We start from the raw sequence: 93,585 nt of genomic DNA on the forward strand, positions 1-93,585 counted from the left end.
TTCGCGGATTGTACCAGTTTGAATCTACCTTTTTTGGCTGGAAACTCGCTCTAGGACTACTTGTGTGTACACCGTAGGCAAGCGGGGAGGGGATTAAGGGGTGGGGTGCAATGACTGTGGAAATCATAACTAATTATGCGAACATGATATTATCACTCACTACAAACCTTTTATGGGTTAGAATTAACAATTTTAGTAGCTCTGAGTAAGTGGTATGTTCCCTAGTCTTTGCAAAAGCGATCGCTCCATAAGTTCACTGACACACTTATTCCCTTGCAAATTCAGGTGAATATGATCGTGATACAAAGCTTGGGGGTTGGTAGTTGAATTGAATATTGGTAAAAAGTCTATATAGTCAATTTGCTGAGTCTTGGTAAAGTCGTTCAAGCGCTGGCGGGCTTTAATTTCGTAATCACGAGGGCCTGGTTCACCAATTTCTCGTAGCAAAGGAGTCATAACTAGTAAAAATTGACTGTTGCTTTGGCGAGTCAAGGCTTGAATTTTACCGATCGCCTCTAAATTAATCCCCACGCGATCGCCTGCTTCATTCTGCACTGCTTTCATTTCGGGAATTGGCTGCTGCTTGGCGATATAACGTTGCCACACTTCTACTAAGGCTAGGGGAGGTTTACTATCGGGATAGTTGCGATCGCGTCCTACAGGTAAAGAAGTAGGAGGGGTAGCAAATAAGTCATCAGTATTAATTAATAACACTACCGCTTGCGCGTTGAAAGTACCAAATTTCTCTAAATAAGCTAACTCGTTTCGTGGCCCCCAAGAGTTAGCTGAAGCATTTAACACTTCTACTTCTTGATAATTACTATGAGTGAGTGATGCCAGAGAACGCATCATCATCGCGGATATTGTATTAGTTTGATCTGTCCACCAGCCACCATTAGCAATAGAATCCCCTAACAGCAAAACTCGCAGTCCAGAAGGTGTAGGTGTCTTATTGATCGGACTACCTCTCATAGAATACTCATTAATTTCAATGCGATTACCAAAACGACGCGTGCGTTGGTTAGGAGCCAATAAATAACCAATCTGCTCATCACCCATGTAAATTAGGGGATTACCAAAGCCAAAAAGCGATCGTAGTCCGATCTCGACTATCACAAGCAATCCCATAACCACCGTCAAAATTACGATTAGCGTCTCTTTCACCTACCCACATCCTTTTATACGGAGTTACTTTTCAACGATAGTAACTGACGTATTGGGAATTGGGAATTGGGAATTAAGAATTGGGACTTGAGTAATAATTAATAGTTCTTCTCCCCCTGCTCCCTACTCCCTACTCCTTAAACATCTAAAATAAGCAGATTTAAGATGTATTGGAATATGTTTATAAGCTTTAAAAACATCAGCTATATTGCTATTAACTGTTTATCTAATGGTTGACTACAATTTTGATATGTTTTAGCTGCTTGTGCTGTTTTTATGTAGAAGTATAGCAGTGTTTTCTAGTGATATAATTGTATATTACAGGTAATACTATCGCTACAGTTTATAAATTGCTCAAAGATTTTTTCGGGGGTAGTTAGGATGATAAAAATAGCCACACGTAAATATTTAGGCACACAAAATGTCTATGACATTGGAGTTGAACGTGACCATAATTTTAGTATCAAAAATGGCTTCATAGCTTCTAATTGTTTCAATAAGTCCCATTCCACTGCCTATGGTTATGTAACTTATCAAACAGCCTATTTAAAAGCTAATTACCCGTTGGAATACATGGCTGCACTGTTAACGGCTAACAGTGGCGATACCGATAAGGTACAAAGATATATTACTAACTGTACAAACATGGGTATTTCCATAGATCCACCAGATATTAATCGTTCTGGTGTTGATTTTACACCAACAGCAGGAAAGATTCTCTTTGGATTTTCGGCAGTGCGGAACGTGGGACAGAATGCGATCGCTTCTATTTTAGAGGCGAGAAATGAGACAGGATTTAAATCACTCGCTGATTTTTGCGATCGCGTGGATTTACGTGCTGTTAACCGCCGGACTCTAGAATCGCTGATTTACTGTGGAGCCTTTGACAAAATTGAATCCAACCGTCAACAGTTAATTAATGACTCAGAATTAGTGTATGATTGGGCACAATCTCGCGCTAAAGACAGAGCTAGCGGTCAAGGAAATCTCTTTGATTTATTAGGCGATGGATTTTCTTCTACTCAGAATAAAAGAGCAACTAATGCCTTTGAAACTGCTCCTAAATCTAAACCTGTGACAGATTTACCTCCACAGAAAAAGTTGCAGATGGAGAAAGAATTATTAGGCTTTTATGTATCAGATCATCCATTGAAATCGCTACGGCAAATAACACCACTTTTGACACCAATTAATCTTTCGCAACTGGGAGAGCAAAGGGAAGAAACCAGGCTTTGTGCAGTTGTGATGTTGAATAACGTCAAAAAAGTGGTTACTAAAAAAGGCGATCAAATGGCAATTTTGCAAGTAGAAGACCTAACTACACAATCGGAAGCTGTAGTTTTTCCCAAAACTTATGAGCGTATTAGTTCCCTACTTCAAGTTGACACCAGATTGATTATTTGGGGAAAAGTAGACCGACGCGACGAGCAGACTCAATTTATTGTTGAAGATGCAGAACCAGTAGAAACAGTACAAATGGTCATGGTGGAGTTAAATCCCCAGCAAGCAGGGAATATGGAAGAACTACATCGTTTAAAAACAATTTTGCAAGAGCATTCAGTAGATAAAGAAAAGGCAAAAATGCCGGTAATTGGAATTATTCAAACTGAAAATTCTCGGAAACTTGTTCGCTTGGGTTGGCAATTTTGCGTACAAGATTCAAGAATAACTGTTCAAGCTTTGCAAAATGCCAGTTTTCCTGCTCATATCAAATCGCTGACTAGTACTTGACACCAAAAGTTAAAAATCTGCCAATACTGAAAAGCAGCTTTGAAATTAGTTTTACTGAACTGTCATCAGTAAAATGGCTTAAGTATTCAAGATTTAAAACGTTTTTTTAGTTACTTACGCGGATGATGATTTCCTAGAGATAATGGTATCTTTTTATGCTAATAGCCTTAAGGCTGCGACCGGGGGAAGGAGTTAGAACTTGATGATCGTCAACGAACTACATAGATTTGTTTCATACTGTAAAAAAATTCAGCCCCAAACTCATGATGACATTCAAAAGTTCTTTGAAGGTGTGATCTTATTTCCTTATGACAAGGAACTTCTATTGCAAGCTTATTTATTTCTGAATATTAAAGATTTGTTTCCATCATGCGCCGAATTGTTGTTATTTGAAAAATCTCCAATTTCAGATTATACAGATTTAGGTAAGTGTGATTTTGTCTATCAGACTTTTAAAGGGAGCCTGTTTTTAATTGAAACTAAGTTTATTGATACAGAAGCGACAGGAGCGACAGAAAGGAAAAGAAGAAATAAACACAGAAACAAGGTATTTGAGCAAGTTATAACTTTAAAAGGTCGATTTAGCGAATATTGGAATATGAGGCTAGATCAATTAGAGTGTGGGGTTTTCACAACAGATGCAGAAGTCGCTTGGCGAGGAAGTAGTGTAAACGTCACCTCTAAATCAATATCTATAGAGCATCTCGAGAAATGGCGAAGAAGTTATCACACCAGTCAAAAAGCTTATGAAGTAAGCAAAATAGTAGTGCAAAAACCGAATTAGTTTTCGGAATGCAACTGAGTTTTTTGCAGTTTATGTTTTTAATTTTTGTTGAAACTTAAATTTTTACTTCTTTGAAAAAACCAAATTATTTATTACAAGCGGAAATTGCTAAACTGATAATTTGGACATTTCCTATCGATTGATTTGTTGCAATTGAATTTCTCTATGTATAGGAATCCGGTTTGATTTGGATAAAATATACGTAGCAATACTGCGTAGGTTTTGGCTAAAAAATAAAAATGTGTAGGTTGATTGAGGAACGAAACCCAACATTTTGAAGGGTTTGGGTTTCGCTCCGCTCAACCCAACCTACGAATATCTTAACCGAGCAGTATTGATATACGTAGGATGTGAGTGCGGAGAGTACGGCATCAAACCCTTGATAATAGTGCGTTATGAACTCCGTTCTAACCCACTGTACAATACGTAATTTTGTTCAAAAATCAAATATTAATCCTATAGTAAAACAATTATCTAATTGTTAACTTCAATAGCGATCGCCAACACTAGTATTCAGGAAAACCATCTGTAAAAATAATTTCGTCTTTTTCCAAGCATAAGTATCTTTGACCCGGAAAGTATGTCAGATTACTGGAATAAGTACCAAACGTCTGACAGGAAAACCATACTAATGAGAATTTGGGCTACTATTGCTGTGCTAGCTTCTTCTTGCCTAATATTTGGGGTTATATCTTCTGAGGCGATCGCCGCTACTTCTGGTGTAGGACAAAATAGCACACCATTTCCTACACCAACAAGTCTGAAAAATATTACTGTTAGCAACACCGAGTTCGGTCTAAAGAGAGTTGACTCCAAAGGTAACGTTACCATTTTCCGCACAAAAAGAGTGCCGCTTCAAGAAGGAAACATCTACGGATGGCGGATTAAACTTAAAGACTATCAAGGTGAAGTGAAATGGCGCGAAGTTTTACATTTACCAAAACCTCCAGAAACTTGGGGTACAGATAACGGTGAAGATTTCTCGATCTCAAAAGACGGTACTACATCCATAACACGGCGCACACAATCGGCTTTAAATGGTGTAATTGAGAATTTTTGGACGATCGCTCCTGGCGATCCGGTTGGCAAGTATAGAATAGAGGTCTATATTGATGACCGTTTAATCGGTAGTTTCGAGTTTGAAGTTATTCCAGTCAAGTAAATCTAATATTTAGAGGTATTTAGAAGCTTGATCTAATTCTCTCCTTTTCACCAAGGTTAGGGAGGATCAAGCTTTAATTTCAGCGTATTGGAATATTAAGAGTTTCTTTGAAAAAGAATCTTTTATATTGCTAATTCTACAGCTTTATGCACCCTCATATAGAATCGATATTAGAGATAGAAATTTGATTATTATTGAGTAGCGATCGTGAATACAGACGAATTAAAAAGGCGTTTTGCGGCAGGGGAAAGATATTTCCCAGCCGTTAACTTGAGTAGAAACAGGCTAATTGGAGTCTATTTGCCTGGAATCAATTTATGGGGTTCTGACTTGAGTGGAGCTAACCTAGCTAAAGCTAAACTCTGGGGAGCAGATTTGAGTAGAACTAACTTAGCTAAAGCAAATTTGACCAGAGCGAATTTGAGCGGTGTCAAACTGAATGAGGCAAATCTTCGGGGAGCCAAACTTAATTATGCCAAGTTGTATGGAGCCAATCTAACTGGCGCTTACTACGATGAAAGCACGAGGTTTTCTAGAGGTTTTGACCCCATCAGTCAAAATATGCGAAAGGTATAAGGGTATTGAAGAAGAATTCAGAAGTCAGAATTCAGAAGTCAGAATTCAGAATTAATGAGTGGGGGATTCAGACCCACCACTTGATTATTACACCACTAAATCGGAGATTTAGTGGGGGACTTAAACTCGTTCATTCAGACGCTCGTTCGCGCAGCGTGCCGTGGGCAAGACTCGCTCTAAGGGAAGCTAGGCCGCAGGCTTTACGCTACACTATCCGCCACTCGCACAGAATTAAATTCTGAATTCTGGCTCCTGACTGCTGAATTCTGTTCGTTAAATACACACCTTAACGGTAGGCTAATAAATATCAAACAAAATGGCATAAAAATGCTTACTGTTGCTAAATCAAAGCAGATTGCGATGCCCTCGGCGGGCGTAGCTATCGCAATCTTTTCTTTCAGTCTGTTACTTTACACTCAAGTAGCATCAGCCGCCATAACTTTACCCCTACGCAGCAAAAAGGGAATGGTGGTTTCAGCCAATCCTTTAGCAAGTGAGGCGGGGATTTTAATGTTACGCAAAGGTGGTAACGCAGTAGATGCAGCCGTAGCCACAACTTTTGCAATCTCTGTAGTTGAACCTTTTTCAGCCGGAATCGGCGGCGGCGGATTTTTGCTGATGCACTCTGAGAAAACTGGCGATATGAAAGCGCTAGATTTCCGCGAACGCGCCCCCCTAAAAGCTACAAAAAATATGTATTTAGACGCACAAGGAAAGGTGCGTCCCAATGCAAGTATTAGTGGTTATTTAGCAGTAGCAACACCAGGAACGGTGGCGGGGCTTTATGAAGTGCATCGTCGCTATGGTAAGCTTTCTTGGCAAGAGGTGATGAAACCTGCGATCGCACTTGCTAAAGATGGCTTTATTCTGGGCGATGTCGCAACTTGGCGTTCTCTGCAAACAAACCAATCCTACAAGCAAGCACTGATCAAAAATCCAGCACTGCGGGCAATTTTCACTCGCAACGGCGAATTTTATAAACCAGGGGAGAAACTGGTGCAAAGCGATTTGGCACGCACCTTAACAACAATTGCCGAAAATCCCGAAAGTTTTTACACCGGAAGTATTGCTCAGGCGATCGCTTCTGATATGGTAAAAAATGGTGGTTTAATTACTCTCGAAGACCTGAAAACCTACAAACCAATCTGGCGGACTCCCGTTTGTGGGAATTTCCGTAAAGCTAAAATTTGCTCAATGCCACCCCCATCATCAGGAGGGGTTCATCTATTGCAGATTTTAAATATTATTGGTGACACTGATTTAAAATCTTTAGGATGGCATCATCCAGACGCTATCCACTTAATGGTAGAGGCAATGAAGATTGCTTACAGCGATCGCTCAGAATATTTAGGCGATCCTGATTTTGTCAAAGTTCCTGTACAAGAACTGCTCAGTCCAGCTTACGCCAAACAACGCCGTCAAGAAATTAATATGCAAATGGCTAGACCTTCGACCGAGGTCAAGCCAGTAGATAGAAAGACACTACAACGTTTTAGTCAAGCTGATAATCAGAGTTTAGAACAAAATACCATTCCGTTATCTCATCAGTCTGTTAAACTGCACACGACGCGCCATGAATCTCCTGAAACAACTCATCTTACTGTTGTGGATGCAGAACGCAACGCCGTAAGTCTGACTTTCACAATTAACCTGAGTTTTGGTGCTGGTGTAGTTACACCAGGCACTGGAATTGTCCTCAACAATGAGATGGATGATTTTGCTGCTGCGCCAGGAGTGCCTAATGCCTTTGGTTTGGTTGGTAACGATGCCAACAGCATTGCACCTCGTAAGACTCCCTTATCCAGCATGACTCCCACAATTGTCACAGAAAATGGTCATTTTCGGATGGCTGCCGGTGCGCCCGGTGGTAGCACCATCATCACCCAGGTTTTGCAAGTCATCCTGAATGTGCTGGAATATAACATGGATGTTGGCGCAGCTGTTTCTGTTCCACGCATACATCATCAATGGCTTCCAGATGAGTTGCGCGTAGAATCCTGGGGTTTGGATGCTTTGACTGTGCAAGACTTATGCCGTCGGGGGCATAAAATTAAAGAAACTACTCCTTGGGGTAATGGTAACGCGATCGCTGTTACATCCGATGGAACTCTAGAAGGCGCGGCAGATCCTCGCGGTGAAGGTTCCCCTAGAGGTTTATAAGCGAGTAAGAGACTGCAATGCCCAATGCCCAATGACAAATGACCAATGACCAATGACAAATGATAAATGACCAATGACCAATGACAAATGACAAATGACAAATGACCAATGACCAATGACCAATGACAAATGACCAATAACTATTGATTTTGAGTTGTTGATTCTGCGTAGCTACTAGTACCAAACTCATTTGCTCGTGCGCTAGGTACTAGTGTCCAACCTGCTTTGAGAAGTTTTTGGTAAGTTGCCCAACCTTTAGAACCACCTGGTATTTGATAATCTGGGACTGTGAAATGTCCAAAAGCCGTGTAGGGCCGCCAAGGCTGATTGGGTTCTGTCTGCAAATACAGAATTTTCTCTCCGTCACCACCAGACTTAGATAACCAGCACATTTGTCGATGCATTGCAAACTCCTTTGCTTTTAGCTAACAACTAACGCATAATATCAGACTTTTGTCAAGTAATTTCTCACCCTTGTGGGCTATTTTTGGACGTAAAGATAAACAGCTTTGCCTCACCTTAATGTATATAGGGTGAGATTTTTCTAATGTTATCCGCGTTTTTGGCGATCGTGTGTAACAATAACTACTGTTTTCAGGGTCAAGTTAAAACGCGATGAATCAAGACGCGATGAATCGCGTCTCTACAAATGGCTATTTGCTGCATTGTTTTTTCAAATTGGTATTATTTGTGATGTGTCATTGCGAGTGGAAAGTTCGCAATGGCAATTATTTAACCGGACACCACATCATACTAATATCTTTATGAAACTCGCTTTATAAACGAAAAGAGCAACAGTGTGTGCATTCAGAAGTCCACACTATGCTGGTTGCAGTAAGTTAGTTTTGGATAGTGTAAGTTTATTACACATGCCTATAAAGCAAAAAATTACTGTTATTAAATCAAATCTAATTCCATTACATTACCTTCAGAGAAACCAAGACTGGAGTAAACTGGTTTACCCAATGGTGAGGCGTTAAGAATCACTCGTGTGCAACCTATCTCTTTTAAATATTCAATTGCTCTATTAGTTAGTTTTTTGGCAATACCTTGTCTGCGGTAAGATTGTTCAACGTAAACGCCCCAAATATATCCAAATTTGCGGTATTCATTTTTGAGAATATTCGGGTATAAACCTGCAAAAAGTTGGCAACTTACAGAACCCACAATTATATTATCAACCTCTGCAATAAAAGCCTTGTAAAACAAATCCTGACGCGCTTCTTCTATAAATTTGAGAGTAATATTCTGCCAATCAAGATGGATATTACTCTCATCAACACCAATATCTAGCCACATTTGGTAAAAGTGTTTTCCAATCAGTAAGTCTTCTTTAATAGCGGCTTCTCTGATGGCTATATGTTTTTCTGTCAGCATAATTTTCTAACAAATTTTCGTAATCACGCATAACTCCTCCCCAATTTTGAGGAGGAGTTTTTTAGCATGAGCTAAAAACAAGGTGCGGTACTTTGATGATGGATTAGGATATCAGACTTTCTGTGCAGATACTTGCTCTGGTTTTTCTTGAGTTTGCAATGCAGAATAAAGTCTATTCAGCGCATTTACATAAGCTTGCGCGGATGCCACGATGATATCTGTATTCGCTGCATGACCAGAAAACACCTTAGATTCATAACGCAAACGAATCGTCACTTCTCCAATGGCATCAATACCGGCTGTTACTGACTGCACAGAAAACTCAATCAACTCATTGGGCACATTCACCACTCGATTGATGGCTTTGTAAACTGCATCTACTGGCCCAGTACCGATCGCAGCGTCGGTTAATTCTTCACCTTCTGGAGTGCGGAGGGTGACTGTAGCGGTGGGTTTGGCATTGCTACCACAGGAAACTTGCACCAACTCTACCCGGAACAAATCGGGTGCTTGTTGGATTTCATCGTTAACGATCGCTTCCAAATCCCAATCAGAAATATCTTTCTTTTTATCTGCTACTTCTTTGAATCTAACGAAGGCTTTATTTAACTCACTATCTGACAGTTCAAAACCCAATTCTTTTAAGCGGGTGCGGAAAGCATTCCTCCCTGAATGTTTGCCCAAAACGATTTGATTGTCTGTCAAGCCAATCAATTGGGCATCCATAATTTCATAAGTGAGTTTGTTCTTTAATACACCATCTTGGTGAATTCCAGACTCATGGGCAAAAGCATTAGCCCCAACGATCGCTTTATTTGGTTGTACTAACATTCCCGTCAAATTAGAAACTAAGCGTGAGGTTTTGTAAATTTGTCGGGTGTCGATATTTGTCAGCGATTCTTGAGATTCTTCTGGTCTGCCGAGATAAGGGTTAAAATATTGCCGCCGCACGTGTAGCGCCATCACTAATTCTTCTAAGGATGCATTACCGGCGCGTTCGCCAATGCCATTGATGGTACATTCTAGTTGCCGCGCACCATTTTTTACGGCTTCTAAGAAGTTAGCAACTGCCAAGCCTAAATCATTGTGGCCGTGAACGGAAATAATCGCTTGGTCGATGTTAGGGACATTTTCGATAATGCCCTTAATTATTGCCCCAAATTCGCTTGGGGTGGTGTAACCAACTGTATCGGGAATATTAACTGTTGTTGCACCAGCTGCGATCGCTCTTTCTAACACTTGATATAGAAATTCTGGATCGGAACGAGCCGCATCCATCGGCGAAAATTCCACATCTGTCATAAAGGACTTGGCATAAGCGACCATTTCTTCGGCGATCGCTAGGACTTCTGCCCGTGACTTCCGTAACTGATACTCTAAATGAATATCAGAAGTCGAAATAAATGTGTGAATTCTGCCATTAACTGCTGGTTTTAATGCTTCTGCGGCTGCTTCAATATCTGCTTTAATTGCTCTTGCCAAACTGCAAATTACCGGGCCATTTTCTGTCCCTACAACTTCGGCAATCTTGCTGACGGCTTCAAAATCTCCGGGACTGGCAAAGGCAAAGCCCGCCTCAATTATATCTACACCCAGACGTGCTAGTTGCTTGGCAATAACTAGCTTTTCATCGATATTTAGTGTCGCTCCCGGACACTGCTCTCCATCTCGCAGTGTAGTATCAAAAATGATGATTCGATCTGTTTTGTTTGTCATTTGCGGTTTCTTGTTTAATTTTTACTTACGGCTCAATATATCTTCAACCTTAGTTTTTCTTTTACTCTTACCTTTGTAAATAATTGTAAGGCTACTACTAACCTTCGGTTTTTTCTATTTGATCTCTGATATCATTTAAATCTATATATCTATCAGTAGCATTCCGTAGCTCTCTAGCAATCATTCCTTCTGTTGATACTACCGTAATATGTGTATTTTTTGAGCGTAATAGTTCGATTGCTCTTTCAAAATCTCCATCGCCACTGAATAATACTACTCGGTCATACTGGTCTACTGTATTAAACATATCTACAACAATTTCAATATCTAAATTCGCTTTTTGCGAGTAACGACCAGACGTATCATCATAATATTCTTTAAGAATTTTAGTTCTAACTGTATATCCTAGACTAATTAGAGCATCTCTAAAACCTCGCTGATCTTGTGGGTCTTTTAAGCCAGTGTACCAGAATGCATTAATTAATGTTGTTTCTGATTGCTCATGTTTAAAGTATTCTAAGACTCGCCGTGGGTCAAAAAACCACCCATTTTTTTGTTGAGCATAGAACATATTGTTTCCGTCTACAAAAATAGACAGACGATTCATTGGAGAACCCATACAAATTTACACCTAATAAATATAAATGAATTTAGATGGAACAATAGATTATAGCAATTTTCAAATAGCAAGTTTGCTAATATCTACAAAGTAGCTCTTTATCTATAGCTTTTATCCTACCTCTTTCAAGGCATAAAAACGGATGTAACATTGGAGTTGAGATGCTAGGCGCTAAACCTTATTCACCTCCAGAACTGTAAGAGCTACCATCGGAATCAAAATCTACCAATAAAATTTAACCACTAACAGGATTTATCGCTGTATAACATTAAAGTTTACTCCTAAAGAGGTATGGCATAAGCTTAGGCTACGATATAAGTTTATGCCTATCTAAAGGTATAGCTTTCAGTATCAGGATATGCTTTGTAAAGAGTACCAATATTACGCCAAAGACAGAAGACTACCTTGGGACAGCTTTTGGTAAAACACCCACTTAAGAGCATACCTGTTGCTTAGGTTAGGGTAAAATATCGTCACAATCAATTGCAGAGGCGAAGTAGATCCGGCTGCGATCTGTGAGACAATCACTAGTTGTAACTCACTTAACAGAAAAAGAATAAGTTAGGCAGTACCTGAGTAAGAATCTCTTGGGGGCTAGCTCTGCCAATAAAAGTTTGTTGATGAATAAAAGATACTTTACAAATGTATAAGATTGTCATTTAAGTCTTATTTCAATGTGCTTGTATTAAAACGTGGTCTGAATAAATAAAAGTGTTGGACTTAAATCAATCAGTAACACGACATGGCAGAAGAACCTACATCTACCTTAACTAAAAACTATGTCTCTGCTGCCAATAGACACTCAAGTAAACCGACAAAAGTAACCTCGACAGCATCGGCTCGCCAGTCTAAGTGGATGATTCGTTTAGGTCATCTCCTCGCTGGGGCTTGGGTAATGGGTGCAGTAATCCTAAGCGCTTCTGGCGAGCAATCGGTTCAGTTGATCGAAAATAAGGCGCTTTCTGGCTTTTTTCAACTGCGTGGCCCGATTGTGCCTCCAGAAGACATCGTAATTTTAGCAATAGATGATCAGTCAATATCAGTTCCCGAACAGTACTATAAAACAAATCCAAAACAGTATGCCTACCTAGAAACACTGAAATCTTATCCTTATAAACGTGCTGCTTATGCCCAGATAATTACAAAATTAGTCAAAGCAGGTGTCCGCTCTGTAGCAGTAGATGTCATTTTTGATACGCCAAGCAGTTATGGAGTTGCCGACGATCGCCAATTTCAGGCAGTATTGCAAAAATATGGCAGTAAAGTTACCTTAGCAGCCGTCTACGAAAATTCCCAGACACACCAAGGGGATTTTACGCAGCTGACAGACCCACAAGAGATGTTTCGTACTGGGTCAGTGTCCATTGGTTCAGTTAATTTCCCCTTAGAAGAAGATGGGAAAATTCATCGATTGGCGAGTGAGTATTCTAAATTATTCACTGAAGATAATTTAATTGAGAAGCTACCCTCCTTTGATGAAGCAGCGCTTAGGATAGCACAAGTAAATTATCCCCGACCAAAGGGCGATCGCATTTATTTTTGGGGGCCTGCGGGTACATTTGAGCAAATACCCTTTTGGCACGTACTCGACCCAGAAAACTGGAACACCTATTTACAGCAGGGAAAGGTCTTCAAAGACAAGATTGTGCTAATTGGTGCAACAGATAAGTTAAATAATGATTATTATCCAGTCGCTGTTAGCAACAGCGCTAAACCCATGTCGGGCGTAGAAATTCACGCCAATGCGATCGCAACTTTGATGACAGGGAAAGCGATCGCCCCAGGAATTAACACAGCACCATTGCGGGGTTTGTTTGTGCTAATTCTAGTTGGCAGTGCAGCCTTGATGATTAGCAGACGCAAACGTAGTATCAATAGATTTTTATATAGCCTTGCCTTGTCTGGTGCTTGGGTAGGAATTAGCTATGGGTTATTTGTCTATGGTCGGTTAGTTTTTCCTACTACCGTACCAATGATTGCGATCGCAACGATCGGATTTTCCTACCTGGGAACCTCATTAGTCAGAGAAAGTATTAGAAAACGCCAATTAGTAGACATTTTTCAAAAGTATAAAACTTCTCCTATCGTTCAAGAGATTATCAGTCAACAAGATGACTTGCAAGACCTAATCCAGCAACGAGATTTAGCCTTATCTGGGAAAATCCTGGCTCAACGCTACAAAATAGTTAAAGTTCTCGGTTCTGGTGGATTCAGTGAAACTTATGTTGCTGAAGATACCCAACGTCCTGGAAATCCTCTATGTGTTCTCAAGCAACTAAAACCAGCCAGCACCAAACCAGAAGCCTTGCAACTTGCCAGACGTTTATTTCACTCAGAGGCGCAAACCCTAGAGAAATTGGGAACACACGCTCAAATTCCTCAACTTTTAGCGTATTTTGAACAAGATGAAGAATTTTATCTAGTGCAAGAACAGATAATTGGTCATCCTTTAAATCAGGAATTGCCACCAGGTAGAGCAATTGATGAAATTGCCGCGATCAAAATTGTCAGAGACTTATTGCAAACATTAACATTTGTTCATCACAACAATGTGATTCACCGGGATATTAAGCCTAGTAATATCATCCGGCGACACTCAGACGGAAAACTAGTATTAATTGACTTTGGAGCCGTCAAAGAAGTTAGTACCAAACAGCTTGAGATTCAAGACGCAACTCCCTTTACTATTGGCATTGGTACTCAGGGTTACGCACCAAGCGAACAATGTTTTGGCCGTCCCCACTATAGTAGTGACATCTATGCAGTGGGTATGGTTGGGATTAAAGCCTTGACTGGTGTAGCGCCCCGTGAGCTAGATAGAGATGGTTATGGAGAGATAAAATGGGGCGATGCCTACGGCGGTAAACTACGCTCTCAAGTAAGCCATTCCCTAGCTAAAATTCTCAGTAAAATGGTGCTGGAGGATTTCAAACAGCGATATCAGTCTGCATCAGAGGTTCTTGAGGATCTGAAAGTTTTTGACGATATTTTAAATTCTCAAAGCAAATACCCCATGTTAGGGGATGACTCCTTAATAAATACTTCAGACCAATTAAACACTCCGACAAAATCTTGCTCAGAAGCATCCTCAGAAACTCCTTGAGAAATTTCAACTCAAAATTCCTCAGAATTTTCTAACACATCTAACAAACTTTTTAACATCAAATAAGCAGAAGTTCCTCCCGGATCTTGATGTCCAACACTCCTCTCGCCCAGATAACTAGCCCGTCCTTTTTTCGCCTGCATCGGTATAGTTTCTTGCAACCCCCTTTGGGCTGCTACTACAGCTTGTTGCATAGCTTCCAGTGTTCCCTTACTTTCCCCTACAGCCTGCCCAAAAGCCGCTACAGCCGGAGATAGCACATCCACCATTGTTTTGTCTTTTAGTTGCGCTTTACCACGTTGCAGCACTCCGTCTAAACCTGCTTGAAGTAGCTTTAACACATCTTGGGCTGTTAATTCTTGCTTATCTACTACTACTGTACTGGCTCGTAAAAACCAAGTGCCATAAAGAGGGCCACTTGCACCGCCAATAGAAGAAATCAACGTCATACTCACAGTTTTGAGAATGTTGCCGATATCCTTGTCTGCAAAAGTTGGTAACTGAACGCTTACCTTTTTGAAGCCACGATCCATATTTATGCCGTGGTCAGCATCTCCGATCGCAGCATCTAATTCTGTCAAATAAGTTTTATTCTGCTCTATCTCGGTTGCATAAGCCTGCAACCATTGTAATATCTGCGCTTGAGTTACCATAATAATTTGTAATTAGTTAAATTCCCCAGCGCCAACTTGCTGTTTTTACTGGTGCATCCCATAACCGGATCGTTTCATCATCTAATTTCAGTAGGGTAATGGAACAACCTTGCATTTCTAGAGATGTAACGTAAGGGCCGATTAAGTTTCGCACAATTTGCAATCCTTGCTGTTCGCAGATTTGGGCGAGTTTGCGATAAACAATATACAGTTCAGAAATCGGGGTTCCACCCATACTATTAACGAAAGCTAATAAGCGATCGCCTTTGGCAAATGGTAAACTTGTTAGTTCCACATCTACCCATTCTCCTTTATCTTCATCCCACTCGCGCAGTGTGCGGCTGTATGCTGGATCGTCAATTAGCGATCGCGTCAAAATTTCGGTAATCTCATCTACTGATTTTATAGTTGTGCGTTCCGTTCCTGGCTCACCGTGAATACCGATACCTAATTCAATTTGGCGATCGCTCAATTCAAATGTCGGCGTTCCATTAGCGGGGACTGTACAAGATGTTAGAGCAATTCCCATACTCCGCCCATTCAGATTTACTCGGCGACATAAATTTGCTATTTGTGGCAAATCATACCCAGCTTCAGCCGCCGCGCCACAAATTTTTTCCGCTAGTATTGTTGTTCCTACACCCCGCCGCCCTTGAGTATAGAGGCTATCCTTCACTGCTACATCGTCATCAATTAAAATATTTAGCGATCGGATTCCCTCACTACGGGCTAACTCCGTTGCCATTTCAAAGTTCATCACATCGCCACTATAATTTTTGACGATATAAAGAATACCAGAGCCTCCATCTACAAGCTTTGCTGCTTCTAGCATTTGGTCAGGAGTAGGGGAAGTGAAGACCTCACCAGGGCAAGCTGCATCAAGCATTCCTTTGCCGACGAAGCCAGCGTGCATAGGTTCATGTCCACTGCCACCACCAGAAATAATTGCTACTTTACCCCGTATAGGTGCATCGGCTCGATAGACAAAAGCAGGATCGTAGTTCAGTTTAATTAAATCGGAATGAGCCGCCGCCATACCTTCTAGATTTTCTCGCACAAAGTCTTCCGGCTTGTTGATCAGCTTTTTCATAATCCGTGTCTGGGTAAAAGGGTGCTAAAACCCAGGTTATAGCGATCGCTGGTTTGTATGCAATAAAGTTTGACCTCTCTCTAAATCTCTCTCCTTAAAAGCTACGGTGTACACACAAGTCTTTTAGAGTGGAGTGGCTCCACAGACTTTTAATCTCTTAAAAAGCAAAGCTGTTTCATTCCCTTAAAAGCTCAAAAAAAACTTGTGTTCTGAACGAAAGTCCTCGTGTTTTGAACGAAAGTCCTCGTGTTCTGAACGAAAGCCCTTGTGTTCTGAACGAAAGCCCTTGTGTTCTGAATGAAAGTCCTCGTGTTCTGAACAAAAGTCCTCGTGTTCTGAACGAAAGCCCTTGTGTTCTGAACAAATGCACTCGTGTTTTGAATGAATGCACTCGTGTTCTGAACGAAAGCACTTGTGTGTACACCGTAGCTTTAAAGGAGAGACTTTAAATGTTCCCCCTTCCGGCATCGGGAAAGGGGTTAGGGAGTTAGATTTTTCTTAAGTCTTGCCATATAACCAAATAAATTTGAATTATTTGGTCAATCCAAAGATTCCATCAATTCAATACACTTGTGCATCTGCTGGTGCATGGTTTCCTTATCAGCATGAAACCTTCGTCCATGACCCGGTAGCACCCACTCAAAAGAGTAATTAGCCAAGTTACGCATCGATTTAGTCTGTTCTGACCAAGAATACCAGCAGGCATTTTGGAATGCAGCTAGTTGGTGGAAGCTTTCTGACCAAGCCAGATGATCGCCAGTGAAGAGGAACTGATTTTTATAAAGTAGAACAGTTTGCCCTTTGGTGTGACCGGGAACTGGGATAATTAATAAATCTGGAGTCAAGGTAAATGGTTCAGAACCAGTTAGCTGGATTTCTACATTGCGAGTATCCGCAGTAATATCATCAGCATGAAGGATGCGATCGCACTGAAAATGCTCGGCAAATTTTTGATGATCTGCCACATCATCCTTATGAGTTAAATACATATAACGAATTGGCCCCAGTTCTTCTAAACGCTTAACTAAAGGCGGCGTAAACCGGGGAGAATCCACTAAAATATTACCTTCTGGAAGTTGAATTAAATAGCTAGCAGCACCGTAAGATTTTTCAGAATGATAGCCGCAGTGGTAAATATTTTCCGTTACTAGTATTGGAAAACTTTCTTGAACAGCTTTGATATCTTTTGGCTTTTCAACCGTGCCAATGGAACTGGTAGGACAAGCTAAAAGCGCTTGCAGTGCGGCTAATCTTTCTGTTTCATTGGTTGGTTGATGATAAACAGCCGATTGGTCATCAACATCATAAAATACTTCAGGAGCCATCCAGCGACAGGTATCACAATCAATACAGGTAGTATCTACATAAAAATCGCCGTTGACATTTTGGGAGCGACGCTGATTTAAATGAGCCATATTAATTAATCCTTTTGCTTCCAGCCGCATACTGGGGAGCGATAAACTCTATATCACTACGCTAGCAAAAGTGAGTTGAGATTGTAGATGCCACTAGAAGTAAATCTAGTTAAAAATAGAGAGTCGTAAAACCAAGTCAGCAGAAAATGGGAAAACTGAACATAGACACTATCTGCTGATATATTTCCAAATATGCTTTACTGTTCTAATTCTAGTTGTTCAAATCCTTTTAACCCTGATGACAACAAGTTTTGCATTAAGTGTGGACAAACACTCACACCATTATTTAGAAATCGTTTCCGAGTAATACGACTTTTGGGCGAGGGTGGATTTAGCAGAACTTATGAAGCCAGGGATGCAGATAAGATAGATGAACCTTGTGTAATTAAGCAATTTGTCCCGCAAGTTCAAGGAACGAATGCACTTGAGAAAGCAACAGAGTTATTTAAGCAAGAGGCGAAGCGACTGTATGACTTGGGGGAACACCCGCAAATTCCGCGTCTGATTGCTTATTTTGAACAGGATAAGCGGCTTTATTTAGTACAAGAGTTGATTGAGGGACAGAATTTATTACAAGAATTGCAACAGCAGGGAGCCTTTAGCGAAGAAAAGATCAAACAGCTTTTAACTGATTTATTACCTATCCTGAAATTTATCCATGAACGCGGTGTAATTCATCGAGACATTAAACCAGAAAATATCATGCGCCGTCTGGATGGGAAGTTAATATTAATTGATTTTGGTGTTTCTAAACAAATTACAAAAACTTTTGTAGGTGTTGGTACAACAGTAGGAACGCCTGGATATACCCCAATACAGTTCAGATAAAACCAAAGCACTTGTAGAGATGGCGATTTATCGCGTCTCAAAAACCAAAAATTTTTTACCAATAGCCCTTAACTGAACCGTATTGGGATATACCCCATTAGAGCAAATGCGTGGTCAAGTTTTTCCTGCAAGCGACCTTTATAGTTTGGGTGTAACTTGTATTCGGCTATTAACCCAATGTTTTCCAAAAGCGGATGCTTATGATGAACTTTATGATGCGCTCAGGGGTTGCTGGATTTGGAGAAAATATTTACCAAAAGGTAGAAGCATTACTCCTGATTTTGGGAAAGTTTTAGATAAGTTAATTCAGGATTATGTGAAGGAACGTTATCAATCTACAGATGAAGTGCTAGCAGCTCTCAACAATAAACAAAATCAAATTGCTGCAAAATCAGCAGTATTATCAAAGCCTCATAAACAAGTTTTATCTAACTCTAAAAAAGTTATAGCCTCTAATCTTAACCCTTGTATAACATCAGGATTGACAAGAGATTACAGCAGACTTAATGATTTATTAGTATCTGGTAGATGGAAAGATGCTAATGAAAAAACTTTTGATATTTTGCTTAAGATATCAGGTAGAGAAAAACAAGGTTCACTCTATTTGGAAGATGTAAAAAAATTTTCTTGTCAAGACCTTCGCACTATTAACAGTCTATGGGAGAAATATAGCAATGGAAATTTTGGTTTAAGTATACAAAAACAAATTTGGCAAAATATGGGAGGAAGCAAGGAGCCAGATTGGGAAGCTTGGTGTCGTTTTAGCTCTGAAGTAGGATGGTTAAGTTCTAAAATGAGAAGGCAAAAATTATTGTTTTTTATAGATTTATTTGAAGAAATACCTACTGTATGGTTTGATGATCTTATCTTCTCTATAAAAGCTCCAAAAGGTCATTTACCATGTTTTAGGATTAGTGGGATGACATTAGTAGTGAGTTTTATTTTACTACGCTGCGAAGAGTATGGACTTTAAAATCTAGTATTTATAGAAGGATAAGCTATGACTGAAATTATATTTATCATAGAAGATGATCCAGATGGTGGTTATACAGCTAGAGCTTTAACCGAGTCAATTTTTACTCAGGCTGACGATATAGAAACACTACGAAAAATGATCCGTGATGCGGTTCATTGCCATTTTCCTAATGAACAAAACCGTCCCAGAAGAATCTTACTTAAATAATAAGGTATTCAAATTTTTAAGTTTTGGATTTTCTGTTTTAGAGATGCGATCGCGCATATAATTTATAACGCTTCCCACTCATCCCTGCTAATATTAGCTTGACGTAATATTCTATTTAGTAAGCTTGGGCTAATGTCTCCCTGATGTGGATTGGGAATTGTCAGCTTTAATTCATCTTTTACCATGTATTGATGCTTACCACCTGGGTAAGGCCCATCAAAACCTGCATCTTTCAGATAACGAATCAGATCCCGCCGATTAATTGATCCAAAGGGTGGCATTAGGCGACCTCTTTGGTAAGATTCAGGTCAACACCATTAAGTATTGGTAGAGTATGACCTAAACGCAATCCTAGTACAATCCATCCTTCAAGAGTATCTTGCAAATCCTCCCGGCAAGCTTCTAGTGTTGTAGCGTTTGCCCACACACCTTGACATTCTAGAATTTCGCCATAGAAAGTTCCATCCTCAAGCAACTCATAAGTTGCTTTGTGCATTGCTGTACGAATGTAATTTGTCAACATTCAACTTTTTAATCAATTTGGTTACAAATGAAATTTTATTTTTAATCGCAAATCCGCCAAACTCTAATTATTATGTATATTTTTTAAATTTCCGAAAATGCGATCGCGTTCCTTTACCAAACGCGATCGCTAAATTTTCCATCCCCTAACCAATAAAATGCAGATGATTAATTACCGCACTAATTAGATTATGGGTAACAGGAAGACTATCCACGACCATCCCCAGACACAACAGCATCATGTAGGAAATGGAATAGAGAAACAACTCTTTAGCCACAGCGCGATCCTCTGGATTTTGCAATAAGCGCCAAGATTTGTGGATAAATAATCCTCCCAGACTTAGGGCGATCGCAGCATAAAGAATTCCACTCGCGCCCAAGGGATAAACCAATAACACGGTTGCAATTACAGTTAGCAGCGTATAATACCAAATCTGCCGCACTGTTGCCGTATCACCTTCAATTACAGGTAGCATTGGTATCCCGACCTTTGCGTAATCATCCCGAATCATTAGAGCTAAAGCCCAGAAATGAGGTGGTGTCCACAAAAAGACGATGCCAAAAATTAACCATGCTGACCAGTTTAAAGTGCCTGTGACAGCAGCCCAACCCACTAATGCCGGAATTGCTCCAGCAGCCCCACCAATGACGATATTTTGGGTAGTGTGGCGTTTTAGCCAATGGGTATAGATCAAAATATAAAAGACGATGCCAGAGAAAGCTAGCGAGGCAGCTAACAAATTGGCAAATACTGCTAGGAGTGTAAAAGAAAGCGTTGCTAGTGCGATCGCAAAAATTAGAGCATCGCGTGGCTGAACCTTACCGGAAGGCATCGGACGGTGGCGTGTCCGCTCCATATCATAATCAATATCCCGGTCATAGATACAGTTAATTGTCTGGGCACTTGCAGCAGCCATTGTGCCACCAGTGAGAGTTACTAGCAACAGCAATGGATCAACTTCTCCCTTAGCAGCAATCCACATACTCCCAGCCGTGGTAATCAAAAGCAACGGAATAATCCGAGGCTTCGTTAGCTGGTAATAACTTTGAACTACCTGGAAAAATGTTTGGTGGTGGCGAGAGACATTAGTCTCAATCATTTTGGCTCTGGTTCCTTATTTTTCAACAAAAACTTATATACAGCTATACAGCCTGGCTCAAACTGGCTCTTTCAGACAAACGAAAACACAGATTTTCTCCACCTGCGTAGATCGCAATACTCGCCGTTGCTTCCTTCATCATTTAGTGGAGAATGGGGAGAACAGGGGGGCAGGGGGCAAGGGGGAATTATTGAATAAGTCTCTCCCTTGTCTACCTTGTCTCTTCTTCATACCCAATTCCCCATTCCCAATTCCCCATTCCCAATTCCCTATTCAGCACTAACAGAATCACGCATTGCAAGAACTGTGAAAACCACCAAAGTACCCAGCAAAGCTGCTCCTATAGCTTGGTGAGAGACAGTAAGAGGCTCGACTTGGAGATGTAATTTGAAAGTGGCGAATCCCAACAAAATTTGTAAGGTCAACAACCCACCAGCTATATTTGCCAGTCGCCGCAAGGCTGGATGTAGCGCTGGTGTACGCCAACAGATAAATACTATTGCCAAGGTTGTCACCGTTGGCGGCACCAAACCAGCAATATGGCTGTACATTACAGTACAAAGTTGAGAACCGCCGAGGCATTGGTGTAGCGCCCAGCGAGAGCCTACCAAAGCACCCAAGAGACTTTGTAGGTAAACCAGAACAGCAGCAGTTAAACCTACCCAAGGCAACTTCCCAACGGTTCCATTGCCCTGATAGGGTGTCAGTGCCGTGCCGATAATCAGCAGGGTGCTAAAGAATAACAGCGCCGTTCCTAAATGAGCGGTAACGATATCAAACCGCAACAGTTCGGTAACGGTGAGTCCTCCCAAGATGCCTTGGAAGACGATTAAAAACAGGGCGAATGTGGATGCCCAAGGCAGCCATCTGGGTAAGACACGACGATGCCACCAGGATAAGCCGAAGAGTGCGATCGCGCTTAAACCTATTAAAGCTGCATCCAATCTGTGAAACCACTCCAAAAACACTTGGAGGTTCATTTGCTTGGCTGGCACAAGTTCGCCATAGCACAAAGGCCAGTCTGGGCAAGCAAGTCCAGCATTCATCACGCGGGTGGCACTGCCTATTGCCATCAAAATTAAGGTGGCTATGCATATTTTCCACACCAAGCGACGAATCATTTCCTTGGGCTTTTGCTGCTGAAGCGCCGCTTCATTTTGTTGTTGTAGGACAAATTCGCTCATGAATGATACCTTCTGCCCGCTCTTGGTGGCTCTCTTAAAATTTTCAATTTTCTTTTAGTGTCCTATCTTCACCCTAGCGTATAGGTTAAGGGTTTATAGATTAGCACTCACTTATACTTTGAATCACTCCAGAAAGGTTTTGCCTGAAGCTTTAGGTATTTTTCAAGATGTGAAAAATTGATTAATCACAATTAATTTAAACATCCTAAATTTTTCCTTAAATTTTTCCACTGGTTTACATCTAGTTTTGGGAATATCTGATAGTCACCTTGTACCCAAAATTAGTAAAATAGTTAAAAAAATTAATAAAAATTTCAGACCTTTAGACTTTATACCTTTCAGCCTAGACTACCTTAGTAAGTGAACAGGTTTAAGATAACGTAGTAAATTCAATTAAGTAAGCCGTGAAGATTCCAAGTTCAATCTGGACATTACTCATTGGCATCGTGCTAACGCTAGTCAGCCTTTGGTACGGTCAAAATCACGGTCTGTTGCCAGCAGCAGCCTCAGATGAAGCCGTATTGGTGGATGGTCTGTTCAACGCGATGATGATCGTTTCTACAGGTATATTCCTGTTAGTTGAAGGTATTTTAATTTACTCTGCATTTAAATACCGTCGGCGTGCAGGTGACAATGAAGACGGCCCGCCAGTTGAGGGCAATATACCTCTAGAAATTCTCTGGACGGCGATCCCTGCAATTATCGTTATCGGCATTTCTGTTTACAGCTTTGATGTTTACAACGAAATCGGTGGCTTTGATCCCCATGCTATACATCAAGCGCCGATGAATCAGGAATCAATGGCAATGCCTGGTAGTGCTATGGCCGCAACTTTAAGCGATACTCCTCCTAGCACCGAACCCAACCTCAATCAAGAAAAATCTGATGAGGCAATGCAAGACCCAGCTACGGCAGAAGTTCGTAATGCCGATCAAATCCCCCAACTGCGGAATGCTCCAGGTGTAGGTAGTGTTGCTCCAACAATTGGGGGAACTCCTGAAAAAGCAGGCAAACCAGCAGAATTACAGGTCAACGTTACTGGTTTACAATATGCCTGGATTTTTACCTATCCTGAAACTGGTATAACTACAGGTGAAATGCACGTCCCCATCGGGCGAGAAGTGCAAATTAATATGACAGCCAACGATGTCATCCATGCCTTTTGGGTTCCAGAGTTCCGCCTGAAACAAGACGCGATCCCAGGTAGACAAAGCGAGATTCGCTTTACTCCCAAAACAGCAGGAGATTACACCCTGATCTGTGCTGAACTTTGTGGCCCCTACCACGGTGCAATGAGAGCGCCAATAGTCGTTGAGCCAGAAGAAGCATTTGACAAATGGGTTCAAGAACAGCTAGTTGCTAGCAAAGAAACACTCAATCAAGCCGTTGCTGTTAATCCTGCGAATCTATCCCCAAATGAATTTCTTGCTCCTTACACCAAGGAAATGGGAATTAAGCCAGAAATCCTCCATCAAGTTCACCATTAGTCATTGGTCATTGGTCATTAGTCATTAGTCATTCGTCTAAATAAATGACAAATGACAAATGACAACTGAACAAAGGATAAATGACAAAAGATAACTAACGACTATGACACAAGCTCAGTTGCAAGAAACTGCCAATATCCCCGCCCTTGTAGAGGAACCAGGGATCAGAAAATGGCAAGATTACTTTGGCTTCAACACCGATCATAAGGTGATTGGAATTCAGTATCTAGTCACTACATTCATTTTTTACTGTATTGGCGGGGTGATGGCTGACTTGGTTCGTACAGAACTGCGAACCCCAGAAGTTGATTTTGTCACCCCTGAAGTCTACAACAGCTTATTTACGCTGCACGCCACAATCATGATTTTCTTGTGGATTGTGCCAGCTGGTGCGGGTTTTGCTAACTTCCTCATCCCCTTAATGATTGGGGCAAAGGATATGGCATTTCCGCGCTTGAATGCTGTTGCCTTTTGGATGATTCCCCCTGCGGGTTTATTGTTGATCGCGAGTTTAGTGGTAGGCGATGCACCGGATGCGGGTTGGACTTCCTACCCTCCCCTGAGCTTGGTAACAGGTCAAGTAGGTGAGGGAATTTGGATTATGAGCGTCCTCCTACTAGGTACGTCATCGATTCTAGGGGCAATAAATTTTCTCGTCACATTGCTCAAGATGCGTATCCCCGGTATGGGGGTTCACCAAATGCCCTTGTTCTGCTGGGCGATGTTTGCTACCTCGGCACTGACTTTAGTATCAACGCCAGTGTTAGCAGCAGGTCTAATTCTGCTTGCCTTTGACTTAATTGCGGGGACAACATTTTTTAACCCAACTGGTGGCGGCGACCCAGTGGTATACCAGCACATGTTCTGGTTTTACTCCCACCCAGCCGTTTACATCATGATTTTGCCCTTCTTTGGAGCAATTTCAGAAATTATCCCCGTACATTCGCGCAAGCCGATTTTTGGCTATAAAGCGATCGCTTATTCATCTCTAGCAATCAGCTTTTTGGGGCTAATCGTCTGGGCGCACCACATGTTTACCAGTGGTATTCCCGGCTGGTTGCGGATGTTCTTTATGATCACCACCATGATCATTGCCGTACCAACTGGAATTAAAATTTTCAGTTGGTTAGGAACAATGTGGGGCGGCAAAATCCAGCTTAATAGCGCCATGCTGTTTGCAATGGGCTTTGTTGGCACCTTTGTGATTGGCGGCATCAGTGGCGTAATGTTGGCAGCAGTGCCCTTCGATATTCACGTTCACGACACCTATTTTGTAGTAGCACATTTACACTACGTCCTATTTGGCGGTAGTGTTCTCGGCATTTATGCAGCGATTTATCACTGGTTCCCAAAAATGACGGGACGGATGGTAAACGAATTTTGGGGTAAGGTTCACTTTGCCTTGACTATTGTCGGTTTAAACATGACCTTCTTACCTATGCACAAGCTGGGTTTAATGGGCATGAACCGCCGGATCGCTCAATACGATCCCAAATTTACCTTTCTCAACGAAATCTGCACTTATGGCGCTTACATACTAGCAATTTCGACATTCCCCTTCATCATCAATGCGATTTGGAGTTGGTTGTACGGCGAGAAAGCTGGTAATAATCCCTGGAGGGCACTTACCTTAGAGTGGATGACAACCTCACCACCTGCGATCGAGAATTTTGATCGAACCCCTGTACTGGCTACAGGCCCCTACGACTACGGCTTGGAAAAGGCTGACGAAGGTGTACCCTTATCCGATCCCAATCCAATCTTGTCTGGCGGCCCAAACTCAGTATTAAGAGCAGAACCCGACCCAGCCGTTGCTGCAAATCCCGAAGATCGGAAATAAAGTGATGAGTTAGGAGTGAAGAGTTATGAGTTATGAATGATGAGTTATGAGTTTAATAAAGTTGTTAGTTCAAAATTTCTAACTTCTAACTCCCAACTCCTAACTCCGATTCCCCATTCCCCATTCCCCATTCCCCACTTATAAAAATTCATGCAAAGTCAAACTATTGACCCAGCTAAAACTGAACTTAATCATCACCACGCGGCGGAAGCGTCCGTCGATCATCATGAAGAACATCCAGACCATCGTATGTTTGGGCTAATTGTCTTCCTGATTGCTGAAGGGATGATTTTTATGGGACTGTTCGGAGCTTACTTAGCTTTTCGTGCTACCTTACCTGCATGGCCGCCAGCAGGTACACCAGAGTTAGAACTATTGTTACCCGGAGTGAACACAATCAATCTGATTTCTAGTAGTTTTGTCATGCACAATGCTGACACTGCTATTAAAAAGAACGATACGCGGGGGGCACAATTCTGGTTAGCAATTACGGCGGCGATGGGTGCTATTTTCTTGGTGGGTCAAGTATATGAATATACCCATTTAGAATTCGGTTTAACTACCAATTTATTTGCCAGTGCATTTTACGTTTTGACTGGTTTCCACGGATTGCACGTTACTATCGGCGTTTTAGCAATTGTTGCCGTGTTGTGGCGATCGCGCCTTCCGGGTCACTATAGTAACGAAAAGCACTTCGGTATAGAAGCAGCCGAAATCTACTGGCACTTCGTTGACGTGATTTGGATTATTTTGTTCGGATTACTGTATCTCCTGTAAGTATTAATTATTAGTTGTTTATTCCACGCGAACAACTTAATCAGCCCCCAACTGGGGGCTTTTTTAATTAATAGTTTTATTGTTTTAAGTAAGTGGGTCAAATTATAGCAAGGGACTGGGGACTAGGGACTGGGGACTGGGTGAAAAGTCTTTTTGCGTCTCAGTTTCATCATCTGTTGATGTTCTAACACCAAGCCTTGTGCTATAAATACCTCACCCTTACTAAGGAGAGGGATTGAGGGTGAGGTTTGATCTTATATTTGATTACGTCTACCTACTTACCTAACAATATTTCCAGAAAATATATTAAAACAAGTTTAGGCTATTCCCTTTGTTACTTTTGCTAAAGGCAATAGGTCTTATCTGCCAATACATAAGACCTAATATAGATAATTGTAAAAATTACATCTATCATAGGGAAAACTCATAAACTTCCCCTACGATAGATGGTAGATTTGCCATCCAAAAATAATTTATAAAGACCTGAAACGGTTCGTTAGACTGCTATACAATATAATTCTTTTTTACAGCGCGTAATTTTTCATGCCCATGAGTTATTGCCAGTAATATTAATGCAAATAAAGGTGGGAAAAGTCGGAAAAGTCGGATGTTTTGCGAAAACTATTGAATAAGCAGTTAATATACTGTAATTTGATAGATCAAGGATGAACAAGACTAAAATCCTGACTACAAACTTTAATTGATTGACACTTAACTACTTAGTCGTCCCTAAAGTTTGGTAATAAAACTGTAGCGTATCCTGAAGAGTATTTGTGCTTTTAAGTTCTACTCTTCAAGGTTTTATCGGTAACCAGGCTCAAAGTTGACTCTTAACTCCAGAACATTAGCTTCTGACTACAGTTCTAAATACTCTCAACTAGTGTTACATTTACTTAAGTGAGAAAATTATTTAACTATCACAGAGATTAATTTTATATTAAAATATTAATAAAGGTATTAAATTAACCAAATTAAGGGGCTAGCTATAAAAATGCTCTAAAGCATAGGTTGCCACAGAAGCTGACTGCCTCAACAAATACAAACAGTCTAGCGACAAGTATTTATAACCTCAGCCAAGCTCTGAATGGTTAGTAAATTAATAATTAGTATACGCCACATGAGCCAGAACCCTCTAGTAAGAAAAACACTTCGCAGTCGCTTTGAGACTGTCAAACTGCTAGGAAGCGGAGGATCTACTAGTACTTACTTGTTGTCAGGTGCTAAACGTAACAAAAATCAAACTTCTATTACGAGAAAAACACTTCGGAATCGCTTTGAGATTGTCAAACACTTAGGAAGTGGAGGCTCAGGTGACACTTACTTAGCCATAGACCTAGATTTGCCAGGACAACCCCATTGTGTTGTCAAACATTTCCACCCAAAAGATTCCAATCCTGCTGTTCTACCCATTGCGAAGAAGCTATTTGACCGAGAAGCGGAAGTCTTATACCAATTAGGGAACGACCACGATCAAATTCCTAGACTCTTTGCCCATTTTAATGAGGATGGAGATTTCTATTTAGTCCAAGAGTTTATTGATGGTCATGCCTTAACTCAAGAAATTATACCAGGTCAGCGTCTTAGCGAGAATGCAGTTTTAAATTTATTAACAGACATTCTGGAAGTGCTAGCATTTGTCCACCAAAATAACATTATTCACAGAGATATCAAGCCCCAGAATTTAATGCGGCGGTACTCAGATCAGAAAATTGTGCTTATTGACTTTGGGAGTATTAAGAAAATTGGTGCTTTGGGAGCAGGCTTAACAATTTCTGTTGGAACTCCTGGCTATATGCCAAGCGAACAGGCTAAAGGAAAGCCAAAACTTTGCAGCGATATCTATGCAGTAGGGATGATTGGTATTCAAGCTTTGACAGGTTTAATACCTGAGCAATTACAAGAAGATCCCAATACTGGAGAAGTTCTCTGGCGCGATCGGGTAGAGGTAAGCGATACTCTTGCAAATATTTTAGATACAATGGTTAGCGATCGCTACAACCAGCGTTATCAGTCTGCTACAGAAGCTTTACAAGCACTTAATTCCGATCTAACGTTATCGCAATCTTCAGAATCTATTGGCATCAAGTTAAACAGTGATGATACTTATTTGCTGAGTTATAAAAACTTTATTTTGTTTTTAGGAATAGGACTTGGCGCTACCACTAGTTTGATAGTGATAGTGTTAATTTATATGTTTATTAATACAGGTACGTCGTCTCCAAACAAACCTACGCAATTAAATAATTTTATAGAAAAATTTGTTGAGCCACGCTTCACGAATGTTGATGTGAATAGCTTAATACGCAAATCGAAGTTAACAGAGTAGTCTGTAAAAACAATTGCACCATTGTAAATACTACTAAAAAACAAGCAAATTGAATCTCACGACAGCAGTCTACTTTGATTTATGAAGTTATTTTGTAGATAGGCAATATGAGTACTAAATTTTTGAAAAAATTAAATATTCAGTTCTACATATAAGAAAGCTTAATAATATAACATTACTCATAAAAATGGTTATTAAATACCCTCAATCCCTCTCCTTAATAAGGAGAGGGAAGCTGGAGGCAGGGTGAGGTTTTATATTTAATTTTATCCACTTACTTAGCTTTAATATTCTAAAAATTATTCTAGGATAAATACTTATAAATTCCTGTAAGATAAATACAATAAACACCATTTAAAAATATGGACAATACCAATCAAAAAAAAGCTTTAATTAACAGTGAAATAGCCCTCTTTCTTAGAGGTTTGATTATTGGGAAAGTACTGACACTTATGGTTATTGGCGGATTACTTTGGTGGTTACTGAAGCCGAATTTATTGTCCCGCAACAGCATTGACTCTTCTTCTAATCAAAGTTTCAAGCCCGTCTCTAATAGTGAATCCAGTTTTCAGACAGTTGCAGATGTCCCCCCTGCCTCATTCAATTATGGAGGTAGTACAGCGTGGGCATCTATCCGGCAATTGGTAGATTCTCAGATCCAGAGCGATCGCCCGGAACTACAATTACGTTACGTAGACCCTACTAATTCTAGCCCTGGTTCTAGCTCAGGTATTCGGATGTTACTTGATGGTAAACTAGATTTTGCTCAGTCTTCTCGTCCCCTTACAGATGAAGAACAAGCTATTGCAAAAGAGCGAGGCTTCACACTTGAGCAACGTCAGGTAGGTATGGATGCGATCGCAGTGGTAGTTAACCCATCCCTGAAAGTATCAGGTTTAACTGTTGACCAATTGCACCAGATTTATTTAGGGCGAATTACTAACTGGAATCAAGTAGGTGGGCCAAATCTAGCCATCACGCCTTTGTCTCAGAGGCCAGAAGATGCAGATACAGTTATATTTGCTAGCAACAGCGATTTGAAGGGTCAATTACTTGGCTCTAATGTGAAATACGTCTACTCTACTACAGAAGCAGTACGTCAACTCAGTAAAATACCTGGTAGTGTGTACTACGCATCTGCTCGTTCAGTAGTACCTCAATGTAGTGTGAAGGCTTTGCCATTACGTGGAACTTCTAGTAAGCTAATTCCTCCCTACCGTGAACCGATGGTATCGCCTGAGCAATGTCCGCGTCAGCGCAACCAGCTAAACACTCAGGCTATCAAAGATAAAAGCTATCCAATTATTGCTAACTTGTTTGTGATTATTAAGCAGAATAAAGGTCGGGAACAGCAGATTGGGGATGCATACACTCAACTGTTATTAACTGACCAGGGACAAAGGGCAATTGAGCAAGCTGGGTTCGTCAGCGTTCGCTAGTAAATTTAGATGAGAATTAAGCCCCCCTTCTGGGGGTTTTTACCACTAATTCTGTAATCGGCTCCTCAAGGGAAAATACTCTAGGCAAATACCGTCATTCGCATCACTATTACTTGTTGCTATAACTTTTTTATCAGGACTAAAATCAACATTTCGACAGATTCACTGTAACACCTGTCAAACTACTCAGGGCATCGCTTTTAGCTTGAGAATCGCTAAATTCTTATTCATTTTCTTTCTGAGTTAAACGCTTCAAAGTTATTATTAATTCTTTTTGATTTATCGGTTTTGTCAGATAAGCATCTGCACCCAACATACTCCCCCAAAGCCGATCTAGCTCGGTGTCTTTCGTTGAACATAAAATTACAGGAATTTGATTGTACCTGAAACTCGTTTTGATTTCTCGACAAAGTTCAAATCCACTTTTCCCTGGTAAAATTACATCAGTAAATATTAAATTAGGCGGGGTTACATCTATTTTTTCTTGAGCTTCTTCGCCACTTTTGGCACTAATTACAACATAGCCTGCTTGTTCCAAGTACAAACTGATAATTTTCATATCCGTCAAGCTATCTTCAACAACTAAAATAGTCGCAGTCATAATTACCTCTTAAACTTCAATTCCAATACAAAATGAATAGGGGATTCAGACTACGGCAAACAACACACTATCAAATTTTTATTTAGGTGTAATATCTCACCGTTTCTACTTCTAGAAATAAACAATTTATACCACGCTTAAAGCTTAGGTAATAGATGCTTTGTACCTCGCATTTCCCTTGAAATAATTATTTTTTAAGTGCGGCTCTATACCCATAGCTATTGGAAATTATTTTCTCAAACTTTAATTCAATTAGATATTTATGGCAATTGATTCCATTATCAAAAAAATTAAAAATTTATAACTTAGCATTAATTCTTTAACAGTGGCGAGTGAGTAGTAAAACCCCACATTAAATCTATGATTTAGTAGTTTTAAATTAGTAGTGGATTCATATCTGACACTTTATTTTTCTGATTATTCAAGGCTTTATTTTTGACTAATCACTAAAATAGTTATCTTTGTTAAGTATTTTCAATATTAACAATTATCCAATTGGCTAGCTACAGTATAAATACTTGTTTAGAGATGAAAAATTATCTGATTAAGCAAAGTTTAAAGACTCTATCCTCATATTGAAATCCTATATATAAAGCCAAAATGTGCAATACAAAAAATATAAAGTTCATTAGTGTTTTAAATCACATTTAATTTTAATAACTGGGTGTTGAACTTTTTTACAAATGAAATTTATGCCGTTTATTTTTAATTTCATTGACGAGTTATAATATCTGCTATATAACGGACTAAGGGTTATTTAATAGCAATGAAATCCAAGCTTTAATAATACTCATTAAAACTAAATTATATTTGTTAAATTTTTTTGAAGTTATCAAATACTAAAAGTTCTATAGTTTTTATTTAGGGAAGTAGAAAATATAATGTTTCAGCACCAAGGTAACGATGCTAGTAACCTCTTATCAAATATTGACACAGTAGAAATAAAAGATAATCAAATTCAGTCTGATTTCCTAGAGGCAGAACTAAGGCACCTGCACCACAAATTGAATTTTTTACTTCAAAATAATCCTTTAGCGGTAATTGAATGGAATACATCTTTTGAGGTTACAGAATGGAATTCTGCTGCTGAAAAGATTTTTGGCTATACCAAACATCAGGTATTGAGTAACCAAACCTTGGAATTAATTACACCCCAAGGCATTAGAGGAACTCTCAAAGAGATTTTTCAAGAGCTACTTGAAAAAGTAGATAGTATTGATAGTATTCATCAAAATTGTACTCAAGATGGTAAAAGCGTTAGCTGTCGATGGTACAACAGGACTTTGACATCCCCAGATGGAACAATTGTTGGAATTGTTTCAATGGTTGATGATATTACTACTCGTAAACAAACAGAAGCCCTTCTTCAAGAGCAAGCTAATCTTTCACAATTAATCCTTAACTCTATGAACGATGGGGTTATTGTTGCCGATGAACAAGGAAAATTCTTAGTATTTAATCCCGCAGCAAAACAAATATTTGGTAACGGGGCAATTGATAGCAGCCAAGAGCAATGGTCACAACACTACGGGTTGTTTTTACCTGACCAAACAACACCTTTCCCAACAGATAATCTTCCTTTGGCCAAAGCAATTCAAGGTGAAAATTCTGAAAATGTAGAAATGTTTGTACGTCATCCTCAAGCAACAGATGGAATATGGGTAATGGTCAACGGTACGCCTCTCAAAGATGCACAGGGAAAGTTGAGAGGCGGAATTATTGTCTGTTGTGATATTACACAACGCAAACAAGCAGAAGCCGCACTCAAGTTAAGTGAATTACGCTATCGTTCTCTAATTACTGCTACCTCACAAATTATCTGGACTACAAATGCCGAAGGTAGAGTTATTGAAGATTTGCCAGGATGGAGACTTTACACTGGTCTGAGCAAAAAAGAAATTCAAGACTTCGGTTGGCTAGACTCTATACACCCAGAAGAACGCGAAGATACTGCACAGATTTGGTTACGGGCGGTGGAAACAAAACAACTTTATCAAACTGAATATCGTATTCAATCTGCTGATGGCAACTATCGTTACTTTTTAGTTCGCGGTGTTCCAGTTCTAAATGAAGATGGCAGTATTCTGGAATGGATCGGCACTTGTACTGATATCGATCGCCAAAAACAAGCACAGATTACTCTTCAGGAATCCGAAACCCAATTACGGCAACAGACTCATCAGCTAGAGCAAGCATTAAAACAACTCCAATTTACTCAGTCCCAACTTATTCAAAGCGAAAAAATGTCTTCCCTTGGACAACTCGTTGCTGGGGTTGCTCACGAAATTAATAACCCTGTTAACTTTATCTACGCTAATCTCATACATGCTCAAAACTATATACAAGACCTGCTTAACTTGCTCAACCTTTATCAGCAAAACTATCTCCATCCAGTGCCAGAGATCCAAGAGCAAACAGAGGCTATTGAGCTTGAATTTCTGACTGAAGATTTACCGAAGCTATTCTCTTCAATGAAAACCGGAGCCGAACGTATCAAACAAATTATCAATTCTTTGCGAACTTTTTCACGCATGGGTGAAGCTGAATTCAAAGCCGTTGATATCCATCAAGCAATTGAGAGTACCTTGATGATTTTACAACATCGCCTTCAAACCAAACCAGAGCGTCCCCAAATAAGAATCATCAAACAATATGGTCAGCTTCCACTGATAGCATGTTATGCTCGACAACTAAATCAGGTATTTCTGAATATCGTGAGCAATGCAATAGATGCAATAAATGCAAAAGATGCTCAACGAACAACTAAAGAAATGAAACTATATCCCAGTACAATCTCTATTCATACTGAAGTTGATAACACGGGATTATTAGTTATACGAATTGCTGATAACGGAATTGGAATGTCTCTAGATATTCAAAAACACATCTTTGACCCCTTCTTTACCACTAAACCTGTGGGTAAAGGCACAGGCTTAGGTTTATCTACTAGCCACCAAATTGTCTGTGAAAAACATGACGGTTCGTTGCAATGCATTTCCTTGTTTGGTCAAGGTACAGAGTTCATCATTTCTATACCCATTAAACAGACTTTTTCATCCTCAAGAAATTAACTTATGATTAGCTACTTTTGCAGAAATTGAAGCAGCTAAAGGGCTTAGTTAAGTGTAATGCGATCGCACTTAACTAGAACACGATTATTTTGGGTAAATATTCATGTATTCAGCACTCGATTTGAAGATATTTGTTTGCATTCACTCGATAGCATAAGAAGTAAATTGGCGTTTAAAAGGAGAGTGAAACCCAATGACAATATCATAAGGGGGTACACCTAACTCAACCAATCGTTCAGCAACAGATTCTTCTGTCCCGTTATACTGAATCCATATTTTCCCATTTTGAATATCAAAATGCATGACTGGGCCAAACACTCGCTTATCTCCTTGCCAGCCAACATAAGCTAGTTGATAATGATCGTTTTCATTGTCTAAAATTAATTGTGAATTAACTGTATCGGTATTAGATACTATTTGTTGATGTTCGCTCAATACTTGTTTGATAAGTTGTCGATAGCGCTCTATTTTATCCATAGTCTAATTTCCTCACATTTTGGCTCGTAAATTATCAACTTAACTTGGTAACGTTGAATAGCACGTTGGACAAAAGAAAGTTGAAAAAAGTCTTGATATGTTTCAAGAGGAACTGCTAGATAAAGCACCCTGTCTACTTCTTGTTCTTCAATAGCTTGGCAGTAATTTAGATATTGTCCTAGTGCAGTATGAAATTCACTGATATCTGAATCTGCAATAAAACTCTTAATTTCAACAGCTATTTTCTCTGTGTTACGTTCTGCGGCAATGGTATTTTCAGCCGCTAAGTCTATTTGTAGTTTAATCGCTTCACTAATACGAATTGTAAAAGGATCGTGAGTAATTATCCACCCATCTTTAATTAATGCTTTTTTTACCTGTTGATGGAAAACATCTTTAGCCATGTTGCTATCTTTAGATTAGGTCAAATTAACCCAAAATAATATTGTTACTTTATGTAATGTGTTCCCCCAAGGGGTTGTCATTCGCGCAGCGTGTCGTAGACAAGACATCGCACTCTCCATTATTCTCCATCGCTGCGGCAAGTTTTTCGAGATTTTGACGAACAGTGACACTACGCAGATGATTGACACCCCAGACTCGCTCACAAATATCTAAAGCTTGCAAATATAGCGGTTCGGCTTCATCGTAACGTCCAGTCTCACGATAAATTTCTGCCAGATTATTGAGACTTTCAGCAACATTAGGATGATTTTCTCCCAATAAATGTTTATCAAGTTCTAAGGCTTTTATACATAAAGTTTCCGCCTCATTGTAGCGTCCCTGCTCCCTGTACATATAACCAAGAGCATAAATAGTATCTGCTAAAAGTGGATGCGTCTTTTGCAATAGACGCTGCTTAAGTTCCAGTGATTCTAAAAATAACGATTCTGCTTGCTCGTAGTGTCCTTGAGCGCGGTATATCAATCCCAAATTGTGCAAATCTGTTGCAACATCAAGATTCTCTTCTCCCAGAAATCGCTTATCTAATTCTATTGCTTGCAGCGACAAAGGTTCAGCTTCGCTGTAACGTCCTTGATGATAATAAAGTAACGCTAAATTATTCAATATAAGAGCGAAAGAAAGATGATTTTCACCAACCAAACGTTTTTCAAGTTCTAATGATTGCAGATACAGAGGTTCTGCTTCATCATAACGTCCTTGTTCATCATATAGTAATGCCAAATTGTTCAGACTAAAAGCGACATCTGCATGGTTTTCTCCCCACAGACGCTTCCTCAATTCCAAAGCTTCTTGATATAAAATTTCCGCTTTACTATATTGTCCAGTAGATTTGTAGAGTCCCGCCAAGTTATTCAGACTAGTAGCAAAAGAAGGATGATTGTCTCCCAAAAGGCGTTTCCTCAATTCTAAAGCTTGTTTATATAATGGTTCGGCTTCGTTGTAATGTCCTGTTTCACGATAGATTCCAGCTAAATTGTTGAGGCTATTAGCTAAATCTATTTGCAAACCTAATTCATTTTGTAGCTCACTCGCCTGTCGCCAATATTTAATTGCTAATTCCTGTTCTTCTTGATAATTTTGAGATTCACCCCGACCTAATCTGCTGTGGTAAATATCGCCCAATCTTGAGTATAAGGTAGCCAAGGTGGGGTCTTTAGTTCCCCGTTCTTGTTCTATTTTCTCAATTAACCTTTGTAAATCTTGAATGGGTAAGAAAAAGCGATTAGTTTCATTAGTATCTGTGCTAGCTAATTCTGTATCTCGAAAAACAAAGCGGATATTTTCTAATTCTTTACCAGGGATAGCATTTGTCTTTTGAGATTCAAAGCGAAATACACCATTACGCCAACTCCAAAAATCAGGTGCTTTTTTAATCAAGTTGACTAAAATTTGGTTAGTTACCCAAAGTACAATGGCAAAGGGAAACTCGCGCAATCCTTCCCTTGTCCACTGTAAGTAACCAAAAAATTTCTCCTGTTCTGATTGCTCTTTTCCCAACCTGAGAAAATAAAGTTGTTCAGCGCCCGTCACAGTAATCACCGCAGGCTTTTGCTGACGAAGATATTCTTCTTGTTGTAGCAGTTGGTTAAGAGCAGCTTTAAGGCTCGGCTCTTGACGTGCTAAAGTTACTCGATATGGATGAAAAGTGGGTTGTAGTTCAGCTTCATATTGGGCAATAATCTCATCACGAAAGCTAGCATCATCAGAAACTGCAATTAGTAAATTTAATCCCCGTTTTTGAGCTTCAATAGAAACAATTAAATCGTCATAAGCATCTTGATTTTCTCCTTCATCAAATAATTCATCATTTAACATTAATAGCTCCCTGTCTTTTCAGGCTTTCAATAATAATTGGATGAACATCATACCAAGTTTCATCAGTGCGATATTCTAGAACATATAGCCCATGTAGCAAATCTAAAAACTCTGCTTGTTTGGGGTCATTGGGCATATATTGTTCATAAACGCTCTGCAAAATATCTATATCAATCTTTCCTAAACGGATGGAAAAATCATTGCGGATTTTATTGATTGCTTGCAGGAGAATTTTATCGTCAATGATCACTTCGGTTGAGGGATTTCGCCGAATCATCCGCAGACAAATACGGCAACATTCTTTAGAGATCCGAATTAACTCTCGTAATACACCACCACTGTAAATTACAATTTTTTCAGCAGTTTTGTCTGCAATTAATTCACGAGGAATCCGCTTTTGTAAAACTTCACCGAGAATATTTGTTGCTTCGGGGCGAGGCTGGGCATTAGGAAAGCGATTTTTACCTTTATCAAATATTTTTAATACGGGCATTGCGACAACCTGATCGTTAGTTTCAGTGGCAATTATTGTACTAATAAATGTTTCCCGTAGTACGGCAATGGGGATAGTGTAAATGATTTGGAAATTGGGCTGACAAAGAGCTTTAATGTTATCTCGATAAATTTCATTAACTCTTCCTAAATCGAGTTTATCTAAGTCATCAATAATTACTAAAACATTTTGTTTAGTTGCAGCTTGAATTAGGGCTGCAATTTCATTAATTCTGGCAACTAAATCTGATAATTTGCGTTCAAATTCTTGTTTAATTTCATCCCGGACGCTAGCATCGGCTTTTAATTTAGAGCTAATCAATTTTAAGAGGTCAAAACCTATACTAACTTCTGCTTGCAAATTTGATTCTTCAGTGCGGGTACGGGTAGCAAACCACTTATAAAGGGCTTCTTTAGTCGATTGCGGAATATCAACTTTGCGGGCTTCTGCCTCTGTCATCAAATTAACTGCGATCGCAAACAATATATTAATATGATTAACAGCCGACATTTCAATTTTGTCAGCAATAGAAAACAGAACTACAAAATATTTATCTTGAATTTGTCGGCTAAATTCTGCTAATAAAGTAGACTTACCACATCCCCGATGTCCTGTAAAGACAATTTTGCCATCTCCATTAGGACTATCTTCCACTAATTGGTTCAGGTCTGCAATTAAATCATCACCATATTCGACTCTAAATCTTTCCATTTCGTTCCGTTCCATCAAGGGAAACAGTTCGAGATTACTGTAGGCTTCTTGAAAGGAGTTTAATAAATCTTGAGACATTGGATAGTGCTGTAAACGTGCTAACTATTCATATAATGGCTCATGATTTTTGAAGTAGAAGTTTAGGTAATGTCTAGAATAGAGTATGCGTACATAACTTCTCAAATTACGTTAATAAATAACTACTAGGTGAGTAATATGTGATGTCTTAAAAAGAGATACTCTAGTTCCCAAACTTTAACCTATTAATAAGTAACAGAGGTCAATAATCAATAAGGCTGAATGATAGATTATACATTTGGTAATTTAGACTGAATGATAGATTATACAGATAAAATAGTGAAAGCTACTTAACACATAAATAAAATAAAATTTTCAGTTAGAAAAATAAATTTTTAGTGTGCTTCGTCTTATCCTCCTTTAGCCAATGCGATGGTAGCTGTTGTTACTATTGGTTAGTAATCTGTCAAGGAATAATTGACGAGTACATTCTTTGTAGAGACGGCGATTTATCGCGTCTCTCTAACGTGTCAATTTTTTAGACGCGATAAATCGCGTCTCTACATGAGATAAAGATGCGGGACACTAAAGAGTAAGTATCACCTAAATTGGAAGTTGGGTTAAAGGAAGTGAAACCCAACATCAGCGTTGGCTATTGTGATGGGTAATGTTGGGTTTCGTTCCTCAACCCAACCTACGAATTAGTTTTGCTAATTCTTAATCCCTGTGGTGGCAATACCCTGAATAAACTGGCGCTGACCAATCAGAAATAATATCATCACTGGAACTGTCGCTATTGTCACCGCCGCCATCATTAAAGGCCAATTATTTGTAAACTGTTCTTGAAATTCAGCCAAAGCCAGTTGCACTGTTCTTAATTCCGGACGGGTTGTGAACACCAAAGGCTTAAACAAATCATTCCATTCGCCGATGAAGGTGAATAAAAACAGCGTTACCAAGGCTGGACGGGCTAAAGGTAACATCACCCGCCACAATATTTGCAGTCTGTTCGCCCCATCTATAGCTGCGGCTTCTTCTAACTCCACGGGAATTGTCTGGAAATACTGACGTAGCAAGAAAATTCCAAACCCGTTGACAGCAGTGGGTAAAATAAGCGCCCAGTATGTATTTATCAGGTGTCCCCACTTCAAAACCAAAAAGATGGGAATCACCAATAACTGAAAGGGAATCACCAAAGTTGCTAAAACAACCAATAGCAGGGCTTGGCGGCCCCGAAACTTCAATCGCGCTAAGGCGTAACCAGCCAAAGCAGAAGTAACAATCTGAAACGCCGTCACAGCGATCGCTACCAAGGTAGAATTAGCAAACGCCAGTAAAAATTTTCCCTGTTGCCATGCAATGCGGTAATTAACTAAAGACCAGTTATTTTTGGAAACATTTTCCGGGGTTGCTCCCGTCGGTGTAAAGGAGGTGAGAAAAACAATAAACAGAGGTAGTAAAACGATAAATGCCCCTACCAGTAAGATTACTAGACTCAAAAAATCGCTAGATTTCAGATTCCACTTTGGTTCGGACATAAATTTATTATCTACAAAGTATTTATTTTGCTAGTACTACATCGCCCCCAGCAAAAGTTAATCTATAAACATAGTTACTTGTTAAGTTAAATTAAACCACAGAGATTGTTACCCTCAGTTCATAGGGTAAATTCAATTCTTGGTGTCAAATAATTCAAGTTTACAGGAGTAAACATACCATGCAGCAACTTACAGACCAATTTAAAGAATTAGATTTCAAGAGCGAAACATACAAAGATGCTTATAGCCGGATTAATGCGATCGTGATTGAAGGGGAACAAGAAGCCCATGAAAATTACATCACCCTAGCCGGACTGTTGCCAGACTCTCATGATGAATTGATTCGTCTATCCAAGATGGAAAGCCGTCATAAGAAAGGGTTTGAGGCTTGTGGGCGCAATTTGCAAGTAACCCCAGATTTGCAATTTGCTAAGGAATTCTTCTCCGGTTTACACCAAAATTTCCAAACAGCCGCAGCAGAAGGAAATGTGGTTACATGTCTGTTGATTCAGTCTTTAATTATTGAATGTTTTGCGATCGCAGCATACAACATTTACATCCCTGTCGCCGACGATTTTGCCCGCAAAATTACTGAAGGGGTAGTTAAAGATGAATATAGCCATCTCAACTTTGGAGAAGTTTGGTTGAAAGAACACTTTACAGAATCCAAAGCTGAACTTGAACAAGCAAATCGCCAGAACCTACCCATCGTCTGGAAAATGCTCAACCAAGTAGAAGGTGATGCCCACACATTGGCAATGGAAAAAGATGCTTTGGTAGAAGACTTTATGATTCAATACGGTGAAGCATTGAGTAACATCGGTTTCACAACCCGCGATATCATGCGCTTATCAGCCTACGGACTCATAGGTGCTTAAAAAAGTGCCCAGTGACGAGTGCTGAGTGCTGAGTAGTTCAAATTCAGAACTCAGAACTCAGAACTCCTAACTCTCCTAAATTCCCCCCCCTCAAGACAGCATAAGCCTAATAATCACTACATGTTTGGTCTAATTGGACATCTGACTAGTTTAGAACACGCTCAATCGGTAGCTCAAGAATTGGGATACCCAGAATATGCCGATCAAGGGCTAGACTTTTGGTGCAGCGCCCCGCCGCAAATTGTCGATAGCATTATTGTCACCAGTGTAACTGGGCAACAAATTGAAGGACGGTATGTAGAATCTTGCTTTTTACCGGAAATGTTAGCTAGTCGCCGCATCAAAGCCGCAACGCGAAAAATCCTCAACGCCATGGCCCATGCACAAAAGCACGGCATTAACATCACAGCTTTAGGTGGATTTTCTTCAATTATTTTTGAAAACTTTAAGTTAGAGCAGTTTAACCAAGTCCGCAATATCAAACTAGAGTTTGAACGCTTCACTACAGGAAACACTCATACTGCCTACATTATTTGTAAGCAGGTGGAAGAAGCGTCGAAACAACTGGGAATTGATCTATCAAAAGCGACTGTTGCCATTTGTGGAGCAACTGGGGATATTGGTAGCGCAGTTACACGCTGGCTAGATGCGAGAACAGATGTCAAAGAACTTCTGCTAATCGCCCGCGATCAAGAACGTCTCAAAGAGTTGCAAGGCGAACTAGGGCGGGGGAAAATCATGGGTTTAACAGAAGCACTGCCATTAGCTGATGTTGTAGTTTGGGTTGCTAGTATGCCCAGAGGCGTGGAAATTGACCCCACCACCCTGAAACAACCCTGTTTGTTGATTGATGGTGGCTATCCTAAAAACTTAGCGACGAAAGTTCAGTATCCTGGTGTACACGTGTTGAATGGTGGAATTGTAGAGCATTCCCTAGATATTGACTGGAAAATTATGAAAATAGTCAATATGGACGTGCCAGCCCGCCAATTGTTTGCTTGTTTTGCCGAATCAATGCTGTTGGAGTTTGAGAAGTTATACACGAACTTTTCGTGGGGACGGAATCAGATTACCGTAGATAAAATGGAGCAGATTGGCCGGGTATCAGTAAAACATGGATTTAGACCACTGCTGGTTTAGTCATTGGTCATTAGTCATTGGTCATTAGTCATTCGTTATTTGCCAATGACAAAGGACAACTGACAAATGACAAAGGACAAAGGACAAAAGACAAAAAAATAGATAACTCGTAACTTATAACCCCTACGATGGCAACTACTGAGCGTAAACCGCTACTGTTAGATTTTGAAAAACCCTTAGCAGAACTCGCAACTCGAATCGATCAAATTCGGCAACTTGCAGAAGAAAATGGTGTCGATGTTTCTGGTCAAATTCGTCAACTAGAAGCACGTGCCATGCAACTGCGTGAGGAAATTTTCACTAGTCTATCACCGTCACAGCGATTGCAAGTCGCTCGTCATCCGCGTCGCCCTAGTACTCTCGATTACATTCAGGCTATTAGTGATGAATGGATGGAATTGCATGGCGATCGCTGTGGCGGTGACGATCCGGCTTTAGTTGGTGGTGTTGGCCGCTTGAGTGGGCAACCTGTGGTGATGTTAGGTCATCAAAAAGGTCGTGACACCAAAGACAATATTGCCCGTAACTTTGGAATGCCTTACCCTGGTGGCTACCGCAAGGCGATGCGGTTGATGGAACACGCCAACAAGTTTAGTATGCCCATACTAACTTTTATCGACACACCAGGAGCTTGGTCTGGAGTAGAAGCAGAACACCAAGGTCAAGGAGAAGCGATCGCTTACAACTTGCGGGAAATGTTCTGCTTAGATGTGCCAATTATCTGCACAGTCATCGGTGAAGGTGGCTCTGGTGGCGCACTCGGTATTGGTGTAGGCGATCGCCTACTCATGTTTGAACACTCCGTCTATACCGTCGCCACTCCCGAAGCCTGTGCCGCCATTTTGTGGAAAGATGCTGGTAAGGCTCCCCAAGCCGCCGTCGCTCTGAAAATTATTTCCCACGACCTGAAAAAGTTGGGAATTATCGACCAAATACTCCCTGAACCCACTGGTGGCGCTCATTCCGACCCTTTACAGGCCGCTACCACTCTCAAACAAGTGCTGCTAGAAAATTTAGACGAACTCAATCGTTTAACCGCTCCAGAACGCCGCCAATTGCGTTATGAGAAATTCCGCAAAATTGGCGTTTTTACAGAAGTTGCCCACTAAAACTACTGCATAATGATAGATTAGCCAAGCAGCAATGCTATAATTGCCTATGTGCTTAAAGATTTTTAACAATCTAGCCATAGGCATTTGCATGTTTGGTAAATCTACTCAAATTTATTGAGTGGGTTTTGTGTTTTTCATGGCAAGCTATTGCCGTAAGCACAAAATCAAACTATGTTGTATTGATAAAAATCAAACTGCCTGTGAAAACATGAGTAAGACCATAATCGGGTTTAGTCCCAAACTACCCTTGTGGCATACCTAAGTGGCACTAGCAGTTAAAACGGGAAACTCTAAAGACGAATAAGACCGTCCCTGAATTCCATGATTTTGGAAGCTCCAAGATTAATGAAGCAGGTTGGAGTACTTCACGTAATTTAATTTGAGTACGCGGTGTGGTTTTGCAAGCGATGATTTGTAGCCTTCACTGGTAAAATCCACAATATGCCATTGTTGCACCGCATCATAGCATTTACCTAATGAAAATTATCAGATTTTTAGATTCCTTTAATATATCCAAACCAAGAACTGTGAATAATTGAATGGTAATAGGTTTTGGGAACTGCCAAAAAATTCGGAGACGGCATGAGTGTTGAGCAAAAACGACGCGCCTTAATTACTGGGGCAAGTAGTGGAATAGGGAAAGCAACAGCTTTAGCCTTTGCCAAAGCCGGAATAGATGTCGCCTTAGTCAGCCGTTCTTTGAATAAGTTGGAGGCGGTGGCACAAGCTGTACAGCATACTGGGGTGGAAGCTAAAGTTTACGCTGTAGATTTAGCGCGGATCTCTGAAGTAAAAGAAAAGATCCAAGCGATCGCCCTTGATGGTGATATAGATATTTTGGTAAACAGTGCGGGTCTTGCCTACACAGCCACTTTGACCGAAACTCCCTTAGAGGGCTGGCAACAGGTAATTGACTTGAATCTTACCAGCGTGTTTCAGTGCATTGTCGGGATTTTACCTTCAATGCGCGATCGCGGCACAGGCACAATTATCAACGTCGCCTCAATAGCCGCCAAGCAACCCTTTCCTGGTTGGGGAGCATACAGTGTCAGCAAAGCTGGTTTGATAGCCCTCTCTCAAACCCTGGCACAAGAAGAACGCGCCCACGGCATTCGTGTTACAGCTATTTGTCCTGGCGCAGTCAATACCGAACTTTGGGATACAGAGACAGTCAATGTCAACTTAGACCGTTCCAAAATGTTAACCCCGGAAATTGTTGCTCAGTCAATTCTCCACACAGTTCTGTTACCACAACAGGCAGTTATTGACGAATTGATCCTTATGCCCAGCGCCGGCGCACTTTAAATTGCGAAGTTAGGAGTTAGCAGTTAGCAGTTAGGAATTAGAATTTTTAACTCATAACTCATAACTCATAACTCATAACTCATAACTAAATTCAAATCATAACCAAGACTGAATCATGACTATTGCTAGTTCCAACGCTTCCAATTCCTCTCAATCGCCTTTGATTCCCGATTTGGCAGAAGCTATAACTCCCAGACCCGATCGGAATACTCATAATGGGCGACCAGCAGATGTGTTCCCGCCAAGAGAGGAGCAGATGGAGGAAATGAAAGACGCGGTACGGGCAATAATATTGGGCGTTGGCGAAGATCCTGAACGTGAAGGACTCCTCAAAACACCTAAACGGGTAGCCGAGGCAATGCGGTTTCTTACCAGTGGCTATAATCAATCCCTTGAAGACCTTGTTAACGATGCCATCTTTGATGAAGGACATAGCGAGATGGTACTAGTTAGAGATATTAATTTCTTTAGTCTGTGCGAACATCACATGCTGCCATTCATGGGTAGAGCGCACGTTGCTTACATCCCCAACCAAAAAGTTGTCGGACTAAGTAAACTAGCCCGCATTGTTGAGATGTATTCTCGTCGCTTGCAAGTGCAAGAAAGGTTAACCCGTCAAATTGCCGAAGCAATCCAGACCATCCTTGAACCTCAAGGCGTAGCCGTTGTAATGGAAGCTAGCCACATGTGTATGGTAATGCGGGGTGTGCAAAAACCTGGTTCTTGGACTGTTACTAGTGCAATGGTTGGTGTATTTCAAGAGGATCAGAAAACCCGCGAAGAATTTTTTAACTTGATTCGTCACCAAGGAGGGTTCTTTTAAAAAATTGGGAATTGGGAATTGGGAATTGGGAGTTGGGAATTGGGAATTGGGAATTGGTTATTTCCCCCTTGCCCCCTGCCTCCTGCTCCCTGCCCCCTGCCCCCTGCCCCCTGCCCCCTGCTCCCCTGCTTCTTACCCATTCCTCATTCCCTATTCCCTAATTTCTCAAACAACTTGGTTACTTTATCTAAATCCTTATCTCCAGGTGCGCGTTCCACACCACTAGATAAATCAATGCCACTAGGATTAACCTGACTTAAAGCTTCAACAATATTATCTGCTGTTAATCCTCCAGCTAAAAACCAAGGGCAATCGGGGTTAAATTTCTCTAATATTTTCCAATCTAAGGTTTTGCCTGTACCACCAAGTTGTTCGGGATGGTAGGCATCAAGTAGTAAAGTATCTACGTATTTTGTGTAATTACCTGTCGTGTCCAGATGCTCAAGACTAGGAATCCTAAACGCTTTAATAATTTCGACATTAGGTAACTCTTGACGCAATTGGTAGCAAAAATCTGGCGATTCGTCCCCATGTAACTGGACACCAGTTAACCCAGAATCAACAACTATCTGACTGATTTCAGAAATACTAGCGTTAGCAAAAACCCCAATTGTGTCAATATTGTCCGACAGTTCTGCCACGGCTGCCCGAATTTGGGATGTAGTCACGTAGCGAGGTGAGTTTGGTACACAAATAAATCCTAGTGCTGTTGCGCCCAGAGAGGCGATCGCTATAGACTGCTGTGGTTGAGTAATGCCGCAAATTTTAACGCGCATAAAAATTTAACAAATCTAATAATAATTATCAAAAAAGTCTAAACTATCCGAAAAACTTTTGTGCCTTGGTAATTTTATAATTTTGTAGGTCTACATTTTAGGAGACAAAAGATTGATTTCATCTATTTTACTAGCAGCCCAGGCAACTGTTCCCCCAACACCTGTGTGGAATCCTACAGTAGGCATTATCATCAGCATCAGTAGCTTAGTAATTGTTTTGCTAAGTACTAGGATTGAAAAACCCTTAGTTGGCCCCAAATTCCCCATCCTGCCGATTAGTATTCCAACATTCGTCGCAGCGATGGCTTTTGGTCATATTATCGGCGTTGGCATCGTTTTAGGACTGACTAACATCGGTCGTCTGTAGTTTTGCAATGATAGCGGCGTTATTAGTAACGCCGCGTTCAATACAAAACTCCTAAAAACGATTTTAGTTCTTTCTCCAGCAAGGTAACTCATAAGCATTAGCTAGTAGACCTCTGTGTAGTACGTCTAACTCAAGGGGGAGGGATTAACCTTCCCCTTGAACGACGATCCAAATACTTCGTTAGAGGAGCATTTATATGGCTTTAGAGACGGGAATAATCTCCTCTTTAAGGTTTATTGAGTTAATATCATGCAGGAGAAAGAACTATGATGTCATCAATCTTATTAGCAGCCCAGGCCACTTTACCCAAAACTGGCACTGAATGGAACTTGACTGAAGCTGGAATTATTGCTGGCGCTTGTCTATTATTTCTTTTGATTATTCCTCGGACAATTCGCTATCCTCACATTGGCCCTAAGATGCCTTTGCCTTTTCCGTCGCTGTTCAATAATCCCAGCGCTGCTACATTCCTCGCCGCAATGAGCGCTGGCCACCTGATCGGCACTGGTACTGTATTAGGCTTGAGTAATCTCGGCATTATCTAAATTATTTTTTCCATCTAACGAGGGAATGGGGGGGGGGGGGGGGGGGGGGGGGGCAGGGAGCAAGGGGGAAATAACCAATTCCCAATTCCCAATTCCCAATTCCCAATTTTAGACTTTTGTTCACAGGCATTAATTGTCTATTCTAGAAATAAGAGCATTTCGTAACTCGGCACTACCGAATTGATGCTCAAAAATATACGTGTAAGTATATACGCAAATATTGCAGTATAAGAATTACTGGCAATATCTAGTTTTAGGACAATGTAATGCAAACAAATTGGAAAATTGGGTCTTTATTTGGAATTCCCCTATTTTTAGACCCTTTATGGTTTGTAATTTTAGGGTTGGCAACCCTCAATTTTGGGGTAGCTTACCAAGAGTGGGGAACTGTTATAGCTTGGAGTGCTGGGATAATTATGGCACTGTTGCTATTTAGTTCGGTGTTGCTGCATGAATTAGGTCACAGCTTGGTAGCCCGATCGCAAGGCATTAAAGTTAATTCAATTACTCTGTTTCTATTTGGCGGGATTGCTGCTATTGAAGAAGAATCTAAAACTCCTTTCAAAGCCTTTCAAGTAGCGATCGCAGGGCCATTGGTGAGTATCATACTATTTTTCCTACTCCGCTTAGGAGTTACCGTAATCCCTGACACCAGTCCCCTCAGTGTGATGGTCGGAGATTTGGCGAGAATTAACTTGGTGGTAGCTCTATTTAACATGATTCCCGGTTTGCCTCTAGATGGAGGACAAGTGTTAAAAGCAGCACTATGGCAAGTCACAGGTAATCGTTTCCAAGCAATACACTGGGCTGCAAGGGCTGGGCAAATTTTGGGTTATAGTGCGATCGCTCTAGGATTTGTTGTAGATTTCTTAACAAGAGAATTAGTACTTGGTTTGTGGATTGCGATGTTGGGTTGGTTTGCTGTCCGCAACGCCAGCAGTTATGACAACGTGACCACATTGCAAGAAAGCCTACTCAAAGTAGTGGCCGCTGATGCCATGACTCGTGACTTTCGGGTTGTCGATGCTGACCAGACATTACGCTCCTTTGCCGATTTATACTTATTGGAAACCGCTCCCTCACAGGTTTATTTTGCTGCTTCTGATGGACGTTATCGGGGTCTAGTTTCCATTGACGATTTTCGTCTAACCCAAAGAAGTGAATGGGAAACTCAAACCTTACACAGCATAGTGCATCCCCTGACAGAAATACCCACTGTTACCGAAGCAACAACCATAGCTGAGGTAATTAACAAGCTGGAAAATGAGCAGTTACCTCGAATTACCGTCCTTTCTCCTGCTGGCGCTGTAGCTGGTGTAATTGATCGAGGAGATATTGTGCGATCGTTGGCACAAAAGTTAAATTTGCGGCTCACAGACACTGAAATCAAGCGGGTAAAAGAAGAAGGTAGCTATCCACCTGGGTTGCAGCTGGGAGCAATAGCGAAATCAATTGCAAATTAACCGTCATACCGTTGTCATAGTTTTGCAATAGATTCGTCAAAAACTTGTGTGATATTGAATTTGGTATTTGGTTACAAAATGCTTTTTTTGGGTAAAAGGTAGGGTTTCCTACCTTTTTTATTTTTTAAAGCTGAGTTTGATGTCAGAAAATGTCCCAAAACATTAGACATTAAGCTTTTCACTCAAATCTATCGAGCGTTCTGACAAGCTTGAACTAACTTTAAGACCATCCCGCCCTTACGAAGGCATGATTATTACTGAAGTGATGGGGTTGACTGAAGCAGAGGTAGCAACTTTAAAAGCTTTGGGGGCATTAGAAGTAAATTGATGCAGGACTACAATACATGTCTTAATCTCCAAAATCAAAACCCATGATTTTTTGGATATTCCTCTATTCAAGTTGTTTTCTAAGCGATGGTGTTAAAATCATTAGTCCTCTAACAACTTCTTCAGGAGTAGCCGTACCATTGATTACCTTTGGTGCGATCGCCATAACTTCCAAAGCCAGGTTTGTGGGAATTCCCTTTGCTTCTAACCGCTTCAATTCTAAAATATCAATACCTATCGCTAATCCATCCAAATACTCTTCTACAGTCACTCCTAAGTTTTCAATCTCCTGCATAAATATAATTTCCTGTTTTTTTGTTCGACTCTTAGCTATCAAAGCCTACCAGGTTGGAAAATTATTAAAACTTCAAGTTGAAAGTGAGTAAAATGTAATTACGTGATATACTACACCTCTCACTTACCCTGGTTTTATGGCACTGCCAATTGTTGCAATTATCGGACGTCCAAATGTGGGCAAATCCACCCTGGTTAATCGACTCGCCGGGGAACAAACGGCGATTGTCCATGATGAACCGGGAGTGACACGCGATCGCACTTACATGCCAGCTTTCTGGAATGGCCGCGAATTTTTAGTCGTAGACACTGGTGGTTTAGTCTTTAATGATGATACCGAATTTTTACCATTAATTCGCCAGCAGGCAATGACAGCCCTTGCAGAAGCTTGTGCTGCTATTTTTGTCGTAGATGGTCAAACAGGCCCCACATCGGCAGATTTAGAAATCGCCGAATGGATGCGCCAACAACCCTTACCTGTGCTACTAGCTGTAAATAAATGTGAATCTCCAGATCAAGGCTTAATGCAAGCTGCCGAGTTTTGGGAATTGGGATTGGGCGAACCTTACCCCATCTCCGCAATTCATGGCAGTGGTACAGGAGACTTACTTGACGAATTAGTTAATCACATCCCTGCTGTTGAAGACATCCCCGAAACTAATGAAATCAAAGTGGCAATTGTCGGCCGCCCGAATGTAGGAAAATCGAGCTTACTGAATGCTTTTGTCGGTGAAGAGAGAGCAATTGTTAGCCCAATTTCTGGCACAACCCGCGATGCAATTGATACCGTTATTGAACGAGACGGACAAACTTACCGCTTAATTGACACTGCCGGTATTCGCAAAAAGAAACATATAGAATACGGCACAGAATTCTTTAGTATTAACCGTGCTTTCAAAGCGATTCGTCGCGCTGATGTGGTTTTATTAGTACTAGATGCTGTAGATGGAGTCACTGAGCAAGACCAAAAATTAGCTGGGCGGATTATTGAAGAAGGTCGAGCTTGCATTATTGTCGTTAACAAATGGGATGCTGTCGAGAAAGACTCTTACACAATCTACGATTACGAAAAAACCCTGCAATCACGGTTACATTTTACCGAATGGGCAGAAACAATTTTTGTGAGTGCCTTGTCAGGACAACGGGTAGAAAAGATTCTCGAATTGGTGAAAACGGCGGCTGAATCACATAAACGTCGTGTCAGCACATCAGTTATTAACGAAGTATTAACAGACGCTGTTAGTTGGCATTCACCCCCAGCATCTCGTGGTGGCCGTCAGGGCAAAATTTATTATGGTACACAAGTAAGTAGCCAACCACCAACGATCGCACTATTTGTCAATGATTCTAAACGCTTCAACGACAACTACCGCCGCTACATTGAACGCCAATTCCGCCAACAGCTAGGATTTAAAGGCACGCCCATTATTTTACTTTGGCGCAGCAAAAAAGTCCGTGATGCGGAAATTGGTAATGTTAATAGAGCAACTCGCGTCAAAATAAGTTAGGAGACGCGATGAATCGCGTCTGTACAAGAGGCGCGATTAATTGCATCTGTATAGGAGTTATAAGTTAAATTCAAAATTGCTAACTATAAAACCCTATCGCCTTGAGCTTGATAGCAGTACAAGGTAAAAGTTATAAATTAAACTCCTAACTCCTAACTCTATCTAAAATGGATTTACTGCGATCGCTGCCACTTGGACTTTATTTAGAACAACCCCAAACTTGGCTGCATAAAATCGATCCGCGAGTCAAGTTCGCCTGGTTGATGAGCTTTTTAACAAGCTATGTTTTAGCCAACAACTTTTGGCGGGTGCTGCTGGTAGTAGTATTGATTATTGCCACCTTGATTGCCAGGATTCCCCGCCGAGTATGGCAGCAACAAATGGGTTGGCTCTTAATGCTATCGTTTTTTGTCTTAGCGATCGGAGCCATCAGCCCTGATGGAATGGGTGTAGATTATCAGCCACGCCTACCAGCTAATGAACAAATATTAACCCAGCCAGTAAATTCTAAAAATATTGTTCCAGAGCAGGTAAGCGATCGCAAAAAATACAGCTATGTGCTATTTCACAAAGGCCCAGTCAAAGTAACTCGTCGCTCCTTGGATTTGGCAGTAAGGCTGAGTACATTAATATTTACCGTAATTTACAGCACCAACCTGTATCTGCTGACAACCGCACCAGAAGAAATCACATCTGGTATAGAAAGCCTCATGCAACCCCTGAGACGCTTCAAGTTACCTGTTACAGAAATTGCTTTAACTTTAACCTTATCCTTGCGCTTTATTCCTCTAGTTTTAGAAGAAGTGCAAAACTTATTTCGCTCTGTGATGACGAGAGCAATTAACTGGAAAAAGCTGGGATTAAAAGGAGGGTTCAAAGTTTGGATGACAGTCGCAGAAAGACTTTTAGAAAATCTGCTTTTACGAGCCGATCAAATGGCAAATGCAATGACGGTTCGGGGTTTTACCAGTCCCAACGAACATAGAGTGCAGTGGCACGATTTACGATTTAAAGCGCGTGACTGGCTTGCTATTGCGATTTTAATTGTATTCTGGGGAATACGCATAGCTATAGGAACTCAAGTTTAATTTTGCATTGAGAAAATGGTATAGAGGTAATTGCCAGTAGTTGTAGTTATTTGTACTCACTGCTGAAAACTGTTAACTAACTATTAACAACGCTTAGAAACAAGTATGATCAAGGCTTGGTATTGGCGATCGCTACCCTTAGAAAAGCGCACAGGTTCTGAAATTTTTGCTACTCTTTTTCGCCCCACCGCCGCGCCCGCAATTGCAACCCTACTAGAAAGTCCCTACCCAACGCCAATCGATCATCCCCAACTCAGCCGATATTCTATCTGTGCAGGCGCTCCTCGTCTAGTTGATGGCATCCCTCAGATGTGGACACCAGAAGTAGGAAAGGTTTTTCCCTTCCTCGAAAAGTTGTTACAGCAACAAGTAGAGAGAAATGAGGGGGACAAGGAGACAAGGGGACAAGGAGACAAGGAAAATAACCAATGTCCCGCCCTGCCCTTCACGGGCGGCTGGTTAGGTTGGTTAGGCTACGATGTGGCATGGGAAATTGAACAGTTACCCCATCATAAAATTGATCCCCTACCATTTCCTATAGCTTTTTGGTATGAACCAGATTGTTTTGCCGTTTTGGATCACGCGCAACAAATTCTTTGGCTAGCTGCTAGTGATGCAAGTGGACTCGATCGGTTAGAGAAAAAATTGGAAAAAAGACGAAGCGATGAAGGAGATGGGGAGATAGAAAAAATAACCAATGTCCAATGCCCTATGCCCTATGCCCCATCTCCTCCTCTATTTTTGACATCGCAAGCAGATTACGAAACAGCCGTAAATCAGGCAAAAAAATATATTCAAGCCGGAGATATCTTTCAGGCAAATCTTTCATTGCGATTTCAAGCGTCTACATCGGCTGCTGGTTGGGAAATTTATCAAGCCTTGCAAAAAATCAATCCTTCACCTTTTGCCAGCTATTGGCAGACACCCTGGGGAGAAGTAATAAGTTGTTCGCCGGAACGGTTGGTAATGTTGCAAAATCGGCAAGCCGAAACTAGACCGATCGCAGGGACGCGATCGCGTGGTGTCACACTAGAACAAGATATACAACTGGCACAAGATTTACTCAGCAACACCAAAGAACGTGCAGAACATATCATGCTAGTGGACTTGGAACGCAATGATTTAGGGCGAGTTTGTGAATGGGGAACCGTTACTGTTGACGAATTGCTAACAATTGAGCGATACAGCCATGTGATGCATCTTGTCAGCAACATCAAAGGTACTTTAAAAAGCGAATGCCTACGGCACGGCGAAGCCGAACGCACAGCTATTGATTTGATTCGTGCCACATTCCCAGGTGGTACAATTACAGGCTGTCCGAAAGTCCGTTGTATGGAAATTATTGAAGAACTAGAACCCGTGCGACGCAGCTTGTTTTACGGTTCCTGTGGCTATTTAGATTGGCGTGGCCATCTAGATTTAAATATCTTAATCCGCACCCTGCTATTAGCTCCCGCGTCTCAACAAGCAGGAGAAGAAACCCTTATTGGGTACTCAGCACTCAACACCGTCTGGGGACAAGTTGGCGCAGGAATTGTCGCAGACAGCGATCCTGAGAAAGAATGGTATGAATCTCTGCACAAAGCCCAAGCACAATTGGCAGCCTTGAAAATGCTGAATAATCAATAGGGAATGGGGAATGGGGAATGGGGACAAGGAGACAAGGGGACAAGGGGACAAGCAGAATAACTATACTCAATTCCCAATTCCCAATTCCCAATTCCCAATGCCCAATTCCCAATGCCCAATTCCCAATTCCCAATTCCATTTTGTGCCATTTAGCCGCAGTTGTGGCAGTATGGAAAGAAGTTGAAAAGTTGGCTGTTGCCATTGAAAACTTCAAAGGGTGTTTTCTCTTGCTAGGTCGAACTTTTAACAAAAGGATCGGGGCTGTTTTGTACCTTGCTCCCTACAAATTGGTCAATTGAAGTCACCAAAGCAGATGGTGATATCTATCAACCAGCCTCTACTCTCGGAATCTACGCTTTGCGGCATCTGTTGTACCATTTCGCTTCACTACCACTAGCTTCATCTGCCAATTAGAAACTAGATCGAGGTCTTCGTAACCGCAATTTTGCATTTTAAGCAAATATTCTGACGAATGTTGGTATTATCGTCTGAATGTTTGGAATTCACTGCGAAAAGATATATAACTCCCACCTTGACTACACCTTGACTATTAAATGAATCCAGAAAACGCAGAAACTTACATAAACCATCCAACTTGGGGTTTACTTTACAAAATCTGTATGGTTGATGAGAACCAGGATTTGTTCACTACACTTTATGCCCAGCGCCTGTTTTTTTTGGTGGCAAATGACGTTAAAGGTGTTAAATTCCAGTCTCTAGGACGTACTGAGGCGAGAATGATGTTGGAAAATCGCTTACGTACCCTGCGGCGCAGTGGACATTCTCAGGAGTACGATCAGCTTCAGAGTGTTTTCCAGCGCACCTTCCAATGAGTAGTTCGATTTCTGAACGTATTGTTTCCATTCGTTCCTCCCTACCAACTTCAGTCAAATTGATTGCTGTGAGCAAACAAGTTCCTGCCGAGGCCATTCGGTTTGCATACACCGCAGGAATTCGTGATTTTGCGGAGAGTCGTATCCAAGAAGCTGCCAGCAAACAAGCCGAGTTGCAAGACTTACCGGATATTACCTGGCACTTTATTGGACATTTGCAAAGCAATAAAGCTAAAAAAGCCCTTGAACAATTCTCTTGGATTCACTCCGTGGATAATTTGAAGCTGGCACAGCGCTTAGACCAATTGGCGCAGCAGCTAGGAGTGAGTCCCAAAGTTTGCTTGCAAGTGAAAATTCTCCCCGATGCCAATAAGTCTGGTTGGAGTGTGTCAGAACTTTTGGCTGATTTACCCACGCTCGACCAATACAAAAATTTACAAATTCAAGGTTTGATGACAATTCCGCCTTCAGGATTAAATAATTCGGAAATTTTGAATGTGTTTAATCTCAATCGTGAGCTAGCAAAGAAAATCCAGGAACAAAACTGGTCACACATTAAAATGCAGCAACTATCTATGGGTATGTCAGGCGACTACGAACTAGCAGTGCAAGCAGGTGCAACAATGGTACGATTAGGAACAATATTGTTTGGCGATCGCTCTTAGCGTTTGCTCGTTAGCCTTGCAAGTCAGTATTAATAGAGATCGGGATTTGATGACAAGAATTTTCTAACAGACTGGTGCAATTAGAAACAAAGGATATAGTATTGACAAGAGCAATCGCCACGAGAAAATGGGGTAAAAAGAACTTTCCTTCGGACAAACCTTAGGATATAATCTTGACTCATTATTATGTTTAGGCGATGCACAGACCTTTCCAATAAGTGTCAGTTCATCGCCAAAACCCTTAGTATGGACTACAAATAGCAATATACTTGCTGAAGTATCCACCGATGTAGCGAGCGCTCCTATCTAAATAAATCCTAAGCCAAGTCAAACAGGCTATTCGCACCAGGAGAGTACACAGACAATGAACAACATCTTTTCCAAACTCAGAGACTTTGTGGGTCTAAATGAGCAAGTGGAATACGAATATTACGAAGAAGAACCAGAAACAGATAATAATTACCAAAATCTGTATCAGCAAGAAAATCCCCAACCCCCAGCCCCACAAGAGAGCGCAACCGCTCAAAATCGACGCTGGCGGGAACCAGTGCCTACAATGGGAGATGATATCGCAGCAGGTTCAAAGCCAATGGGGAATGTGATTGGTATGCCAGGAGCAATTAACGGAATTTCGGAAGTTTTAGTCCTCGAACCGCGCACCTTTGAAGAAATGCCCCAGGCAATTCAAGCGTTACGAGAACGGAAGTCAGTGGTATTAAATCTGACAATCATGGACCCAGATCAAGCTCAACGAGCAGTAGATTTTGTTGCAGGTGGTACTTACGCACTAGATGGACATCAAGAGCGCATTGGTGAGAGCATCTTCTTGTTTACACCAAGCTGTGTCCAAGTTAGTACCCAAGGTGGCGTTCTTCATGAAGTACCACAACCCCCAGCACGCCCCGCTCGTCCTACAGGTTCTCCTAATCAAACCTGGGGCAACGAAACTAATCGGATGGCACAATAAAGTTCAATTAGTTGTTAGTCATTTGTCCTTTGTCATTTGTTCTTTGTGCTTTGTCTAAAACTAATGATCAATAGCTAATGACTAATGACTAATGACCAATGACAAATAATTAATGACTATAAAATTTGGGTTAATTGGTGGTGGGATAATGGGAGAAGCGCTCTTATCCTGCCTTATCGCGCGTGGAATTTATCAATCATCAGAAGTTATAGTTAGCGAACCGCTACCTTCTCGCCTAGATTTTTTGAAGCAGCAATATGATGTTATTGTGACAACAGATAATAGTGAGGTTTTCACGCAAGCCAAAGAAGTTGTCTTTTTGGCAGTGAAACCACAGGTATTCAGTGCGATCGCTCAAGAATTAGCAGATATTGATATTCTTAATAGAGAAAACTCACCCCTGATTATTTCCATACTGGCGGGTGTGCCTTTAAGTCAGCTAGAAGCTGCATTTGTGCAATTGCCAGTTATCAGAGCAATGCCCAACACCCCTGCAACTGTGGGAGCAGGGATTACCGCCATTTGTTTGGGTGCATATACAAATGCCAAGCATCACCAAATAGCACAGCAAGTTTTTTCGGCTGTGGGTGAAGTTGTGGAAGTCTCAGAAGGACTGATGGATGCAGTCACAGGGCTATCTGGTAGCGGGCCAGCTTACGTGGCGCTGCTAGTAGAATCACTTGCTGATGGCGGAGTATCCGCAGGTTTACCTAGAGCAATTGCCAATCAACTAGCATTGCAAACCGTACTAGGAACAGCGAAACTGTTGCATGAAACCAAAATGCACCCAGCAGAACTAAAAGATCGCGTTACTAGCCCCGGTGGTACAACCATTGCAGGAATCGCCAAACTAGAACAGGCAGGATTCCGTTCAGCTTTAATTGAAGCAGTCAAAGCTGCCACAGAGCGATCGCAAGAACTGGGAAAATAAATAAGAGTCATTAGTCATTTGTCATTTGTCCTTTGCAAATGACCAATGACCAATGACCAATGACAAATGACTATTAACGAAGTTGACAAAAGACTCGTTAATATAGTAAACAATCTGGTTGCAAATGTGATTGAGTGAATTATCCTGCACCGTCTCCAGAACTTGACTTAGGGGCTATATTTCCCTTTGATCTGGATCAGTTTCAAAAAGATGCGATCGCGTCCCTAAACGCCGGACGCTCCGTAGTCGTGTGTGCGCCCACAGGTTCGGGCAAAACATTAGTTGGAGAATACGCCATTTATCGCGCCCTATCGCGGGGGAAACGTGTATTTTATACCACTCCCCTAAAGGCACTGTCGAATCAAAAATTACGTGACTTTCGAGAAAAATTTGGGTTTGATCAAGTCGGACTGTTAACTGGAGATGCCTCCATTCACAGGGATGCACCGATTTTGGTGATGACTACAGAAATTTTCCGAAATATGCTTTACGGCACACCGATCGGGCAAGTCGGCATCTCATTAGTAGACGTAGAAGCGGTAATACTTGATGAGTGCCACTACATGAATGATCGCCAGCGCGGTACAGTTTGGGAAGAATCCATCATCTATTGTCCCCGTGAAGTGCAACTGGCAGCCCTTTCCGCAACGGTTGCCAATAGCGATCAACTCACCGATTGGTTAAATCGCGTTCACGGCCCAACAGACCTGATTTACTCCGATTTTCGCCCAGTCCCCTTAGAATTTCACTTTTGCAATCCCAAAGGGTTATTTCCCCTGCTGAATGATAGCAAAACCAAAATTAACCCCCGTCTTCTTCAGAAGAAGAAGGGGAGAGGGGGAGAAAGGGACAGAGGGAGAAACGGTAGACCTGAAGCTCCTGGTATAATTTATACCTTGAGCCAGTTAGAGCAACGCGATATGCTACCAGCGATTTACTTTATCTTCAGCCGCCGGGGATGTGATAAAGCGGTGGCGGAAGTGGGTGATTTATGGCTGGTAAATAATGAAGAATCCCAGATTTTGCGGCAACAAATTGATGACTTTTTAGCCCGTAATCCTGAAGCTGGGCGTTCTGGACAAATTGCCCCTCTATACCGGGGAATTGCTGCCCACCACGCCGGGATTCTACCTGCATGGAAAGCATTGGTAGAAGAACTATTTCAGCAAGGGCTGATTAAAGTAGTATTTGCCACTGAGACACTGGCCGCGGGAATTAATATGCCCGCCCGAACAACGGTAATTTCTACCCTTTCCAAGCGGACTGACACCGGACACCGCCTATTAAATGCTTCCGAATTCTTGCAAATGGCGGGACGGGCAGGCCGTCGGGGGATGGATAAACAAGGTCATGTGGTGACAGTCCAAACTCCCTTTGAAGGAGCTAAAGAAGCGGCATATTTGGGAACGTCCAAGCCAGACCCCCTGGTAAGCCAGTTTACGCCCAGTTATGGCATGGTACTTAACTTGCTGCAAACGCACACCCTAGAGCAAACCAGGGAACTAATAGAACGCAGTTTTGGGCAGTACATGGCCACCTTGCATTTAAGGCCAGAATACGATGAGATTGCCGAACTCGAAAAACAATTAGCTCAACTACATGAGCAAATCGCCGCAGTTGATGAAAATGAACTGGCTATTTATGAAAAATTACGGCAACGCCTGAAAGTTGAACGCCAGATATTAAAAACCCTGCAAGAGCAAGCACAGGAAGATAGAAAAGAAGAATTAGGGATGATGTTAGACTTTGCAGTGTCAGGAACTCTGTTGAGTCTCAAAGGCAAAAATATCACAGTGTCTTCACCAGTAACCGCAGTGTTAGTGGGAAAATCGCCTGGTTCTGGTCAAGCTCCCTACTTGGTATGCTTAGGGCATGATAATCGCTGGTATGTGGCAACCACAGGGGATGTAGTCGATTTATATGCCGAATTGCCACGCATTGAAGTGTCACCAGATTTACTACCACCGCCAGAGATGCCTTTGAAACCCGGACAGTCGCGCCGTGGTAACGAAGAAAGCTTTGCGATCGCAGTGCGTATTCCTAATCCGATAGAATCTTCCCATCTGGCACCAGAAGTAGCAGAACAACTCAGTCGCACTGCTGCCGTCCAAGAACAACTAGAAGCTCATCCTCTACATCAATCAGGCAATGCTGCCACCCTTTTCAAGCGTCGCGCCAAATATGTCGAACTAGAAGCCGAACTCGAACAGCTACAAGGGCAAGTAGAGCAACAGTCACAACGCCATTGGGAAGAATTTCTCAATTTAATCTCAATTCTGCAACACTTTGGCGCTTTAGATAACTTAGTGCCCACACAATTAGGGCAAATTTCTGCCGCCATTCGGGGTGAAAATGAGTTGTGGCTAGGTTTAGTATTTGCTAGTGGTGAATTGGATAATTTAGATCCCCACCATTTAGCCGCCGCCGCCGCCGGTTTGGTGATGGAAACACCCCGTCCAGATAGCAAGGTTAACTTTGAGCTTAGTAATGAAGTGGCAGAAGCCTTAGCAAAATTGCGGGGAATTCGTCGGCAAATGTTCCAACTACAACGGCGGTATAACGTAGCGCTGCCTATATGGTTGGAATTTGAGTTAATTGCCATAGTCGAACAATGGGCGCTAGGAATGGAGTGGACAGAACTCTGTGAAAATACCACCTTGGATGAAGGCGATGTGGTGAGAATTCTCCGCCGGACGTTGGATTTATTATCACAAATACCCCACGTCCCACATTTACCAGACTCTTTCTTACGTAATGCTTATCGAGCAATGCAGTTGATTGATAGATTCCCTGTAAATGAGGTGGTTGAATAAACAGGGTACTGTAACGCACACAAGGCATTGGGCATTGGTTATTAATTCTGCTCCCCCTGCTCCCTACTCCTTTCCTTCTTCCCCATGCCCCATTCTCTATTCCCTATGCCCAAAAACTCCACCCAAAAGGGGGTGGAGTTTTTCATGAATTGCCCCTAAAAACTGTCCCAAGAATGAATTTAAATTTAATAGTACTGGTACTTAGTTAAAAATGCTTTTTCGGTTTCGTATATTTTCTATACGTAATTAATCACATGTATTTAACAGAAGTTGTAATCGCTACAAGCGCTATTCAACCTTAGTACACCAAGTTTCCAGTACCGCGCAACTGACGCAAAGAATTTATGCACAATGGACAGTCGCAGCCAAATGTCTTAATTGCAGCATCACTTTCTTCGTCAGTAAAATTCAACATTGCAACATTTTGATCTGATACAGATGTGACAATAGTTGCAGAACGGGTAGATGAGGTATACGGTTTCGTTCTCTCTGAATCTCGAATACACACAAAATCGGTTCCACCATGTGGGTTAGTGATACAGGTACGACCATCTTGTGTGTGCAGTAATCGCTGTGTAATACTACCACTAGCATGGGCAGGATGAAATGTCACCAGCGTAGACATCATCGATACAAAGATTGAGGAAGTAGAAAGCAAATTCAGAAGAATTTTTTTGTTCATAAATTTCCTTGAGAAAATCGTCTACTAGCTTAGGGTATTCTATTAACTTTCAAACTTCAAGTGAGTTTTCCCTAAGAATAGCTAGCTTGACACTTGCTATCCAAAAAGGTTCCATATCTACCCAGTTTTTTCACAAAGTTCTTTTCACAGGATCGTTAAGTAGTCAAATAGGCTTTAAGTTTGGGCTTAAAAACCTTTGAAGAAGAATTCAGAAGTCAGAATTCAGGAGTCAGAATCAAGACGCTCTCTACGAGACGCTAGCGCGAACGCGGATTCGCTTTCCGCAACGCTTACAGTCGGGGATTCAGACCGTGCAGGAATTGAAGACCATCAAATTTTCAAGTTGGTGGGGGTGCAAAAACGCCGATTATTCAGACGCTCGTTCGCGCAGCGTGCCGTAGGCAAGACTCGCTACCACTACGCTATCAGTCATACAGAATACCCAAGCTGAATTCTGACTCCTGAATTCTGTTCGATAAAATCTCATGCCAACAGATAAATCGCTCACTACGAACAAAAGTTATCTGTTGGATTATTCGATAAAATTGATAATCACTATCGCTATATTTCCTAGATTATAAATTTTAATTCTGACCAAAAAATAGCATCAATATTTAACAATAAATTTGATATAGATTCTCATTCTTAAATGTTTAACTTGTAAAAAACTCTTTTTTTTATTACATTTAGAAAAAGGTTAATCCACCAAGTAATTTGTTAGCCTAAATCAAAAAAATGAAGCAAAAACTACATTCAGAATCTTCAGGCTGTTGCAGCTGTGAACATGACCATCATGAGAATCATAATCACAATCATGATGAAAATCATAACCATGACCATGACCATAATCACGAACACGGTGGAGAATTCAATCTAAAAAATGAGATATTGCCTTTGGTAGCAATTTTAAGTTTATATGTGCCTGGTGTAATTTTTGAAAATCAATTACATAATACATTCTACTCAATAGGTGAATATCTCCTTTTTATCCCTGCCTATTTATTAAGTGGATGGAGTGTTTTAAAAACTGCGGGACGCAATATACTTAGAGGGAAAGTATTTGATGAAACTTTTTTAATGACAGTAGCGACACTAGGAGCGATCGCAATTCATAAATTGCCCGAAGCTGTTGGAGTCATGCTATTTTATAAAATTGGCGAATTGTTCCAGGATATTGCCGTTAGTCGTTCTCGTAATTCTATTAAAGCTTTATTAGAAGTCCGCCCAGATTATGCAAATATCCAAATAGAGGGAGAATTAAAAAAAGTATCCCCAAATACAGTAAATATTGGAGATATTATCGTCGTCAAACCCGGAGAAAAGATTCCCCTAGATGGTGAAATTATAGATGGAAATTCGCAAGTTGATACATCTGCGTTAACTGGAGAATCTGTACCCCGAACGATGAGGTTGGGTGATACAGTTTTGGCTGGAATGATTAATAAAATGGGTGTTCTCAGCATTAGAGTCACAAAACTATTTGATGACTCTTCTATTGCCAAAATTTTAGACTTGGTGCAAAATGCCAAAACTAAAAAAGCAGAAACAGAAAAATTTATTACTAAATTTGCCCGATATTATACGCCAATAGTAGTTTTTACATCTCTAGCAATTGCAATATTACCGCCTTTATTCATTTCTGGTGCAAGTCCTTCAGAATGGGTTTATCGTGCCCTAATTTTGCTAGTTATTTCCTGTCCATGTGGGCTTGTGATCAGTATTCCGTTAGGTTATTTTGGAGGTGTAGGAGGTGCGGCTAGACGTGGTATTTTAGTCAAAGGTTCTACTTTTTTAGATACTCTAAATGCAGTCAATACAGTTGTGTTTGATAAAACAGGAACATTAACTCAAGGCGTATTTAAAGTAACGAAGATAGTACCACAAAATGGTTACAATGAATTAGAATTGCTGCAATTAGCTGCTAAAGTAGAATCCCACTCAAATCATCCCATTGCTCAATCTATCCTTAAGGCTTATGGTGGAAAAATTGATGATTATGAAGTAAGAGATTATGAAGAAATTGCAGGCTATGGAATTAGAGCCAAGGTTGATAATCGGGTAGTAATAGCGGGAAGCGATCGCCTACTCCATAGAGAGAATATTGCTCACAATCGTTGCCAGTTAGAAGGAACAGTTGTTCATCTAGCAGTGGATAATATTTACGCTGGGTATATTGTCATTGCTGATGAACTGAAAGAAGATGCCAGACACGCTATTCAAGTACTCAAGCGAATAGGTGTAGACAGAACAGTAATGTTGACAGGAGATAATCAAGCGATCGCATCTCGGATTGCTGAACAGCTAGGCATAGATGCTTACGAAGCCGAGTTATTACCAGAAGAAAAAGTCAATGCTATTGAGAAGTTACTCACCACTGCCGGCAAGCATGGTAAAGTTGCCTTTGTTGGGGATGGTATTAATGATGCGCCAGTGATTGCTAGAGCAGATGTTGGTATGGCAATGGGTGGTTTAGGTTCAGATGCAGCGATAGAAACTGCCGATATTGTCATCATGACAGATGCGCCATCAAAAGTGGCAGAAGCAATCCAAATCGCCAGAAAAACCCGCAAAATTGTTTGGCAAAATATTGGTTTTGCTTTATTCATTAAAGGCGTATTTATTGGATTGGGTATTTTTGGTATAGCGACAATGTGGGAAGCTGTTTTTGCTGATGTCGGAGTTGCTTTGCTGGCAATTTTAAATGCAACGAGAGCGATGAAATAAAACAGGAGTCAGAATTCAGAATTCAGAATACTTTACCCATCAAGGGATAGAGTTTTAAGGCGAGAATATTTTAATTTTTTTCGCTTGACTTCGGGCGAAAGCGCGTAGTGGGACGAAGTACTGTTAAAACCTCCATTTGTCACCTCCTCCTAGAGAATTCATACCTGTTAGCGATTAGCTAAGGTTTAGCCCATTCTTACTCCTGAGTTCTGAATTCTTCTTATAAAATTTTGAAGAAATCGGGAATCTGTAATTGGGAAATTGTAGAAGTTAAAACTGAAAAGCAATAATTGAATATATTGAACACTCCCAAATCGGATTCCCGCAGAGGTACACTGTGAAGCCATCTATTAAAGGAATCGTTACGGCTGCGTTAGCTTTACTTCTAAATTATTCAGCAAATCCAGCCTTTGCACTTCCTCAGAAAATAAATAATCCAATTACTGTTGCTAAATCGCAACCATTAAAAGATACTTTAATCATTCCTGGGGAAAGAGTTGGGCCGATCGCACGCACAACTACCAAGCAAGATTTAGTCAAGCTGTTTGGTGCATCCCATCTCGTTGATAAAACCATTTCTGGCCCTGAAGGAATGGGTAGTTTTGCAGCTACGCAGGTAAATCTAAATCAGGGGCGATCGCTCTTGATAGTTTGGAGTGATAATACTCGTAAGAAACCTCTAGATGTGCGTAACCTGGGTTCAGCTTGGAAAACCCGCGAAGGTATTGGTGTTGGAACTCCCTTAAGTGAGTTACGCAAGAAGTTAGGTAACTTCAAACTCTATGGATTAGCATGGGACTATGGTGGTACTATTTTGCTAGATAGTAGCAAATTATCCCGCTATCAGGGTAAAGTCATCTTGCGAGTAGATGCTGCTCCTAATGCTTACGAAAAGTTCCCCAATGACTACCAAGCAGTTTCTGGGGATGGTACTTTTTCTGCCAGCGATCGCCACTGGAAACCTCTGGGAATTAGGCTAACAGAAATAATTGTTGTTCTTAACCCATCCGACTGACTTTAAACAATTCAATGGACATAGTGATGGAAGTTAGCAAGCGAATAACTATAGCTTTTCCCGATCAGATGAGGTGTATCATAGCCCCTTCCTTGCTTGCGGGGAGGGGGTTGGGGGTGGGGTTCTTGTATCTCACCAGACTGGAAAACGCTATATAACAAATATCAGAGCTACTGAAAACAAATTCCCAGGTAGAACCTGGGAACAAGTACACAATTTTAACTTTCATCATGTACAGACGCGATTCATCGCGTCTGTACTCCTTTTTATTTCCCAAACCCTTTACCGCGAGAGGTTGAAGGTAAACAAATGCAGTTTTGGAGTTGAGTGATTAAAGTCTCACGATCTAAATTTTGACCAATCAGCACAAGTTGATTTTTCAGTTGACCTTTCCATTCATCATCATCTAAGGTGAAGCGTTTACCGCAAAGGTGGAAAATATGACGCTTCGGACTTTCATCAAACCACATAATCCCCTTCGCTCGGAAGATATTTGAGGGTAGTTGGTTATCTAAGAAATACTGAAACTTCCTAATAGAAAAAGGCTTGTCACTTTGGAAAGAGATGGAAGTAAAACCATCATTTTCTAAATGGTCAGAATGATGGTGGTCATGGTGATCGTGGTCATGATCGTGATGATCGTGACCGCATGTTGAGTGGTCATGGTCATGATGATCGTGATGCTCGTGGTCGTGATGGTCGTGTTCATCCACCACTGTGTCAAAATATTTATCAGACTCAAACAAACCAACACTGAGAATTAACGGAAGTGGCACTTGCGATCGCGTGGCGCGAATAATTCTTGCTCCTTCCTTAACTTCGTTAATTTTTCCTTCTAACTGATTCAAAGTGGCTTCATCAACCAAATCAGCTTTGTTCAGCACAATGACATCGCCATAAGCAATCTGGCTGTATGCTGCTTCCGAGTTAAATAAATCTAGGCTGTAATTCGCCGCATCTACTACGGTAATAATCGAATCCAAGCGAGTTAAATCTCGCAATTCTGTGCCGAGAAACGTTAAAGCTACTGGTAAAGGATCTGCTAAACCAGTTGTTTCTACTACTAGATAATCGAGATTTTCTTGGCGTTCTAAAACTTTGTAAACTGCATCTACTAAATCATTATTAATAGTGCAGCAGATACAACCATTATTTAATTCCACCATGTTCTCACCAGTGGAAACAATTAGCTCGTTGTCGATGCCAATTTCGCCAAATTCATTCACGAGAACGGCGGTTTTTAAACCCTCTTGGTTGTTGAGGATATGATTAAGTAAAGTCGTCTTGCCACTACCGAGAAACCCAGTAATAATTGTTACTGGCATTCCTTGTTTGGGCGTATCCATTGCCGAAGATTCGGGTGTAACTGCTGATTGCATAGCGCTGTTATCAAATAATCAAAAAATAGTAATGTAGCGCAGATAGTCCATAAAACACTAGCATAGGGATGCTGGACTGCCATCCCAGCTGCTTTACCCTATTATTACGTATCTTCTTATTTCAGCATTACTCTGTTATGACCCTAACACTTTACAATACCCTCACCCGTCGTCAAGAACCGTTTAAAACAGTCGAGCCAGGCAAGGTTAAGATGTATTACTGCGGCGTGACGGTTTACGACTACTGCCATTTGGGTCATGCTAGAGCTTGCATCGTTTGGGACGTAGTGCGCCGATACCTCCAGTTTATCGGTTATGAAGTGCGATATATCCAAAATTTTACCGATATTGATGATAAGATTCTCAATCGCGCCCGTGTTGAACATTCTTCAATGGAAGCTGTAGCCGATCGCTTTATCAAAGCATATTTTGAGGATATGGCGCGATTGGGAATCAAAGAAGCCGATGAATATCCCCGCGCCACCTACACAATGAATGGCATTCAACGGTTAATTCATGAGTTGGAAAATAAAGGTTTTGCTTACCCTGCTGAGGGTGATGTGTATTATGCAGTGCGGCAGTTTGCTGAGTATGGCAAGCTTTCAGGACGCAAGTTAGAGGATATGCAAGCCGGAGCTAGCGATCGCGTCAACGTAGATGATCCAGAGTACCAAAAAAAGAAAGACCCCTTCGATTTTGCTTTGTGGAAAGCAGCAAGACCGGGAGAGCCAGCTTGGGAGTCACCTTGGGGCGCAGGCCGTCCGGGGTGGCACATTGAATGCTCGGCAATGGTGCGCGATCGCTTGGGTGATACCATAGATATTCATGCTGGTGGTGCTGACTTAATTTTTCCCCATCACGAAAACGAAATTGCCCAATCTGAGGCGGTGACAGGAAAACCCCTGTCGCTTTACTGGTTACATAACGGCATGGTGAAGGTAGATGGTGAAAAAATGTCCAAATCTTTGGGCAATTTTGTCACTATTCGAGAATTGCTGGATCGAGGAGTTGACCCGATGGCAGTGCGGTTGTTCGTACTGACTGCTCAATATCGCACACCCATAGATTTTACCGACGAAGCGATCGCCGCAGCAACCAACGGTTGGCACACCATAAAAGAAGGTTTACTTTTTGGCTACCAATACGGCGAAAAACTAGAATGGGGAACCGAAATTGCCTCACTACTCCCTGAAACTGTTGAACGCTTCCAAGAAACTGTAAATAACGATTTTAATTTTCCTGGTGGGTTAACAGTGCTGTTTGAATTAGCCAAAGAACTGCGCCGTGAGGGGCATATTTTCGTACATGAAGGGAAAACTGAAACTTCCCCTGATGAGTTAAAGCGTCAATGGCAAACTCTTGTCACATTGGCTGGAGTTTTGGGTTTAGAAGCCGAGATAGAAGCCGAAACAGACGAAAATAGTGGTTTAAGTGATGCAGAAATTGAAGCGAAAATTCAGCAAAGGCAAGAAGCGCGTATTGCCAAAAATTTTGCCGAAAGCGATCGCATTCGTGACGAACTTCAAGCAGAAGGTATTACGCTAATTGATAGCCGTGATGGTACACGCTGGCATCGGAATTAAGGAGTAGGGGGAAAATTCCCCATTCCCAATTCCCAATTCCCAATTCCCAATTCCCCATTCACTTAAATTATGTGGTCTGAACTAAAAAAAGCGATCGCTAGTTTCGACATTCCTGCTGATTGGATCGGTATCAGAGCCGTAAAGGAGACTTCTACTACTCGTTCAGTCCGTGATGGCTTACCCCAACTAAACGGCAAATCCTTCACTGTCGGAGCTATGCTAGAAGTTTTAGTCAACGGCTGTCTGGGTTATGCAGCAACTAACTCTCTAGAACTGTCTTCCCTACAAGTTGCTGCCGAAACAGCTTACAAACAAGCACTAGCAGCCAGTGAATGGTGGATACATCCCTTCCATGAAAGTGAGCGCCCTAAAGTCGTTGGTGAATATAAATCTCCATTCCTTGAACCATTCGATGCTTTGAGTCCGGGAGAAATTAACGATTTACTAGTTCGGATTTGCCAAACGCTGAAAGTTAACGACAAAATTGTGCAAACCATAGCCAGTATTAGCACTATTGATAGGGAATCTTGGTTTGTTAGCAGCAACGGCTCAGAAGTCTATCAAAAAACTCTATCTCTAGGCACTCATTACGGAGTTACCGCCCAAGATGGGACAACTGTACAGCAACGCAGCAACAATGGTTCGCAAGCAAACTGTTACCAAGGCGGACTAGAACTTTTAAAACAAGAAAACTTATGGTTTCGGGTGCGGCAAATTGGCGAACAAGCTGTAGAACTTTTGACAGCACAAGAATGCCCAACCACCCGTACCAATTTAGTTTTAGCCCCAGATCAAATGATGCTGCAAATCCACGAAAGTGTCGGGCATCCTCTAGAAATCGACCGAATTTTGGGAGATGAGCGTAACTATGCTGGAGGCAGCTTCGTTAATAAAAGTGATTTTGGCAACCTGGTATATGGTTCGCCATTAATGAACATCACCTTTGATCCCAGCGTGACTGGTGAATTCGCTAGCTATGGCTTTGATGACACTGGTGCTGTAGCAACGCGAGAGTATTTGGTAAAAGAAGGTGTACTCCAACGGGGTTTGGGCAGTCTAGAGAGTCAAGCAAGAGCAGGTGTACCAGGAGTAGCTTGTGCCCGTGCTTCCTCATGGAATCGGCCAGCGATCGATCGCATGGGTAACTTGAATTTAGAGCCTCTAAACGCTAGCTTTGAAGACATTATTAGCGGCATAGAACACGGCGTTTACATGGAATCTAATCGATCTTGGTCAATTGACGATCGCCGCTACAAATTTCAGTTTGGTTGCGAGTACGCTAAATTAATTGAAAATGGTAAACTCACCAAAACCCTCCGTAATCCCAACTACCGCGCTACAACACCAGAATTTTGGCATAGCTTAATCCAAGTAGGAAATGCTGAAAACTGGCAAATGTATGGTACTCCTTATTGTGGAAAAGGAGAACCAAATCAGGCCATTTGGGTAGGCCACGGTTCACCTGTTTGTGTATTTGCTAATGTCGAAGTTTTTGGAGGAGGAAGTTAAATAATTCGTAATTTGTAATTTGTAATGACGCTCGCGGACTCGCTACCGCTACGCTAACGTAATTCGTAATTGCGCGTTTTGCATAGAGATTTAGCTTAAAAACAAAATGTGTCTACTTGGAGCGGGGAATATAATTTTTCTAATAATTATGGATTAGTAATTACTACCTGTGTTGAAAAAGCGCAAATTGAGTAGCTAGTAGTTGAATGTTTTAAATTTAAAATATTTAACTTTTAATTAACAAGTACTAACTACTGACTTTTTCTGTCGTTATTCTCTATTAATATTTAATATCCATGAAAATTGAGGAATTATCTGCATTAGAAGTCAGCTTTAATCGACTGGTTGAAACTCTGCTGATTAAAAAAGCAGAAAATGAACAATTCACTGTGAAACTCAGCAGTGAAAGAAGTCAATTTACTCGTTTCAATCATGCGAAAGTGCGACAAACTGGTTGTGTCGCTGATGGTTGGGTCGAACTGACTCTAATGGCAGATCAACGCAGCAGCATTCGGCAGTTTCCCTTCACTGGAAACTGGAATGTAGATTGGCAATTAGCATATTCTGCTTTGCAGGAACTACGCGATGAATTAATTCTATTACCAATCGATCCATATCTAGTTTTACCATCAGGAACTAATACTAGCCGAGAAGTACATTCTGGTAATTTATTGGCAGAGGAAGCAGTAGTACCAAATGTACTAGAACTAGTTGCCGAATTAGATTTTACTGGTATATATGCTGGAGGAATAGTAATTAAAGCTTATGGTGATTCCAGTGGTCAAAAACACTGGTTTGCTACTGATTCTTTTACCTTAGATTATTCTCTATTTTCCAACTCTGGACAAGCAGTTAAGGGCACATTTGCAGGGAGTGATTGGGATAAATCTGCTTATATAGCCAAAATTACCGAAGGCAAAAAGCAACTCGAATTGCTTGCTCGCCCACCTAAAGAATTGTCACGGGGACAATACAAAACATATTTTGCACCTGCTGCTGTTGCAGATTTATTACTGATGCTTTCTTGGGGAGCAGTAAGCGAAGCTGATATCCAACAAGGAAATAGTGCTTTAGCTGCTTTATCACGTCAAGAAAAACAACTTTCCCCAAGATTTAGTTTGAAAGAAAACTTTCAACAAGGGTTAGTGCCGCGATTTAATGAATTAGGAGAAATAGCAGCACCGGAGTTATTTGTAATAGAGAAAGGACGTTTGGTAAACAGTCTGGTTAATTCTCGCACTGCTAAGGAATATCAAAAAATTGCCAATGGTGCTAATGGCTCAGAGACTTTACGAGCGCCAGAAATCAGTCCGGGAAATTTGATATTTGAACAGATTCTTCCGAGATTGGATACAGGATTATATCTATCAAATTTGCATTACTTGAATTGGAGCGATCGCCACACTGGTAGAATCACAGGTATGACCCGTTATGCTTGTTTTTGGGTAGAAAACGGAGAAATTATTGCTCCCATTGAAAACTTACGTTTTGATGAAAGTCTCTATCGCTTTTGGGGAGAAAATTTAGTAGATTTGACCGATTTTCAAGAATTCATTCCCGAAGTAGGCACTTATGAGAGCCGCCAACTTGGAGGTAGTTTAGTTCCCGGTATGTTGGTGGAAGATTTTACCTACACCTTGTAATCAGATATTAATTGCGTTTTTGATGAATTTGCAATATGTAGATCCTCTACTTTTCAAAGAAGTCGGGGATTTGCTTGCTCACACAAAACTAAAATCACCTATTTCTGTAAACTGCATTAATTACAATATCTTTAATAGTAAAATAAATAATTAATAGCAACGATAAAAACTGCTCAAACTGAAGAATTGGATCTAAACGCCAACCTTGAAAAAACAAGATTACTCCACACATTAACATGATAATTGGTGTAAATATTACTTGAATAATATAAAGTGCTAAAGCCCAACCTGTAAGCCTAGTTCCACGTTGGGCTAGCCAAGCTATTGTTAAAATAAAGTAAATAACTGCCAAAAGAAAATAAATAATTCCAATTAAGCCAGCTAGATTTAATCCAAAATTAACTTGAGCGAAAGTAATCATTTATTAGAGATCCTGCTTAATTACAATCCACAAATTTAAATCTATTACTCGTAGATTCCCCAAAAATATTTCTTAATAAAAATAGTTGGGTTAAGCAATAGCGAAACCCAACTTATAATTTTTCATCATCTCTTATTAGAGCCTCTATCGTTTTTTGCTAGGAGGTGAATTGCGCTGTGTGAGGTTATCAATTTGCAATTGTTGCCGTCCGTTGGTAACAATTCGCAACATATCTTTGAGATCCTGCTCGATATTGCCCAAAATGCCATCAGCATAAGCATCAGCACCATCTTCAATGTCTTGAGCCTGAGCGATCGCAGTTTGCCTCATAAGCTCTAACTCTTGCTGACAAGCATACCGCTTGCGCTCAATCTCCGCGAGGGTTTCTTGCATTATTCCCTCACACTCTTGTTGCACTTGTCGGCGTAGTTGTTCAGCTTCTTGTTCTGCCTGTTGAATAATATCGCTTTCAGCCAAAATTTGCGCTCTTTTTGCTTGCGCGGCCTCAACAACCTGTTGTCCATACTCTTCCGCTTCTAGCAGAATTTCATCCTTTTGCTCAAGGATGGCTGCTGCTTCTTGAAAAAGTGATGGTAAAGCCAGCCGGATGTAATCAAGCTGTTCCAGCAGCTTTTCTTCATCTATGAGAGTGCGTCCCGTCAGAGGAATCCTGAGACTAGAGAGAACTATTTCTTCTAGACGGTTGAGTTCCTGCTGAATATCTACGCTTCCCTCTCCACTGACATATTCTTCAGGGGGGGGATTGCTTCCGTTGACATTGGGTTCAACATTGGAGATTTGTGATTGTAGCATTGGTATATATCTAGGGCAATGTGTGGGGGAACGAGATGATCGATAGAGCCACCAAACCTTGCAATCTCTCTTACCACACTACTACTTAAAAAACTATACTCATTTGAAGTTGCTAGAAAAACTGTTTCTATTTGGGTAGAAAGAGTTTTATTGGTGTGAGCCATTTGCAGTTCCACTTCAAAATCTGACACAGCCCGTAAACCCCGAAGCAAAACTTGTGCATGTCGCATTTGGGCATAGTTTACGGTAAGACCATCAAAGCTGTCTACTTCTACATTAGGTAGATGTTGTGTAGAAAGACGGATCTGATCTACCCGTTGCTGTACGCTAAAAAGTGGCGTTTTGTTCGGGTTCCGCAGTACCGCGACAATTACCCGCTCAAACAGCCGACAACCGCGCTGGATGAGGTCAAGGTGTCCCAAGGTGATGGGGTCGAAGCTACCAGGATAAATAGCAATCACAATTTTAGATATATCAAAGTTGTTTAGGTGATTATATCGAAACTATTTTGTGTAACTTACTCAAATCTACCATCTTGCGCTCTGAGCAAGAATGCTAAATTCAATTGTTTTTGTGACACAAGTTATGCTCAACTAGGCGTTAGGAATTAGACTCCTAAATATGGATGCTGGATTTTAATCATGTATAGTTCCAGTATTCGAGATATAAGAAACTCCGTACTTGGCAAAGTGCGCGGGTAGTTAACGAACTTTTCTAGGTAATTTCTTATGGCACTGGATTTTTCCGCCTTGTTCTTGGCGTTTCAATTTACTTCTCCAGGGCCCATTCTGGTGAAATTAGGGCCACTAAGTATTCGATGGTATGGCTTATTGATTGCCACGGCAGTGTTAATTGGCGTAATCCTTTCTCAGGAATTGGCAAAGCGCCGTAACGTTAATCCTGAACTGCTAGGGGATTTGTTCTTTTGGTTGTTGATTGGGGCAATTCCTGGCGCACGGCTATATTACGTTTTTTTTGAGTGGTCAAAATATGCCCCAACTCCAGGAAAAATCTTTGCTATCTGGGAAGGAGGTATTGCCATTCACGGAGCAATTATTGGTGGCGTGATAGCTGCGTTAATCTTTGCCAAAATCAAGCAGGTTTCTTTCTGGCAGCTAGCGGATTTAGTAGCGCCTTCGCTGATTTTAGGACAAGCGATCGGACGTTGGGGCAATTTCTTTAATTCTGAAGCTTTTGGCGATCCTACCAATTTACCTTGGAAGCTCTATATTCCGCCAGATCATCGTCCTCTACAATATGCTAGTTTCGATTACTTCCATCCCACCTTCTTGTACGAATCTCTGTGGAATTTAATGGTGTTTGCGCTACTAATAACGTTATTTTTCCGGTCTTTATCCGGTAAGCCACGTTTGAAGGTAGGCACGCTATTTTTAGTTTACTGGCCAGCCTACAGCTTAGGACGCTTGTGGATTGAAGGTTTCCGCACTGATAGCTTGATGCTGGGGCCTTTACGGATGGCACAAGTAGTCAGTACTCTCGGAATTTTATTAGGATTAGTTGGATTAGCTTGGCTTTACTTACTCAAACGCCCTTTACCTGATGTAGTTCCTACTCCCAAGGGTAATGGAGAGATGAGGGGATGAGGGAGCAGGGGAAGAAAGAATAATAACTAATGCCCAATGCTCAATTCCCAATTCCCAAAAATAAAAAATGCCCCAGAATATTTTCTAGGGCTTAACCAGGGTGCATCTACCATTACTCTCTACTAGGGAAAGAGAGTGAATCCGGAAAGATACTGAGAAAATATCAAAAAACTTTTTTGAGGGATTGTTGTGGGTTCTTTTAAAAGTGAATATACAGAAAACCTGAGCTATAAAAAAACACTATATACCATAGAACCATCTGTGTATATTGTCGGAGCAGGCCCTGGAGATCCTGACTTATTGACGGTGAAGGCACAGAAACTACTGGCTGCTGCTGATGTGATTTTATTTGCTGATTCTTTAATACCCGAACAGATTTTAGAACTTTGCCGAGAAGATGCGGAGATAATTAGGACTGCGAATCAGACTTTAGAAGAGATTTTGCCGATTATGATCGATCGGGTGCGATCGCAACAAAAATCTCTAGTCCGTCTCCATTCTGGCGATCCTAGTCTCTACAGCGCCATCCACGAGCAAATGCACCTCCTCACTGAGGCAAATATTCCTTTTGAAGTCATCCCAGGTATCAGCGCTTTTCAAGCCGCTGCTGCCAAACTCAAAGTAGAACTAACTGTACCCGGCTTAGTCCAAACTATCATTTTGACCCGCATCAGTGGACGTACAGAAGTCCCCGCCAACGAAGAATTAGCTACTCTTGCAGCGCATCAGGCCAGCCTCTGCTTATATCTCAGTGCGCGTCATGTCGAAAATGCCCAAGCTAAACTACTCCAACATTATCCAGCCGAAACCCCCATTGCAATTTGCTTCCGCATTGGATGGCCCGATGAAAAAATCAGAGTTGTTCCATTGAATGAAATGGTGGAATGTACTCAGAAAGAAAAACTAATTCGGACTACGCTTTATATAATCAGTCCAGCACTCTCGACAGCAAAAGGGCGATCGCGTTTATATCATCCCGAACATAGTCACCTGTTTCGCTCATCTCATAACTGAATTGGGAATTGGGAATTGGGAATTGGGAAAACTGCCCTTTGTCTAACTTATTCCCCTCATCTCCTCTGCGATTCGGTAAAGTTAACAGTGTGAATAATTTCTAATTCGTTACTATTTCTTCCTTCTCTTCCTTTGCGTACTTTGCGTCCTTAGCGGTATGCCTCCGGCACGCTACGCGAACGTTAAAAACATTTACTTTGACACAGCGTTAAGCCTTAACTGAACCGTATTAGGTGATATGGTGCAGGCGATCACAGCTGTTCTCAATCAAAATGGACTGAAAACTACTGTTGCTCTAGACAATCGTAGTCTTACCAGCCACAACCAACATTGCGGTAATTGATGCCACCAGTAGCGATCAAAGTGTTCAAGGGGTACGCCGCTTCAACGAACTGCTTACCTCTAAGCCACGGGTCAGTGCTACGGCAATCCAGACCGTGGGCAGCAAAGGACACAATAGCTTTGCGATCGCAATAGTAAACTGAAAATAGATTTGGTCAATCTTGGGAACGATTTTGAGGAAACAGATAAGCGATCGCAGCATACCCCGAAGCACTGAGTAAACTAACCAAAAAAGTAGCCAAAATAAAAGTAGACATACGTCATTCTACCCAAACGCCAAATAAGCTTTATATCCCATACAATTCCAAAATCTTGGCATCCATCAAAAAACAAGATTTTGGATCGACCTGCTTCAGTTAACCCTCGATCCTCTCTACCCTTCTTTTTAAGGAGGGAATAAAACCCCCCTCTTTTTAAGGGGGGTTGGGGGGATCTTCCGGCGCAAAATATCACTAACACCAAGCAGAGTGAATTTTGGATACTTTCAAATTAGCAATTGGGTATGACACGGACGTGACTGCCTTGTGTCAATGCCTTGTATATCAATGGTTTTGAAAAAAGAGGCAGCAATATCTAAATTTCAACCCCCTGCCCCCTGCTCCCTTAAGCCAAAGGCAGAAAAAACCGAAACGTACTGCCAACTCCCAACTCACTTTCTACCTGAATCTGACCGCCTTGTAATTCAATCAAACGACGGGAAATAGTTAAACCGATACCCGTACCTCCCGAATGGCGATCGCGCGATTGGTCGGCTCGCCAGAAACGCTCAAACAGATGCGGCAAATTTTCTGGAGCGATACCTATACCTGTATCTATCACCGCGATCGAGAGAAGAGATGCTTCAGTTCCAACACGAATGGTAATTGAACCTTCGTTAGTGTAACGCACCGCATTACCAAGCAGATTAACCAAAATCTGTTCTGTACGGTCAATATCTGCCAATACAAGAGGTAGCACAGATGGGCATTGTAAGAGCAAAACTGGCCCATCTTCCAACAATTGATCGGTGAATTTCTCTACTAATGACTCTAACAACGGACGCAGATTTACCCGTTGTATATTAATTGGCAAATAACCAGCTTCTGCCTTAGATAGTTCTTGTAAATCGTTTACCAGCCGCTCTAAGCGCCTGGTTTCTTTAGCTAAACGCCGATAAATTTCAGGAGACGCTTCAATTTCTCCATCAGCAAGTTCTTCCAAGTAACCACGCACAACTGTTAACGGTGTCCGTAATTCATGAGTCATATCTCCAATTACCTCTCGCCGCCGCGCTTCCACCCCTTCTAAACTGGCTGCCATCCGGTTGAAACTAGCACCCAGTCCATTCAGTTCTGGAATATCAGACATAGGTAATCGTGCATCCATCTGACCAGCAGCAAATTTTTGGGTGATTTGTTCCATCTCCGTCAACCTCTGCATAATCCGTCTGGAAACCCAGTAACTCAATCCTCCAGCGGCGGTAGTGCCGACTAAAACTGACCAGAGAGTACTTCGTTGCCAAGCAAGCTCAAATCCTGCAACCAATTCAGTCCGAACATCAATTAAGTCGAACCCTTGATTTTCTAATCGTTCCAAATGCAGTACAAATAAACGGGGGGAAGAGATTTTGCTGATACTCACTAGACTAGCTACCCCCACGATCATCACTACTAAGTGAGAGAAAAATAGGCGCGTTCTCAGCCCCATTTTCATAATATTTACGCTACCGGAGGGTCTTCAAATTTATAGCCCACCCCAACAACAGTTTTAATAAAAGTGGGAGTTGCTGAATCAGGCTCAATCTTTTTTCGTAACCGAGCTACATGAGTATCAACCACTCGTTCATCGCCGAAAAAGTTATCTCCCCAAAGTTTATCAATTAGTTGAGTACGGTTCCAAACTCGACCAGGGTTGCTGACAAAGGTGGTTAGCAAGTTAAATTCTAGGGTAGTTAAGTCTAAAATTTCAGGTTCCTGAGAATCCATCTGCCGGCTAGCAGTGCGCTGATCTACATCGACGATAAAATGTTGAGTGCGATTGACTTGATGTTGTCCCCCTTGGCGGAGGCTACGCCGCAATAGTGCCCGTACCCTAGCCACCAACTCTCTAGGGCTAAAGGGTTTAACCATATAATCATCAGCACCAGTAGATAGACCAATCACGCGATCGATTTCTTCGCCCTTAGCTGTAAGCATCAAAATGTAAGGATCTTTTGCACCTGGTTTCTGGCGAATTCTGGCGCAAACTTCCAATCCATCCAAACCAGGAATCATTAAATCTAGAATGATTAAATCGGGTGGTTGCTCCTGAAACATCCGTAAAGCATTCATCCCATCGCGGCTAGTGCGGCAAAAAAATCCTTCTTTTTCTAAAGATAATTGGATTAAATGAGCAATTTCTAGTTCATCTTCAACTATTAAAATATCCATTTCAATTCAATACAAAACTTGGAGTTAACAAGGGGATTTTGCCCCTTGTTAAAATTAAGCAAACTTTCACTATTAATTAAAGGTTTGAATTTGATGGCGTGCGATAACTATAGCCAAGATTAGAATCTTTTTGAATGTGTGTTTTAATACTATCGAGGTCAATGAAGCAGTCAGCGACATCAATCAAGCTTTCACTAGTACTAGTTTGTAGACTCACTACTTCTACTCGAACCCCCATTCTGCTGACAGCATTCACAGCATAAGCTAGATCGCCATCCCCACTAACTAAGACCGCAGTATCATAATAAGGAGCTAAAGTTAGCATATCTACAGCAATTTCTACGTTCAGATTTGATTTTTTGAAATTTTCTGTTGGTTGCGTGATATCTTTAGCTACCACACGATAACCATTACGACGCATCCACAATAAAAAACCCTGCTGCTTCTCATTGCTGATATCAACCCCAGTATAGAAGAAAGCACGCAACAGTCTTGAACCATTAGTTAAATGGCAAAGTAATTTAACATAGTCAATTTCTATACCAAGTTGTAAAGCTGTATGAAATAGGTTTAAACCATCAATAAAAATAGCAACTCGACCACGATTCAAGTTATTAACAATTGAACTATCTGATGTAGTATCTTGTATTTTGGGATCTTTCCCTTTGACCGTAGTATCACTCAAATTTTGCCCTTGCCAATGTGGTTTAGCCTTGAGTACTTTAGGTTCTTTAAATTCATTTCTATGTTTGCTAAAATTAGTTATAATCATTGATACCTCTGATTTTAAAGATGGAAAAAGTTTTGGGTAAATTGTCTATAGTATAGTCTGTGCTAATTTATAACCCTAGCAGGTAATGGTCTTTAATCACTACATGCAAATAAAGTTAACTGGCACTAAACAGGATTTAAAGTAGGCAGATCAAGGGTTTGTCACTTTATATTAGAGTTTGTTTGACGATATATTGCTTCTGTCCACAGATATGTTAGTCTTTACCCACCGATACAGCAAGAGTTTGGAGAAAATAAATCTTACTGTAAGAGTAAAGGCAAAAATCCGCGAATGTAATCTATCTATTTTTATTTTAACTCTGTATTTTCATAACTTTCAGCCAGGAAATTTATATTTTCCCCAGGTTTAAGATGCTCAAGTCCTGAGAGTATTACAAATACTAATAAGAGACTTGCAAAAAATAAATCATCCCAAATTATTTGCAAGTTTGTAGAATAGCACAGCTGTGCTACCTGACGATGAAATGTTTTTTTAACTGGATTCTGATAAAAGTTTATCTGAATGAAGGAATGCTAAATGGTCAATAGTCAGAAAACACTGACGAAAATACAAGATTCCCGACTTATTTAAATAAGTCGGGAATCTGAGCCTTAGTCTTTAACCAACTTGTTATTGGATGTGTAGTAAACCTTACTACCAGTATCAGGTACAAAATGACAACTGATACATGAATTCCATAATGACTTCCAAATTGGTTCTTCCGATTTGTGGAAATACTCACCCATCACTGGTTTGATTGCTTCAGTTGCTTTCAGCAAATTGTAGTGAGGGATGTTAAGGAATATATGGTGAGCGACATGAGTACCGATATCGTGATGGATATGATTAACCAAACCATAATCACGGTCAATGCTAGAAATTGCGCCTTTGAGGAAAGTCCAATCATCTCCACGATACCAGGGAAGCTCTGGCTCAGTGTGGTGCAAGAATGTTACCAAATCTAGCCAAACGATGAACACAAGATAGGGCACAGCGTAGTATTTCAGCAACCACATCCAACCCCATTGGTAGGTGAGGAAACCCAGCAACCCTATCATCCCAATCAAAAGAACAGTACTAGTGAGAACATCCCATTTTTCTGATGGTTTGAAAAGCGAACTACCGGGCAAAAAGTGGGAGCCTTCCTTATTAGGAGAACGCTTAAACAGATACACAGGATAAGCTAAGAGAAAAACGTAATATCTGCCTATCTTTTGGGCTAAAGGCATCTCCTTATACTGTGATTCGGTAACAGGATACCAGCTTTCATCGTTATCGATATTGCCAGTATTTTTGTGATGAGTTCTGTGACTAATCCGCCAACCATGATAAGGAACAAGTATTGGTGTGTGAGAAAGATGTCCAATCAAATCATTCAGCCATTTATGCTTAGAAAAAGATTGGTGTCCGCAGTCATGTCCGACTACAAACAACGCCCAAAACATTGTTCCTTGCATTAGCCAGAAAATCGGAAAGAAAAGCCAAGAATCCAGGTAAGAAGCAACTGCATAAAGCAGACTGATAATCAAGATGTCACGAAAAAAGTAAAAAAGTGATTTTGTCACATTTGGTTGAAAGCATTCAGCAGGAATTGCAGCTTTTAAATCCCCAAGTGTGAAAGGTAATTTAGTCGTATTTTCAGACTTTTCGCTGCTAGCAGAATCGTTGAATGTGATGATATTTGATGGCACTGGATTCTTTTGATTGGATATAAATCGGAACTTTATTTGAGACAAGATAATCTCACCTCTAGGATGCCCATGAGACTAGCGATCGCTAACACACAAGAGGATAATTTCTGGCAATTTATCTAAAATCTTATTCAGTAAACAATTGCCAGATTGTATTTAAACACAGCATGATAAACGCTCTCGTTGGTTCAAGAGCGTAAGTGTATAATCACAGCGCTATTTATTGCCCTGTATAATGTTCGTTAAAAGTCTTATAACCAACGTCAGTTGTATACAGTTGACACTCGCCCGTAATTTGTTTCATTAAAGGCCAAGAAAATTGACACTCATCATGGAGATAAGATCCCCAATTTTCTTTGATACTGCTGTAAGCTAGGCGCAAATTATATGAAGGAATAGCAGTGGAAATATGATGAGGGACATGAACATTGATATCGTGGCACAGGATTTCTACCCAGCGTGGATAATCGCAATGGATAGTGCCAGCTAACTGTGCTAGAGCTTCATTCCACTTGTTCGCTGTCGCAAAAGGAACATCTGCGGCAGTATGGTGAACAATAGTAAAAGTACTCATCCAAAAATGATAAATCATCCAGGGTACTAACCAGAACTTGACAAATCCCCAGATACCAGTTGTGGCGATGAGAATCGGGAAAGCGATCGCAGCAAACACAACTACTACAGCCACAGAAAGCTTGATACTCGATTGGTCTTTCGTTTTGAAGTTCCGCCAATCAAAATGCACAACTGCCCAATGGCCAATGGAACCTACCCACCAAAGGCGTTTACGCATGAACAGTTCAAAAGCAGACTGCCGAATTGTATCCCAACTTTCAAAAACTTCTGGTCTAATTGGATGCCAAGCATTATCCTCATCTAGCTTGTTGGTATGAGTATGGTGATAATTATGCTTAATGCGCCAACTGTGAAAGGGGTAAATTAACGGCATCATGAAGAAATGCCCCACCAAATCATTTACCCAACGACGTTTGGCAAAAGACCTGTGACCACAATCATGACCGATTACAAAAAAACCTGTTAAAGCAGTGCCCGTAAAAATCCAAGCTAGGGGCAAAAGAAACCAAGGAGTAATAATTAAGCTGTAATAACCCAAGGCAACTGCCAAGACACTGAGTATTACTTGTGTCCAAGCTTTACGACGGTTTTGCTGAAAACATTCCTGTGGCAGGGTTTTCACAATATCTTTGAGCCGGAAGTCGGAATTACCTGGCTCATCACTTAGTTTCTGGCTGTTAATTATTGATGTAGTCATGGACACCTGAAAAACAACACAAACTCCTCCACCAAGTCACTAAAAAGTAACTTGCCGCAAAAATTCTTAATATTAGCGCTTTGGATTATAGCAATCTAACCGACACAAGCGCACCCGTAAATAGATTTTTGAAAAGTTAGGAGTGATGAGTTAGGAGTTAGGAGTGATGAGTAGAAGTTTAGATTCTTAACTCACGCCTGATGTGAATTAAAAACGCTTCTTATGGCATAAGGATTTCTGTGTCTACCCTAGATCGGGGTTTGAAAAAATCGAAGCCTGATTCACTTTGAACATAATTCCCAACTCCTAACTCCTCTACAGAGGCGATTAATCGTGTCTCTCCAAACTCCTGTAGAGAGGCGACTAATCGCGTCTCTACTGCTAAGTAGTTTTTGTTGGGGCCAACTTTACATTAGTAGCCAGACCAACCGCTTGTAGCAATTGAATAGTGATCCAGGTTAAATCGATTTCCCACCATTCCAGCCCATGACGAGCCGAGTATTGAAAAGCATGATGGTTATTATGCCAGCCTTCACCAAAAACTAGTACGGCTACCCACCAGCAATTAGTCGATTGATCCCCAGAATCATAGCTCCGATAGCCAAACTTATGAGTAGCGCTGTTTACCAACCAAGTACAGTGGTAAACCCAGATAATGCGAACAAAAATTCCCCAGATCACGAAAGGCCAGCCACCCAGATACAAAAGTAATACACCTAGAGCAATCTGGAGCAGAATGAAATATTTTTCTAAAAACTGATAAACTGGGTCTTCGGCAATGTCTTTGGTGAAGCGAGGAACGTCATCGTGGGAGGGACAAAAATGAATTAGCCAACCCATGTGACTCCACCAGAAACCTCTATTAGAATCATGGGGATCGGTAGGTGTATCAGAATTTAAATGATGGATGCGATGTGTCCCAATCCACTCAATTGGGCCGCCTTCACAGGAGAGTGTACCGAAGAAAATCAGGAGATACTCTAGCCACTTGGGAGTTTGAAAACTACGGTGGGTAACAAGGCGGTGAAATCCTAAAGTAATGCCTAAACCACCAGTTATCCAGTACAGTAATAAACCTACACCAAGGGCTGTCCAGCTAAAGTTGCCAGGAACAAAGGCAAATAAAGCACCGATATGCAGTGCAATGAAAAACAGGGTATTAACCCAGTTAATTTTCGGTTCGGTTGAAGTAGCAATTGTCATGCAGTAACCTGAATTTGAATTTTCCAGCTTAGTAAGTGCGATTTTAAAATCCGCATATTTATAATTTAATTTTTTTGAGACGAGGAACTGAATGAACAGCTTAGAACAGCTGCGGCAAGCAGAACAGGCACTATTAGCAATTTTTTCTGGAATTGACACTCAGGTCAAGCATAATCTAAAACGAGTGCTGGATGCTTTTCGTAATCACCGTGTGGGCGCACACCACTTTGCAGGTGTAAGTGGCTATGGTCACGATGATTTAGGACGAGAAACTTTAGATAAAGTTTTTGCCGAAGTCATGGGTGCTGAAGCTGCGGCTGTGCGGGTGCAGTTCGTTTCGGGAACTCACGCGATCGCTTGTGCTTTGTTTGGTGTTCTCCGTCCTGGAGATGAAATGTTAGCAGTGGTCGGTTCTCCCTACGATACGCTTGAAGAAGTCATTGGTTTACGAGGCAAAGGTCAAGGTTCCCTTATCGAGTTTGGCATAAATTACCGCCAATTAGAGCTAACCCCAGAAGGAACTATAGATTGGGCAGCTTTAAGTACTAATGTGACTGAAAACACGCGTTTAGTGTTAATTCAGCGCTCTTGTGGCTATTCTTGGCGACCTAGTTTATCAATTGCTGATATTGAAAAAATCGTCCACTTAGTCAAACAGCAAAACCCAAACACCGTTTGCTTTGTGGATAACTGCTACGGCGAATTTATTGAAACAAAGGAACCTACATCTGTAGGTGCTGATTTAATGGCGGGATCGCTGATTAAAAATCCTGGTGGAACCATTGTCAGCGCTGGTGGTTATGTCGCCGGTCGCGCCGACTTAGTAGAGGCATCCGCCTGTCGCCTCACTGCTCCCGGTATTGGGAGTTATGGCGGTGCTACTTTTGACCAAAATCGTCTGCTATTTCAAGGCTTATTTTTAGCGCCGCAAATGGTCGGTGAAGCAATGAAAGGGACGTATTTAACTGGTTATGTATTTGATAAACTCGGTTATCCAGTGAATCCGGCTCCCCTTGCTCCCCGTGGTGATGTAATTCAGGCAATTAAACTTGGTTCTGCCGAAAAGCTAATTGCTTTCTGTAAAGCTATACAACAGCATTCTCCCATCGGCTCTTACTTAGATCCTGTTCCAGATGAGATGCCGGGATATGAGAGCAAGGTAGTTATGGCTGGTGGGACATTTATTGAAGGGAGTACTTTGGAGTTATCGGCTGATGGCCCTTTGCGTGAACCTTATGTAGTTTATTGCCAGGGGGGTACTCATTGGACTCATGTAGCGATCGCGCTAGAGGCTGCCATTAATGCGATTGGAAGTGCTGGCAGTGGATTATAGCACATATTACGCACTGCATGAGGTTTATTGAGAAATTAGTGAAAGGTGATGCCTACGGCTGGCTACGCCTACCCATTTGTTATTTCGGCGTACTCATTTGTTATTTCGGCGTACTCATTTGTTATTTTGGCGTACTCATTTGTTATTTCGGAGTACCCATTTGTTATTTCGGCGAACTCATTTGTTATTTTGGCGTACCCATTTGTTATTTCGGCGTACCCATTCGTTATTTCGGCGTACCCATTTGTTATTTCGGCGTACCCATTTGTTATTTCGGCGTACCCATTTGTTATTTTGGCGTACCCATTTGTTATTTCGGCGAACCCATTTGTTATTTCGGCGTACCCATTTGTTATTTCGGAGTACCCATTTGTTATTTCGGAGTACCCATTTGTTATTTCGGCGATCGCATTGTTCTTAATCTATCAAACTACCAAATGAGTGTTACCTAGCTGATGCATCTTTATCAAAATTCCCCCAACCCTCCTTTGAGAGGACAATTGGGGGAATCAATCGTTATTAGAGCAGATGTGAATGCAACTCTATACCAATGATTAGCCACCGATATTTGTTATACGGTCAATCAAAGGAGGAGCGCTTGAACCGTTACCTTGTGCCTGTGGCATTTTCGAAGTACCATGCAGTCTGGGATCGGGCACAGGAGGTTGAGGTTCTGGGCCTAGTGGTTGGGGATTTTCCACATACTCAAATTCGCCTTTGCCATCCATTGAGGGGCCTTTTGCCCAACGACCCTCAGAGCTTTCTGTGCCTTCTGAGTGATTCCAGAACTGATAAGAAAACTCGCGTTTCTCCAATTCCAACGGGAAGGAACTGGGGACTGGCGTGGTTTCCAATCCAGAGCTTTCCAAATCCTCAATGGTTGCTAGCCATAAGTTTTGATGCATGGTATCACGAGCGATCATAAAGCTCAAGGTATCTTTCACTCCTGGATCGTCGGTCATCTCATACAGTCGTACTGCCTGCAAACGTCCTTGACTTTCGGCGTGGAGATTAGACCGGAAATCTGCCAACAGGTTGCCACTGGAAACAATAAAGCGACCATTCCAAGGATAGCCGACGCTATCAGATGGTGTTGCACCCAAACCAGACACAATAGCGTGTTGGGGGTTCATTGCCGCCGCCATAATTACATCTCGTGGGCTACTACCGCCCATTACAGCACCTACTACCGCATCTTTTGCACTTTCTTCTTGCATTTTGAGCGGCGCTTTATCTAGAAGATGGGCAATCATCGTTGCCAGCATCTCAATGTGACCGATTTCTTCAGTACCAACATCTAGCAGCATATCTCGGTACTTGGCAGGGCCTCGACAGTTCCAACCCTGAAACAAATACTGCATCATCACGGTCATTTCACCAAAAGTACCGCCGATGAGTTCTTGAATTTTCATTGCGTAAACTGCATCTGGTTTTTCTGGCGGCTTAAAATACTGAAGTTTCTTATTGTGATAAAACATTTGAATTCCTCTGTTAATAGATGTCGCTTACACAAAATCAAACAGTTGCCAAACTTTTATGCGATTTTGTGTAGCCTCTTATTACTAGGAAACTAATCAAATGCTTTATCTTCATCAGCCTCTAGTCTGATAAAAAAAATACTTTTAAATAAGTATTACGACTAGGGCTTTTTTATTTATAGTTCTGTCTAGGAAAGGATTTCAGAAAGCTGTGGCTTCTTTCGAGAAAGGTATAACCAAAAGGCAGTAAGTAAAACTGCGTAAATAATTAAAGGTTTGTAGTAAGGACTTTAGTCCTTATTTTAGGACTAAAGTCCTTACTACGAACTCGATTATAATAATTTTACATTACTAAACATATTTCGATTTATTCGCACCGACTTACTTAGTTGACTGTATCGTTTTAGTGGGCTAGATAGCGAGTCAAAATAAAAAGGGGAACAACACTGTTGTTCCCCTATGAACGCTTTATATTCTATGCATTTGAAAGCAGCTATAAGTTTTTAGCGATACCTTCTCTACGAGAGGCTTCGCCAACGGTGAGCTTCTCTACGAGACGCTGCGCGAACGCTAACGCAAAATTTTCAGATATAGCAGGAGTCAAGGTGGTTAGGACATCAACAGGTGATGAAGCTTAGACACAAAAAGACTTTTCACCCAGTCCCCAGTCCCTTGCTATAACTCAAAATCAGTTTTCGTCTCGCCCGTGAACTTGAGCAGGTGGACTGGTTGCTTCAACAGCAGTAAATGATTCTAAAATTTTATAGGTGTGGCTAGCTCCTTGTGGTACTACCCAAGAGTTACCTGGCTCTAGTAAAATCGTTTGCCCTTCAATATGCAATTCTGCACGACCATTGACTACATAACCAACAGTTTCATATTCCCGTGCTGTTGGCTCTTTAGGTTCGTTTGGTGGCTCATTCTCCCATAAGCGCATAGAAATAGTTTTGCCAGATGCAAGATATTTCTGACCAAGTTGACCTTTAGGCGAATGGCTAGAGTCTACTTTGATAACGGTTGTATCAGACATATTTTTTGCCTCTTTATACTTTTAACATTGGGCATTGGGCATTGAAAATTGGGAATTGGGAATTGGGAATTGGGCATTGATTATTTTTCCTCATCCTCCTGCACCCTGCCCCCTGCCCCCTGCTCCCTCCCCCATTCCCTACTACGGTTTGAGTACAACTTTGATGCAGTTATCTTTCTTGTGCTTAAAAATTTCGTAGCCGTGGGGCGCTTGTTCTAGAGGTAAAGTATGGGTAATGATAAATGTTGGATCGATGTCACCGTTTTGGATGTGTTCTAGCAAGGGTTTTAGATACTTGTGGACATGCGTTTGTCCCATTTTGAAGGTTAATCCCTTGTTCATGGCTGCACCCATCGGGATTTTATCTAAAAAGCCACCGTACACACCCGCAAGTGATACGTGACCACCTTTAGCAGCAGATACTATTACTTGCCGTAATGCTGTTGGACGGTCTGTTTCGAGGCGTACTGCTTGCTTTACTTGGTCGTAGAATGCCATAAAGTCTGTGCCGTGTGCTTCCATTCCCACTGCATCAATACAAGCATCGGGGCCACGGCCACCAGTCATTTCTTTGAGTGCTTCGCCTATATTCACTTCTTCGTAGTTGAGAACTTCTGCTTTGCCATATTCTTTAGCCATTTGCAGACGTTCGGGAACGCGGTCAAAGGCAATTACCCGTTCCGCACCTAGCATATATGCGCTTCTGATGGCAAATTGTCCAACTGGGCCACAACCCCAAACAGCAACAATATCGCCGGGTTTAATGTTGCAATTTTCTGCTGCCATGTAGCCAGTGGGAAAAATATCTGTTAGAAATAGCACTTGCTCATCCGTTAAACCATCGGGAATTTTAAACAAGCCGACATCGGCAAAGGGTACTCTTGCATACTCTGCTTGACCGCCAGCGTAACCGCCAAATAAATGAGAGTAGCCAAATAGACCTGCTGGTGAATGTCCCATTTGCTTTTCTACTAACCAAGCATTGGGGTTAGAGTTGTCGCACAGTGACCATAAATCCCGATTGCAGAAAAAGCAGCTACCGCAAGATATAGTGAAAGGAACAACGACGCGATCGCCTACCTTCACATTTTTAACTGCACTTCCAAGTTCTACCACTTCTCCCATGAATTCATGACCAAGGATATCGCCTTTTTGCATGGTGGGAATGTAGCCGTCATAAATATGCAAATCTGAACCACAAATTGCCGTGGAAGTAATTTTAACAATGGCATCGCGTGGGTTAATAATTTTGGGGTCGGGAACTGTATCAACCCGCACATCGTTTGCTCCATGCCAGCAAACTGCTTTCATAATATTTAGTCCTTAGTTATAATTTTTGGCTCGTTAATATCAAGATAAACACTCGATTTAGCCTGATTTTGAGACGCAATAGTTATCGCGTCTCAGGAAATTTTCAGAGATTGTTCAGTCTAGCAGTCAAAAAGTTAGACTCAAAAATTGCTACTAATGGTCTGTCCCATTAGTTTTGCTAGGTTTGTAGTGAGCGATTTATCGCTCAAATCAAGGACTAAAGTCCTTACTACGAACTTTTATAACCCTTCAAAATTTTTGGGACAGATCGCTAGTCTAGACTCTATCTCTGAGTTGCTTGCTAGGAGGAGTTCGGTAATAACCTTCTTTAGTTTCAGTCAATGGCTGAACTGTTTCTTCGACTTTATTTTTTGTAGACTTCAGAAACTCTTTTGTAGAGCGAGGAGTCTCTTCATCCAAGTTTAGTTTCTCGCGGATAGTATCAGCAGCGCCTTTTAATTTATTACCAGTATTTTCTACTTGGGGACTATTTAGTTCCTCTGGTATTCCTTTATAGTAAGTGCCTTCTGGAGTTTTAACATCAGCTTGAGCTACATTAATGTCGCTAAAAGCTTGACCTAACAAAAACATAAATCCTACGAGAAAAACTACAACGATTTGAGAAATGCGAATATTCCGCAGCCAAGAAATTACTCGATTCATAAAAAACCTCAATTACATTATGTTGGGTGGACAATTCAAAATCCTAAATGACTATTCAGGGTTTAAGAACAACTTTGATGCAGTTATCCTTTTTTTGTTGAAAGATTTTGTAGGCGTGGGGTGCTTGTTCTAGAGGCAATTGATGGGTGACAACAAAGGATGGATCTAGTTTTCCATCCAAAACCATCTGTAATAATAAATGCATATATTTTTGCCCATGCATTTGTCCCATCCTAAAGGTTAGACCTTTATTAAAGGCTGCACCAAATGGTATTTTGTCTACAAAACCACCATAAACACCCATGATTGAAAGAGTCCCGCCTTTACGACAGGCAACCATCATTTCCCGCAGAACGTGGGGACGGTCGGTTTCCAATTTGAGCTTTTGTTTTGTTTGGTCGTAGAAGTCTTCAATACCAACACCGTGTGCTTCTAAACCCACAGCATCAATGCAAGCATCGGGGCCACGTCCACCAGTCATCTCTTTCAACGCTTCGCCAGCATTAACTTCTTCGTAGTTAATCACTTCTGCTTTGGCAAACTTTTTCGCCATTTCCAGGCGTTCAGGAAAGCGATCTATTGCGATCACTTTTTCGGCTCCCATCATATAGGCGCTAATCATGGCAAATTGTCCAACAGCACCGCAACCCCAAACGGCTACAGTATCACCCGGTTGGATATCGCATAACTCTGCACCCATATAACCTGTGGGAATAGCATCGGAGATGAATAACAACATCTCATCCGGTAAATCTGGCGGAACTTTAACGACACCCACATCAGCAAAAGGTACACGGATATATTCTGCTTGTGCCCCTGCATAACCACCTAACATGTGGGAGTAGCCATAAATGGCTGAGGTGATATTGCCAAACAATTGTTCTTGAATCCAACCTTTGGGATTGGAATTATCGCACAATGACCACATATCACCTTGGCAATAATGGCAATTACCACAGCCAATTGTGGAAGGAACAACAACGCGATCGCCTATTTTTAAATTGTTGACTCCCTTACCGACTTCCACGACTTCCCCCATGAATTCGTGACCGATAATGTCACCCTGTTGCACTGTGGGAATATAGCCGCCATAAATATGTAGATCGGAACCACAAATTGCTGTGGAAGTAATTTTAATAATCGCATCACGCGGGTTGAGAATTGTCGGATCTGGTACCGACTGTACCCGCACATCATTAGCACCGTTCCAGCAGACTGCTTTCATAGTTATTAGTCCTTAGTCATTGGTCATTAGTCATTGGTCATTGGTCATTGGTCATTCGTTTTAGGCAAAGGACAAATGACAAGGGACAAAGAACAAATAACTAGCTGCGTCCAGAAGGTTGACCTTCGGTTGTGGCAATTTCGCCTGCTTCCATTAGCATTTTGAAACGGCGTAATTCATCACCAATTTGCTGTTCTGGTTCTTCACCAAAAAGTTTAGCTACGGTAGCTGCTAATGCTCCACCGGGTGGGTTATACTCCAAAACAACCTTAACTTCCGTGCCGCGATCGCCTGGTGCTTTTTTAAAGCGAACAAAACCAGAATTATCAACATCTGCACCTTCTATAGAAGCCCAAGAAATAAATTCATTTTCCCGATCTTCCAAAATATCTGCATCCCATTCTACGCTGTTACCCAAAGGTGCATTTGCTACCCAGTGAGAACGTTTTTCGCTGTCCACTCTGACAGATTTGAGATGCTTCATAAATGTAGGTAGATTCTCAAAGTTGTGCCAAAAACGATACAATTCTTCTGGCGATTTATTGATAGTTACCGTCTTTTCAACTTTGATGGGTTGGTTTATTCCTATTACTTCTTGTGCTTGCTGAATTGTGCTTTGCTTAGTTGCACCTTGATAGAGTAAACCACCCCCAGCTAAAGCCGTCAAAGCTCCCCGCAATGAACCTTGTCTTAAACCCATCAGCACCATTGCACCGCCACCAATGAGAGATGCCCAACGCTCTACTTCACCAGCTTCAGTCTGATTAGTATTTTGTTTATCCCCTGATGTTGAACTCACTTTTTATATCTCCATCACAGTAATAAGAATTGTGCAAACAATAACCTAAAAAAAAGATTTTTACCTAAAGTCAATTCAGAAATTACCCTAATAGGTTCAGTTCTGTGACAGTAGAAACTTCGCAAACCCCCACTGATAGTACGAACATCTTGTAATTACGAATTACGAATTACGAATTACGAATTACATTGAAACTGCTGCTCCTGTAGTCGGTTTAGGAGCCTGAATGTTAACACCTATCCGTGCCCGATATAGTTCTGCTAATCGCTGTTCGTATTTCAATAAATCGTGGTAAATTTGTTTGAAAATAGCAGTTGCTACAGGGTCAGTGAACATTGCAGCCAAATTACCAATATCGCCGATACCAGTTTGTATATCTCCTAAAGCAGAACGTAACTGATATATGTCATCACTTCCTGTTAAGGCAGTTTTCACTTTGGCATACTGATTAGCAATATTTGCCCCTAAAGAGGGTTTTTCATTCAATATCTGAATATAGGTTTCTAATTTTCCGATGTGGCGTTGTTTATTAGCAATTATTTCTTGAAAGACTGAGTTTACTTCGCTATCTGATTCCTTTTCCAAGTACTTTTCAAATGCTTCTAACGAATAGCGCTCACCAGCAAGGGCATTACTTAAACCTCTGCTAATATCACCTTTAGTTGAGCCACCCCAAGCATCAGCTAGCTTCCACCATTCAGCAGTTGTGTCTTTTTCATTTGGTAATGCAGCATCTTTGCCACCATAACCCAAACGGCTTAATATAGCTGTGGTGAAAATTGGTAAGTCTCCAGGTTCACGAGATGTAATCAAATTCCCGTCAACTACCACTGGTTCATCTAGATAATTTGCGCCAGCGTTGATCATATCTTTGGCAATAGCGATAAAACCAGTGGCTTGTTTACCTTTGAGTAAGTCGCCGTCAATTAAAACTTGTGGCCCGTGGCATACCGCAGCGACTAATTTTCCTTGTTGCATGGCTTCTTGAACAAAACGTACTGTGTTAGTGTTCCGCCGCATTTTATCGGGAGCCATACCACCGGGAATTATTACTGCGTCGAATTGGGCTGCGATCGCTTCTGTAGTAGTACCATCAGCTTGGATACTAAGCTTGCCGCGTTTTCCCTTATATTTTTCATTCATTCGGGAACCAAGGACTACTACCTCTATTCCGGCTTGTTTTAATCCATTATAAGGAACTGCAAATTCTGCATCCTCTACTGCCTGTTCAATGAGAATAGCAACTTTTTTATTACTGGAATGATTGTTATGGTCAGTCATAGACGTTATTACCTGTTTATTTCTAGTATTTAAATAACTACAATATTCATCAATTGGCAGAGTGAAAAATCTTAATTTTTTACTGGAATAGATTCACTCAAGTTTTGATTTTTTGTAAGGATTCAGCACCCAGGAGTCAGGAGCTAGAATTTATCAGGAATCTAGAATGATTGGTATATTTAGTCATCAAATGTTCTCATGATTCTTTAACTATTCTGAATTCTGAATTCTGACTCCTGAATTCTTACGATTTTTTCTTTAATGAAAATAGCTATGAGTAAGAAATTATCTACTGAATAATTTCGGTTTCACAACTTCTAACTCATAACTAAAAACTTCAACTACAAGTTGCTTGACCATGATTTCATATTTCTCATAGTATGGTGCGATCGCTACCTTAGCGTCGTACTAAGGGGATAGATTCTTTTATTTCTAAAGCTATACATCTTTAGTAAGATAACTTTGTTACAAGAAAACGTTATTGTGATAAAGCAGAAAAAGGCTAGTATCATGGCAGAAAAAAATCATAATGACGAAATTGAAACCAATGATTTGCCACAGGAAATCACCGAATCCTACGGTACTGGTGTAAAAGAGTTGCCAGGATACAATATTGGTGGACGCTCAATGCAAGCAGAAAGACAGGAGTATACAGAAACTAGTCCTGAACTCACTGGTGGGGATGTTGATGCTTATTGGCAAGATGCAGATGCAGTGGGGGATGAAGCTGTTGGTGGTAGTACTGCAACTCCCGATAAAAATGTAACTGAAGAGCTAGAAGCAGCAGTGGGGCTAGAAATGGCTGACTCTGAGTTTCTCCATACCAATGATATTTTAGAGGATCGTGATGGCGATCGCTGGGAGTTAGATCCAAAGTCTTCTGAAGATTATCAAGATCGGCGAGAATAAAACCAGATTGTTCCTACTGTAATTTCACAAATTTGGTGGCGGCATTAATAAATTAATGTCGCCAAATTATTATTATTTTTATAATCACTGTCCCAATCAGTTAGGCTCTATCTAACGAAATATATCTTTATAACGAATATCTCAATTTTGGAGAATTTTAAATGCTAAATTCTTCCAAATCTTTTGTTAATCATAATTTTGGTATTTGATATTTGACTTTTATCTAACTTTAATATCTCTAATGCAGGACTACAGTCTGCCAGATTTATGTTTTGTTGATAATTGTTCTTCTTTCTGATTTTAATACCTCTATCTTCGGTAGGGTAAAACGTTAAATGTAAATTTGATAACGTTATTAATAGCACTCATAAATTCCAATTGGAGTTAATAATGACATATACACAAACTGGCGATCCAACTATTCGGGAACATGTTCAAGCTTGGCAACAGTTGGATGTGGATCAACAACTGGCTTTGTTTTGGTTCATTTACAAAGAAATGGGTGGCTCAATTACACCAGCTGCTCCTGGTGCTAGCACTGTTTCCCCAGAAATTGCGGAAGGTTTGTTTAATCAAGTTAAGGAATTATCTCACGAACAACAATTACAAGTTCAGCGTGACTTAATTAATAAAGTGGATACCCAAATTTCTCGTGAATATGGTTCTTTGGGTGATACCACTAAACTCCTATTCTGGTATCGATTATCTCAAGGTATGGATAGTGGTACTATCATCCCAGTACCTGCTGACTATGAACTTCCCTCAGAATGCAAAGCATTATTTGGTAGAATTCAAGGATTAGGGTTTGAGCAACAAATTACTCTTTTCCGTGATTATGTTGCGCCAATGGGTGCTGAAGCAAAAGCCGGTGCTGAAATTTAGCACTGTTTGAAGTTTTTAAGCTGCTTGAGGTTATCTATTTAGTCTTTGATAAATAAATACAGAGTAAAAGCTAAAACTCTTACTCTGTAGGCATTTATTTTTTTAAGAAAATCAGCAAGTTTTGTTTTGTACTCAATATTCAAGTCAGAATTATAATTTTCGTTTAACAATTTTTAGTTAATTAAGTAGTTAATTACTTTGAGGTGCTTATGACTTCTACAAATGTCAATTTTTTAGAACAAAGTGTATCAAAATTCCAAAGTTTGGATACAGACGATCGCTTGACGGTTCTAGCGTTACTTTATACTGAAATTGGTGATGAAATTCCGTCGCTCTGTCTGAATAATACACCAAATGAACAGACTGCCAATTTAGTTGCACAGATTCAAAACTTACCACAACAGGAACAGGTTCCTGCTTTGCGTCAATTGCTAAACCAAAATGAAGTAGGAGAAACAGCAATTCCTACTGAAGAGTACGCTTCAATGAATGCTGAAGATAAATTAGGTTTTTGGTATCAATTAGCCCAAAACTTGGGAACTACAATTATCGGTGTACCAGATGATCATATACCTTCTGAAAAAGCTACAGAAGTAGTAGATTTACTTCACACACCAAACATTGAAGATTTAGTAACTTTCTTCAAGCGCGTGCTGTAACAGTTTTGAGTTAAGAATCAAAGGTGAGGCATAGCCCAATACAGTTTAGATAAGACCAAAACACTTGTAGAGAGGGCGATTTATCGCGTCTCGAAAACCAAAATTTTTGACCAATAGCCCTTAACTGAGCCGTATTGAGGCATAGCCTCACCTTTATATTTAAGTTAATTCTTATGGTATTTTTTTCTTGGATCTCTGGGTGAGGATATCTGATGTTTCCGCTCTGGTTACAAGCGGGTTTTTGGGGTTTAGTTGGCGGTTCAGCACTGCTGTTAGGTTCCGCAGTGGGTTACTATGGCAAAATTCCTCAACGAGCGATCGCGGCAGTTATGGCTTTTGGTGCAGGTGTGCTAATCTCAGCACTATCGTTTGAACTGATGGATGAAGCTTACAAACGCGGTGGTTTTGACTCAACAGCTATTGGTTTTGTAGGTGGTGCAGCTATTTACACAGCAGCAAACTGGTTTCTAGCTTATCAGGGTGCTAAACATCGCAAGCGTTCAGGCGAACAGCAACCATCTGAAGAAGATCAAGGTGGAAGTGGATTAGCGATCGCAATCGGCGCATTACTCGATGGAATTCCCGAATCTATTGTAATTGGTGTGAGCATGATTGAGGGAGGAGTTGTCAGTTGGGTTACTGTAGCGGCTGTTTTTCTCTCTAATGTTCCAGAAGGACTTTCCAGCGCCGCTGGGATGAAAAAAGCAGGACGTTCAACTGCTTACATTTTCAGTGTGTGGGGAGGAATCGCCATCATCTCCGGTATAGCATCACTTTTAGGTTATGCTTTGTTCAGTCACTTCTCAGCAGAAATCATCGCCGCAACCACCGCTGTAGCCGCAGGTGCTATTTTAGCAATGCTTACAGACACCATGATTCCAGAAGCCTTCGAGCAAGCGCATGATTTTGCTGGAATGATAACTGTACTTGGATTTCTTGCTTCTTTTGTTCTTAGCAAACTCTAGAAGAGACAAGTACCGCAAGGCGGAATTAAAAATTGAAAATTAAAAATTAAAAATGAATACAGTGTAAGCGTTTCATAGATGTGAA

General features: G+C 41.1%; 81 protein-coding genes and 1 pseudogene. 44 read left to right on the plus strand and 38 right to left on the minus strand.

The window, feature by feature from the left end:
• Positions 1-192: 192 nt before the first annotated feature.
• Positions 193-1,128, minus strand: a complete 936-nt coding sequence (locus tag RMZ41_RS22485) for an SGNH/GDSL hydrolase family protein (protein ID WP_409875801.1) — start codon at positions 1,126-1,128, stop codon at positions 193-195.
• Positions 1,129-1,545: 417 nt separating this feature from the next.
• Here RMZ41_RS22485 and RMZ41_RS22490 point away from each other — a divergent pair, with 417 nt between their 5' ends.
• The 5 genes from RMZ41_RS22490 (at position 1,546) to ggt (ending at position 7,577) form a co-directional block, all read left to right on the plus strand.
• Positions 1,546-2,895: an OB-fold nucleic acid binding domain-containing protein gene (locus RMZ41_RS22490; protein WP_322643957.1), complete on the plus strand. Its 1,350-nt coding sequence runs from the start codon at positions 1,546-1,548 to the stop codon at positions 2,893-2,895.
• 202 nt (positions 2,896-3,097) lie between these two features.
• Positions 3,098-3,679 (plus strand): hypothetical protein, encoded by a 582-nt coding sequence (locus RMZ41_RS22495; RefSeq protein WP_322643956.1) that lies wholly within the window; start codon positions 3,098-3,100, stop codon positions 3,677-3,679.
• A 631-nt stretch (positions 3,680-4,310) separates the two neighbouring features.
• Positions 4,311-4,841: a hypothetical protein gene (locus RMZ41_RS22500; protein ID WP_322643955.1), complete on the plus strand. Its 531-nt coding sequence runs from the start codon at positions 4,311-4,313 to the stop codon at positions 4,839-4,841.
• Between the two features lie 207 nt (positions 4,842-5,048).
• The gene (locus RMZ41_RS22505; protein WP_322643954.1) at positions 5,049-5,417 is read left to right on the plus strand and encodes a pentapeptide repeat-containing protein; all 369 of its coding nucleotides are present in this window, start codon (positions 5,049-5,051) and stop codon (positions 5,415-5,417) included.
• A gap of 360 nt (positions 5,418-5,777) precedes the next feature.
• Positions 5,778-7,577, plus strand: a complete 1,800-nt coding sequence (gene ggt, locus RMZ41_RS22510; protein ID WP_409875803.1) for a gamma-glutamyltransferase — start codon at positions 5,778-5,780, stop codon at positions 7,575-7,577.
• Between the two features lie 140 nt (positions 7,578-7,717).
• On the opposite strand, the gene RMZ41_RS22515 is transcribed toward ggt, so the two are convergent.
• From RMZ41_RS22515 to RMZ41_RS22530, 4 genes are all read right to left on the minus strand, one after another.
• Positions 7,718-7,981, minus strand: a complete 264-nt coding sequence (locus tag RMZ41_RS22515) for a hypothetical protein (protein WP_322643952.1) — start codon at positions 7,979-7,981, stop codon at positions 7,718-7,720.
• Positions 7,982-8,474: 493 nt separating this feature from the next.
• Positions 8,475-8,954, minus strand: coding sequence for a GNAT family N-acetyltransferase (locus RMZ41_RS22520; protein WP_322643951.1), 480 nt, complete (start codon positions 8,952-8,954; stop codon positions 8,475-8,477).
• Positions 8,955-9,065: 111 nt separating this feature from the next.
• Positions 9,066-10,670 carry a 2-isopropylmalate synthase gene (locus tag RMZ41_RS22525; protein ID WP_322643950.1) on the minus strand — a complete coding sequence of 535 codons (1,605 nt, stop codon included), beginning with the start codon at positions 10,668-10,670 and terminating at the stop codon, positions 9,066-9,068.
• Between the two features lie 97 nt (positions 10,671-10,767).
• Entirely contained in the window at positions 10,768-11,289 is a 522-nt protein-coding gene (locus tag RMZ41_RS22530) for an NYN domain-containing protein (RefSeq protein WP_041565194.1), read from the minus strand.
• 742 nt (positions 11,290-12,031) lie between these two features.
• Here RMZ41_RS22530 and RMZ41_RS22535 point away from each other — a divergent pair.
• On the plus strand, positions 12,032-14,392 hold the full coding sequence (locus tag RMZ41_RS22535; RefSeq protein ID WP_322643949.1) for a CHASE2 domain-containing serine/threonine-protein kinase: 2,361 nt from the start codon (positions 12,032-12,034) through the stop codon (positions 14,390-14,392).
• A gap of 11 nt (positions 14,393-14,403) precedes the next feature.
• Here RMZ41_RS22535 and dhaL read toward each other — a convergent pair whose 3' ends face one another.
• The 3 genes from dhaL to RMZ41_RS22550 form a co-directional block, all read right to left on the minus strand.
• Positions 14,404-15,045, minus strand: coding sequence for a dihydroxyacetone kinase subunit DhaL (dhaL, locus tag RMZ41_RS22540; RefSeq protein ID WP_322643948.1), 642 nt, complete (start codon positions 15,043-15,045; stop codon positions 14,404-14,406).
• A gap of 16 nt (positions 15,046-15,061) precedes the next feature.
• The gene (gene dhaK, locus RMZ41_RS22545) at positions 15,062-16,135 is read right to left on the minus strand and encodes a dihydroxyacetone kinase subunit DhaK (RefSeq protein ID WP_322643947.1); all 1,074 of its coding nucleotides are present in this window, start codon (positions 16,133-16,135) and stop codon (positions 15,062-15,064) included.
• Between the two features lie 539 nt (positions 16,136-16,674).
• Positions 16,675-17,550, minus strand: a complete 876-nt coding sequence (locus tag RMZ41_RS22550) for an MBL fold metallo-hydrolase (RefSeq protein ID WP_322643946.1) — start codon at positions 17,548-17,550, stop codon at positions 16,675-16,677.
• A 192-nt stretch (positions 17,551-17,742) separates the two neighbouring features.
• Between RMZ41_RS22550 and RMZ41_RS22555 the strand changes: the two are divergent.
• The 3 genes and pseudogenes from RMZ41_RS22555 to RMZ41_RS22565 all read left to right on the plus strand — a co-directional run.
• Positions 17,743-18,369 (plus strand): annotated as a pseudogene (locus RMZ41_RS22555) (protein kinase domain-containing protein); the annotation flags it as partial.
• Positions 18,370-18,484: 115 nt separating this feature from the next.
• The gene (locus RMZ41_RS22560) at positions 18,485-19,351 is read left to right on the plus strand and encodes a GUN4 domain-containing protein (RefSeq protein ID WP_322643945.1); all 867 of its coding nucleotides are present in this window, start codon (positions 18,485-18,487) and stop codon (positions 19,349-19,351) included.
• Between the two features lie 27 nt (positions 19,352-19,378).
• Positions 19,379-19,561 (plus strand): 2-oxoisovalerate dehydrogenase E1 subunit beta, encoded by a 183-nt coding sequence (locus tag RMZ41_RS22565; RefSeq protein ID WP_322643944.1) that lies wholly within the window; start codon positions 19,379-19,381, stop codon positions 19,559-19,561.
• Between the two features lie 62 nt (positions 19,562-19,623).
• Here RMZ41_RS22565 and RMZ41_RS22570 read toward each other — a convergent pair whose 3' ends face one another.
• The 4 genes from RMZ41_RS22570 to RMZ41_RS22585 form a co-directional block, all read right to left on the minus strand.
• Positions 19,624-19,842 carry a type II toxin-antitoxin system HicA family toxin gene (locus RMZ41_RS22570; protein WP_251957958.1) on the minus strand — a complete coding sequence of 73 codons (219 nt, stop codon included), beginning with the start codon at positions 19,840-19,842 and terminating at the stop codon, positions 19,624-19,626.
• Positions 19,842-20,084 (minus strand): type II toxin-antitoxin system HicB family antitoxin, encoded by a 243-nt coding sequence (locus RMZ41_RS22575; RefSeq protein WP_322643943.1) that lies wholly within the window; start codon positions 20,082-20,084, stop codon positions 19,842-19,844. Before RMZ41_RS22575 ends, RMZ41_RS22570 begins: the two co-directional genes overlap by 1 nt.
• 145 nt (positions 20,085-20,229) lie before the next feature.
• Complete coding sequence (locus RMZ41_RS22580) at positions 20,230-21,183, minus strand: heme o synthase (protein WP_322643942.1); 954 nt, start codon at positions 21,181-21,183, stop codon at positions 20,230-20,232.
• 269 nt (positions 21,184-21,452) lie between these two features.
• A complete protein-coding gene (locus RMZ41_RS22585; protein ID WP_322643941.1) occupies positions 21,453-22,367 on the minus strand; it encodes a heme A synthase in 915 nt (304 codons plus the stop codon).
• A gap of 404 nt (positions 22,368-22,771) precedes the next feature.
• On the opposite strand from RMZ41_RS22585, the gene RMZ41_RS22590 reads away from it, so the two are divergent.
• The 5 genes from RMZ41_RS22590 to RMZ41_RS22610 all read left to right on the plus strand — a co-directional run bounded on the left by RMZ41_RS22590 (position 22,772) and on the right by RMZ41_RS22610 (position 30,236).
• The gene (locus tag RMZ41_RS22590; RefSeq protein ID WP_322643940.1) at positions 22,772-23,854 is read left to right on the plus strand and encodes a cytochrome c oxidase subunit II; all 1,083 of its coding nucleotides are present in this window, start codon (positions 22,772-22,774) and stop codon (positions 23,852-23,854) included.
• 103 nt (positions 23,855-23,957) lie between these two features.
• A complete protein-coding gene (ctaD, locus tag RMZ41_RS22595; protein ID WP_322643939.1) occupies positions 23,958-25,694 on the plus strand; it encodes a cytochrome c oxidase subunit I in 1,737 nt (578 codons plus the stop codon).
• A gap of 150 nt (positions 25,695-25,844) precedes the next feature.
• On the plus strand, positions 25,845-26,471 hold the full coding sequence (locus RMZ41_RS22600; RefSeq protein ID WP_322643938.1) for a heme-copper oxidase subunit III: 627 nt from the start codon (positions 25,845-25,847) through the stop codon (positions 26,469-26,471).
• Positions 26,472-27,588: 1,117 nt separating this feature from the next.
• Positions 27,589-28,797 carry a serine/threonine-protein kinase gene (locus tag RMZ41_RS22605; RefSeq protein WP_322643937.1) on the plus strand — a complete coding sequence of 403 codons (1,209 nt, stop codon included), beginning with the start codon at positions 27,589-27,591 and terminating at the stop codon, positions 28,795-28,797.
• 362 nt (positions 28,798-29,159) lie between these two features.
• Positions 29,160-30,236 carry a PstS family phosphate ABC transporter substrate-binding protein gene (locus tag RMZ41_RS22610; protein WP_322643936.1) on the plus strand — a complete coding sequence of 359 codons (1,077 nt, stop codon included), beginning with the start codon at positions 29,160-29,162 and terminating at the stop codon, positions 30,234-30,236.
• A gap of 223 nt (positions 30,237-30,459) precedes the next feature.
• On the opposite strand, the gene RMZ41_RS22615 is transcribed toward RMZ41_RS22610, so the two are convergent.
• Complete coding sequence (locus RMZ41_RS22615) at positions 30,460-30,837, minus strand: response regulator (protein WP_322643935.1); 378 nt, start codon at positions 30,835-30,837, stop codon at positions 30,460-30,462.
• Positions 30,838-31,718: 881 nt separating this feature from the next.
• On the opposite strand from RMZ41_RS22615, the gene RMZ41_RS22620 reads away from it, so the two are divergent.
• Positions 31,719-33,908, plus strand: a complete 2,190-nt coding sequence (locus RMZ41_RS22620; RefSeq protein ID WP_322643934.1) for a PAS domain S-box protein — start codon at positions 31,719-31,721, stop codon at positions 33,906-33,908.
• Positions 33,909-34,049: 141 nt separating this feature from the next.
• Here RMZ41_RS22620 and RMZ41_RS22625 read toward each other — a convergent pair whose 3' ends face one another.
• The 5 genes from RMZ41_RS22625 to RMZ41_RS22645 form a co-directional block, all read right to left on the minus strand.
• Complete coding sequence (locus tag RMZ41_RS22625; protein WP_322643933.1) at positions 34,050-34,385, minus strand: XisI protein; 336 nt, start codon at positions 34,383-34,385, stop codon at positions 34,050-34,052.
• Positions 34,373-34,789, minus strand: a complete 417-nt coding sequence (locus RMZ41_RS22630) for a XisH family protein (RefSeq protein WP_322643932.1) — start codon at positions 34,787-34,789, stop codon at positions 34,373-34,375. The genes RMZ41_RS22625 and RMZ41_RS22630 overlap by 13 nt, the downstream gene beginning before the upstream one ends.
• Positions 34,790-34,838: 49 nt before the next feature.
• On the minus strand, positions 34,839-36,665 hold the full coding sequence (locus RMZ41_RS22635) for a tetratricopeptide repeat protein (protein ID WP_322643931.1): 1,827 nt from the start codon (positions 36,663-36,665) through the stop codon (positions 34,839-34,841).
• On the minus strand, positions 36,655-37,947 hold the full coding sequence (locus RMZ41_RS22640) for an ATP-binding protein (protein ID WP_322643930.1): 1,293 nt from the start codon (positions 37,945-37,947) through the stop codon (positions 36,655-36,657). The genes RMZ41_RS22635 and RMZ41_RS22640 overlap by 11 nt, the downstream gene beginning before the upstream one ends.
• 650 nt (positions 37,948-38,597) lie before the next feature.
• Positions 38,598-39,425 carry a carbohydrate ABC transporter permease gene (locus RMZ41_RS22645; RefSeq protein ID WP_322643929.1) on the minus strand — a complete coding sequence of 276 codons (828 nt, stop codon included), beginning with the start codon at positions 39,423-39,425 and terminating at the stop codon, positions 38,598-38,600.
• A gap of 179 nt (positions 39,426-39,604) precedes the next feature.
• On the opposite strand from RMZ41_RS22645, the gene RMZ41_RS22650 reads away from it, so the two are divergent.
• The 5 genes from RMZ41_RS22650 (at position 39,605) to folE (ending at position 44,683) form a co-directional block, all read left to right on the plus strand.
• Positions 39,605-40,303, plus strand: coding sequence for an aldehyde oxygenase (deformylating) (locus RMZ41_RS22650; protein WP_322643928.1), 699 nt, complete (start codon positions 39,605-39,607; stop codon positions 40,301-40,303).
• 120 nt (positions 40,304-40,423) lie between these two features.
• Positions 40,424-41,443 carry a long-chain acyl-[acyl-carrier-protein] reductase gene (locus RMZ41_RS22655; protein ID WP_322643927.1) on the plus strand — a complete coding sequence of 340 codons (1,020 nt, stop codon included), beginning with the start codon at positions 40,424-40,426 and terminating at the stop codon, positions 41,441-41,443.
• Between the two features lie 128 nt (positions 41,444-41,571).
• On the plus strand, positions 41,572-42,552 hold the full coding sequence (locus tag RMZ41_RS22660; protein WP_322643926.1) for an acetyl-CoA carboxylase carboxyltransferase subunit alpha: 981 nt from the start codon (positions 41,572-41,574) through the stop codon (positions 42,550-42,552).
• A 585-nt stretch (positions 42,553-43,137) separates the two neighbouring features.
• The gene (locus RMZ41_RS22665; protein ID WP_322643925.1) at positions 43,138-43,860 is read left to right on the plus strand and encodes an SDR family oxidoreductase; all 723 of its coding nucleotides are present in this window, start codon (positions 43,138-43,140) and stop codon (positions 43,858-43,860) included.
• Positions 43,861-43,975: 115 nt separating this feature from the next.
• Entirely contained in the window at positions 43,976-44,683 is a 708-nt protein-coding gene (gene folE / locus RMZ41_RS22670; RefSeq protein WP_322643924.1) for a GTP cyclohydrolase I FolE, read from the plus strand.
• A 143-nt stretch (positions 44,684-44,826) separates the two neighbouring features.
• On the opposite strand, the gene RMZ41_RS22675 is transcribed toward folE, so the two are convergent.
• Positions 44,827-45,459 carry a phosphoribosylanthranilate isomerase gene (locus RMZ41_RS22675; protein WP_322643923.1) on the minus strand — a complete coding sequence of 211 codons (633 nt, stop codon included), beginning with the start codon at positions 45,457-45,459 and terminating at the stop codon, positions 44,827-44,829.
• 112 nt (positions 45,460-45,571) lie between these two features.
• Between RMZ41_RS22675 and psaK (RMZ41_RS22680) the strand changes: the two genes are divergently transcribed.
• The 3 genes from psaK (RMZ41_RS22680) (at position 45,572) to RMZ41_RS22690 (ending at position 47,834) form a co-directional block, all read left to right on the plus strand.
• Entirely contained in the window at positions 45,572-45,826 is a 255-nt protein-coding gene (psaK, locus tag RMZ41_RS22680) for a photosystem I reaction center subunit PsaK (RefSeq protein ID WP_322643922.1), read from the plus strand.
• A 266-nt stretch (positions 45,827-46,092) separates the two neighbouring features.
• A complete protein-coding gene (gene psaK, locus RMZ41_RS22685) occupies positions 46,093-46,371 on the plus strand; it encodes a photosystem I reaction center subunit PsaK (RefSeq protein WP_322643921.1) in 279 nt (92 codons plus the stop codon).
• 266 nt (positions 46,372-46,637) lie between these two features.
• Entirely contained in the window at positions 46,638-47,834 is a 1,197-nt protein-coding gene (locus tag RMZ41_RS22690) for a site-2 protease family protein (RefSeq protein ID WP_322643920.1), read from the plus strand.
• Positions 47,835-48,225: 391 nt separating this feature from the next.
• Here the strand turns inward: RMZ41_RS22690 and RMZ41_RS22695 are convergent, their stop codons facing one another.
• Positions 48,226-48,456, minus strand: a complete 231-nt coding sequence (locus RMZ41_RS22695) for a hypothetical protein (RefSeq protein WP_322643919.1) — start codon at positions 48,454-48,456, stop codon at positions 48,226-48,228.
• Positions 48,457-48,592: 136 nt separating this feature from the next.
• Between RMZ41_RS22695 and der the strand changes: the two genes are divergently transcribed.
• The 9 genes from der to RMZ41_RS22740 all read left to right on the plus strand — a co-directional run bounded on the left by der (position 48,593) and on the right by RMZ41_RS22740 (position 58,889).
• Positions 48,593-49,963, plus strand: a complete 1,371-nt coding sequence (der, locus tag RMZ41_RS22700; RefSeq protein WP_322643918.1) for a ribosome biogenesis GTPase Der — start codon at positions 48,593-48,595, stop codon at positions 49,961-49,963.
• A gap of 167 nt (positions 49,964-50,130) precedes the next feature.
• Positions 50,131-51,051, plus strand: a complete 921-nt coding sequence (locus RMZ41_RS22705) for an energy-coupling factor transporter transmembrane protein EcfT (RefSeq protein ID WP_322643917.1) — start codon at positions 50,131-50,133, stop codon at positions 51,049-51,051.
• Positions 51,052-51,156: 105 nt separating this feature from the next.
• Positions 51,157-52,680 (plus strand): anthranilate synthase component I, encoded by a 1,524-nt coding sequence (locus RMZ41_RS22710; protein WP_322643916.1) that lies wholly within the window; start codon positions 51,157-51,159, stop codon positions 52,678-52,680.
• Positions 52,681-52,953: 273 nt separating this feature from the next.
• Positions 52,954-53,094, plus strand: coding sequence for a hypothetical protein (locus RMZ41_RS22715; RefSeq protein ID WP_322734334.1), 141 nt, complete (start codon positions 52,954-52,956; stop codon positions 53,092-53,094).
• Positions 53,095-53,234: 140 nt separating this feature from the next.
• Positions 53,235-53,513, plus strand: a complete 279-nt coding sequence (pipX, locus tag RMZ41_RS22720; RefSeq protein ID WP_069068710.1) for a transcriptional coactivator PipX — start codon at positions 53,235-53,237, stop codon at positions 53,511-53,513.
• On the plus strand, positions 53,510-54,178 hold the full coding sequence (locus RMZ41_RS22725; protein WP_322643915.1) for a YggS family pyridoxal phosphate-dependent enzyme: 669 nt from the start codon (positions 53,510-53,512) through the stop codon (positions 54,176-54,178). Before pipX ends, RMZ41_RS22725 begins: the two co-directional genes overlap by 4 nt.
• A 364-nt stretch (positions 54,179-54,542) precedes the next feature.
• Positions 54,543-55,145, plus strand: a complete 603-nt coding sequence (locus RMZ41_RS22730; RefSeq protein WP_322643914.1) for a cell division protein SepF — start codon at positions 54,543-54,545, stop codon at positions 55,143-55,145.
• A 112-nt stretch (positions 55,146-55,257) separates the two neighbouring features.
• Positions 55,258-56,076: a pyrroline-5-carboxylate reductase gene (gene proC, locus RMZ41_RS22735; protein ID WP_322643913.1), complete on the plus strand. Its 819-nt coding sequence runs from the start codon at positions 55,258-55,260 to the stop codon at positions 56,074-56,076.
• 134 nt (positions 56,077-56,210) lie between these two features.
• Positions 56,211-58,889, plus strand: coding sequence for an RNA helicase (locus tag RMZ41_RS22740; RefSeq protein ID WP_322643912.1), 2,679 nt, complete (start codon positions 56,211-56,213; stop codon positions 58,887-58,889).
• A 298-nt stretch (positions 58,890-59,187) separates the two neighbouring features.
• Here RMZ41_RS22740 and RMZ41_RS22745 read toward each other — a convergent pair whose 3' ends face one another.
• Positions 59,188-59,571 (minus strand): hypothetical protein, encoded by a 384-nt coding sequence (locus RMZ41_RS22745; RefSeq protein ID WP_322643911.1) that lies wholly within the window; start codon positions 59,569-59,571, stop codon positions 59,188-59,190.
• A 735-nt stretch (positions 59,572-60,306) separates the two neighbouring features.
• Here RMZ41_RS22745 and RMZ41_RS22750 point away from each other — a divergent pair.
• A complete protein-coding gene (locus tag RMZ41_RS22750) occupies positions 60,307-62,295 on the plus strand; it encodes a heavy metal translocating P-type ATPase (protein WP_322643910.1) in 1,989 nt (662 codons plus the stop codon).
• A gap of 337 nt (positions 62,296-62,632) precedes the next feature.
• The gene (locus tag RMZ41_RS22755; protein WP_322643909.1) at positions 62,633-63,310 is read left to right on the plus strand and encodes a hypothetical protein; all 678 of its coding nucleotides are present in this window, start codon (positions 62,633-62,635) and stop codon (positions 63,308-63,310) included.
• Positions 63,311-63,576: 266 nt separating this feature from the next.
• Here the strand turns inward: RMZ41_RS22755 and RMZ41_RS22760 are convergent, their stop codons facing one another.
• Entirely contained in the window at positions 63,577-64,689 is a 1,113-nt protein-coding gene (locus tag RMZ41_RS22760; protein ID WP_322643908.1) for a GTP-binding protein, read from the minus strand.
• A 137-nt stretch (positions 64,690-64,826) separates the two neighbouring features.
• On the opposite strand from RMZ41_RS22760, the gene cysS reads away from it, so the two are divergent.
• From cysS to RMZ41_RS22775, 3 genes are all read left to right on the plus strand, one after another.
• A complete protein-coding gene (gene cysS / locus RMZ41_RS22765; RefSeq protein ID WP_322643907.1) occupies positions 64,827-66,272 on the plus strand; it encodes a cysteine--tRNA ligase in 1,446 nt (481 codons plus the stop codon).
• A gap of 69 nt (positions 66,273-66,341) precedes the next feature.
• On the plus strand, positions 66,342-67,781 hold the full coding sequence (locus RMZ41_RS22770) for a TldD/PmbA family protein (RefSeq protein ID WP_322643906.1): 1,440 nt from the start codon (positions 66,342-66,344) through the stop codon (positions 67,779-67,781).
• A gap of 296 nt (positions 67,782-68,077) precedes the next feature.
• Entirely contained in the window at positions 68,078-69,424 is a 1,347-nt protein-coding gene (locus tag RMZ41_RS22775; protein ID WP_322643905.1) for a TldD/PmbA family protein, read from the plus strand.
• A 94-nt stretch (positions 69,425-69,518) separates the two neighbouring features.
• Here the strand turns inward: RMZ41_RS22775 and RMZ41_RS22780 are convergent, their stop codons facing one another.
• The 3 genes from RMZ41_RS22780 to coaD all read right to left on the minus strand — a co-directional run bounded on the left by RMZ41_RS22780 (position 69,519) and on the right by coaD (position 71,119).
• The gene (locus RMZ41_RS22780) at positions 69,519-69,845 is read right to left on the minus strand and encodes a Ycf66 family protein (protein WP_322643904.1); all 327 of its coding nucleotides are present in this window, start codon (positions 69,843-69,845) and stop codon (positions 69,519-69,521) included.
• A 144-nt stretch (positions 69,846-69,989) separates the two neighbouring features.
• A complete protein-coding gene (locus RMZ41_RS22785; RefSeq protein WP_322643903.1) occupies positions 69,990-70,658 on the minus strand; it encodes a DivIVA domain-containing protein in 669 nt (222 codons plus the stop codon).
• Positions 70,568-71,119: a pantetheine-phosphate adenylyltransferase gene (coaD, locus tag RMZ41_RS22790; RefSeq protein WP_322643902.1), complete on the minus strand. Its 552-nt coding sequence runs from the start codon at positions 71,117-71,119 to the stop codon at positions 70,568-70,570. The genes RMZ41_RS22785 and coaD overlap by 91 nt, the downstream gene beginning before the upstream one ends.
• A 267-nt stretch (positions 71,120-71,386) precedes the next feature.
• Here coaD and lgt point away from each other — a divergent pair, with 267 nt between their 5' ends.
• Positions 71,387-72,262, plus strand: coding sequence for a prolipoprotein diacylglyceryl transferase (gene lgt, locus RMZ41_RS22795; protein ID WP_322643901.1), 876 nt, complete (start codon positions 71,387-71,389; stop codon positions 72,260-72,262).
• A 222-nt stretch (positions 72,263-72,484) separates the two neighbouring features.
• Positions 72,485-73,276, plus strand: coding sequence for a precorrin-4 C(11)-methyltransferase (gene cobM / locus RMZ41_RS22800; RefSeq protein ID WP_409875805.1), 792 nt, complete (start codon positions 72,485-72,487; stop codon positions 73,274-73,276).
• Positions 73,277-74,221: 945 nt separating this feature from the next.
• Here cobM and RMZ41_RS22805 read toward each other — a convergent pair.
• From RMZ41_RS22805 to RMZ41_RS22830, 6 genes are all read right to left on the minus strand, one after another.
• Complete coding sequence (locus RMZ41_RS22805) at positions 74,222-75,310, minus strand: HAMP domain-containing sensor histidine kinase (protein WP_322643899.1); 1,089 nt, start codon at positions 75,308-75,310, stop codon at positions 74,222-74,224.
• 5 nt (positions 75,311-75,315) lie between these two features.
• Positions 75,316-76,026 (minus strand): response regulator transcription factor, encoded by a 711-nt coding sequence (locus tag RMZ41_RS22810; protein WP_322643898.1) that lies wholly within the window; start codon positions 76,024-76,026, stop codon positions 75,316-75,318.
• Positions 76,027-76,102: 76 nt separating this feature from the next.
• Positions 76,103-76,798: an NYN domain-containing protein gene (locus RMZ41_RS22815; protein ID WP_322643897.1), complete on the minus strand. Its 696-nt coding sequence runs from the start codon at positions 76,796-76,798 to the stop codon at positions 76,103-76,105.
• Between the two features lie 611 nt (positions 76,799-77,409).
• The gene (locus tag RMZ41_RS22820; RefSeq protein ID WP_322643896.1) at positions 77,410-78,489 is read right to left on the minus strand and encodes a fatty acid desaturase; all 1,080 of its coding nucleotides are present in this window, start codon (positions 78,487-78,489) and stop codon (positions 77,410-77,412) included.
• Positions 78,490-78,709: 220 nt separating this feature from the next.
• Positions 78,710-79,762 (minus strand): fatty acid desaturase, encoded by a 1,053-nt coding sequence (locus RMZ41_RS22825; RefSeq protein WP_322643895.1) that lies wholly within the window; start codon positions 79,760-79,762, stop codon positions 78,710-78,712.
• Positions 79,763-80,143: 381 nt separating this feature from the next.
• Positions 80,144-80,965 (minus strand): acyl-CoA desaturase, encoded by an 822-nt coding sequence (locus RMZ41_RS22830; RefSeq protein ID WP_322643894.1) that lies wholly within the window; start codon positions 80,963-80,965, stop codon positions 80,144-80,146.
• 91 nt (positions 80,966-81,056) lie between these two features.
• Here RMZ41_RS22830 and RMZ41_RS22835 point away from each other — a divergent pair, with 91 nt between their 5' ends.
• A complete protein-coding gene (locus tag RMZ41_RS22835) occupies positions 81,057-82,298 on the plus strand; it encodes a methionine gamma-lyase family protein (protein WP_322643893.1) in 1,242 nt (413 codons plus the stop codon).
• Positions 82,299-82,852: 554 nt separating this feature from the next.
• Here the strand turns inward: RMZ41_RS22835 and RMZ41_RS22840 are convergent.
• The 7 genes from RMZ41_RS22840 to RMZ41_RS22870 form a co-directional block, all read right to left on the minus strand.
• The gene (locus RMZ41_RS22840) at positions 82,853-83,776 is read right to left on the minus strand and encodes a manganese catalase family protein (protein ID WP_322643892.1); all 924 of its coding nucleotides are present in this window, start codon (positions 83,774-83,776) and stop codon (positions 82,853-82,855) included.
• A gap of 688 nt (positions 83,777-84,464) precedes the next feature.
• Positions 84,465-84,806, minus strand: a complete 342-nt coding sequence (locus RMZ41_RS22845; protein WP_322643891.1) for a cupin domain-containing protein — start codon at positions 84,804-84,806, stop codon at positions 84,465-84,467.
• Between the two features lie 141 nt (positions 84,807-84,947).
• Positions 84,948-86,117, minus strand: coding sequence for a zinc-dependent alcohol dehydrogenase (locus RMZ41_RS22850; protein ID WP_322643890.1), 1,170 nt, complete (start codon positions 86,115-86,117; stop codon positions 84,948-84,950).
• 276 nt (positions 86,118-86,393) lie between these two features.
• Complete coding sequence (locus RMZ41_RS22855; protein ID WP_322643889.1) at positions 86,394-86,780, minus strand: hypothetical protein; 387 nt, start codon at positions 86,778-86,780, stop codon at positions 86,394-86,396.
• A 55-nt stretch (positions 86,781-86,835) separates the two neighbouring features.
• Positions 86,836-88,005 carry a zinc-dependent alcohol dehydrogenase gene (locus RMZ41_RS22860; protein WP_322643888.1) on the minus strand — a complete coding sequence of 390 codons (1,170 nt, stop codon included), beginning with the start codon at positions 88,003-88,005 and terminating at the stop codon, positions 86,836-86,838.
• 100 nt (positions 88,006-88,105) lie between these two features.
• A complete protein-coding gene (locus RMZ41_RS22865; protein WP_322643887.1) occupies positions 88,106-88,804 on the minus strand; it encodes an SRPBCC family protein in 699 nt (232 codons plus the stop codon).
• Positions 88,805-88,987: 183 nt separating this feature from the next.
• Positions 88,988-90,085, minus strand: a complete 1,098-nt coding sequence (locus RMZ41_RS22870) for a DJ-1/PfpI/YhbO family deglycase/protease (protein WP_322643886.1) — start codon at positions 90,083-90,085, stop codon at positions 88,988-88,990.
• A gap of 510 nt (positions 90,086-90,595) precedes the next feature.
• On the opposite strand from RMZ41_RS22870, the gene RMZ41_RS22875 reads away from it, so the two are divergent.
• From RMZ41_RS22875 to RMZ41_RS22890, 4 genes are all read left to right on the plus strand, one after another.
• A complete protein-coding gene (locus tag RMZ41_RS22875) occupies positions 90,596-90,994 on the plus strand; it encodes a DUF6335 family protein (RefSeq protein ID WP_322643885.1) in 399 nt (132 codons plus the stop codon).
• Between the two features lie 390 nt (positions 90,995-91,384).
• Positions 91,385-91,876, plus strand: coding sequence for an orange carotenoid protein N-terminal domain-containing protein (locus RMZ41_RS22880; RefSeq protein WP_322643884.1), 492 nt, complete (start codon positions 91,385-91,387; stop codon positions 91,874-91,876).
• A gap of 209 nt (positions 91,877-92,085) precedes the next feature.
• A complete protein-coding gene (locus RMZ41_RS22885) occupies positions 92,086-92,535 on the plus strand; it encodes an orange carotenoid protein N-terminal domain-containing protein (protein ID WP_322643883.1) in 450 nt (149 codons plus the stop codon).
• A 212-nt stretch (positions 92,536-92,747) separates the two neighbouring features.
• Positions 92,748-93,500, plus strand: a complete 753-nt coding sequence (locus RMZ41_RS22890; protein WP_322643882.1) for a ZIP family zinc transporter — start codon at positions 92,748-92,750, stop codon at positions 93,498-93,500.
• Positions 93,501-93,585 lie beyond the last annotated feature (85 nt).

This window comes from Nostoc sp. DedVER02 (genome assembly GCF_034530675.2).
Taxonomy (GTDB): Bacteria; Cyanobacteriota; Cyanobacteriia; order Cyanobacteriales; family Nostocaceae; genus Nostoc.

Bases quoted from the DNA above. Each gene is read 5' to 3' on its own strand.
- RMZ41_RS22485 (WP_409875801.1), bottom strand. From the start codon at position 1,128: ATGGGATTGCTTGTGATAGTCGAGATCGGACTACGATCGCTTTTTGGC.
- RMZ41_RS22490 (WP_322643957.1), top strand. From the start codon at position 1,546: ATGATAAAAATAGCCACACGTAAATATTTAGGCACACAAAATGTCTAT.
- RMZ41_RS22495 (WP_322643956.1), top strand. From the start codon at position 3,098: ATGATCGTCAACGAACTACATAGATTTGTTTCATACTGTAAAAAAATT.
- RMZ41_RS22500 (WP_322643955.1), top strand. From the start codon at position 4,311: ATGAGAATTTGGGCTACTATTGCTGTGCTAGCTTCTTCTTGCCTAATA.
- ggt (WP_409875803.1), top strand. From the start codon at position 5,778: ATGCCCTCGGCGGGCGTAGCTATCGCAATCTTTTCTTTCAGTCTGTTA.
- RMZ41_RS22515 (WP_322643952.1), bottom strand. From the start codon at position 7,981: ATGCATCGACAAATGTGCTGGTTATCTAAGTCTGGTGGTGACGGAGAG.
- RMZ41_RS22520 (WP_322643951.1), bottom strand. From the start codon at position 8,954: ATGCTGACAGAAAAACATATAGCCATCAGAGAAGCCGCTATTAAAGAA.
- RMZ41_RS22525 (WP_322643950.1), bottom strand. From the start codon at position 10,670: ATGACAAACAAAACAGATCGAATCATCATTTTTGATACTACACTGCGA.
- RMZ41_RS22530 (WP_041565194.1), bottom strand. From the start codon at position 11,289: ATGGGTTCTCCAATGAATCGTCTGTCTATTTTTGTAGACGGAAACAAT.
- RMZ41_RS22535 (WP_322643949.1), top strand. From the start codon at position 12,032: ATGGCAGAAGAACCTACATCTACCTTAACTAAAAACTATGTCTCTGCT.
- dhaL (WP_322643948.1), bottom strand. From the start codon at position 15,045: ATGGTAACTCAAGCGCAGATATTACAATGGTTGCAGGCTTATGCAACC.
- dhaK (WP_322643947.1), bottom strand. From the start codon at position 16,135: ATGAAAAAGCTGATCAACAAGCCGGAAGACTTTGTGCGAGAAAATCTA.
- RMZ41_RS22550 (WP_322643946.1), bottom strand. From the start codon at position 17,550: ATGGCTCATTTAAATCAGCGTCGCTCCCAAAATGTCAACGGCGATTTT.
- RMZ41_RS22560 (WP_322643945.1), top strand. From the start codon at position 18,485: ATGCGTGGTCAAGTTTTTCCTGCAAGCGACCTTTATAGTTTGGGTGTA.
- RMZ41_RS22565 (WP_322643944.1), top strand. From the start codon at position 19,379: ATGACTGAAATTATATTTATCATAGAAGATGATCCAGATGGTGGTTAT.
- RMZ41_RS22570 (WP_251957958.1), bottom strand. From the start codon at position 19,842: ATGCCACCCTTTGGATCAATTAATCGGCGGGATCTGATTCGTTATCTG.
- RMZ41_RS22575 (WP_322643943.1), bottom strand. From the start codon at position 20,084: ATGTTGACAAATTACATTCGTACAGCAATGCACAAAGCAACTTATGAG.
- RMZ41_RS22580 (WP_322643942.1), bottom strand. From the start codon at position 21,183: ATGATTGAGACTAATGTCTCTCGCCACCACCAAACATTTTTCCAGGTA.
- RMZ41_RS22585 (WP_322643941.1), bottom strand. From the start codon at position 22,367: ATGAGCGAATTTGTCCTACAACAACAAAATGAAGCGGCGCTTCAGCAG.
- ctaD (WP_322643939.1), top strand. From the start codon at position 23,958: ATGACACAAGCTCAGTTGCAAGAAACTGCCAATATCCCCGCCCTTGTA.
- RMZ41_RS22600 (WP_322643938.1), top strand. From the start codon at position 25,845: ATGCAAAGTCAAACTATTGACCCAGCTAAAACTGAACTTAATCATCAC.
- RMZ41_RS22605 (WP_322643937.1), top strand. From the start codon at position 27,589: ATGAGCCAGAACCCTCTAGTAAGAAAAACACTTCGCAGTCGCTTTGAG.
- RMZ41_RS22610 (WP_322643936.1), top strand. From the start codon at position 29,160: ATGGACAATACCAATCAAAAAAAAGCTTTAATTAACAGTGAAATAGCC.
- RMZ41_RS22615 (WP_322643935.1), bottom strand. From the start codon at position 30,837: ATGACTGCGACTATTTTAGTTGTTGAAGATAGCTTGACGGATATGAAA.
- RMZ41_RS22620 (WP_322643934.1), top strand. From the start codon at position 31,719: ATGTTTCAGCACCAAGGTAACGATGCTAGTAACCTCTTATCAAATATT.
- RMZ41_RS22625 (WP_322643933.1), bottom strand. From the start codon at position 34,385: ATGGATAAAATAGAGCGCTATCGACAACTTATCAAACAAGTATTGAGC.
- RMZ41_RS22630 (WP_322643932.1), bottom strand. From the start codon at position 34,789: ATGGCTAAAGATGTTTTCCATCAACAGGTAAAAAAAGCATTAATTAAA.
- RMZ41_RS22635 (WP_322643931.1), bottom strand. From the start codon at position 36,665: ATGTTAAATGATGAATTATTTGATGAAGGAGAAAATCAAGATGCTTAT.
- RMZ41_RS22640 (WP_322643930.1), bottom strand. From the start codon at position 37,947: ATGTCTCAAGATTTATTAAACTCCTTTCAAGAAGCCTACAGTAATCTC.
- RMZ41_RS22645 (WP_322643929.1), bottom strand. From the start codon at position 39,425: ATGTCCGAACCAAAGTGGAATCTGAAATCTAGCGATTTTTTGAGTCTA.
- RMZ41_RS22650 (WP_322643928.1), top strand. From the start codon at position 39,605: ATGCAGCAACTTACAGACCAATTTAAAGAATTAGATTTCAAGAGCGAA.
- RMZ41_RS22655 (WP_322643927.1), top strand. From the start codon at position 40,424: ATGTTTGGTCTAATTGGACATCTGACTAGTTTAGAACACGCTCAATCG.
- RMZ41_RS22660 (WP_322643926.1), top strand. From the start codon at position 41,572: ATGGCAACTACTGAGCGTAAACCGCTACTGTTAGATTTTGAAAAACCC.
- RMZ41_RS22665 (WP_322643925.1), top strand. From the start codon at position 43,138: ATGAGTGTTGAGCAAAAACGACGCGCCTTAATTACTGGGGCAAGTAGT.
- folE (WP_322643924.1), top strand. From the start codon at position 43,976: ATGACTATTGCTAGTTCCAACGCTTCCAATTCCTCTCAATCGCCTTTG.
- RMZ41_RS22675 (WP_322643923.1), bottom strand. From the start codon at position 45,459: ATGCGCGTTAAAATTTGCGGCATTACTCAACCACAGCAGTCTATAGCG.
- psaK (WP_322643921.1), top strand. From the start codon at position 46,093: ATGATGTCATCAATCTTATTAGCAGCCCAGGCCACTTTACCCAAAACT.
- RMZ41_RS22690 (WP_322643920.1), top strand. From the start codon at position 46,638: ATGCAAACAAATTGGAAAATTGGGTCTTTATTTGGAATTCCCCTATTT.
- RMZ41_RS22695 (WP_322643919.1), bottom strand. From the start codon at position 48,456: ATGCAGGAGATTGAAAACTTAGGAGTGACTGTAGAAGAGTATTTGGAT.
- der (WP_322643918.1), top strand. From the start codon at position 48,593: ATGGCACTGCCAATTGTTGCAATTATCGGACGTCCAAATGTGGGCAAA.
- RMZ41_RS22705 (WP_322643917.1), top strand. From the start codon at position 50,131: ATGGATTTACTGCGATCGCTGCCACTTGGACTTTATTTAGAACAACCC.
- RMZ41_RS22710 (WP_322643916.1), top strand. From the start codon at position 51,157: ATGATCAAGGCTTGGTATTGGCGATCGCTACCCTTAGAAAAGCGCACA.
- pipX (WP_069068710.1), top strand. From the start codon at position 53,235: ATGAATCCAGAAAACGCAGAAACTTACATAAACCATCCAACTTGGGGT.
- RMZ41_RS22725 (WP_322643915.1), top strand. From the start codon at position 53,510: ATGAGTAGTTCGATTTCTGAACGTATTGTTTCCATTCGTTCCTCCCTA.
- RMZ41_RS22730 (WP_322643914.1), top strand. From the start codon at position 54,543: ATGAACAACATCTTTTCCAAACTCAGAGACTTTGTGGGTCTAAATGAG.
- proC (WP_322643913.1), top strand. From the start codon at position 55,258: ATGACTATAAAATTTGGGTTAATTGGTGGTGGGATAATGGGAGAAGCG.
- RMZ41_RS22745 (WP_322643911.1), bottom strand. From the start codon at position 59,571: ATGAACAAAAAAATTCTTCTGAATTTGCTTTCTACTTCCTCAATCTTT.
- RMZ41_RS22750 (WP_322643910.1), top strand. From the start codon at position 60,307: ATGAAGCAAAAACTACATTCAGAATCTTCAGGCTGTTGCAGCTGTGAA.
- RMZ41_RS22760 (WP_322643908.1), bottom strand. From the start codon at position 64,689: ATGCAATCAGCAGTTACACCCGAATCTTCGGCAATGGATACGCCCAAA.
- cysS (WP_322643907.1), top strand. From the start codon at position 64,827: ATGACCCTAACACTTTACAATACCCTCACCCGTCGTCAAGAACCGTTT.
- RMZ41_RS22770 (WP_322643906.1), top strand. From the start codon at position 66,342: ATGTGGTCTGAACTAAAAAAAGCGATCGCTAGTTTCGACATTCCTGCT.
- RMZ41_RS22775 (WP_322643905.1), top strand. From the start codon at position 68,078: ATGAAAATTGAGGAATTATCTGCATTAGAAGTCAGCTTTAATCGACTG.
- RMZ41_RS22780 (WP_322643904.1), bottom strand. From the start codon at position 69,845: ATGATTACTTTCGCTCAAGTTAATTTTGGATTAAATCTAGCTGGCTTA.
- RMZ41_RS22785 (WP_322643903.1), bottom strand. From the start codon at position 70,658: ATGCTACAATCACAAATCTCCAATGTTGAACCCAATGTCAACGGAAGC.
- lgt (WP_322643901.1), top strand. From the start codon at position 71,387: ATGGCACTGGATTTTTCCGCCTTGTTCTTGGCGTTTCAATTTACTTCT.
- RMZ41_RS22805 (WP_322643899.1), bottom strand. From the start codon at position 75,310: ATGAAAATGGGGCTGAGAACGCGCCTATTTTTCTCTCACTTAGTAGTG.
- RMZ41_RS22810 (WP_322643898.1), bottom strand. From the start codon at position 76,026: ATGGATATTTTAATAGTTGAAGATGAACTAGAAATTGCTCATTTAATC.
- RMZ41_RS22815 (WP_322643897.1), bottom strand. From the start codon at position 76,798: ATGATTATAACTAATTTTAGCAAACATAGAAATGAATTTAAAGAACCT.
- RMZ41_RS22825 (WP_322643895.1), bottom strand. From the start codon at position 79,762: ATGACTACATCAATAATTAACAGCCAGAAACTAAGTGATGAGCCAGGT.
- RMZ41_RS22830 (WP_322643894.1), bottom strand. From the start codon at position 80,965: ATGACAATTGCTACTTCAACCGAACCGAAAATTAACTGGGTTAATACC.
- RMZ41_RS22835 (WP_322643893.1), top strand. From the start codon at position 81,057: ATGAACAGCTTAGAACAGCTGCGGCAAGCAGAACAGGCACTATTAGCA.
- RMZ41_RS22840 (WP_322643892.1), bottom strand. From the start codon at position 83,776: ATGTTTTATCACAATAAGAAACTTCAGTATTTTAAGCCGCCAGAAAAA.
- RMZ41_RS22845 (WP_322643891.1), bottom strand. From the start codon at position 84,806: ATGTCTGATACAACCGTTATCAAAGTAGACTCTAGCCATTCGCCTAAA.
- RMZ41_RS22850 (WP_322643890.1), bottom strand. From the start codon at position 86,117: ATGAAAGCAGTTTGCTGGCATGGAGCAAACGATGTGCGGGTTGATACA.
- RMZ41_RS22855 (WP_322643889.1), bottom strand. From the start codon at position 86,780: ATGAATCGAGTAATTTCTTGGCTGCGGAATATTCGCATTTCTCAAATC.
- RMZ41_RS22860 (WP_322643888.1), bottom strand. From the start codon at position 88,005: ATGAAAGCAGTCTGCTGGAACGGTGCTAATGATGTGCGGGTACAGTCG.
- RMZ41_RS22870 (WP_322643886.1), bottom strand. From the start codon at position 90,085: ATGACTGACCATAACAATCATTCCAGTAATAAAAAAGTTGCTATTCTC.
- RMZ41_RS22875 (WP_322643885.1), top strand. From the start codon at position 90,596: ATGGCAGAAAAAAATCATAATGACGAAATTGAAACCAATGATTTGCCA.
- RMZ41_RS22880 (WP_322643884.1), top strand. From the start codon at position 91,385: ATGACATATACACAAACTGGCGATCCAACTATTCGGGAACATGTTCAA.
- RMZ41_RS22885 (WP_322643883.1), top strand. From the start codon at position 92,086: ATGACTTCTACAAATGTCAATTTTTTAGAACAAAGTGTATCAAAATTC.
- RMZ41_RS22890 (WP_322643882.1), top strand. From the start codon at position 92,748: ATGTTTCCGCTCTGGTTACAAGCGGGTTTTTGGGGTTTAGTTGGCGGT.